80 protein-coding genes and 1 pseudogene are annotated in these 91,565 nt (G+C 68.1%); 41 read left to right on the top strand and 40 right to left on the bottom strand.

The features are described from left to right. From flgA to U5771_RS23040, 3 genes are all read left to right on the top strand, one after another. A partial coding sequence (gene flgA, locus U5771_RS23050; protein ID WP_322026089.1) for a flagellar basal body P-ring formation chaperone FlgA occupies nt 1-1,101 on the top strand: 1,101 nt, incomplete at its 5' end. 118 nt (nt 1,102-1,219) lie between these two features. Continuing rightward, nucleotides 1,220-1,552 (top strand): flagellar biosynthesis anti-sigma factor FlgM, encoded by a 333-nt coding sequence (gene flgM, locus U5771_RS23045; protein ID WP_059448495.1) that lies wholly within the window; start codon nt 1,220-1,222, stop codon nt 1,550-1,552. Nucleotides 1,553-1,637: 85 nt separating this feature from the next. After that, complete coding sequence (locus U5771_RS23040; protein WP_322026088.1) at nt 1,638-2,078, top strand: flagellar protein FlgN; 441 nt, start codon at nt 1,638-1,640, stop codon at nt 2,076-2,078. A gap of 245 nt (nt 2,079-2,323) precedes the next feature. Here the strand turns inward: U5771_RS23040 and U5771_RS23035 are convergent, their stop codons facing one another. Then, nucleotides 2,324-4,174, bottom strand: a complete 1,851-nt coding sequence (locus tag U5771_RS23035) for a M24 family metallopeptidase (RefSeq protein ID WP_322026087.1) — start codon at nt 4,172-4,174, stop codon at nt 2,324-2,326. A 432-nt stretch (nt 4,175-4,606) separates the two neighbouring features. Here U5771_RS23035 and U5771_RS23030 point away from each other — a divergent pair, with 432 nt between their 5' ends. Beyond that, the gene (locus U5771_RS23030) at nt 4,607-5,425 is read left to right on the top strand and encodes an XRE family transcriptional regulator (protein WP_322026086.1); all 819 of its coding nucleotides are present in this window, start codon (nt 4,607-4,609) and stop codon (nt 5,423-5,425) included. Nucleotides 5,426-5,696: 271 nt separating this feature from the next. Here U5771_RS23030 and U5771_RS23025 read toward each other — a convergent pair whose 3' ends face one another. Genes U5771_RS23025 through U5771_RS23010 form a run of 4 tightly spaced genes read right to left on the bottom strand, consistent with a single transcriptional unit; the run spans nt 5,697 to nt 10,610 of the window. Further along, on the bottom strand, nt 5,697-6,938 hold the full coding sequence (locus U5771_RS23025; RefSeq protein WP_322026085.1) for a multifunctional CCA addition/repair protein: 1,242 nt from the start codon (nt 6,936-6,938) through the stop codon (nt 5,697-5,699). Further along, nucleotides 6,935-7,582: a glutathione S-transferase family protein gene (locus U5771_RS23020; RefSeq protein ID WP_322026084.1), complete on the bottom strand. Its 648-nt coding sequence runs from the start codon at nt 7,580-7,582 to the stop codon at nt 6,935-6,937. The genes U5771_RS23025 and U5771_RS23020 overlap by 4 nt, the downstream gene beginning before the upstream one ends. Before the next feature lie 54 nt (nt 7,583-7,636). Beyond that, nucleotides 7,637-8,599, bottom strand: coding sequence for a complex I NDUFA9 subunit family protein (locus U5771_RS23015; RefSeq protein ID WP_322026083.1), 963 nt, complete (start codon nt 8,597-8,599; stop codon nt 7,637-7,639). A 58-nt stretch (nt 8,600-8,657) separates the two neighbouring features. Beyond that, nucleotides 8,658-10,610, bottom strand: a complete 1,953-nt coding sequence (locus U5771_RS23010) for a lytic transglycosylase domain-containing protein (protein ID WP_322026082.1) — start codon at nt 10,608-10,610, stop codon at nt 8,658-8,660. Nucleotides 10,611-10,618: 8 nt separating this feature from the next. Here U5771_RS23010 and U5771_RS23005 point away from each other — a divergent pair, with 8 nt between their 5' ends. Then, nucleotides 10,619-11,227: a 5-formyltetrahydrofolate cyclo-ligase gene (locus U5771_RS23005; RefSeq protein ID WP_322026081.1), complete on the top strand. Its 609-nt coding sequence runs from the start codon at nt 10,619-10,621 to the stop codon at nt 11,225-11,227. 68 nt (nt 11,228-11,295) lie between these two features. On the opposite strand, the gene U5771_RS23000 is transcribed toward U5771_RS23005, so the two are convergent. Beyond that, nucleotides 11,296-11,808, bottom strand: a complete 513-nt coding sequence (locus tag U5771_RS23000; RefSeq protein WP_129513184.1) for a winged helix DNA-binding protein — start codon at nt 11,806-11,808, stop codon at nt 11,296-11,298. 148 nt (nt 11,809-11,956) lie between these two features. Here U5771_RS23000 and pxpB point away from each other — a divergent pair, with 148 nt between their 5' ends. From pxpB to pxpA, 3 genes are read left to right on the top strand one after another with little or no spacing between them, the layout of a single operon-like run. Continuing rightward, a complete protein-coding gene (gene pxpB, locus U5771_RS22995) occupies nt 11,957-12,613 on the top strand; it encodes a 5-oxoprolinase subunit PxpB (protein ID WP_322026080.1) in 657 nt (218 codons plus the stop codon). Further along, a complete protein-coding gene (locus U5771_RS22990) occupies nt 12,610-13,677 on the top strand; it encodes a biotin-dependent carboxyltransferase family protein (protein WP_322026079.1) in 1,068 nt (355 codons plus the stop codon). The genes pxpB and U5771_RS22990 overlap by 4 nt, the downstream gene beginning before the upstream one ends. A 55-nt stretch (nt 13,678-13,732) precedes the next feature. After that, nucleotides 13,733-14,497 (top strand): 5-oxoprolinase subunit PxpA, encoded by a 765-nt coding sequence (gene pxpA / locus U5771_RS22985; protein ID WP_322026078.1) that lies wholly within the window; start codon nt 13,733-13,735, stop codon nt 14,495-14,497. A 567-nt stretch (nt 14,498-15,064) separates the two neighbouring features. On the opposite strand, the gene U5771_RS22980 is transcribed toward pxpA, so the two are convergent. The 10 genes from U5771_RS22980 to U5771_RS22935 form a co-directional block, all read right to left on the bottom strand. Then, on the bottom strand, nt 15,065-16,210 hold the full coding sequence (locus tag U5771_RS22980; RefSeq protein ID WP_322026077.1) for a TraB/GumN family protein: 1,146 nt from the start codon (nt 16,208-16,210) through the stop codon (nt 15,065-15,067). Further along, entirely contained in the window at nt 16,203-17,219 is a 1,017-nt protein-coding gene (locus U5771_RS22975; protein WP_322026076.1) for a peptide ABC transporter ATP-binding protein, read from the bottom strand. Before U5771_RS22975 ends, U5771_RS22980 begins: the two co-directional genes overlap by 8 nt. After that, entirely contained in the window at nt 17,216-18,214 is a 999-nt protein-coding gene (locus tag U5771_RS22970) for an ABC transporter ATP-binding protein (RefSeq protein ID WP_322026075.1), read from the bottom strand. The genes U5771_RS22975 and U5771_RS22970 overlap by 4 nt, the downstream gene beginning before the upstream one ends. Before the next feature lie 84 nt (nt 18,215-18,298). Further along, nucleotides 18,299-19,216 carry an ABC transporter permease subunit gene (locus tag U5771_RS22965; RefSeq protein ID WP_322026074.1) on the bottom strand — a complete coding sequence of 306 codons (918 nt, stop codon included), beginning with the start codon at nt 19,214-19,216 and terminating at the stop codon, nt 18,299-18,301. A 4-nt stretch (nt 19,217-19,220) separates the two neighbouring features. Further along, entirely contained in the window at nt 19,221-20,231 is a 1,011-nt protein-coding gene (locus tag U5771_RS22960; protein WP_063550640.1) for an ABC transporter permease subunit, read from the bottom strand. A 405-nt stretch (nt 20,232-20,636) separates the two neighbouring features. Continuing rightward, on the bottom strand, nt 20,637-22,265 hold the full coding sequence (locus U5771_RS22955; RefSeq protein WP_322026073.1) for an ABC transporter substrate-binding protein: 1,629 nt from the start codon (nt 22,263-22,265) through the stop codon (nt 20,637-20,639). Between the two features lie 311 nt (nt 22,266-22,576). After that, nucleotides 22,577-23,884, bottom strand: a complete 1,308-nt coding sequence (locus U5771_RS22950; protein ID WP_322026072.1) for an MFS transporter — start codon at nt 23,882-23,884, stop codon at nt 22,577-22,579. Between the two features lie 191 nt (nt 23,885-24,075). Further along, nucleotides 24,076-24,387 (bottom strand): high-potential iron-sulfur protein, encoded by a 312-nt coding sequence (locus U5771_RS22945; RefSeq protein WP_021163765.1) that lies wholly within the window; start codon nt 24,385-24,387, stop codon nt 24,076-24,078. A gap of 161 nt (nt 24,388-24,548) precedes the next feature. Then, the gene (locus U5771_RS22940; RefSeq protein ID WP_322026071.1) at nt 24,549-25,658 is read right to left on the bottom strand and encodes an NAD(P)/FAD-dependent oxidoreductase; all 1,110 of its coding nucleotides are present in this window, start codon (nt 25,656-25,658) and stop codon (nt 24,549-24,551) included. 163 nt (nt 25,659-25,821) lie between these two features. Next, entirely contained in the window at nt 25,822-26,802 is a 981-nt protein-coding gene (locus tag U5771_RS22935; protein WP_322026070.1) for an AAA family ATPase, read from the bottom strand. A gap of 228 nt (nt 26,803-27,030) precedes the next feature. Between U5771_RS22935 and U5771_RS22930 the strand changes: the two genes are divergently transcribed. The 9 genes from U5771_RS22930 to U5771_RS22890 all read left to right on the top strand — a co-directional run bounded on the left by U5771_RS22930 (nt 27,031) and on the right by U5771_RS22890 (nt 35,810). Beyond that, nucleotides 27,031-27,759 (top strand): nitroreductase, encoded by a 729-nt coding sequence (locus U5771_RS22930; RefSeq protein ID WP_322026069.1) that lies wholly within the window; start codon nt 27,031-27,033, stop codon nt 27,757-27,759. A gap of 146 nt (nt 27,760-27,905) precedes the next feature. Then, nucleotides 27,906-28,394 carry a hypothetical protein gene (locus U5771_RS22925; RefSeq protein ID WP_322026068.1) on the top strand — a complete coding sequence of 163 codons (489 nt, stop codon included), beginning with the start codon at nt 27,906-27,908 and terminating at the stop codon, nt 28,392-28,394. Nucleotides 28,395-28,399: 5 nt separating this feature from the next. Continuing rightward, nucleotides 28,400-29,215 (top strand): endonuclease/exonuclease/phosphatase family protein, encoded by an 816-nt coding sequence (locus U5771_RS22920; protein ID WP_322026067.1) that lies wholly within the window; start codon nt 28,400-28,402, stop codon nt 29,213-29,215. 96 nt (nt 29,216-29,311) lie between these two features. Next, the gene (locus tag U5771_RS22915) at nt 29,312-29,959 is read left to right on the top strand and encodes a LysE family translocator (RefSeq protein WP_322026066.1); all 648 of its coding nucleotides are present in this window, start codon (nt 29,312-29,314) and stop codon (nt 29,957-29,959) included. 227 nt (nt 29,960-30,186) lie between these two features. After that, nucleotides 30,187-30,957, top strand: coding sequence for a ferredoxin--NADP reductase (locus tag U5771_RS22910; protein ID WP_321819432.1), 771 nt, complete (start codon nt 30,187-30,189; stop codon nt 30,955-30,957). A gap of 415 nt (nt 30,958-31,372) precedes the next feature. After that, nucleotides 31,373-32,182: a quorum system sensor histidine kinase RqpS gene (gene rqpS / locus U5771_RS22905; protein WP_322026065.1), complete on the top strand. Its 810-nt coding sequence runs from the start codon at nt 31,373-31,375 to the stop codon at nt 32,180-32,182. Nucleotides 32,183-32,189: 7 nt separating this feature from the next. Beyond that, on the top strand, nt 32,190-32,846 hold the full coding sequence (gene rqpR / locus U5771_RS22900) for a response regulator transcription factor RqpR (protein ID WP_322026064.1): 657 nt from the start codon (nt 32,190-32,192) through the stop codon (nt 32,844-32,846). Between the two features lie 225 nt (nt 32,847-33,071). Beyond that, nucleotides 33,072-34,478, top strand: coding sequence for an amino acid permease (locus U5771_RS22895; protein ID WP_322026063.1), 1,407 nt, complete (start codon nt 33,072-33,074; stop codon nt 34,476-34,478). A 306-nt stretch (nt 34,479-34,784) separates the two neighbouring features. After that, entirely contained in the window at nt 34,785-35,810 is a 1,026-nt protein-coding gene (locus U5771_RS22890; protein WP_322026062.1) for an XdhC family protein, read from the top strand. A gap of 184 nt (nt 35,811-35,994) precedes the next feature. Here U5771_RS22890 and U5771_RS22885 read toward each other — a convergent pair whose 3' ends face one another. The 6 genes from U5771_RS22885 to fliE all read right to left on the bottom strand — a co-directional run bounded on the left by U5771_RS22885 (nt 35,995) and on the right by fliE (nt 40,174). After that, entirely contained in the window at nt 35,995-36,729 is a 735-nt protein-coding gene (locus U5771_RS22885) for a PepSY-associated TM helix domain-containing protein (protein WP_322026061.1), read from the bottom strand. Between the two features lie 269 nt (nt 36,730-36,998). Continuing rightward, the gene (locus tag U5771_RS22880; RefSeq protein WP_322026060.1) at nt 36,999-37,319 is read right to left on the bottom strand and encodes an EscU/YscU/HrcU family type III secretion system export apparatus switch protein; all 321 of its coding nucleotides are present in this window, start codon (nt 37,317-37,319) and stop codon (nt 36,999-37,001) included. Further along, nucleotides 37,316-38,695: a flagellar hook-length control protein FliK gene (locus U5771_RS22875; protein ID WP_322026059.1), complete on the bottom strand. Its 1,380-nt coding sequence runs from the start codon at nt 38,693-38,695 to the stop codon at nt 37,316-37,318. Before U5771_RS22875 ends, U5771_RS22880 begins: the two co-directional genes overlap by 4 nt. Before the next feature lie 75 nt (nt 38,696-38,770). After that, complete coding sequence (locus U5771_RS22870; RefSeq protein ID WP_322026058.1) at nt 38,771-39,103, bottom strand: flagellar protein FliT; 333 nt, start codon at nt 39,101-39,103, stop codon at nt 38,771-38,773. Continuing rightward, nucleotides 39,100-39,534: a flagellar export chaperone FliS gene (gene fliS / locus U5771_RS22865; RefSeq protein WP_322026057.1), complete on the bottom strand. Its 435-nt coding sequence runs from the start codon at nt 39,532-39,534 to the stop codon at nt 39,100-39,102. The genes U5771_RS22870 and fliS overlap by 4 nt, the downstream gene beginning before the upstream one ends. 295 nt (nt 39,535-39,829) lie before the next feature. After that, nucleotides 39,830-40,174: a flagellar hook-basal body complex protein FliE gene (gene fliE, locus U5771_RS22860; protein WP_040142465.1), complete on the bottom strand. Its 345-nt coding sequence runs from the start codon at nt 40,172-40,174 to the stop codon at nt 39,830-39,832. Between the two features lie 250 nt (nt 40,175-40,424). Between fliE and fliF the strand changes: the two genes are divergently transcribed. Genes fliF through U5771_RS22830 form a run of 6 tightly spaced genes read left to right on the top strand, consistent with a single transcriptional unit; the run spans nt 40,425 to nt 47,271 of the window. Then, the gene (gene fliF, locus U5771_RS22855) at nt 40,425-42,188 is read left to right on the top strand and encodes a flagellar basal-body MS-ring/collar protein FliF (protein ID WP_322026056.1); all 1,764 of its coding nucleotides are present in this window, start codon (nt 40,425-40,427) and stop codon (nt 42,186-42,188) included. Further along, entirely contained in the window at nt 42,178-43,173 is a 996-nt protein-coding gene (gene fliG, locus U5771_RS22850) for a flagellar motor switch protein FliG (RefSeq protein WP_322026055.1), read from the top strand. The genes fliF and fliG overlap by 11 nt, the downstream gene beginning before the upstream one ends. Then, nucleotides 43,166-43,849, top strand: a complete 684-nt coding sequence (fliH, locus tag U5771_RS22845; protein WP_322026054.1) for a flagellar assembly protein FliH — start codon at nt 43,166-43,168, stop codon at nt 43,847-43,849. Before fliG ends, fliH begins: the two co-directional genes overlap by 8 nt. Continuing rightward, complete coding sequence (fliI, locus tag U5771_RS22840) at nt 43,843-45,393, top strand: flagellar protein export ATPase FliI (RefSeq protein ID WP_322026053.1); 1,551 nt, start codon at nt 43,843-43,845, stop codon at nt 45,391-45,393. The genes fliH and fliI overlap by 7 nt, the downstream gene beginning before the upstream one ends. Before the next feature lie 5 nt (nt 45,394-45,398). Beyond that, nucleotides 45,399-45,857: a flagellar export protein FliJ gene (gene fliJ / locus U5771_RS22835; RefSeq protein ID WP_322026052.1), complete on the top strand. Its 459-nt coding sequence runs from the start codon at nt 45,399-45,401 to the stop codon at nt 45,855-45,857. A 31-nt stretch (nt 45,858-45,888) separates the two neighbouring features. Next, complete coding sequence (locus U5771_RS22830) at nt 45,889-47,271, top strand: flagellar hook-length control protein FliK (protein WP_322026051.1); 1,383 nt, start codon at nt 45,889-45,891, stop codon at nt 47,269-47,271. Between the two features lie 33 nt (nt 47,272-47,304). Here the strand turns inward: U5771_RS22830 and U5771_RS22825 are convergent, their stop codons facing one another. After that, nucleotides 47,305-48,945: a GMC family oxidoreductase gene (locus U5771_RS22825; protein ID WP_322026050.1), complete on the bottom strand. Its 1,641-nt coding sequence runs from the start codon at nt 48,943-48,945 to the stop codon at nt 47,305-47,307. A 721-nt stretch (nt 48,946-49,666) separates the two neighbouring features. On the opposite strand from U5771_RS22825, the gene U5771_RS22820 reads away from it, so the two are divergent. Beyond that, the gene (locus U5771_RS22820; RefSeq protein WP_322026049.1) at nt 49,667-51,109 is read left to right on the top strand and encodes a coniferyl aldehyde dehydrogenase; all 1,443 of its coding nucleotides are present in this window, start codon (nt 49,667-49,669) and stop codon (nt 51,107-51,109) included. Between the two features lie 72 nt (nt 51,110-51,181). Here U5771_RS22820 and U5771_RS22815 read toward each other — a convergent pair whose 3' ends face one another. After that, complete coding sequence (locus U5771_RS22815) at nt 51,182-52,213, bottom strand: serine/threonine protein kinase (RefSeq protein WP_322026048.1); 1,032 nt, start codon at nt 52,211-52,213, stop codon at nt 51,182-51,184. Between the two features lie 49 nt (nt 52,214-52,262). Then, nucleotides 52,263-52,475 carry a hypothetical protein gene (locus tag U5771_RS22810; RefSeq protein ID WP_011886311.1) on the bottom strand — a complete coding sequence of 71 codons (213 nt, stop codon included), beginning with the start codon at nt 52,473-52,475 and terminating at the stop codon, nt 52,263-52,265. Nucleotides 52,476-52,805: 330 nt separating this feature from the next. Here U5771_RS22810 and U5771_RS22805 point away from each other — a divergent pair. From U5771_RS22805 to U5771_RS22795, 3 genes and pseudogenes are all read left to right on the top strand, one after another. Continuing rightward, nucleotides 52,806-53,369, top strand: a pseudogene (locus tag U5771_RS22805) (MFS transporter); the annotation flags it as partial. A gap of 317 nt (nt 53,370-53,686) precedes the next feature. Beyond that, nucleotides 53,687-54,568, top strand: coding sequence for a DMT family transporter (locus U5771_RS22800; protein WP_322026047.1), 882 nt, complete (start codon nt 53,687-53,689; stop codon nt 54,566-54,568). Between the two features lie 302 nt (nt 54,569-54,870). After that, nucleotides 54,871-55,056: a hypothetical protein gene (locus U5771_RS22795; RefSeq protein WP_014895742.1), complete on the top strand. Its 186-nt coding sequence runs from the start codon at nt 54,871-54,873 to the stop codon at nt 55,054-55,056. A gap of 127 nt (nt 55,057-55,183) precedes the next feature. On the opposite strand, the gene mgrA is transcribed toward U5771_RS22795, so the two are convergent. Further along, nucleotides 55,184-56,227, bottom strand: a complete 1,044-nt coding sequence (gene mgrA / locus U5771_RS22790) for an L-glyceraldehyde 3-phosphate reductase (protein WP_322026046.1) — start codon at nt 56,225-56,227, stop codon at nt 55,184-55,186. Nucleotides 56,228-56,421: 194 nt separating this feature from the next. Here mgrA and U5771_RS22785 point away from each other — a divergent pair, with 194 nt between their 5' ends. Further along, nucleotides 56,422-56,628, top strand: coding sequence for a DUF3185 family protein (locus U5771_RS22785; protein WP_322026045.1), 207 nt, complete (start codon nt 56,422-56,424; stop codon nt 56,626-56,628). 161 nt (nt 56,629-56,789) lie between these two features. Here the strand turns inward: U5771_RS22785 and U5771_RS22780 are convergent, their stop codons facing one another. Then, nucleotides 56,790-57,563 carry a phytanoyl-CoA dioxygenase family protein gene (locus U5771_RS22780; RefSeq protein ID WP_322026044.1) on the bottom strand — a complete coding sequence of 258 codons (774 nt, stop codon included), beginning with the start codon at nt 57,561-57,563 and terminating at the stop codon, nt 56,790-56,792. A 353-nt stretch (nt 57,564-57,916) separates the two neighbouring features. Between U5771_RS22780 and U5771_RS22775 the strand changes: the two genes are divergently transcribed. Next, nucleotides 57,917-58,258, top strand: coding sequence for a hypothetical protein (locus U5771_RS22775; RefSeq protein ID WP_322026043.1), 342 nt, complete (start codon nt 57,917-57,919; stop codon nt 58,256-58,258). A 117-nt stretch (nt 58,259-58,375) separates the two neighbouring features. On the opposite strand, the gene metK is transcribed toward U5771_RS22775, so the two are convergent. Next, complete coding sequence (metK, locus tag U5771_RS22770) at nt 58,376-59,563, bottom strand: methionine adenosyltransferase (RefSeq protein WP_322026042.1); 1,188 nt, start codon at nt 59,561-59,563, stop codon at nt 58,376-58,378. Nucleotides 59,564-59,828: 265 nt separating this feature from the next. On the opposite strand from metK, the gene U5771_RS22765 reads away from it, so the two are divergent. After that, a complete protein-coding gene (locus tag U5771_RS22765) occupies nt 59,829-60,713 on the top strand; it encodes a lipid A biosynthesis lauroyl acyltransferase (RefSeq protein WP_322026041.1) in 885 nt (294 codons plus the stop codon). A gap of 21 nt (nt 60,714-60,734) precedes the next feature. On the opposite strand, the gene U5771_RS22760 is transcribed toward U5771_RS22765, so the two are convergent. Beyond that, nucleotides 60,735-61,037 (bottom strand): HigA family addiction module antitoxin, encoded by a 303-nt coding sequence (locus U5771_RS22760; protein ID WP_044847849.1) that lies wholly within the window; start codon nt 61,035-61,037, stop codon nt 60,735-60,737. Nucleotides 61,038-61,051: 14 nt separating this feature from the next. Further along, on the bottom strand, nt 61,052-61,330 hold the full coding sequence (locus U5771_RS22755) for a type II toxin-antitoxin system RelE/ParE family toxin (protein ID WP_322026040.1): 279 nt from the start codon (nt 61,328-61,330) through the stop codon (nt 61,052-61,054). 418 nt (nt 61,331-61,748) lie between these two features. Here U5771_RS22755 and dapF point away from each other — a divergent pair, with 418 nt between their 5' ends. The 8 genes from dapF (at nt 61,749) to hslU (ending at nt 69,921) form a co-directional block, all read left to right on the top strand. Further along, the gene (gene dapF / locus U5771_RS22750) at nt 61,749-62,618 is read left to right on the top strand and encodes a diaminopimelate epimerase (RefSeq protein WP_322026039.1); all 870 of its coding nucleotides are present in this window, start codon (nt 61,749-61,751) and stop codon (nt 62,616-62,618) included. Nucleotides 62,619-62,654: 36 nt separating this feature from the next. Next, nucleotides 62,655-63,380, top strand: coding sequence for a DUF484 family protein (locus U5771_RS22745; protein WP_322026038.1), 726 nt, complete (start codon nt 62,655-62,657; stop codon nt 63,378-63,380). 10 nt (nt 63,381-63,390) lie between these two features. Further along, complete coding sequence (gene xerC, locus U5771_RS22740; protein ID WP_322026037.1) at nt 63,391-64,311, top strand: tyrosine recombinase XerC; 921 nt, start codon at nt 63,391-63,393, stop codon at nt 64,309-64,311. Between the two features lie 85 nt (nt 64,312-64,396). Beyond that, nucleotides 64,397-65,611 (top strand): class I SAM-dependent rRNA methyltransferase, encoded by a 1,215-nt coding sequence (locus U5771_RS22735; RefSeq protein WP_322026036.1) that lies wholly within the window; start codon nt 64,397-64,399, stop codon nt 65,609-65,611. A 199-nt stretch (nt 65,612-65,810) separates the two neighbouring features. Beyond that, nucleotides 65,811-66,884: a GTP-binding protein gene (locus U5771_RS22730; RefSeq protein ID WP_322026035.1), complete on the top strand. Its 1,074-nt coding sequence runs from the start codon at nt 65,811-65,813 to the stop codon at nt 66,882-66,884. Between the two features lie 492 nt (nt 66,885-67,376). Then, the gene (gene dksA / locus U5771_RS22725) at nt 67,377-67,793 is read left to right on the top strand and encodes an RNA polymerase-binding protein DksA (protein WP_006477498.1); all 417 of its coding nucleotides are present in this window, start codon (nt 67,377-67,379) and stop codon (nt 67,791-67,793) included. Between the two features lie 237 nt (nt 67,794-68,030). Further along, a complete protein-coding gene (gene hslV, locus U5771_RS22720) occupies nt 68,031-68,567 on the top strand; it encodes an ATP-dependent protease subunit HslV (RefSeq protein ID WP_322026034.1) in 537 nt (178 codons plus the stop codon). Between the two features lie 10 nt (nt 68,568-68,577). Further along, nucleotides 68,578-69,921: an ATP-dependent protease ATPase subunit HslU gene (gene hslU, locus U5771_RS22715; protein WP_322026033.1), complete on the top strand. Its 1,344-nt coding sequence runs from the start codon at nt 68,578-68,580 to the stop codon at nt 69,919-69,921. Between the two features lie 83 nt (nt 69,922-70,004). On the opposite strand, the gene U5771_RS22710 is transcribed toward hslU, so the two are convergent. The 3 genes from U5771_RS22710 to U5771_RS22700 form a co-directional block, all read right to left on the bottom strand. Next, complete coding sequence (locus U5771_RS22710) at nt 70,005-70,547, bottom strand: response regulator transcription factor (protein WP_044847841.1); 543 nt, start codon at nt 70,545-70,547, stop codon at nt 70,005-70,007. 13 nt (nt 70,548-70,560) lie between these two features. Beyond that, a complete protein-coding gene (locus U5771_RS22705) occupies nt 70,561-71,967 on the bottom strand; it encodes an ATP-binding protein (protein ID WP_322026032.1) in 1,407 nt (468 codons plus the stop codon). Nucleotides 71,968-72,080: 113 nt separating this feature from the next. After that, complete coding sequence (locus tag U5771_RS22700) at nt 72,081-72,308, bottom strand: cysteine-rich CWC family protein (RefSeq protein ID WP_322026031.1); 228 nt, start codon at nt 72,306-72,308, stop codon at nt 72,081-72,083. A gap of 330 nt (nt 72,309-72,638) precedes the next feature. On the opposite strand from U5771_RS22700, the gene argB reads away from it, so the two are divergent. From argB to slmA, 3 genes are read left to right on the top strand one after another with little or no spacing between them, the layout of a single operon-like run. After that, nucleotides 72,639-73,538, top strand: coding sequence for an acetylglutamate kinase (gene argB, locus U5771_RS22695; RefSeq protein WP_006754950.1), 900 nt, complete (start codon nt 72,639-72,641; stop codon nt 73,536-73,538). Beyond that, on the top strand, nt 73,535-74,326 hold the full coding sequence (locus U5771_RS22690; RefSeq protein ID WP_322026030.1) for a pyrimidine 5'-nucleotidase: 792 nt from the start codon (nt 73,535-73,537) through the stop codon (nt 74,324-74,326). Before argB ends, U5771_RS22690 begins: the two co-directional genes overlap by 4 nt. Beyond that, the gene (gene slmA, locus U5771_RS22685) at nt 74,293-74,955 is read left to right on the top strand and encodes a nucleoid occlusion factor SlmA (protein WP_322026029.1); all 663 of its coding nucleotides are present in this window, start codon (nt 74,293-74,295) and stop codon (nt 74,953-74,955) included. Before U5771_RS22690 ends, slmA begins: the two co-directional genes overlap by 34 nt. Nucleotides 74,956-75,140: 185 nt before the next feature. Here slmA and U5771_RS22680 read toward each other — a convergent pair whose 3' ends face one another. The 7 genes from U5771_RS22680 to U5771_RS22650 form a co-directional block, all read right to left on the bottom strand. Further along, on the bottom strand, nt 75,141-75,926 hold the full coding sequence (locus U5771_RS22680) for a hypothetical protein (RefSeq protein ID WP_322026028.1): 786 nt from the start codon (nt 75,924-75,926) through the stop codon (nt 75,141-75,143). 256 nt (nt 75,927-76,182) lie between these two features. Next, nucleotides 76,183-77,715 carry a TolC family protein gene (locus tag U5771_RS22675; protein ID WP_322026027.1) on the bottom strand — a complete coding sequence of 511 codons (1,533 nt, stop codon included), beginning with the start codon at nt 77,713-77,715 and terminating at the stop codon, nt 76,183-76,185. 2 nt (nt 77,716-77,717) lie between these two features. Then, nucleotides 77,718-78,968 carry an HlyD family type I secretion periplasmic adaptor subunit gene (locus U5771_RS22670; RefSeq protein WP_322026026.1) on the bottom strand — a complete coding sequence of 417 codons (1,251 nt, stop codon included), beginning with the start codon at nt 78,966-78,968 and terminating at the stop codon, nt 77,718-77,720. Further along, nucleotides 78,965-81,277 carry a type I secretion system permease/ATPase gene (locus tag U5771_RS22665; protein WP_322026025.1) on the bottom strand — a complete coding sequence of 771 codons (2,313 nt, stop codon included), beginning with the start codon at nt 81,275-81,277 and terminating at the stop codon, nt 78,965-78,967. Before U5771_RS22665 ends, U5771_RS22670 begins: the two co-directional genes overlap by 4 nt. A gap of 414 nt (nt 81,278-81,691) precedes the next feature. Beyond that, nucleotides 81,692-84,565 carry an Ig-like domain-containing protein gene (locus U5771_RS22660; protein ID WP_322026024.1) on the bottom strand — a complete coding sequence of 958 codons (2,874 nt, stop codon included), beginning with the start codon at nt 84,563-84,565 and terminating at the stop codon, nt 81,692-81,694. Nucleotides 84,566-84,672: 107 nt separating this feature from the next. Beyond that, nucleotides 84,673-85,404: an OmpA family protein gene (locus U5771_RS22655; RefSeq protein ID WP_322026090.1), complete on the bottom strand. Its 732-nt coding sequence runs from the start codon at nt 85,402-85,404 to the stop codon at nt 84,673-84,675. Nucleotides 85,405-85,552: 148 nt separating this feature from the next. After that, nucleotides 85,553-91,537, bottom strand: coding sequence for a YadA-like family protein (locus U5771_RS22650; protein WP_322026023.1), 5,985 nt, complete (start codon nt 91,535-91,537; stop codon nt 85,553-85,555). Nucleotides 91,538-91,565: the final 28 nt, after the last annotated feature.

Genomic DNA, 91,565 nt, shown 5'->3' with positions numbered 1-91,565 from the left:
GCACTCCGTTTCGTGTCTGGCGTGTCTGGCGTGTCTGGCGTGGCTGGCGTGTCTGGCGTGTCTGGCGTGTCTGGCGTGTCTGGCGTGGCTGGCGTGGCTGGCGTGGCTGGCGTGGCTGGCGTGGCTGGCGCGACCGGCTACGCTGCGCAGCCGGCCGGCTCGATGGTCGTGACGAGCGTCCCGCCGCCGACTGCCGTGCCAGCGCCGGCGGCTGCGCCCGCGCCGCGCCCCGTCTACGCCGCCGCGCGCGCGAACGCCGCGAACATCGGTTATGGCGCCCAGCGCGCCGCCGACCCGGGTGCCGTCGCGACCGTCGTCGCCGGTACGACCGCCCCCGCATCGAATCCCGCGCGCACGGCAGCGGCTCGCTTCCCTGCGGGCGCGCCGGCCCCGCGCGCGCCGGCGGCTTCCGCCAACCCTGCCCAGCCAGCCAACCCGCCCCAGGCGGCCACCGCCCCCCAACCGGCGACGCCGCCCGGCCAGCAGGACCCCGACACGATCCGGCGCACGGCCCTCGCGTTCCTGCAGCAGCAGGTCGCGGGCCTGCCGGGCAAGACCACCGCGACCGTCGCGGCCGCGTTTCCGCGCGGGCTCGCCGCGTGCACGACGCTCGAGCCGTTCCTGCCGACCGGCGCGCGCCTGTGGGGCCGCACGACGGTCGGCGTGCGCTGCGCCGGCGAGCGGCCGTGGACCGTCTATCTGCAGGCGAAAGTCGCCGTGCAGGCCACCTATTACGTCGCCGCGCGGCAGATCGCGCCTGGCGAGCCGCTCACCGCGGCCGACCTCGTCGCGCGCGACGGCGACCTGACGGTGCTGCCGCTCGCGGTGATCACCGATCCCGCGCAGGCGGTCGGCGCGACCGCGCTGGCCCGGATCTCGGCCGGGCTGCCGCTGCGCCAGGACATGCTGAAGAGCGCCGCGTCGGTGTCGGCCGGGCAGACGGTGCGGGTCGTCGCGGCCGGGCCCGGCTTCACGATCTCGGCCGAGGGCAGCGCGCTCGCGAATGCGGCGCCGGGCCAGTCGGTGCGGGTCAGGATGGCGGCAGGCCAGATCGTCACGGCGATCGTCAAGGACGCCGGGACCGTGGAAATTCCGCTGTAGGGACGGATCCCGCCGCAAGATTGCAAAGAACTGTTTATTCGGAGAATTTCGGGCTCACGATGCTAAAGTTCGGGCCGACCCGGCCGTTATCTGGGTCATACCGTCCAGGAAACCCATCGTGAAGATCGATTCCACTCCGAACCCGAGCCCACTCGCGTCGACCGGCAACGGCGCGACCCGCGCGCAATCCGGCGCGGCATCGTCGTCGTCCGCGCAGGCGGCCGACGCAGGATCGACCGGCGGCGACACGACCGTGAACCTGTCGGGTCTGTCCGGCCAGCTGCGTTCGCTGTCGGCTTCCGGCAGCGCCGACATCGACACGGCCCTCGTCCAGTCGATCAAGGACGCGCTGAACAACGGCACGTTGACGATCGATGTGAACAAGATCGCCGACGGCGTATTGAATACCGCCCGCGACCTGCTGCAACAGCAGCGCTCGCAAGGCAACTGAGCCGGCCCGGGGCCCGTCACGCCCTGACCGGTCCCCTGGTTTGCCGGCATGCGGACACGCGTGCCGGCGCGACGAGCATGACGCGATGAGAGAAGAGCTGCTGGCCACGGTCAACGACGAACACGCGACGGTCGAAGCGTTCGCGTCCCTGCTCGCTTACGAGGAAAAGGCGCTGACGACGCCGGAGCCGCTTGAAATGCTGCCCGGCATCGTCGAGAAGAAAAGCGCGCTGATCGACCGGCTCGCGCAGCTCGAGCGCACGCGCGACACGCAGTTGTCCGCGCTCGGCTTTCCGGCCGGCAAGAAAGGGATGGACCAGGCCGCCGAGCGCGATGCACGCCTCGCCGGCCGCTGGCAGTTGCTGCTGCAGGCCGCCGAACGCGCGCGCCAGGCCAATGCGACCAACGGGATGCTGATCCGGATCCGGATGGACTACAACGAGCGCGCGCTCGCGGTGCTGCGCTCGGCGCCCGCGCCGGCCGGCGTCTACGGGCCCGACGGGCGCGTGTCGGCGTTGATTCGCTGATTCGCTGATTCGCTGATCGCTGATCGCTGATCGCTGATCGCTGATCGCTGATCGCTGATCGCTGATCGCTGATCGCTGATCGCTGATTCGCTGATCGCTGATACGCCGATACGCCGATACGCCGATACGCCGATACGCCGATACGCCGATACGCCGCTTGCACCGATGATCCGATCACGCCGGCGCACCGACGCGCCGGCTGCGCACCGCGCGGCCCTGCCGCGGCCGCGCGCCCCTTTCCCGTCTTACAGCAGCGGACACGCGGTGACCTGCGTGCCGCGTTCCACGCAAAGCCGTTCGTAGTCGCGCAGGTACGTACGCTCGTCGTCGTCCAGCAGTTCGACATCGATCAGGTCCCAGTCGTAGCCGACCGTCACGATGTTCTCGAACGCCACGGTGTCCGACGCTTCGTCGTCCGCGCGCACGATCACGATGTTCTCGATCCGCACGCCGCCCTTGCCCGGCACGTAGATGCCCGGCTCGACCGAAATCACCGCGTTCGGCACCAGCCCGTACTTCGCGCCCGGCGCGAACCGCACGCCGCCCTCGTGCACGTGGATCCCGACGCCGTGCCCGGTGCCGTGGCCGAAATCGTAGCCGTGGTCGCGGCACACCTGGCGCACCGTCGCATCGACGTCGCCGCCGGTCGCCGTCTTCGGGAAGCGCGTGACGAGCCCCTTGATGCAGGCCTTCAGCGCGACCGTGTAGATCTCGCGCTGCCACGGCTGCGCGACCGTCTCCGGCCGCGTGCGGCGCAGCACGACGCGCGTGCAGTCCGTCGCGAAGCCGGCGTCGTAATACGCGCCGCTGTCGAGCAGCACGAGTTCGCCTTCCGTCAGCTCGACGTCGGCGCTCGCCGTCGTGTAGTGCGCGAACGCGCTGTTCGCGCCGTTCGCCGCGATCGACGGGAACGTCAGCGCGACCGCCGAGCGGGCGCCGTACGCGTCGTTGATCGTGCGGGCCAGGTCGTATTCGGTATGGCGCTGCCCCGCCTCGCCGGCCTTCGCCCAGCGCATCGTCTCGGCGATCGCCGCCGAGCTGCGCGCGAACGCGTCGCGGAAGCGGTCGAGCACCGCCGGCGTCTTGCCGGCCCGCAGCGCTTCGACCGGGTTGAAATCGGCGTGCCGCGCGTGCGGCCACACGCGGCGCACCGACTCGACGAGCGCGCAGTTGACCGATTCGAAGCCGTAGCACACGTGGTCGACCGCGAACTGCGCGAGGAAACGCTCGAGTTCGGCGAAGTCGCGCCGGATCACGTGCAGCGCCGGATACGACGCCAGCTCGACCGGACACCGGTCGCAGCCTTCCGGCAGGAACAGCGCGACCTGCTCGCCGACCGCGAACAGGAAGCCCAGGTGCGACGACGCATTCGGGATGTGATAGCCGCGGCTGTTCAGCAGGTACGCGAGGTCGTCCGACGCGCACGTGAAGAATGCGGTCTTGCCGGGGGTCGCGCCGGTGTGCGCGGCGAGCCGCCGGTTCAGTGCGTCGAGGTTCTGCGCGACGCTCGCGCCGGTGATCGCGTCCGGCAGTTCGAAGATCGGACGCTCGACCACCCAGCCCGGCAGCGCGATCGCGCGGTCGATTTCGCGCTCGACGAGGCTCGTCCAGTCGAGCGACGCCGCCTGCGTCTGCTCGACCAGCCGGTCGCGCTGCGCGACGCTGATCCGCAGCGCGTCGTAGCCGACCCGCGCGAGCCGGCTCGCGTGCGCGACCAGCCAGTCGGCCAGCGCCTGCCAGATCGTCACGTTCATCCCGAGCTTCTCGACGCGCACGCGGGCCGGATCGCACTGCTGTTCGGCCTGCAGGTGATAGCGGCCGTCGACGAACAGCACGAACGGCGGCACGCCGAGCGCCTGCGCGGTCGCCGCGCTCAGGAAGATCCCGCAGCCGGCCGAGCCGTCGAAGCCCGACAGCGCGTAGCGCGGGTTGTTGCGGCGCGGCAGGTATTCGGTGATGTACTCGTCCTGCGACGTGACCACGACCGCGTCGAGCCGGGCGGCGTCGAGCAGGCGCGACAGGCCGGCCTGCGTGTCGGCGACGGACGCGTCATACGCGGGAAGGCCGGAGAAGCTGTATTTCAGTCGATCGATCATCGGATACCCGTTATTGATTGTTGTCGGCGGCCGGCAGCGTCACGCGGCATGGCGCATGCCGGGCGCGACATACCACCCGTGAGCGGACGACGCGCGGCCCGGCGGGCGGCCGGGCCGTGGCGCCGTTCCAGCGGCAGGCACTCGGGGAAATTTTCGTCTCACTTAACTTTGTTTGATGCGTGCGACAGAATCTAGAGCACGCTGAAATTGAGGTCAAGCTAAAATTTTCGTAGGGCTAAAATTCCCGGCAAGGCGCGCGACGGCGGCCCGCCCCTGCCCTGCGCGGCGCCGTCCGGGCGCCACCGCGCGCGGTACAATGCGCCGGCATCGTCGTCCCGACGGCCGGGCTTCGTGCGATTCGCGGAAAACGACATCCCGGCGACAGCACCGCCCCTCCGCTCGCCTTCCGACTCGTTGCCACGAAAGAGATTCATGGATTCAGACATCATGCGTATCGGCCAGCGCATTCGCCGCCTGCGCCGGGAAGCGAAGAAGACGCTGCTGGAAGTCGCGACCGAAGCGAACCTGTCGGTCGGGTTCCTGTCGCAGGTCGAGCGCCATCTCACCGGCATCTCGCTCTCTTCGCTCGTCAACGTCGCGAAGGCGCTGAACGTGCCGCTCGGCACGCTGATCGACCAGCCGCGCCAGGCGCGGCCCGACTCGCGCGCGGGCCGCCGCGAACCGTACGCGGTCGACGCCGCGTCGCAGTGGTACGAGCGGCTGTCCACCACCTTCGACGGCAGCCAGATCAATGCGCTCAAGGTCCGGATGATGGAGGGCTACCGTTCGGAATGGGTCGCGCACGGCGGCGACGAGTTCGTGTACGTGCTGGCCGGCCGGCTCTGCTACACGATCGGCAAGAAGGATTACCCGCTGTCGCCCGGCGATTCGCTGCACTTCGATGCGCGGAAGCGCCATCGCGTCGCGAACGTCGGCGACGGGCCCGCCGAACTGATCGCGGTCGGCACGCTGCCGCTCTTCGACGACGACCGCGCCGAGTTGGGATCCGCGGCGATGAAAATCAGGCTGCTCGCGCGCGATGCCGGCGCGACGCCGGGCGAGCCGCGCGTGAGCCGCCGCGAACCGGCACCGACACGCGAGCGAGCGGACGACGCGGACGCCGCGCAGCCCGCCGACAAGCCAGCCCGCACCGCGGCCAAGACGGCTGCCGGGAAGTCCCGCGCGGCCACCGGCAACCGTCCGGCTGCCGCCACGCCGGCCCGCCGCACCGCCGCCCGCACGAAAAAATAACGGTTGGCGGCCCGGCGGCGCATCGCTCGGCACGGTCCGCACGATTCGCGGGATCGATTCGCGGCCCGGTTGGCGGCCCGGCTCCCGGCCCAGTTCCTAGCCCAGTTCCCAACCCGGTTCCCAGCCCGGTTCGCAACCCAGTTCCCAACCCAGTTCCCAACCCGGTTCCCAACCCGGTTCCCAACCCGGTTCCCAGCCCGGTTCGCAGCCCGGTTCGCAACCCAGTTCCCAACCCGGTTCGCAGCCCGATTCCCAACCCCGACTCCCCCGACTATTCCGCGATCGCCAGCGCCTGCTTCACGGCCTCGACCCGCGCGCGATGCACGGCGTCCTTGATCTGCATCGCATCGTTGCCGACCCCGCGCGCGATCGCGCCCGCGTCGACGCTGCGCGCCGCCACCAGCGCCACGCGCAGCCGCTCGGCCTGCGGATACGGCTGCGTGTCGAGCCCGAGCCGGCCGCGGGCGTCCGATTCGCACGCCTGCAGCATCTCGGCGAAGCGCGCCGGCTTGCGCAGCGCGTCGCTGCGCTCGAAGAACCGCACCAGCGCGGCCGCCCCCATCTCCATCACGCGATGCAGGTTGCCATGCTCGCGCGCGACCACCAGCGCGAGATCGCGGCAATCGTTCGGCACGCGCAGCCGCTCGCACAACGGCTTGATGAGGTCGACGCTGCGGCCTTCGTGGCCGACATGGCGCGGCAGCACGTCGGCGGGCGTCGTCGCCTTGCCCAGGTCGTGCGTGAGCGCCGCGAAGCGCACCGGCAGCGAATAGCCCTGCTTCGCCGCATAGTCGACGACCATCATCACGTGCACGCCCGTGTCGACTTCCGGGTGGTAGTCCGCGCGCTGCGGCACACCCCACAGCGCGTCGACCTCGGGCAGGATGCGCGCGAGCGCGCCGCAATCGCGCAGCACCGCGAACATCCGCGACGGCTTCGCCTCCATCAGCCCGCGCGCGATCTCCTGCCACACGCGCTCGGGCACCAGCGCGTCCGCCTCGCCCGCGTCGACCATGCGCCGCATCAGCGCGAGCGTGTCGTCCGCGACCGTGAAATCCGCGAAGCGCGCGGCAAAGCGCGCGATCCGCAGGATCCGCACCGGATCCTCGACGAACGCGTCGCCCACATGCCGGAACACACGTGCCCGCAGGTCGGCCTGCCCGTCGAACGGATCGATCACCGGGCCGACCAGCGCGCCCTCCGGGCTCACTTCACGCGCCATCGCGTTGATCGTCAGGTCGCGCCGCGCGAGGTCCTCGTCGAGCGTCACGTCCGGCGCGTAGTAGAACTGGAAGCCGTGATAGCCGGCCGCCGTCTTGCGCTCGGTGCGCGCGAGCGCGTATTCCTCCTGCGTGTCCGGATGCAGGAACACGGGGAAATCCTTGCCGACCGGCCGGAAGCCCTGCGCGGCCATCTGCTCGGGCGTCGCGCCCACCACCACGTAGTCGCGGTCCTGCACCGGCACGCCGAGCAATGCGTCGCGAATCGCTCCGCCTACTGCGTAGATGTTCATGGATTCGGTTCGTATTCGGCAATCACGTTGGTTTCGCGGCGCGCGGCATCGATCCAGCGCTGCACCGCCGGCAGCGCCGTCACGCGCGCGGCATACCCGGCCGCTTCCGGCGACAGCGCCGGCGCATACGTGTTGAAGCGCATGACGACGGGCGCATACATCGCATCGGCGATCCCGAATTCGCCGAACAGGAACGGACCGCCCGAGGCCTCGATGCACGCGCTCCACAGCGCGTCGATGCGCGCGACGTCGGCGAGCACATCGGGCGTCGCGCCGCGCCCCGGCATCGATGCGCACACGTTCATCCCCATCTGCGTGCGCAGCGCGGCAAATCCCGAGTGCATCTCCGCCGAGATGCAGCGCGCATGCGCACGATCGAGCGGATCGGCCGGCCACATCGGGAACTGCGGATAACGCTCGGCGAGCGTCTCGGCGATCGCGAGCGAATCCCAGATCGCGACGCCGTGGTCGTCGATCAGGCACGGCACCTTGCCGTTCGGCGAATATTCGCGGATGCGCGCGGCCGTGTCGTCGCGGCGCAGCTCGATCGCGATCTCGTCGAACGGGATCCCGAAATGCGCGAGCAGCAGCCACGGCCGCATCGACCACGACGAGTAATTCTTGTCTCCAATGACGAGTTTCATGGCGGTGTTCCGAAAAGCGAGAAAGTGAATGACGGAAGCGGCGGCCCGCGACGCCTAGCGGCGGCGCGAGCGGAACCAGTCGAAGCGGGAGCGCCGCGCGGCGTGGCCGAGATACGCGGGCGCGATGCTCTCGAGACTCGCGGGCGAGATCCCGAGTTCCGGCGCGAGCGGCCCGGACAGCACGTTCGGCACCGACATCGACGCGAGATTGTCGCGCGTGATCACCGGCTCGCCGGGCAGGCATTCGAACACGCCCGCCTGCAGCCGCGCGAGCGCGTCGGGCAGGCGCACGATGCGTGCCTGCCGGCCGACCAGCGTGCCGCAATAGCGCACCAGCTGCTCGAGCGTGTAGACGGTCGGGCCGCCCAGCTCGTAGGTCTTGCCGTGCGCGGCCGCGAGATCGAGCGTGTTGACGAACGCGCGCACCACGTCGCCGACGAACACCGGCTGGAAGCGCGCGTCCGGCATCGCGAGCGGCAGCACGGGCAGCGTGCGCTGCAGGTTCGCGAACGTGTTCAGGAACGCATCGCCCGGGCCGAACACGACCGACGGGCGGAAGATCGTCAGCGCGAGCGAATCGGTCGCCGCGACCACGTGCAGCGCGGCCTCGCCGTCGCCCTTCGAGCGCTGGTACATGCTCGGGCCGTGCGAATCGGCGCCGAGCGCGCTCATGTGCAGCACGCGCCGCACGCCGACCTCCACGCACGCGGCGGCCAGCGCGGCCGGCAGCGCGACGTGCGCGCGCTCGAACCCGGGCCCGTACGGCGTGCCGCGGCCGCCGTGCAGCACGCCGACGAGATTGACGGCCGCATGCGCGCCGGCGACGAACCGGGCCAGCGTGCGCGTATCGAGCGCGTCGAGCTCGACGATTTCGACCGGCAGCATCTGCAGGTGGCGCGCATGCTCGCGCCGCCGCGTGCCGATCCGCACCTGCTTGCCGGCGTCGATCAGCGCATTGACGAGCCGGCTGCCGATAAAGCCGGTGCCGCCCAATAGCGCGACGGTCTGGCGATCCATGGTTCGGGTCCTCAAAAGAACACTGCCGCGTCTCGCGCGGCAGTGTGAAGATTGCGGATCAGGGCGAGATCATGCCTAGACGTTTCTTCAACGACTGCGGTTTGCCCTCGAAGAGCGCCGCGTAGTAGACGGTATTCGACAGCACGTTCTTCACGTACTCGCGCGTCTCGTTGAACGGAATCGTCTCTGCGAAGATCGCGCCTTCGACCGGCTGCGTCAACACCTGGCGCCACTGGCGCGGCCGGCCCGGGCCCGCGTTGTAACCGGCGGTCGCCAGCACCGGCGAGCTGTCGAAGTTGTTGTAGATGTCCGCCAGGTACCAGGTGCCGAGCTGGATGTTGGTATTGATGTCGTGCATCTGCGCACGCGTGATCGTGCCCATCCCGAGCTTCTTCGCGACGAGCTGCGCGGTGGCCGGCATCAGCTGCATCAGGCCGCCCGCGCCGACCGACGAACGCGCGTTCGTGATGAAGCGCGACTCCTGGCGGATCAGCCCGTACGCCCATTCGATGTCGAGGCCCGACGACTGCGCGTAGCGCTCGACGATGTCGCGGTACGGCGACGGGTAGCGCAGCGTGAAGTCGTGCTCGGCCTTCGTGCGGTCGGCCGTGTTGACCGCGCGGTCGAGCAGGTCGATGCGCTTGCCGTATTCGGCGGCCGCGAGCAGCTGGCGATCGGTCATCCCGCGCAGCGGCCAGTTCCATTCGCGGTTGCCTTCGAGACGCAGGTTCAGCCCGTAGAAGCGCTGCGCGAGCGCGAAGCCCGGGATCTTGCTCATCGCGTCGATGTCCGCGTCGCTCACCTTGGTGCGCGGCGGGATCGACGTGCGCTGGCCGAGCTCTTCGCCGGCGAGCTGCCCGTAGAAGTTGAACTGGCCCGCGACCTGCTCGAATTCCTGGTTCGCCTGCAGCGTGTCGCCGCTCTGCTTGAGCGCGCGCGCATGCCAGTAGATCCATGCCGGATCGTCGCGCAGCGACGGCGGCATCTGCTCGATCGACCAGCGCACCATCGGCCAGTTGCCGGCGAGCAGCGCGGCGCGCGTGCGCCATTCGTAGCCCGAATTCGACAGCGGCGCGTTCGCGGATTTCGCATACCAGACCGACGCGAGCGGCGAACGCTTGATCGCACCCTGGTAGCCGATCGCGCCCCACGCGATCGCCTGTTCCTGCTTCGTCAGCGAGCCGGCGACCGACGTCAGCATCCCCGCCGCCGCGTCCGGATCGTTGCGCGCCATGCGGCCGAGCGCGATCAGCGCGAGCTGGTGCGATGCCGCGTCGGCGCCGACGCCGCGCGCGAGGTACAGCGGCGGCGCGCTGGTCGCCTGGTCGAAGCCGACCGGGCGCGGGCCGAGCGCGTCGACGATCTTGCCGCCGAGCGTCGTGTAGTTCTGCTCGTACGCGAGACGCGCCTGCTGCCACACGTCGTCGCTCGTCAACTGCTGGTTGACCGTCAGCGCCGTAATCAGGTCGACACAGGCGTCGCCGTAGTATTTCGGCTCGACGAGCAGCGCGCGCGCCGCATCGGCGACGTTCTCGCCGCGTGCCGCGCGCGATTCGAGCGCGTAGCACTTGACCTGCGTGTCGTCGTCGAGCACGAAGCGCTTGTACTGGTCGTCGAAGGTGCGCCAGTCGTGGCGCGCGCCGAGCACGAGCAGGTAGTCGTTGCGCATGCGGTCGGCGATCGCCTGGCCATCGTAGCGCTGCAGGAACGACTGCACGGGTGCGTCGGGTGCATCGACACGCGCGCGGCCGGTCGAATCGAACAGCTGCGGCTTGATCTGGAAATACTCGACGTAGGACGGGACCGGATAGTTCGGGATCATCGACGCGAGCTGCGCGGCCTTCGCGGCGTCGTTGCGGCGCGCGGCTTCGCGCAGCTGCACGAAGATCTGGTCGTCCCCGGCGAGCGTGTCGTCGTTCGGGGCGGCGCACGCGGCGGTGCCCGCGACGAGCGCGACGGCCGAAAGCGTGAGCGCGACCGCGCGATATACTCGGAAAAGGCTGTTCGACATCGTTTTGAATGGAGCACGAAGTGAGCGAAAGCATAGCATGCAACCCTGTGCCGAACCCGAAGGTTGCACTGCGCAAAACGCTGTCCGGCGCGCGTCGCGACGCCGCGTCGCAGCCCGCCGCGAACGCCGCGCTCGACGCGCGGCTGCGCCTGTTGCTCGAACGGCTCGCACCGCGCACGGTCGGCTTCTACTGGCCGCTGCCGGGCGAATTCGACGCACGCGACGCGGTGCTCGCGTGGTCCGCGGCCGGCCCGGGCCGCTGCGCCGCGCTGCCGGTGATCGGCAAGCGCCACACGCCGCTCGCGTTCCATGCGTGGGATGCGCACACGCCGATGCGCGACGGGCATCACCGGATTCCGGAACCGGCGTCGGGGGTCGTGGTCGTGCCCGACCTGTTGCTGATTCCGTGCGTGGGATTCGATCTGCAGCGCTACCGGCTCGGCTATGGCGGCGGCTATTACGACCGCACGCTCGCGGTGTGGCCGGGCGACACGCTGCCGGTGACGGTCGGCATCGCGTATGAAGCGTGCCGCGTGGAGGCCCTGCCGGCCGAAGCGCACGATCTCGCGATGCGCTGGGTCGTGACCGACGGCGCGCTTTACCCGGCCGCCGGATGACGGGGCGCGCGACGCAGCGCCGGCGGCATGCCGCGCGTCACCGCGTCGATCGTCCCGTTCGCAATCGTTTACAGCGACGCCGCCGCGCGGGCGGCCGTGTCGTAGAGGCCCGATGCGTGGCGCAACAGCTGCGCCGCGTCGCCGATCTGCGCGTTGGTGAGGCCGCTGTCCTTCAGCGTCTCGATCAGGCAATGCTCGCGCACCTCCCGATACTTCAGGCACAGCTCGCGGCCCGCGTCGGTCGCGAAGAAAAACACCTCCTTGCCGCTCTTCTCGCTCTTCACATAGCCGCGCGCGATCAGTTTTTTCAGCGCATAGGTCGCGACGTGCGTATCCTCGATATTGAGCACGAAGCAGATGTCGGCGAGCTTCTTCTTGCGTTCGCGATGGCTGACGTGATGCAGCAGCGACACCTCGACCGCCGTCATGTCCTTCGCGCCCGCGGCCGACATGCAGCGCACCATCCAGCGGTTGAACGCGTTGCCGGCCATGATGAGCCCGTATTCGAGTTCCGACAGCTCCGCGCTCGAATCGGAAACGAGGTGTTCGGATGACACGATCTTGGTCGGAGGACGCTTCATGGAAAGGCGGCGCAAGCAGGATGTCAGGGTGTGCCGAGTGTACGACAGAAGCCCCGGCACGCGAGCTAGGCAAAAACGCTTATTGGTAAGTTATCGATATCTTATTGACAATGTGCGCTAACATTGCCGTCCGAACCGTGCCAGTCCGATGACGCAACCCCGCATTTATCCGCTCGGCGATGCCGCCCTCGTCTGCGAGGTGCCGCCGCCCGCCACGCTCGATTGCCAGCGCCGCGTCTGGGCCGTCGCCGAGGTCGCGCGCGCGTGGCCCGACGTGATCGACGTCGTGCCGGGCATGAACAACCTGACGATCGTGTTCGACGCGCTCGCCGCGACCGCCGAGTCGCTCACGCCGGCGCTGCGCGACGCGTGGGAAACCGCCGACGTCGAGCACGCGGACGGTCGGGAAATCGACATCCCGGTCGAATACGGCGGTGCCGCCGGCCCCGACCTGGCCACCGTCGCCGCGCACACCGGGCTGTCGGCCGACGAGGTCGTCGCGCGCCACGCGGCCGGCGCCTACGTCGTGTTCTTCGTCGGCTTCCAGCCGGGCTTCGCGTATCTCGGCGGCCTCGATGCGTCGCTGCACACGCCGCGCCGCGCGGCGCCGCGACTGGAAGTGCCGGCCGGCTCGGTCGGCATCGGCGGTGCGCAGACGGGCATCTATCCGGCCACGTCGCCCGGCGGCTGGCAACTGATCGGCCGCACGTCGCACGTGCTGTTCGACCCGGCGCGGCCACAGCCCACGCTGCTGCTGCCCGGCGACCGCGTGCGCTTCACCATTGCCGGAGTCGACGCGACATGAGCCAGAACACCGCACCGGGCACGATCGAGGTCGTCCGCGCCGGCCCGCTGTCGACCGTGCAGGATCTCGGCCGCCGCGGCACGCGCCATCTCGGCGTCGCGCAGGGCGGCGCGCTCGACGGTCTCGCGCTCGAAGTCGGCAACCGGCTGGTCGGCAATCGCCCCGACGCGGCGGCCGTCGAAATCACGATCGGCCCGGCCGCGTTCCGCTTCACGCGTGCGACGCGCATCGCGATCACCGGCACCGAATTCGGCGCGACGCTCGACGGCAGGCCCGTATATTCATGGTGGAGCCTGCCGGTCGAGGCCGGGCAGACCCTCGTGCTGCCGGCCGCGAAACGCGGCATGCGCGGCTACCTGTGCATCGCGGGCGGCATCGACGTGCTGCCGATGCTCGGCTCGCGCAGCACCGATCTCGCGTCGCGCTTCGGCGGCCTCGGCGGCCGCGCGCTGCGCGACGGCGATCGGCTCCCGGTCGGCGTGCCGCCGGCCGGCGCCGGCTGCCTCGCGGCCGATGCGCCCGAATTCGGCGTGAAGGCGCCCGCGTGGTGCGCGTTCGTGCGCGTCGACGAACCGCCGCGCCGCCACCGGCCCGCGCATGCGCCGTGGGCGATGCCCGTGCGGGTCCTGCCGGGCCCCGACTACGCGTCGTTCGCGGCCGATTCGCAGCAGGCGTTCTGGGACGAGGAATGGCTCGTCACCGCGAACAGCAACCGGATGGGCTATCGTCTCGCCGGCGCCGAACTGATGCGCGAGCGGCCGGCCGAGCTGCTGTCGCACGCGGTGCTGCCGGGCACGATCCAGGTGCCGCCGAACGGCCAGCCGATCGTGCTGATGCACGACGCGCAGACCACCGGCGGCTATCCTAAGATCGGCACGGTGATCCGCGCGGATCTCTGGAAACTCGCACAGGCGCGGCTCAACCTGCCGATCCGCTTCGTGCGCACGACACCCGACGCCGCGCGCGCCGCCCTGACCGCGGAACGTGCCTATCTGCGTCAGATCGACGTCGCGATCGAGATGCGCGAGGAAACGCGCCGCCGCGCGCAATCGCGCGCGGCGTGACAATGGCGGAAGCAGGACGAAGGACGCGCCACGTCATCAGTGGACGAGGAACATCATGGAAATCGATCTGAATGCCGATCTCGGCGAAGGATGCGGATCGGACGAGGCGCTGCTCGACCTCGTCACGTCGGCGAACATCGCGTGCGGCTGGCATGCAGGCGGCGCCAACGCGATGCGCGACTGCGTGCGCTGGGCCGTGCAGAAAGGCGTGTCGATCGGCGCGCACCCGAGCTTTCACGATCCGGAGAATTTCGGCCGCAAGGAAATGCAGCTGCCGGCCGGCGACATCTACGCGGGCGTGCTGTACCAGCTCGGCGCGCTGTCGGCGATCGCGCAGGCCGAAGGCGGCCGCATCGCGCACGTGAAGCCGCACGGCGCGCTGTACAACCAGGCCGCGCGCGACCCGCTGATCGCCGACGCGGTGGTGTCCGCGATCCACGACTTCGATCCGTCGCTGGCGGTGTTCGGGCTCGCGAACAGCGTGTTCGTCGCGGCCGCGCGCCACGCGGGGCTCGCCGCGGTGGAGGAAGTGTTCGCCGATCGCGGCTACCGCGCCGACGGCTCGCTCGTGCCGCGCAGCCAGCCCGGCGCGTTGATCGACGATGAGGATGCGGTGCTCGCGCGCACGCTCGACATGGTGCGCGAGCGGCAGGTGCAGGCGGTGAGCGGAGAGTGGGTGCCGCTCAACGCGCAGACCGTCTGCCTGCACGGCGACGGCCCGCACGCGCTCGCGTTCGCGAAGCGGATCCGCGCGGCGCTCGAAGCGGCAGGTGTCGACGTCGTCGCCCCCGGCGCGCTGCAGGCCGACGAAGGCGCGTAACGACGACGGACGGCGCGCAAGCCCCGCTGCCGCCCGGCGAAACTCGCCGCACCAAAGAAAAAAGCGCCCTCGTGGCGCTTTTCTGTTGGCGCAATCGCCGCGGACTTCGCCGTCTGTCGATTCGCCCCCCGAAACCGTCTGTCGACGGGAACCGGAAACATGCTCCGGATTAAAAAACGTCCGCCGCCGCCCGATGACTGCTTCCCCCGGTCGAACGACGGAACGTCGCTTATGCCGCAAGTCTGCCGCATGCATTTGTTGTGCCGACGATGTTTGGCCCCGCCGTGCATGCAGACACTCCGCGGCCGGCACGACCATCGCGTGCCGGCTGCGCTAACCCCGCGCTTTGTTTTCTGCTACCCCGTAGAACTTTTCTATTCTTTTCATTTTTTAAACTTGTGGGGTGAAGAATAGAGATTGGCAGATCCGGATGTCAATCGTTTTAAACGCTATTTCCTGAGGATTCAAGGGTTTTCCTTATCGAATCGCACGGCCGCGCAGGCGCTTCACACGGCGTGCGGGTCGTCGATCAAACAGGGGAGGATCGGCGCACGGCGCCCGGCGCGATCAGTTCGCGTCGACCTGATACCCTTGCTGGCGCAACAATTCGAGCACGCCGCGCGGGCCGCCCAGATGCAGCGCGCCGATGGCGACGAATACCGGCCGGTTCGGCGCGGCGATTGCCGTCATCCGTGCAACGAAGCGCCGGTTGCGCTCGTACAGGATCTTGTTGTCGATCGATGCCGACAGCGCCTTCGAACGAGCCAGCCGCTCGCTCTTCGCGACCGCCCACGCCGAGATCGCATCGGCGTCGCCAATTCGCCACAGCCGGTGCAGCGCCTTGATGTCGTCGGCGTTTTGCGCCGGGGTCTGCACCATGTCCTGCGCGAGCATCTCGCGCTGCTCCGCGAGCGTCAGCCCGGTGAACGCGCGCATCTGCTCGGCGAGCGTCTCGAGCCCGATCACGCGGCCGCCCTTCTTCTTCAGGAATACGTTCTGCAACTGCGCCTCGGTGCCGAACTCGGTCTGCAGGCCGGCCGACAGCGAGTCGTAGGTCTCGACGACCAGCGCCGCGAGCCACGGCCGCATCCGGCGGATCTCCGCGAGCGCGGCCGGATTGCCGCGCAGGCGCGCCGCGAGGCGTTGCCACAGCGGCTCGGGCAGCAGGCGCTGCAGGCACGGGTAGCGACACACGCCGTACTTCGACACGTCGTCCTGCGATTCGAGCAGATCGTCCGGCGACAGCTCGAGCGCGAGCGTCGGCGACGCGGCGAGCGCCGCGAGGATGCGCGGCCGGAACGGCTGGGCGGGCGGATAGTCGGACGGGTCGCCCGTATGCAGCGTGCCGAGTACGTACAGCGTGACCTTGCCCCGGGTGGCGACATAGAACGGCATGCGCGCGGGCTGCACCCGCACCGTGCCGCGCGCGACCGTGCCGTTCGACACGGACGGCGCGTGGAAGCCCGGCAGGTTCATGCCGGGCGGCGGAACCTGCGACGGATGGATCGGCGAACTCGCCGGCGCACGCCCTTCGGCATGCGCGGCGTCGGCCGGGACCAGCACGCTGGCGGCCACGCACGCGCCGGCCAGCGCCGCGCCCGTGACCGTGCGCACGCTCCAGCGCCGTGCGTTGCGGCACGCGCGCATCACGCGCGCGCTGCCGGCCCCCGAACGGCGCACGCCAGGCGCGCGCGCCGCCAAACCATCAGGCATTCACCTCCCCTACCTCCTCGGCGCGATGGCAGGCCACGCGGCGTCCGTCGACGTCGCGCAGTTGCGGTTCCTCGACGCGGCAGCGCTCGACCGCGTACGGGCAGCGCTGGTGAAACGCGCAGCCCGACGGTGGATTGAGCGGCGACGGCAGCTCGCCCTGCAGCTTGATCTGCACGCGGCGGTCTTCCTCGAAGATCGCCGGCGTCGCCGACATCAGCGCGCGCGTGTACGGATGGCGCGGCCGTGCGTAGATCGTCGCCTTGTCGCCGAGCTCGGCGACGCTGCCGAAGTACATCACCATCACGTCGTCGGCGACGTGCTCGACCACCGACAGGTTGTGCGAGATGAACACGTAGCTCGTCTTGAACTGCTCCTGCAGATCCATGAACAGGTTCAGGATCTGCGCCTGGATCGACACGTCGAGCGCGGACACCGGCTCGTCGGCGACGACGATGCGCGGATCGAGGATCATCGCGCGCGCGATCGCGACCCGCTGGCGCTGGCCGCCCGAGAACATGTGCGGATAACGCTTCGCGTGCTCGGGCCGCAGGCCGACCGTGCGCATGATCTGCGCGATGCGCTGCGCGCGTTCGGCGGCCGTCAGGTTCGCGTTGATCTCGAGCGGCTCGGAGAGCGTCTGCTCGACGGTCTTGCGCGGGTTCAGCGAGGCGAACGGGTTCTGGAACACCATCTGCACGCGGCGGCGCAGGTCGGCGACCGTCTCGCGGCTCGCGCCGGCCACGTCCTTGCCGTCGATCGTCAGGTGGCCCGAGGTGGGCGTCTCGATCATCGTGAGCTGGCGCGCGAGCGTCGATTTCCCGCAGCCCGACTCGCCGACGACGGCGAGCGTCTTGCCGCGCCTGAGCGTGAACGACACGCCGTTCAGCGCCTTCACCGTGCCCTGGCCGAACATCCCGCGCTTGACCGTGTAGTGCTTCGCGAGCTGGTCGGCGACCAGCACCGCGTCCTCGTCGTGCGGCGTGGCACGCGTTTCGTGGACTGCATTCATCGTGCGCCTCCCGTCAGGTCGAGGTTGGAAACATTGAGCGGCTTGATGCAGCGCGCACGCATCGCATCGTTGGCCGGCACCAGCGTATCGAGCGCCGGACGCGCCTTGCGGCAATCGTCGACGACGTACTTGCAGCGCGGCGCGAACAGGCACCCGGACGGGCGATCATCGCGGCCGGGCACCATGCCCGGCAATGCGGCAAGGCGACGCGCCCCCTGATTGTGCTCGGGAATCGCCGCGAGCAGCGCTTCGGTGTACGGATGATGCGGCGCACGGAAGATGTCCGGCACGCGATTGGTCTCGATGACCTCGCCCGCATACATCACCGCGACGCGCTGCGCGACCTCCGACACCACGGCCAGGTCGTGCGAGATCAGCACGAGCGCCATCCCGCGCTCCTTCTGCAGCTTCACGAGCAGATCCATGATCTGCGCCTGGATCGTCACGTCGAGCGCGGTGGTCGGCTCGTCGGCGATCAGCAGCTTCGGGTTGCACGCGACCGCCATCGCGATCATCACGCGCTGGTTCATCCCGCCCGACATCTGGTGCGGGAACGCCGTGATGCGGTTCTTCGCGTCGGGAATCCCGACCTGGTCGAGCAGTTCGAGCGCGCGCCGGTGCAGCGCGTCGCCGCGCAGGCCTTCGTGCAGCTTCAGCACCTCCTTGATCTGGTAGCCGACCGTGTAGCTCGGGTTCAGGCTCGTCAGCGCGTCCTGGAACACCATCGCGATGTCCTTGCCGACGATCTTGCGGCGCGCCTTCGGCGACGCCTTCAGCAGGTCCACGCCGTTGAACGTGACCTCGTCGGCCGTCACCTTGCCGGGCGCGTCGATCAGGCCCATCAGCGCCATCATCGTCACGCTCTTGCCCGAGCCCGATTCGCCGACGACGCCCACCACCTCGCCCGGCGCGATCGACAGGTTGATCCGGTCGACCGCGGGCAGGCCGTTGAAGTTCACCGCGAGATTGCGGATGGTCAGAAGATTTTGGTTCATGTCGTCCTCCGCCGGGCCGCCCCAAGGAGGACGACCGCCCCCTCGGGGGGCAGCGAATAAAATGAGCGTGGGGGTTGTTTCATCTCACGCCATCCGCTTCAGTTTGGGATCGAGCGCGTCGCGCAGCCCGTCGCCGAGCAGGTTGATCGCGAGCACCGAAATCAGGATCGACAGGCCGGGCATCGTCACGATCCACCATGCGTTGTCGATGTAGTCGCGCGCGGAGGCCAGCATCGCGCCCCACTCGGCGGTCGGCGGTTGCACGCCGAGGCCGAGGAAGCCGAGCGCGGCCGCGTCGAGGATGGCCGACGAGAAGCCGAGCGTCGCCTGCACGATCAGCGGCGCCGTGCAGTTCGGCAGCACCTGCGAGAACATCAGGCGCAGCGTGCCGGCACCGGCCACGCGCGACGCCGTCACGTACTCCTTCTGCAGTTCGCCGAGCGCGGATGCGCGCGTGAGACGCACGTAGGCCGGCAGCGCGACGATCGCGATCGCGAACATCGTGTTGGTGAGGCCCGGGCCGATGATCGCGACGACCGCGACCGCGAGCAGCAGCGACGGCAGCGCGAGCAGCACGTCCATGATGCGCATCACGGGCGTGTCGGCCCACTTCTGGAAGAACGCGGCGACCAGCCCGAGCACGATGCCGGGGATCAGCGCGAGCACGACCGACACGAAGCCGATCCAGAACGACATGCGCGCGCCGAACATCAGGCGCGAAAGGATGTCGCGGCCCGCTTCGTCGGTGCCGAGGATGAACTGCCAGTTGCCGCCGGCGAGCCACGCGGGCGGGATCTTCACGTAGTCGCGGTACTGCTCGACCGGGCTGTGCGGCGCGATCAGCGGCGCCAGGAGCGCGACCAGGATCAGCACCAGCACGACGATGCCGGCGCCGACGGCGCCGCGGTTGCGCGAGAAGTTGGCCCAGAACTCGCGCAGCGCGAGCGCGCGGCCGCCGGCCGGCGCGGATTCGGTCGGCAGGGTGTTTTGCAGATTGCTCATGGAATTACCTCGTGTGGCGGATGCGCGGATTCAGCACGCCGTACAGCAGGTCGACGACCAGGTTCACGACGATCACGAGCGTCGCGATCAGCAGGATGCCGCCCTGGACGACCGGATAGTCGCGGCGGCCGATCGCATCGATCAGCCACTTGCCGACTCCGGGCCACGAAAAGAGCGTCTCGGTCAGCACGGCGCCGGCAAGCAGCGTGCCGATCTGCAGGCCGATCACGGTGACGACCGGGATCAGCGCATTGCGCAGTGCATGCACGACGACCACGCGCGCGGGCGACAGCCCCTTGGCACGGGCGGTGCGGATGTAGTCCTCGCGCAGCACTTCGAGCATCGACGAGCGCGTCATCCGCGCGATCACCGCGAGCGGGATCGTGCCGAGCACGATCGCGGGCAGGATCAGGTGGCTGACCGCCGACTTGAACGAGCCTTCGTCCGGCGCGAGCAGCGCGTCGATCAGCATGAAGCCCGTCGGATGCGGGAAGTCGTATTCGACCGCGATGCGCCCCGATACGGGCGTCCAGCCGAGGTACGACGAAAACACCATGATGAGGATCAGCCCCCACCAGAAGATCGGCATCGAGTAGCCGGTGAGCGCGGTGCCCATCACGCCGTGATCGACGACCGAGCCGCGCCGCAGCGCGGCGATCACGCCGGCCGGCAGCCCGACCGCGAGCGCGAACACGAGCGCGCACAGCGACAGTTCGACGGTCGCCGGGAAGCGCGCGAAGAATTCGCCCGCGACGCTGGTGTTGGTGATGATGGACGTGCCGAGGTCGCCATGCAACGCCCGGCCGATGTAGTGGATGTACTGCAGGGGCAGCGGCTGGTCGAGCCCGAGGCGTTTCATTGCCTCCGCATGCATCGCGGGATCGACGCCACGCTCGCCCATCATCACTTCGATGGGGTCGCCCGGTATCAGGTGAATCAGCGCAAACGCCAGGATGGTGATGCCGATGAAGGTCGGGATCACCATGCCCACGCGGCGCAACACGAATGTGAACATGATGCGTCTCGTATTTTCTTGTGGGAAATGTGCGACCGGCGACGGGAAGCTTGTGGCCTCCCGCCGCCGGATGAATAGGGCCTGTTCACGCTAATAACGGGCTTGCGAACGTGTCTTTCCGCTCGCAGTGCAAGGAGCGAGGAGCGCCGTTTGGCCGAGCCAAACAAGCGACGATCGACGCCGCAATGCGGGCGGAAAGACACGTTCCCCCGTTACCAGAAATCATTCATGGGGCTGGTCGCCAGACGGGCCGATCGCGGCGTCATGCTCCTCGCGAATACGTCGAGTATTCGCTTCGTCGCATTCCTTGCGCTCGGCCCGTCTGGCGACCAGCGCAAGCCCGTTATTAGCGTGAACAGGCCCTCAGCCGGTCTCGATCTTCCTAGACAGCTTACACGGGCCGTATTACTTCACGCCGACACCGTCGAAGCGAGCATAGCCGAGCGGCTCGATGCGCATGTCGGACACGTTCTTGCGTACCGGCTGGTAGACCGTCGAGTTCGCGATCGGCGAGAACGGCAGTTGCTGCGCGAAGATCTGCTGGGCCTGCGTGTAGATCTTCGTGCGTGCGTCCTGGCCCGTCGTCGTGCGACCCTTCTGGATCAGCTCGTCGAACGGCTTGTAGCACCAGTGCGAGAAGTTGTTGCCCTTGATCGCTTCGCAGCCGAGCAGCGTGCCGAGCCAGTTGTCGGGGTCGCCGTTGTCGCCCGTCCAGCCGATCAGCATCGTGTCCTGCTCGCCCGTGTGCGCGCGCTTGATGTACTCGCCCCACTCGTACGTGACGATCTTCGCCTTCACGCCGATCTTCGCCCAGTCGGCCTGGATCATCTCGGCCATCAGGCGGGCGTTCGGGTTGTACGCGCGCTGCACCGGCATCGCCCACAGCGTGATGTCGAAACCGTTCGGATAGCCGGCCTTCGCGAGCAGCGCCTTCGCCTTCTCGGTGTCGTTCGGGGCCATCTTCAGGTTCTTGTCGTACGACCATTGGGTCGGCGGCATCGGCGCGCTGGCGGCCTGGCCGGCACCCTGATAGACGGATTCGAGGATCGCCTTCTTGTTGATCGCCATGTCGAGCGCCTGACGCACTTCGAGCTTGTCGACCGGCTTGTGCTCGACGTTGTACGCGAGGTAGCCGAGGTTGAAGCCCGGCTGCGACGGCATGTCGATGCCCGAGTCGGCCTTCAGCGCCGCGATGTCGGCCGGACGCGGATAGCTCATCACCTGGCATTCGTTGCGCTTGATCTTCTGCACGCGCACGCCCGGGTCGGGCGTGATCGAGAAGATCAGCTTCGACAGCTTCACCGCGCCCTTCTTCCAGTAATCAGGATTGCCGTCGAAACGGATCGTCGCGTCCTTCGTGTAGCTGCGGAAGATGAACGGGCCCGTGCCGATCGGCTTCTGGTTGATGTCGGCGGCCTTGCCGGCCTTCATCAGCTGATCGCCGTATTCGGCCGACAGGATCGACGCGAATTCCATCGCCATGTTCTGGATGAACGGCGCGTTCGGCTCGGACAGCGTGAACTTCACTGTGTACGGATCGACCTTCTCGACCTTCGTGATCAGCTTGTCGAGGCCCATGTCGGTGAAGTACGGGAACGACACCGGGTAGGCCTTGCGGAACGGCTGGTTCGGGTCGAGCATGCGCTCGAACGTGAACACGACGTCGTCCGCGTTGAATTCACGCGTCGGCTTGAAGAAGTCGGTCGTGTGGAACTTCACGCCATGGCGCAGGTGGAACGTGTACACCTTGCCGTCGGACGAGACGTCCCACTTCTCGGCGAGGCCCGGCTCGACCTTGGTGCCGCCGCGCTCGAATTCGACGAGGCGGTTGTAGACGGTGAACGTGGCGGCGGTGAAATCGACGCCGGTCGTGAATTGCGCGGAATCAAAACCCGCCGGGCTGCCTTCTGAGCAGTAGACGAGTGTTTTGTTCGGGATCTGTGCGAATGCAGAACCCGCGACGCCGAGCGATGCCGCTGCCACGCCTGCAATGGCGGTAACACGCAGGGTGTGCAACAGACGGTTGTATTCCATGTTTCCTCCAGGTCTCCAGATCGGAACCGGTCCCCCAGGGGCCGGGTACGCGGATATTACTTGAGCTAGCGATCTTGCAACAAGCTGGAGAAAAAACTCTTCCAGACGGTTCGACGCGGGTTTTTGCCGATGTCTCGCGCACGCGAAAAGTGCCTCTGCGCGCGCGAGCGGCCATTTCGTTCATCCCGCGCATGTTTCCTTCGACAACTAAACAATTCGTACGCGTACGCGAACGATTGTCGCGCCGTTTTCGGGGCCAGGCCGCGCATCGTTGCAGCTTTCGAAACGATGCATGCGATGCAATACAAACGTCAGGCCGGCGCGTCGAGGTCCGCGCTGCGCGCGGGCACGAACGCGACCGCGACGATCGACAGCACGAGCCCCGCCATCACGTAATAGGTGGGCGCGAGCGGCGTGCCCGTCACCTTGATCAGCCACGTGACGATGAACTGCCCGAAGCCGCCGAACAGCATCACCGCGACGTTGTACGCGATCGACAGCCCGGTCGAGCGCACGTTGGCCGGGAACAGCTCGGCGATCATCGCGCCGAACGGCCCGTAGTAGCCGGCGAGCGTCACCGACAGCAGGGCCTGCACCGCGATCAGCCGCCCGATGCTCGGCGCCGCGTCGAGCCATGCGAACAGCGGATACATCAGCACGAGCGTCAGCACGAGCGACCACAGCGACAGCCCCTTGCGGCCGATGCGGTCCGACCACGCGCCCGCGACCGGCGACAGCACCATCAGCAGCAGGTTGCCGATGATCACCGCATAGAACGATTGCGCATACGGCAGCTTCAGCTGCTTCACCGCGAAGGTCGGCAGATAGCTGATCAGCACGTAGACCGTCACCGTCAGCGCGATCACCGAGCCGAGCCCGCACAGCACCTCGCGCGGATGGCGCGTGAACACCTCGCCGAGCGTCGCGCGGCGCGCGCTTTGCTGCGCATGCAGGAACGCTTCGGAATCGGCGAGATGACGGCGGATGTAGAAACCGATCGGGCCGATCACGAGCCCGAGGATGAACGGCACGCGCCAGCCCCAGCTGTGCAGCGCGTCGTGCGACAGCCCGCGCGTGACGGCCGCGCCGACGAGCGCGCCGATCAGCAGCGCGGCCGCCTGGCTCGCCATCTGCCAGCTGCCGTAGAAACCGCGTTTCGAGAACGGCGCGGCTTCGATCAGCAGCGCCGTCGCGCTGCCGAATTCGCCGCCCGCGGAGAAGCCCTGCAGCAGCCGGCCGAGCACGATCAGGAGCGGGCCGCCGATGCCGATTGCCGCATAGGGCGGCGCGATCGCAAGCAGGAAGATGCCGGCCGTCATCAGCAGGATCACGAGCGACAGCGCGGCCTTGCGGCCCGCGCGGTCGGCATACAGCCCGAACACGATGCCGCCGATCGGCCGCATGAAGAACGCGACGCCGAACGTCGCGGTGGTCAAGAGCAGCGACGAGTATTCACTGGAAGTCGGGAAGAACAGCTCGGCGATCACGACCGTCATGAAGCCGAACACCGTGAAGTCGTACCACTCGAGCGCGTTGCCGATCACGGCCGCCGCGACCGCCCGCCGGTTCAGCGCACGATCGGGCCGGATCGTTTTCGTTGAATTCGCAATCGTCGCCATGCGAGCCTCGTCCTCGTGAATTCGCCGTATCGGGCGGCGCGGCGCACGGGGGACCCGCGGCGCGCTGGTTTGCAGCGAGTGTAGAAAGCGACGGAACCGTTTTCAAGCATAAAAAACGCCCGCCATCGTCCGATGGCGGGCGTTTTGCGGTTTTCGCCACATTGCGGCATCGCACGATGCCGCCGCGGACGTCAGCCCATCTTCGAGAATGCGCTGCACCAGCCCTTCGCCGACACCTGCTTGCCGGGGAATGCACCGCACGGGCCCGAAGCCGAGCCCTTCTTGCCCTGGTACAGCATGCAGGCCGCGCAATCCTGGCCCGCTGCGTATTTCGGATACTTCGTCTTGTCGACCTTCGTGGCATCGGCCTTGTAGCCGAGCGCCACCGCGGTCGGATCCGTTTCCGACAGCATCGGCGCATCGGCCAGCGCTTCGCGCGAGAGCGCCAGCGCGGACACCGCGCCAATGCTCGTGATCAGGAAACTCCGACGGGATGTTTTCATGGGGGACTCGCTCCAACGTTATCGGTTTGAAAGCCGTTCTGGCGACGGCCGTTCAACAGAATAACGCTCAAGCGTATAAATGTGCGCGCCGAAATGCCGGAGATAAGGGATTTCACACGGGGTGCCGCACGGCCGGCCCGCACGGATGCGGACCGCGTGCGTCACGCATGCGACGTCATGTCGCCGACGCGCTGCGCGAGCGCGAGCGACGCGGTCAGCCCCGGCGACTCGATGCCGAACAGGTTCACGAGCCCGCGCACGCCGTGCTGCGCCACGCCCTGCACGATGAAGTCGGCCGGCGGCTCGCCGGGCCCCGCGAGCTTCGGCCGGATCCCCGCGTAGGCCGGCTGCAGCGCGTCGTCGGGCAGTTCCGGCCAGTACGTGCGGATCGACGCGTAGAACGCCTGCGCGCGCGCCGGATCGACCTCATAGCGCACCGCATCGATCCACTCGACGTCCGGGCCGAAGCGCGCCTGCCCGGCCAGGTCGAGCGTCAGGTGCACGCCGAGCCCCGCCCGGTCGGGCATCGGATAGACGAGGTGCGAGAACGGCGCGCGCCCGGCCAGGCTGAAGTAGTTGCCGCGCGCGAGATAGAGCGGCGGCACCCAGCGCGGATCGAGGCCGCGCGTGCGGCGCGCAAGCGCCTGCGCGCCGAGGCCCGCACTGTTGATCACGCACGCGGCCTCGATTTCGGTCGGTGCGTCGCCGCCGGTGCGCACGACGAAGCGGCCGCCGCGCAGCACGTCGATCGACTCGACCGGGGATTTCAGCGCGCACATCGCGCCGTCGCGCTCGGCGTCGCCGAGCAGCGCGAGCATCAGCTGGTGGCTGTCGACGATGCCGGTGGCCGGCGAGAACAGCGCCTCCACGCAGTCGAGCGCCGGCTCGAGCGTCTGCGCCTCGGTGCGCGTGAGCGGCAGCAGGTCGAACACGCCGTTTTCTACCGCGCGCGCGGCGATCGCCTTCAACTGCTTCACCTGCGCGGCGCTCGTCGCGACGAGCAGCTTGCCCACGCGCCGGTGCGGCACGTGATGCGTGTCGCAGAACTCGTACAACAGGTCGCGCCCGTGCACGCACGACATCGCCTTCAGCGAGCCGCGCGGGTAGTAGAGCCCCGCGTGAATCACCTCGCTGTTGCGCGAACTCGTGCCCGTGCCGATCGCGTCGGCCGCCTCGAGCACGATCGTCTCGCGCCCGCGCGCGGCCAGTTCCCGCGCAATCGCCAGACCGACGACACCTGCGCCGATCACGACACAATCCATCTGCTCCATGGCGTTTCGCGTCACTCACGCGTCGAGGGGAGAGAAGAGAATTGTACGTCCCGGTTCGCCCGCTTGCCGAACACATGTGTAGCGGCCGGCACGCGCGCGCCGCACGGCGCGACGCGACGCGTACCGGCCGCGTACCGGCAGCGGCAAGGCGCGCGCCGCCGGCTCAGAATCCGATCGGCCGGCGCTTCGCCGCGCCCTCGTCGGCGCGAATGTCGGACGGTGCGATCACGTCGCGGCCGTCGAGCCGCGCGGCGCCGAACGCATGCAGCAGCGCACGGCGCATCGTGCGCGGCGGCGTCGCGGCCAGCACGTCGAGCGCGTCGTCGTCGAGCGTGTCGGGGAAGCGCCGCCCCCACGCGTGCGACGTGCGGATCTCGCCGTAGATCGTCTGCGCGATCCGGCGCGCGCCGGCCGCGTCCGGCGGCGCGATCTCGTACACGTTCATCCGGTTCAGCAGCGGCTCCGGAATCGCCTGCGCATCGTTCGCGGTCGCGACCCAGATCACGTTGCCCGCATCGATCGGCACTTCGGCGAATTCGTCGACGAACGCGCGCGCGGTGTCGTGCTCCAGCAACGCGTACAGCGCGCCGAGCGGATCGTATTGCGCGTCGCTGCCCGCCTTGTCGATCTCGTCGACCGCGATCACCGGGTTCGCATAGCTGCCGTTGACGAGCGCCTCGAACACCTTGCCGGGCTTCGCGTTCTTCCATTGCGACGACGCACCCGACAGGATCCAGCCGGCCGTCAGCGAACTCATCGGCACGTAGTGGTACGCGGTGCCGAGCAGCTGCGCGAGCGCCTTCGCGAAATGGGTCTTGCCGATGCCGGGCGGCCCGAGCAGCAGGATCGGCATCAGTTCGAGCCGGTCGTCCGTCTCGAGGCACAGCGCGACCTGCTTGCGCACGTCGCCGAGCGGCTCGGTGAAATTGGGCAGCGCGTCGCCGAGTTCGTCGAACGACGGCATCCGGTTCGGCTTCACGCAAAAGCGCAGATTGCCGGTCTTGAGCATCCGCTCGTAGGTGGCGCGCAGTGCGTCGCTCGCGCTCTCGTTCAGGTCGTTCAACGCGGTCTCGACCTGCTCGAGGTCGTACACCGTGCTGAAGGACGCCACCGCCAGTTCCTGTTTCACCATCGCCGTCGTCATACCAACCTCGCTACCGCTGCCGTCACACGACCATCAGACCCTTACGATTTCAGTGTAGCGATCCCGCATCGGCGTGCAAGCAAGCAGCCGCCCCGGTCTGCTGCTAACACCGTGCGCGCACTGCAGCGTCGCGCCGCGCGGCGTATGATCGTTGGTTCACCGGCCGCCGCGCCGGCCTCGCCGACGGCGCCCGCGCGGCGCCGCGCGCTTCGTTTCGAAGGGTTGCCGATGTCCGTCCCCGCTGCTGCCCCACGCGTCGACACCGATGCGATCCATTCCGTCGACACCGTCGACGCCGCGCTCAAGTCGCGCCGCGCGATTCGCGCATTCCTGCCGACGCCCGTGCCGCGCGACACGCTCGAGGCGATCCTCGAAGCCGCGAGCCGCGCGCCGTCGGGCACCAACATCCAGCCGTGGCGCGTGTACGTCGCGACCGGTGCGACCCGCGACGCGCTCGCCGCGGCCCTCACCGCGGCGTATGACGATCCGGCGCGCGACGAGAAATACGTCGCCGAGTACGACTACTATCCGCGCGAATGGGTGTCGCCGTATATCGACCGGCGCCGCAAGGTCGGCTGGGACCTGTACGGCCTGTTGAACATCGGCCGCGACGAAAAGGCCCGCATGCACGCGCAGCATGCGCGCAACTTCCGCTTCTTCGACGCGCCGGTCGCGCTGTTCTTCACGCTCGACCGCGTGATGACGCGCGGCGCATGGCTCGACTGCGGGATGTTCCTGCAGGGCGTGATGACGGCCGCGCGCGCACGCGGCCTCGACACCTGCCCGCAGGCCGCGTTCGTGCCGTTCCACCGGATCGTCGCCGGGCATCTCGGCATGCCGGCCAACGAGCAGCTCGTCTGCGGGATGTCGCTCGGCCATGCGGACCCGGACGCGATCGAGAACCGCCTCGTCACCGAGCGCGCGAGCGTCGCCGAGTTCGCACGCTTTTTCGCTTGAAAACGCGTGATGCGCACCTACCTTTCGATCAGGACCGGATCGTGCCGCGAACCTGCGGCGACGCGTCCTGTCACACCACCGTCCAAATCGATCGGGCGTAAGATGTGCGTCCGTTCCCCGCTACCCCGCGTTTCCGGAGAAGTTTCATGCTGAAACACGGCCTGGCCGTCCTGCTCGCGAGCGCCGCGCTCGCGGCCCATGCGCAGAGCCCCGCACCGGCAGCCGTCGCATGGGAGATCCAGGTGGTGCGCGACGGTCAGACGATCGACACGTTCCAGCAACGCACCACCGTGGGTCAGACCCGCACCGACACCCATCGCTATCCGTCCGCCGTGCCCGTCGGCTGCGGCAATGCCGCGCGCGTCGTGCCGACCGAGCGCTCGCGCTCGGTGACGGTCGCGCCGCTCACCGTCGACGATGCCGCGCACACGGTGTCGCTCGCGCTCGACGTGCAGGAAACCCTCGACGACGAACCCGCGACGCGCAGCGATCCGTGCCTGCCCACGTCGCCGCGACAGATCGTCGCGAGCCATCCGGGGCTGTCGGTCGGCGGCGACGCATGGACCGACTGGACGATCGTCGAGCAGCATCCGCATCTCGTCTATCGCGTGCGTGCGCACGTCGCAAAGGACTGAGCGCCATGTCCGCCGACGCCCTGTCCTTGCCGTTCGCCGAACCGCACGCCGCACCCGACGAAATCACCGCGGTCAGCTGGAACCTGCACAAGGGCCGCTCGCCGCTCGGCTTCACCGCATGGAATGCGATGCGCAACTGGATGCAGTCGACGCACGCCGACGTGTATTTCCTGCAGGAAGCGATGGCGCGCCGCATGCCGCGCCCGCTGCTCGCACCCGGCTTCGGCGCGCCGATGGACGACGCGGTCGACGACGTGTGGCACTGCCAGGCCACCGAGATCGCGCAGGCGCTCGACTGGCAGATCGCGCTCGGACCGAACGTGTTCAAGCCGTCGTGGCGGCACGGCAACGCGATCCTGTCGCCGCATCCGCTCGACCTCGGCGGCCGTTGGGACATCTCCGCGCACCGCTTCGAGCGGCGCGGGCTGTTGGTCGCGCGCGCGACGCTCGCCGGCGCGCGGCCCGTCACGCTGCTGTGCGCGCACCTCGCGCTCACGCGCGCGGCGCGGCTGCGCCAGATGCACTGGATCGCGCACTGGATCGTGCGCAACGCGGGCGACGACCCGCTCGTGCTCGCCGGCGACTTCAACGACTGGCGCAACGATTCGGTCGCGCTGTTCGGCGAGATCGGCATGTCCGAGGTCGCGACGCTGCTCGGCCAGTCGGGCCGCACGTTCCCCGCGTTCTCCCCGGCGCTCGCGCTCGACAAGATGTTCGTGCGCGGGCTGACGCCGCTCGAATGGCAGGCGCCGTCCGGCGAAACCGCATGGCTGTCGGACCACCTGCCGTATCTCGCGCGGCTGCGCCTCGATCCGCAGTGACGCAGGCGCAGTAACCCGGCGACGCGGCAGCCCGGCAAGCGCGGCCGGGCGGCGCGCGCTACAGTAGCGCTTTGCCCGCCCCGCCGCCGCGCCGCCATGAGCTACTTGCCGATCCTGCTGCAAATCGCCGTCGTCTACCTCGTCGCGGCGATCACGCCCGGCCCGAACTTCTTCATGATTTCGCAGCTGTCGCTCGCGGGGCGGCGCAGCCTCGGCGCCGCGTCGGCGCTCGGCGTGGGCACCGCATCGGTCGCCTGGGCGACGCTCGCGATGCTCGGCCTCGCGGCCGTGCTGCATCAGGTCGAATGGCTGTACGAGACGATCCGGATCGGCGGCGCCGTCTATCTCGTCTATTTCGGCATCAAGCTGCTGCGCTCCGGCGTGCGCCGCGACCCGGCGCCGGCCGACGCGCCGGATGCGCACACGCCGCTGGCCGCGCCGCATGCGCGCGACTACCTGCGCGCGTATCGCAGCGGCCTCATCACCTGCCTGACCAACCCGAAATCGTGTGCGTTCTGGACCAGCGTGTTCGCGGCGATGCTGCCCGCGCACGTGCCGCTGTGGTTCAACGGCGCGGTGCTGGTGACGATCGGCGTGCTGTCGGCCGGCTGGTACTCGTGCGTCGCGTTCCTGTTCGCGAGCCCGCGCGCGCAGCGCGGCTACCGCCGCGTGCGGCGCCCGCTCGACGCGCTGTGCGGCGCCGCGCTCGTCGGCCTCGGCGCGAAGCTCGCGGCCGATCGCTGAAAGCCGGTTGCAAGATTTCGTTGCGCCAAATCCGCGCGGCCGCGCGGGTCAAGCCCGCATCTGCCCCAAGCAGGGTAAAATAAAGAGTTCCTCAAACGTCTGTCATCGAGAAGGCGCGTGTCCGACGCGCCGGCCGGCCGATCCGCGATCGGGCCGACGCACTCGGTTTTTTTGCCCGTTTTTGGGCCCGTTACACGCGTCCGCTACGCGCGTCCGTTTTCAAAGCCATGAGCAAATACGACACCGCCACCGTCCAATCCGTCCATCACTGGACCGACACGCTTTTCAGCTTCACCTGCACCCGTGAGCCGAGCCTGCGCTTCAACAACGGCGAATTCACGATGGTCGGCCTCGAGGTCGACGGCAAGCCGCTCGCGCGTGCCTACTCGATCGTCAGCCCGAACTACGAAGAGCACCTCGAATTCTTCAGCATCAAGGTCCAGAACGGCCCGCTGACGTCGCGCCTGCAGCACCTGAAGGTGGGCGACCCGGTGCTGATCGGCAAGAAGCCGACCGGCACGCTCGTCGCCGACAACCTGCTGCCCGGCAAGACGCTGTGGATGCTGTCGACCGGCACGGGCCTCGCGCCGTTCATGTCGATCATCCGCGACCCGGACATCTACGAACGCTTCGACAAGGTCATCCTGACGCACACCTGCCGCCTGAAGGGCGAGCTGGCGTACATGGACTACATCAAGCACGACCTGCCGGGCCACGAGTACCTCGGCGACATCATCAAGGAAAAGCTCGTCTACTACCCGACCGTCACGCGCGAAGCGTTCGACAACGAGGGCCGGATCACCGACCTGATCGCGACGGGCAAGCTGTTCACGGACCTCGGCGTGCCGGCGTTCTCGCCGGAAAACGACCGCGTGATGCTGTGCGGCAGCACCGCGATGCTGAAGGACACGACCGACCTGCTGAAGCAGGCCGGCCTGGTCGAAGGCAAGAACAGCGCGCCGGGTCACTACGTGATCGAGCGCGCATTCGTGGACTGATCGATCCCCGAATTTGTGCCGCATCAAGAACCGGAGCAAAAGCTCCGGTTTTTTTTCGTCCCTACTTGGCGAACTCGTAACAAACTGGGACCATTCCATGTCAAATCGTTACATTTGGATACGTGCTGTCCAAGTGCTTTCGTGTCGGTCTTTTTCCTACAACAGCTTCATTCCGATTATTCACATTTACCCTTAAATGTCCGCCTGACATGACCTTTTCAGAAATTTTGAGATATTATTCGGCCCGCGTGGTGGTCGTTGGGACGGTCATTGAAGGGTCGGATTCAAACGTTACAAAATGTAACTTTTGTTACCTCGGCGAGGGGCGATTCTCTGGCGGCGACCGTCATCGAAACGGCAGCCGATCCACGCAGCCAGCCGGTGCCTGAACCGCTTTCTGACAGCAGGGAGAGTCATGGATACGTCGCTCAACGCGCCCCCGGGCGCCCACGCCCCGTTCCCGTCGCAGCCGCTCGTGCATGGCTGCGCCGCCCCCGTGGCCGAAGCCCTGCCCAACCGCGACACGTCCGCCGCCCGGATCGCGGCGCTGTCCCTCCAGTTGATGACCGCCGACGAAGCGGCCCGCCGCCATCTGGCCGGCGAACTGCATGACGGACTCGGCGCCGAACTCACCGCTGCGCGCTTCGCGCTCGCAAACGTTCAAACGTGGCTCCCGGCCGATGCGGCGGACGGCTGCCTGCGCGCGCTCGAGCTGGCGCAGCGGTCGCTCGACGCCGCGACCGACGCCAACCGCCGGCTGATCGACGAGCGCGACACGCCGGCACTCGACGGTGGCGTCGTCGGCGCGCTGTCGGCCTGGGTCGACAGCCACGCGGCCCGCACCGGCCTGCGCACGAGCTTCGTCTGCGCGGCCGACGCACGGCTCACGCAACTCGGCGGCGCCGGCGCGCTCGCGATCTTCCGCGTCGCGCAGGAAGCGCTGTCGAACGTCGCGAAGCATGCGCGCGCGGCGTCCGTCGACGTGCAGATCGCCACGGACGGCTCGCATCTGTCCCTGATCGTCACCGACGATGGGACCGGTTTCGCCCGTAGCCGCCATGCCGGCTACGGTCTCGCCGGGATGCGCGCACGCTGCGAGGCATTCGGCGGCAGCTTCGACGCGAGCGCGCCGGAAGCGGGCCGCGGCACGCGCGTCACCGCGCGCTTCGCGTGGGACTCGCTGTTCGCGGTGCCGGCCGCCGCGCGCCGCGCGTCGCTTTCGTGAGGTCGCCATGAGCCTGAACATCCTGCTCGTGGACGATCATGCGATCGTGCGGCAAGGAATCCGCCACCTGCTGATCGACCGCGGCGTCGCGCGCGACGTGACCGAAGCCGAGACCGGCAGCGATGCGGTGGCCGCCGTCGACCGCCAGACCTTCGACGTGATCCTGCTCGACATCTCGCTGCCGGACACGAACGGCATCGAGGTGCTCAAGCGCATCAAGCGCAAGCTGCCGGGCGCGCCGGTGCTGATGTTCTCGATGTACCGCGAGGACCAGTACGCGGTGCGCGCGCTGAAGGCCGGCGCGGCCGGCTACCTGTCGAAGACGGTGAATGCCGCGCAGATGATCGGCGCGATCCAGCAGGTCGCGGCCGGCCGCAAGTACGTGAGCCCGGCGATGGCCGAGGCGCTCGCCGAATACGTATCGTTCGAGAACGAACCGCTGCCGCACGAGAAGCTGTCCGACCGCGAATACCAGACGCTCTGCATGCTCGCGTCGGGCAAGCGCCTCACCGATATCGCGAACACGCTGTCGCTGTCGGTGAAGACCGTCAGCGTGTACCGGTCGCGGCTGCTCGAGAAGATGCGGCTGTCGAACAACGCGGAACTGACGTTCTACGTGATGAGCAACCGGCTCGTCGAGATGGCGCCCGCGTCGGGCGCCTGATCCATCGGATTCACCGGCACCGCTCGATTCGCCGCGCCGGGCTGCTCCGTGCCGGGTTCGTGCCTGCTCCGGCCGCCGAACGGTGCCCGCAAGCGCTTGTTTTATCGGACGATTCCGCAGCGCGCCGCTGCGCCGCAGCGGGTCTTCCACGCCAAATCGGCTAAAATTACGGGTTTTCACTCACTCGGCGCCGCCGCGTTCGCGCGCGCCGGAGACTCATCAGCAATGTCCCTCTTCCGCAAGAAAAACGTCGATCGCATGATCGCCGGCGCGCACGGCGCCGGGCTCAAGAAAGCGCTCGGCGCAATCGACCTCACCTTCCTCGGCATCGGCGCGATCATCGGCACCGGCATCTTCGTGCTGACCGGCACCGGCGCCGTGCAGGCCGGCCCCGCGCTGATGCTGTCGTTCGTGATCGCCGCGATCGCATGCGGCCTCGCGGCGCTGTCGTACGCCGAATTCGCATCGACGATTCCGGTCGCGGGCTCGATCTACACGTACTCCTACGCGACGCTCGGCGAGCTCGTCGCCTGGATCATCGGCTGGGACCTGATGCTCGAATACGGCCTCGCGGCTTCGGCCGTGTCGGTCGGCTGGTCGGGCTACCTGCAGTCGCTGCTGCAGGGCTTCGGGCTCTCGCTGCCGACCGCGCTGACGGCCGCGCCCGGCGCGATCCCGGGCGTCGTCACGTGGTTCAACCTGCCCGCGTTCCTCGTGATGGTGGTGATCACGACGCTGCTGTCGATCGGCATCCGCGAGTCGACCCGCATCAACAACATCATGGTGTTCATCAAGGTGTCGGTGGTGCTGCTCGTGATCGCGGTCGGCGTGTTCCATGTGACGCCCGCGAACTGGAAGCCGTTCATGCCGCACGGCTGGAACGGCGTGTTCGGCGCGGCGGCCGTGATGTTCTTCGCGTTCATCGGCTTCGACGCGGTGTCGTCGGCGGCCGAGGAAGTGAAGAATCCGAAGCGCGATTTGCCGATCGGCATCATCGCGTCGCTCGCGGTGTGCGCGGTGCTGTACGTGACGGTCGCGGCGGTCGCGACCGGCATCGTGCCGGCGGCGCAGTACGCGAACGTGTCGCACCCGATCTCGTATGCGCTGCAGATCGCCGGCGAGAAGTGGGTCGCGGGCTTCATCGACCTCGGCGCGGTGCTCGGCATGCTGACCGTGATCCTCGTGATGAGCTACGGCCAGACGCGGATCATCTTCGCGATGTCGCGCGACGGGCTGCTGCCGGCGACGCTGTCGCGCGTGCATCCGCGCTACGCGACGCCGTTCCTGACGACCTGGCTCGTCGGCCTGTTCTTCGGGCTGATCGCCGCGCTCGTGCCGCTCAACGTGCTCGCCGAGCTGATCAACATCGGCACGCTCGCCGCGTTCTCGATGGTGTCGATCGCGGTGCTGGTGCTGCGCCGCACGCACCCGGAGCTGCCGCGCGCGTTCCGCTGCCCCGGCGTGCCGGTGGTGCCGATCCTCGCGGTCGGCGCGTGCCTGTTCCTGATGCTGAACCTGCAGCCCGTCACGTGGGCCGCATTCGGCATCTGGCTCGTGATCGGCCTCGTGATCTACTTCCTGTATTCGCGGCGCCACTCGAAGCTCGCCCACGGTCACCCAGACGCGCACTGACCCGCGCCGCCGCGTGCGCATGCCGCGCACAGCGGCACGACGCACGCCGGGCCGTCACCGGCCCCGTGCGCCCCTCCCTTCCCGCCCGAACTGGCCCGGCCGTCGGCGCACCCGCGCGGCGGCGCGACATGCGCCGCTTCGCCCGCCCGCCCGCGGCCACTACCCGATCGTCGCGATTTCTTGCCCGATCGTCCGGATTTGCCCGCACGATCTGCACGCTGCCGGCACGCGCGCGCCGGGCGGTTCATAATCCCGCCATCGAACGACGGTCCAGCCCGACGGGCCGTCCGGCAACAGGAAAGGATGATGGAAAGCGTCGATCTCGATGTACTGAAATCCAGCGCGCGCTGGCTCGACGAAGGGCGTCGCGCGCTGCTCGTGACGGTCGTGAAGACGTGGGGCTCGTCGCCCCGCCCCGAGGGCGCGATGCTCGCGGTGCGCGAGGACGGGCTCGTGGTCGGCTCCGTGTCCGGCGGCTGCATCGAGGACGACCTGATCGCCCGCGTGCATGCGAGCGGGATCGCGGCCGACGCCCGCCCGGAAGCCGTCAAGTACGGCGTGACGGCCGAGGAAGCGCACCGCTTCGGGCTGCCCTGCGGCGGCACGATCCAGCTCGTGCTGGAGCCGCTCACGCGCGACAGCGGGATCGCCGCGTTGTGCGCGGAAGTCGAAGCCGGCCGCCTCGTCACGCGCACGATGACGCTCGCGACCGGCCGCGCGTCGCTGTCGCCCGCGCAGGCGACCGACGGGCTCGCGTTCGACGGCGAACGGCTCGTGACGATCCACGGGCCGCGCTACCGGATGCTCGTGATCGGCGCCGGGCAATTGTCGCGCTATCTGTGCCAGATCGCGGTCGGGCTCGACTACCAGGTGACGGTCTGCGATCCGCGCGAGGAATACACGGATGCGTGGGACGTGCCGGGCACGCGCGTCGTGCACACCATGCCCGACGACACGGTGCTCGACATGAAGCTCGACGCGCGTTCGGCCGTGATCGCGCTCACGCACGACCCGAAGCTCGACGATCTCGCGCTGATGGAGGCGTTGAAGACGCCCGCGTTCTACGTGGGCGCGCTCGGCTCGCGGCGCAACAACGCGGCGCGGCGCGAGCGGCTGCTCGAATTCGACCTGAGCGACGCGGAACTGGCGCGGCTGCACGGGCCGGCCGGCATCTACATCGGCAGCCGCACGCCGCCGGAAATCGCGATCTCGATCCTCGCCGAGGTGACGGCCGCGAAGAACAACGTGTCGCTGCCGACGATCCTGCAGGTCGAGGGCGCGAAGGCCGCCCGCGAGATCGCGGCAAACAGCGGCGCGACCTGCGGCCTCTGAACGCCCCCAGACCTGTCGCTACGCGCCAGCCCCCCCCGTGTCGGTCATCCTCCAGGGGGACTTCCTTCGGGGCTGAAAACTCGGGGCGGCCCGGCGTTCTCTTGAAACCGGTCGCCCTCGGCGCACGGCCGCGCCGGATGGCCGTCACGGGCCGGCGGCAGGCCGGCGCGCGTCGATGGCGACGTCAGGCGAGGCCCGCGGCGAGCGCCGCGGCGACCGAGCCGGCCACCAGCACGACGCCGACCGTGCGGCGCTTGTTCAGCTCCGTCCACAGCAGCACGCCCGTCAGCGACAACAGGATCAGCGAACCCGCGATCGTGTCCATCAGCAGTACCCAGCCGAGACTCATGCCGACGCCGCGATGCAGGTTGTTCAGCGTCGTCAGGAACGTGTTGCCGGTGCGCTTCACCGATACGTAGCCGTTGCCGACCCAGTATTCGGCCTGCAGGTTCTGGTGCGGACCGAACAGGCCCATCTGCCAGTGCTCGGGCTGCATCACGCGCTTGTCGCCCCAGGCGACCGGCTGCGCAGGCTCCTTGCGCACGCGGCCCGGCCGGCCGTCGAAGTGCAGTTCGTGCTGCAGCCACGTCGTCATCGCGGCCGGCGACTTCGGCACCGGGTCCGGCAGCGCGATCTGCATCTGCTCGACCTGCGGTTCGCCGGTCGGGATCTTCAGCGGCGGCGCACGGTGGTTGAGCAGCACGCCCGTCACGCCGAACAGCAGCCCGAGCACCGCGCCCCACAGCCCGACCCAGCCGTGCACCTTGCGCAGCCATTTGATGAAGGTCGCACGGCGCGAGCGCTGGCGCCGCGCCGCCAGTTCGGCGTCGCTCAGGGGCCGTGCGGCCGGATGCAGCACGGTGATGCCCGCGGGGGGCCTGCCCGCCTGCGGCGGGGCGATCGTTTCGGGCGCGTTCACGCGAGAGTATCCATTCGTTCAAAGCAACGGGCGGCGCACGGAAAAACGTGCGCCGCCCGGGCAGCATGAAAATGAGAATGGATATCATTACATAAATGACGCGGCCGCTCAATCCGCCGGCTGATGGCACGGCGAGCGCGAAAGCCCGGCGATAACCGACAAAGCACGCGGATTACACGCCGATCCCGGCCAATAAAAGAAAAATGCCGGCGAAATGATCGCGAAAGACCCGGACAGCATTTCGCAAGAAAACCGGCGCCCGCGAGCGCTCAGCGTCGCAGCGGCGGCAGCGGAAAGCGCGGCGCGGCGTCGCCCGGCTCGGGCTCGATGCGATCGAGCGCATACAGCCACGCAAGGAGATCCGCGACGGCCTGGTAAAGCTGCGGCGGAATCCGGTCGTCGAGGTCGACCTGCATCAGCAGCGACACCATCTCAGGCGCGGTATGCACGTACAGCCCCGCGTCCCGGGCGCGCGCGACGATCATGTCGGCGAGCAGGCCATACCCCTTCGCGACCACGCGCGGCGCGGTATCGCCGCCTTTCGGATCGTAGACGAGCGCGGCCGCGCGCTTGCGGGACGTCATGCTCATCGCGGCACCTCGTCGTCGCCGCCCGGCGTGCCGCCAGCCGCACTGCGCGCATACGCGGCGGCCGCCGCTTGCGCGACGAGCGGATCGAAGCTGTCCGGTTCGTCGCCGACCGCGCGGATCGACAGTCCGCCGAGCTGCAGGCCCGATCCCTCGAACCGCTGCCGCAGCGCGGCCTCGTTCCGCGTGAGCCGGTCGGCGCCGGCCGAGTTCGCACGCAGGCGCGCGACGAGCTGCGTGCCGTTCAACACCAGCTCCGCGTCGACCGTGCCGAGCGACGGCAGCGTGAGCGTCAGCCGCGTGCGCCAGGCGATCCCGTCGCCGGCGTCGTCGCCGCCGCGCGACGCGTGACCGCCCGGCTCGTCGGGCTCGATCGTCCAGTCGAGCCGTGCGCCGGGCCATGCCTCGCCCGTCCAGCGGAACTGGTCGGTCGCGAGTGCATCGAGCTGCTGCCGGACGATCGGCACGGCGGCCGGATGCACGGGAGCCGCTGCCTGCGCCTGCGGATCGGCCGACGCAGCGGCCAGTTCGGCGCGCGCCGGCGTCCAGCGCGTGCCGGGGTGGTCGCCGAGCGGGTCGGTCAGCGCGGCAGTGCCCGACGCAGTACCTGGCCGGGCGGCCAGCTGCGCGTTCTGCGCAAGCTCGTGCGGGACGGCACCGCCCGGCGCGGGCACACCCGGCTGCGTGACGGATCGCGGCGCCGCCGTCGGCAACGGCAGACGCTGCGCGAGCAGTTCGTCGAGCACGTCGGGCGCATCTTGCTGCGCGGCATCCGGGGCGGGTTGCACCGGCGCGGTCGTAAGGCGCGCCTGCGGTTCGCGCATCAGCGCGGCGAGCGGACGCTGGCCGGCCAGCCACTGCGCGAGATGGGATTCGTAGAAGAGGCCGCTTTCGCTCACGGCCTGCGCGAGCGCCGCGCGCAGCGCCGCGACGGGCGGCGCGGTCGCCGCAGCGCGCGCGGCCGCGACGTCCGACGCGGATGAGGCAGCGGACGAGGCAGCGGAAGAAGCGGCAGTGGAAGCGGCGGTGGACGCAGCCGGACCGGCGGCCGGCGGCCCGTCCGGCGACACGGCCGCCGCGGCGTTCAGCAGCACGGAAGGATCGGCCAGCAGCGGCGTGCGCCCGGCGATCACGGGCGTCGCGATGCCGCCCGAGCGCGAGATCGCGTCGAGCACGAGCGCGACATCGGACAGCGCGGTCTGCGCGGACGCCGGCGGCGCGGCCGGCGTGGCCCCTGTCGAAGACGGCGACGACGCGCCGGCGCCCGGCGTGCCGACCTGCGCCGCCGCGCCGCCGGCGGGCGCCGTCACGGTGCCGGTCAGCAGGCTGTCGAGGCGGCTCGCCAGCAGGGCGGCCGCAACGGAGTCGATACCGGTCATGATCGGAGCCTGATCACCTCAGCCACATCGTTGCGAAGCCGGGCACGCGGCAACCGCCGCCCCGGCAAACGGGCACTACCCGCGAGCGCGGTAGAGATCGGTCAATACCTTGGTCGAGCGCCGCGCCTCGAACAGCGCGGACAGCCGCGCGACTTCCGGGCTCGCGAGATCGCGGATCGCGGCGTCGTCGGCGAGGATGCGGCGGATCAGCGCGAGCTTGCGGCCGAGGTCCGCTTCGTCGAGCGCGACGCCCGGATCGGCCTCCTTCAACCCGTCGACGAGCCGCAGGAATTCGGCCTGCAACGCCGGCAGCGCGTTCCAGTCCGCGCCGCGCGCCGCGCACAGCATGCGGCCCGACACGGCCGCGAGCGCCTCGTAGCAGGCGAAGTATTCGGCCTTGAGTTTCATCGCGCCGCGCCCGCCGCCTGTTGCGCGGCCATGCGAGCGACTTCCGGGGCGATGCCCGTCCACGCTTCCTCGAGCGTCGCGAGCAGCCCGTCGACCTCGACCAGCATCGCGTCGCTCGCCTGCAGGTTGGCTTCCAGCAGGCGCCGGCCGATATACGCGTACAGCGCGTCGAGGCGCCCGGCGATCTGGCCGCCCGCGTCGCGGTTCAGCGACGCCTGCAGGCCGCTCTCGACGATCCCGATCGCCTTGCCGATCGCATCGCCGCGTGCGGGCACGTTGCCCTGCTGCAAATGCATGCGCGCGAGCGCAATGGCCTGTCGCGCGCCCTGGTACAGCATCGCGATCAGCCGGTGCGGGGAGGCGCCCATCACCCCCGTCTCGACGCCGACACGCGCGTACGCACTGGCTCCAGCGTGTCCTGGGGAAAACATGCGCTTCTCCTTGTGATGCGTTGGCTATGCGGTGGCCGCCGCCCTGCGGTGCACGACGCGGCCTTGTTCCAGAGTTATCGGAAGGGAATTGAAAAGCTTTAGGTGCACGGCCCGCCGGGCCGGCCGGCAAACCGCTCCCGGGGGTGGCCGCTCCGGGGTGGCCGTCGCCGGATGGCCGCTCCCGGATGCCCGCCCCCGGTTGGCCGTCCCCGGTTGGCCGCCCCCGGTTGGCCGTCCCCGGATGGCCGCCCCCGGATGGCCGCCCCCGGTTGCCCGTCCCCGGATGCCCGTCGCGTCACACCGACATCTGCATGATGTCGTTGTACGCGCTCACGAGCTTGTTGCGGACCTGGAGCCCGAACTGGAAACCGATGTTGGCCTTCTGCATGTCGACCATCACGTCGTTCAGCGACACGTTCGCCGCGCCGACCTCGAACGCCTGCGCCTCGCCGAGCGCGTGCTGCTGGTCGCCGCTGATCTTGTCGAGCGACGCCTTCATCGCGCTCGCGAACGTGCCGGCGGTCGCGGCGCCCGAGCCGGCGAGCGCCGCCGTCGGGCTCGCCACGCCGCCGCTCGCTTGCGCGGCCATCGCCTGCATCTGTTGCAACACCGAACCGATTCCGCTGACGTTGGCAGCCATGCTGTCCCCAGACCTATAAGAGATGAGACCCGGACGCACCGGGCGATCCAACGGCGCCGCACGACGCGCACCATGCCGGATCGCGAAAAAGGATAGCAGCGCGGCGCGCGCCAAAGCCGTGAAAGTACGGGGGAAACTCCGCTCTTTTCGGTCGATCGGAGTCGCGCCCGGGTCCCGATAATCGCATCGTGTCATTGTCCGTCCGCTCGTCCGAGCGGCTCAGTCGTCCCGCTCCGGAGAAACTCCACGCATGGATTCGCAGGCCAACTCGCTGATCAACCCCGACGCCCGCACGGGCCTCGCCAGCCCGGTGCCAGGCGCCACCGCGGCCGCCGCGTTGCCGGGAGCAGGCGGCGCCGGCGCGGACTTCGGGTTCGGCGGTTTCGCGGAACGCCTCCCCGGCATCTCGCGGATGAAGGGCAACCCGAAGCTGCCGTTCGTGATCGCCGTCGCGCTCGCCATCGCCGCGATCACCGCGCTCGTGCTGTGGAGCCGCGCGCCCGACTATCGCGTGCTGTACAGCAACCTGTCGGACCGCGACGGCGGCGCGATCATCACCGCGCTCCAGCAGGCAAACGTTCCCTACAAGTTCGCCGACGCCGGCGGCGCGATCCTCGTGCCGTCGAACCAGGTGCACGAAACGCGCCTGAAGCTCGCCGCGATGGGCCTGCCCAAGGGCGGCTCGGTCGGCTTCGAGCTGATGGACAACCAGAAATTCGGCATCAGCCAGTTCGCCGAGCAGGTGAACTACCAGCGCGCGCTCGAAGGCGAGCTGCAGCGCACGATCGAATCGATCAACGCGGTGCGCGGCGCGCGCGTGCATCTCGCGATCCCGAAGCCGTCGGTGTTCGTGCGCGACAAGGAAGCGCCGAGCGCATCGGTGTTCGTCGACCTCTACCCGGGCCGCGTGCTCGACGAGGGCCAGGTCCAGGCGATCACGCGGATGGTGTCGTCCGGCGTGCCCGACATGCCGGCGAAGAACGTGACGATCGTCGACCAGGACGGCAACCTGCTGACGCAGTCCGCGTCGGCGTCCGGCCTCGACGCGAGCCAGCTCAAGTACGTGCAGCAGGTCGAGCACAACACGCAGAAGCGCATCGACGCGATCCTCGCGCCGATCTTCGGCACCGGCAACGCGCGCTCGCAGGTCAGCGCGGACATCGATTTCTCGAAGCTCGAGCAGACCTCGGAAAGCTACGCCCCGAACGGCACGCCGCAGCAGACCGCGATCCGCAGCCAGCAGACCAGCAGCGCGACCGAGCTCGCGCAGGGCGGCGCCTCGGGCGTGCCGGGCGCGCTGTCGAACACGCCGCCGCAGCCGGCCTCCGCGCCGATCGTCGCCGGCAACGGCCAGAACGGGCCGCAGTCGACGCCCGTCAGCGACCGCAAGGACCAGACCACCAACTACGAGCTCGACAAGACGATCCGCCACGTCGAGCAGCCGATGGGCAACGTGAAGCGGCTGTCGGTCGCCGTCGTCGTCAACTACCAGCCGGTCGCCGACGCGAAGGGCCACGTGACGATGCAGCCGCTGCCGCCCGCGAAGCTCGCGCAGATCGAGCAGCTCGTGAAGGACGCGATGGGCTACGACGAGAAGCGCGGCGACTCGGTGAACGTCGTGAACAGCGCGTTCTCGACCGTCAGCGATCCGTACGCCGACCTGCCGTGGTGGCGCCAGCCGGACATGATCGCGATGGCGAAGGAAGCCGCGAAGTGGCTCGGCATCGCGGCGGCCGCGGCGGCGCTCTATTTCATGTTCGTGCGCCCGGCGATGCGCCGCGCGTTCCCGCCGCCCGAGCCGGTCGCGCCGGCGCTCGCGGCGCCGGAGGATGCGGTCGTGCTCGACGGCCTGCCCGCCCCGGACAAGACCGACGAGCCCGATGCGCTGCTGCTCGGCTTCGAGAACGAAAAGAACCGCTACGAACGCAACCTCGACTACGCGCGCACGATCGCCCGCCAGGATCCGAAGATCGTCGCCACCGTCGTGAAGAACTGGGTGTCCGATGAACGCTGAAGGCCTGACCAAGAGCGCGCTGCTGCTGATGTCGATCGGCGAGGAAGAGGCCGCTGAAGTATTCAAGTTCCTCGCGCCGCGCGAGGTGCAGAAGATCGGCGCCGCGATGGCCGCGCTGAAGAACGTCACGCGCGAGCAGGTCGAGGACGTGCTGCAGGAGTTCGCGAAGGAAGCCGAGCAGCACACCGCGCTGTCGCTCGATTCGAGCGAGTACATCCGCTCGGTGCTGACCAAGGCGCTCGGCGAGGACAAGGCCGGCGTGCTGATCGACCGGATCCTGCAGGGCAGCGACACGAGCGGCATCGAAGGCCTGAAGTGGATGGACTCGGGCGCGGTGGCCGAACTGATCAAGAACGAGCATCCGCAGATCATCGCGACGATCCTCGTGCACCTCGACCGCGACCAGGCGTCCGAGATCGCGTCGTGCTTCACCGAGCGGCTGCGCAACGACGTGATGCTGCGGATCGCGACGCTCGACGGCATCCAGCCGGCCGCGCTGCGCGAGCTCGACGACGTGCTGACCGGCCTGCTGTCCGGCAGCGACAACCTGAAGCGCAGCCCGATGGGCGGCATCCGCACCGCGGCCGAGATCCTCAACTTCATGACGAGCAATCATGAAGAAGGCGTGCTCGAAAGCGTGCGCCAGTACGACGCCGACCTCGCGCAGAAGATCGTCGACCAGATGTTCGTGTTCGAGAACCTGCTCGACCTCGAGGATCGCGCGATCCAGATGGTGCTGAAGGAAGTCGAGTCGGAAACGCTGATCATCGCGCTGAAGGGCGCGCCGCCCGCGCTGCGCCAGAAGTTCCTCGCGAACATGTCGCAGCGCGCGGCCGAACTGCTCGCCGAGGATCTCGACGCGCGCGGCCCGGTGCGCGTGTCCGAAGTCGAGACGCAGCAGCGCCGCATCCTGCAGATCGTGCGCAACCTCGCCGAAAGCGGTCAGATCGTGATCGGCGGCAAGGCGGAAGACGCGTATGTCTGATTCCGCGCGCGACCGCGCCGGCACCCTCACCGCGTACCAGCGGTGGGAGATGGCGTCGTTCGATCCGCCGCCGCCCCCGCCGCCGCCCGACGACGCGGCAGCGGCCGCCGCCGCGCTCGCCGAGGAACTGCAGCGCGTGCGCGACGCCGCGCATGCCGAAGGCCATGCGGCCGGTCACGTCGAAGGCCAGGCACTCGGTTACCAGGCCGGTTTCGAGCAAGGCCGCGAGCACGGTTTCGAAGCCGGCCAGGCCGACGCCCGCGAGCAGGCCGCGCAGCTCGCGGCGCTCGCCGCGTCGTTCCGCGAAGCCGTGTCGAGCGTCGAGCACGATCTCGCGTCCGAGCTCGCGCAGCTCGCGCTCGACATCGCGCAGCAGGTCGTGCGCCAGCACGTGAAGCACGATCCCGCCGCGCTCGTCGCGGCGGTGCGCGACGTACTCGCCGCCGAGCCGGCGTTGTCCGGCGCGCCGCATCTCGCGGTGAATCCGGCCGACCTGCCCGTCATCGAAGCCTATCTGCAGGACGATCTCGATACGCTCGGCTGGAACGTGCGCGCCGACGCGTCGATCGAGCGCGGCGGCTGCCGCGCGCACGCCGCGACGGGCGAGGTCGACGCGACGCTGCCCACCCGCTGGCAGCGCGTCGCCGCCGCGATCGGCAAGGTGAGCGCATGGTGACGCCCACGCGCGAATCGATCCTGTACGACGGTATGACGCCGCTCGAACGCGAGCTCGCGCTCGCGTCGTTCGGCCCCGACGGCATGCTCGACACCGCGCACGACGCGCACGACGCGCCGGCGCACGCGACGGATGCCGCCGGCGATGCGCCGCGCGCGCCGCACAATCCGCATCTCGCGCACTGGCGCACCCACCTGAACGGGCTCGCGACACGCAGCCACCGCGCGCTGCCGTTGCGGCCGTGCGGGCGCCTCACGCGCGCCGCGGGCCTCGTGCTCGAGGCGATCGGGCTGCGCCTGTCGGTCGGTGCCGAATGCACGATCGAATTGCCGCCCGGCAGCACGCTGCCGCACGCGGAAGCGGAAGTCGTCGGGTTCTCCGGCGATCGCCTGTTCCTGATGCCGACCACCGACGTCGCCGGCGTCTTGCCCGGCGCGCGCGTATGGCCGCTGGAGGCCGCGCCCGTCGCCGATCCGCTCGCGGGCGCCAAGCGGCTGCCGGTCGGCTGGGAGATGCTCGGGCGCGTCGTCGACGCGTCGGGCCGCCCGCTCGACGGCCTGGGCCCGCTTGCGTCGAAGGTCGACGCGCCGCTGTCGGCGCCGTCGATCAACCCGCTCGATCGCGAGCCGATCCACCACGTGCTCGACGTCGGCGTGCGCGCGATCAACGGGCTGCTCACCGTCGGCCGCGGGCAGCGAATGGGCCTGTTCGCGGGCTCCGGCGTCGGCAAATCGGTGCTGCTCGGCACGATGGCGCGCTACACCAGCGCGGAAGTGATCGTGATCGGGCTGATCGGCGAACGTGGCCGCGAAGTGAAGGAATTCATCGAACAGATCCTCGGCGAGGACGGGCTCGCGCGCTCGGTCGTCGTCGCGGCGCCGGCCGACGTGTCGCCGCTGCTGCGGATGCAGGGCGCCGCCTACGCGACCTCGCTCGCCGAATATTTCCGCGACCAGGGCAAGCACGTGCTGCTGCTGATGGATTCGCTGACGCGCTACGCGATGGCGCAGCGCGAGATCGCGCTCGCGATCGGCGAGCCGCCCGCGACCAAGGGCTATCCGCCGTCGGTGTTCGCGAAGCTGCCCGCACTCGTCGAGCGCACCGGCAACGGGCCCGAAGGCGGCGGCTCGATCACCGCGTTCTACACGGTGCTGACCGAAGGCGACGACCAGCAGGACCCGATCGCCGACTCGGCGCGCGCGATCCTCGACGGCCACATCGTGCTGTCGCGCGCGCTCGCCGAAGCCGGCCACTATCCGGCGATCGACATCGAGGCATCGATCAGCCGCGCGATGACCGCGCTGATCGACGAAACGCATCTCGACCGCGTGCGGCAGTTCAAGCAGATGCTGTCGCGCTACCAGCGCAATCGCGACCTGATCGCGGTCGGCGCCTACGCGCCGGGCCGCGACGCGCAGCTCGACCGCGCGATCGCGCTCTACCCGCGCATCGAATCGTTCCTGCAGCAGGGCTTTCGCGAATGCGCACCGTTCGCGTCGAGCCTCGCCGCGCTCGATGCGCTGTTCGACGTACACGGAGGCTGATCCCGATGGCACCCGGTTTTCCCCTTCAACTGCTGCTCGACCGCGCGCAGGAAGACCTCGACACGGCCGCGAAGCAGCTCGGCACCGCGCAGCGCGACCGCACCGCGGCCGCCGAACAGCTCGATGCGCTGCTGCGCTATCGCGACGAATACCACGCGCGCTTCGCACAGTCCGCGCAGCACGGGATGCCGGCCGGCAACTGGCGCAATTTCCAGGCGTTCATCGATACGCTCGACGCGGCGATCGTGCAGCAGCGCAACGTGCTGGCCGCGGCCGAGGTCCGCATCGACGAGGCGCGCCCGAACTGGCAACAGAAGAAGCGCACCGTCGGCTCATACGAAATCCTGCAGGCGCGCGGCGTCGCGCAGGAAGCGCAGCGTACCGCGAAGCGCGAACAGCGCGACGCCGACGAACACGCCGCGAAGATCCTGCGCATGCGGGCCGACGCGGCCCGCTCGGCGTAACCGCTCACCGCTTTCGAACGAGAGAATCGTCATGCCTCCCCTGCCCCTGCTCGGCGCGCTGCTCGACACCGCCGGCACCGCACTCAAGGCCGTCCGCGACGCGGGTTCGTCCGCCGCCGCCAAGTCCACCGGCAACGATGCCGCAACCAGCCCGGCCGCCGTGCCGTTCGCGCAGACGCTGAAGCAAAGCGTCGGCACGCGGCACGACGCGGCGCTCGCCGGCAAGCCGGACGTCTCGACGAAGCAGGCATCGTCGACGCCGGCCGCCGGCACGAAGCTGTCCGACCACGACAGCGACGACGACAAGTCGACCGACGACGCGAACGCGACGCCCAATCCCGACGCCGCCGCGCTCGCCGCGGCCGCCGCCGTGCAGGCACAACTGCAGGTGCGCGCGAACGACACGGCGCCGGCCGATGCCGAAACCGCCGCCGCTTCCGCCACTTCCGCCACCGCCGTGCAAACGACGGCCGTATCCGGCCAGCCCGACGCCACGGCCGCGCTGACGAATCATGCCGGCAAGGATGCGGCCGCCGAGCCGGCTGCCCCGGCGTCGGGTCGCGACGCGCTGCAGGCCGCGCTGGCGAAGTTGACGGGCGGTGCGGGTGCGATCGCGATGCCCGCGACGGGCACGGCGGCGGCAGCAGCGGCGGCACCGGCAGCGACGACGAGCGAATCGGCCGCCGCCGCGCCGCTGACGCCGAAAGTCCCGACCTTCGACCGCACGCTCGCCGACGCGAAAGGCGCGCTCGCGACACAGCAGACGCCCGCGCAAACCACCGCACCGGCGCTGCAGGCCGGCGCCACCGGCCAACCCGCCGCGCACGCATTCGCGGCCGCCGAGGAAACCGCGAGCCCGGCCGCCGACGCAACGGCCGCTGCCGCCGCCACGGCTGCGGCAGCCGCACAGGCGAACCTCCAGGCATCGCCCGCCGCCAGCACGATCGCCGCGGCCAACACGCATGTGCTGGCCCCGCATGTCGGCACCGCCGACTGGACCGACGCGCTGAGCCAGAAGGTCGTGTTCCTGTCGAATGCGCACCAGCAGAGCGCCGAGCTGACGCTGAACCCGCCGGACCTCGGCCCGCTGCAGGTCGTGCTGCGCGTCGCGGACAACCACGCGCATGCGCTGTTCGTGTCGCAGCACGCGCAGGTGCGCGACGCGGTGGAAGCCGCGCTGCCGAAGCTGCGCGAAGCGATGGAAGCCGGCGGTCTCGGCCTGGGCAGCGCGACCGTCAGCGCCGGCGGTTTCGCGTCGCAGCAGCAGAGCCCGCAACAAGGCTTCGCCGGCGGCCAGTCGTCGCCGCGCGCACGCGCCGGATCGTCAGCCGTCGACGCACCGGTCGACGCTGCCCAATCCGCAGCGGCCGGCGCGACCGTGAGCCGCGCGGGCCTCGTCGATACGTTCGCCTGAGCATCGTGCCGGTCGCGGGCCGGTGCGCGCCGCTCAGCGGCCGTGCGCCGCCGCGGCCGCCTCGCCGCGCGGCACGCCGCCGCGGCGCGTCGCGACGATGAAGTCCGCCGCGCGTTCGCCGATCATCACCGACGGCGCATTCGTGTTCCCGCCGATCAGCGTCGGCATCACCGACGCATCCACCACCCGCAGCCCTTCGACGCCCCGCACGCGCAGTTGCGGATCCACGACCGCGCGCGCATCCGAGCCCATCCGGCAGGTGCCGACCGGGTGATAGATCGTGTCCGCATGCGCGACGATCGTCGCGCGCAGCTCGGCTTCGCTCTGGTCCGCCCGCGTGTACAGCTCGCGCCCGCCCTGCGACGCGAGCGGCGCCTGCGACAGGATCCGGCGCATCGCCTGCGCGCCGCGCACGAGCAGGTCGAGATCGCGCGTATCGCTGAAGAAACGCGGATCGATCAGCGGCGCGTCGCGCGCATCGCCGCTCGCGAGCGCGACCGTGCCGCGGCTGAACGGGCGCAGCGCGCACACGTGCAGCGAATAGCCGAAGCCCCAGTGCATCTTGCGGTTGTGATCGTCGACGAGCGCCGTGCAGAAATGCAGTTGCAGGTCCGGACGATCGAGCGACGGGTCGCTCTTGATGAAGCCGCCGGCCTCCGCGACGTTGCTCGTCATCATCCCCGTGCGGCTCGAGAAGTAGCGCGCGAGCGCCGGCGTCATCTTCGCGATCCCGCGCAGGCACACGCCGACCAGCTCCGACGAATTCACGCGCGTGTTGATGATGAAGTCGATATGGTCGATCAGGTTGGTGCCGACGTCCGGCGCGTCCTGCACAACCGCGATCCCGTGCCGGCGCAGCTGTTCCGCCGGCCCGATCCCCGAGCACATCAGCAGTTGCGGCGAATTGAACGCGCCGGCCGACAGGATCACTTCCGCGCGCGCGCCGAGCGTCTCGACGCGTCCATCGCGCGACACCACGACACCGACCGCGCGCTTGCCGTCGAAGCCCACGCGCAGCACCGTCGCATCGGTGATCACCTGCAGGTTCGGCCGGTTGCGGTCGTAGATGTACGCCCGCGCGACGCTGCAGCGCGAGCCGTCGCGATGCGTGACCTGATAGAAGCCGACGCCTTCCTGCGTCGCGCCGTTGAAATCGTCGTTGAGCGGATAACCGGCCGCGTGCGCGGCCTGGATGAATCGTTCGGAGAACGGATTGCGAAAGCGCAGATCGGACACCGTCAACGGGCCGTCCGCGCCATGCCATGCATCGGCGCCGCGTTGGTTGCCTTCCGCGCGGCGGAAATACGGCAGCACGTCGCGCCAGCCCCAGTCCGTCGCGCCGAGTTGCGCCCATTCGTCGTAGTCGCCCGGGTGGCCGCGCGTATAGATCATCGCGTTGATCGCGCTCGAGCCGCCCATTCCGCGACCGCGCGGCTGGTAGCCGCGGCGGCCGCCGAGCCCCGGCTGCGGCACCGTTTCGTAACCGTAGTTCGTACCGAGCTTGAACGGCACGAGCGCCGCGATCCCCACCGGCATGTTGACGAGCAGGTTGCGCTCCGTGTGCGAGCCGGCCTCGATCAGCGCGATGGTCGCGTCCGGGCATGCATCGGCGAGGCGGCTGGCGAGGCTCGACCCGCCCGACCCTCCGCCGACGATGATGTAGTCGTATTGCATGTCACGTCTCCTTCGTGTCATGAACGGCGCCCGGCGCGGCCCGGCTCCCGCTTGTAATGTTCGGGCATTGTAGGAATGGCCGTCGCGCGCGCGGCACGCCGATTCAAGAGCGATTCCTCTAAACGCCCGCGTGAACTAAATTTAAGATGTATCGATTGATGCGACGCGATGCACCGGCCGAAAGAAGCCGCGCCGTCGCGAAACTGGGGAGACGACGATGCAGCGCGACGTTCTGCAGGCCGCGTGCCGACCGGGTTGTCCGGACGCACCGCGCACGGCCTGCATTTCATTTCAAACGGATGCCCGGGCGGTGACGTGCAACACCGTGCGCGCGGCCGGTCGAAATCGAACGACGCCACGTATCGCCGACCGTTTGAACGGCGCGTCGGATGCGCGGCAGGCCCTGCCTGCAAGCGTATCGTCACGCGCATCACGCTGCCCCGGTTCGGCGCGTCGGCAAGCGCCGGCGGCGCGCGATCGCGCACCATTCGGAACTCGCATCGAGCCGTACGCGCATCCCGGGCAACCCCGTTTTGGAACGCGAACACCGTCGCGCGGATGCGACGCTTGCCGCACGCTGCACCCTGTTTTCGCCCGCGCATCGCATCCGGCCCCGCGCCGCGCGACGCGCGCCATCCTGACCCGCCCCGCCACGCTCGCCGAGCGGGTACGTGCGGCCTGACTGCTGGCCGACGTGCCACGCCCAACTGGAGGAGACGACATGAAGAACGACCTGCCCGAACTGGCCCCGCAAGCGCTGCCGTCGGTCGATGCGCTGACGTCGCTGCTGCGCGACCAGCGCGCGGCCTATCTGCGCGCGCCGTATCCGGAGTGGGACACCCGCGCGCAGCACCTGCGCGCGCTGCGCACGATGCTGATCGATCACGCGGATGCGCTCGCCGAGGCGATCAGCGCCGACTTCGGGCATCGCGCGAAACAGGAAGTGCTGCTGTCGGAAATCTGGATGGCGAAGGAAGAGATCGACGACGCGCTCAAGCACGGCAAGCGCTGGATGAAGCCCACCGCCAAGCCGATGAACAAGTGGCTGCGGCCGGCACGCGCGAAGGTGCTGCCGCAGCCGCTCGGCGTGGTCGGCATCGTCGTGCCGTGGAACTATCCGATCCTGCTCGCGGCCGGGCCGCTGATCTGCGCGCTCGCGGCCGGCAACCGCGCGATCGTCAAGATGTCCGAACTGACGCCGCGCACGTCGGCGCTGTTCGAACAGCTGATCGCGAAGACCTTCTCGCGCGACCACGTCGCGGTCGTGAACGGCGATGCGGAGATCGGCGCCGCGTTCAGCGCGCTGCCGTTCGATCACCTGCTGTTCACCGGCTCGACGCAAGTCGGCCGTCACGTGATGCGCGCCGCGGCCGACAATCTCACCCCTGTCACGCTCGAGCTCGGCGGCAAGTCGCCGGCGATCGTCGGCCCGAATGCGCGCTTCGATGCGGCCGTCGACGCGATCATCGGCGGCAAGACGCTGAACGCGGGCCAGACCTGCATCGCACCCGACTACGTGCTGCTGCCGCGCGGGATGGAAGCCGCGTTCATCGAGCGCGCGCGGGCGCGCTTCGCGAAGCTGTATCCGGACCTGTCGACCAACGGCGACTACACGACGATCGTGACGCCGCGCCATTACGCCCGGCTGCAACAGCTCGCGACCGACGCGCAGGCGGCCGGCGCGCAACTGCATCCGCTGTCGGACGCGCAGTCCGATCCCGTGTCGCGCCGCTTCGTGCCGTGCGCGGTCACGCACGTGCCGGTCGCGTCGCAGCTGATGCAGGAGGAAATCTTCGGGCCGCTGCTGCCGCTCGTGCCGTACGAGCGGCTCGACGAGGCGATCGCGTACGTGAACGCGCGGCCGCGGCCGCTCGCGCTGTATCTGTTCGACGAGGATGGCGGCACGGTCGACCGCGTGATGCGCGAAACGATCTCGGGCGGCGTGACGGTGAACGACGCGCTGATGCACATCGCGTGCGGCAGCTTGCCGTTCGGCGGTGTCGGCGCGAGCGGGATGGGCGCGTATCACGGCTACGACGGCTTCGTGACGTTCTCGAAAATGAAGCCCGTGCTCACGCAGGCGCGCCTGAATACCCGCGGGCTGATCGCACCGCCTTACGGCAAGCGCTTCGCGGCGGTAATCAGGATGATGCTGAGGTTCTGAGCGATGCGGGCCGCGCGCCACGCGCGTCGGCCCGCCCGAGCATGCCGCGCGGCGAGGTTGCCGCGCGCGCCGTCACACGGGCCAGAGCGGCCCTTCCTGCATCGCGCCGATCTGCTCGCGCAGCTCGAGCACGCGTGCTTCCCAGTAGCGATGCGTGTTGAACCACGGGAACGCGGCCGGAAACGCCGGATCGTCCCAGCGGCGCGCCAGCCAGGCCGCGTAGTGGATCAGGCGCAGCGTGCGCAGCGCTTCGACCAGATGCAGCTCGCGCGGCTCGAATTCGCAGAAGTCCTCATAACCGGCGAGCAGGTCCGCGAGCGCGCGCGACGCGCCTTCGCGATCGCCGGGCAGCAGCAGCCACAGATCCTGGACCGCGGGCGCCATCCGGCTGTCGTCGAAGTCGACGAAATGCGGGCCCGCGTCGGTCCACAGCACGTTGCTCGGATGGCAGTCGCCGTGCGTGCGCAGCAGGCGGATCTCGCCCGCCCGCTCGAACGCGGCCTCGACGCCTTCGAGCGCGAGCGCCACCGCTGTCGCGTAGGCGGGCCGTACATCGTCGGGGATGAAATCGTGCGCGAGCAGGTAGTCGCGCGGCTCGTAGCCGAACGTGCGGATGTCGAGCACGGGACGCGCGACATACGGCTGCGTCGCGCCGACCGCGTGAATGCGGCCGATGAAGCGGCCGAGCCATTCGAGCGTGTCGCTGCGGTCGAGATCGGGCGCGCGGCCGCCGCGCCGCTCGAAGATCGAGAAGCGAAAGCCGTCGAACGCGTGCAGCGTGCGGCCGTCGACGACGCGCGCGGGCACCGCCGGAATCTCGCGCGCGGCGAGTTCGGCGACGAACGCGTGTTCTTCCAGGATCGCGTCGTCCGACCAGCGCGCGGGCCGGTAGAACTTCGCGACGACGGGCGGGCCGTCTTCGATGCCGACCTGGTAGACGCGGTTCTCGTAGCTGTTGAGGGCGAGCAGGCGCCCGTCGGTGCGCAGCCCGGACGGCATCAGCACGCTGTCGAGCGCGTCGAGCACGCACTCGGGCGTGAGGCCGGCGAACGGCGGGCCGGCGGGCGTTGCGGGAGCGGAAGTGTCGTCTTTCATGCCCCGCATTGTGCCGTCAGCCGCGCCGAAACACGAGCGCCCGGTGCGGCACGCACGCTCAGTGGATCGCGGCGCCGGCCGGCAGCACGGATTCGCCGGTGTCGATCAGGTCCTCGAGAAAGAACGGTTCGGTGTTGAGTTCCTTCGACTCGCCCGGCACGCCCGCGTACCAGGTCACCATGGCCATGTCGCCCAGAACGCGCTGAACGATGCCGCGCGCGCCCTTCGGCACCGCGATATGGGTAGTGCAGACAATCGACCCGACATGCATGATGGTTCCCCACTCTTGAAACTTGAAACCCGGCTCGCTGGCGAGCCGGCAAATGCACGATCCGCGCCGCCCTCATCGGGGTGTTGCGCGTGATCCCATTGTTCACGGTTTATCGAAGCGCGAAAAGAAGAAGAAGCAGGCGAAGTGCCGCGAATTCGTCGAATGTCTCCAATCAACCACTGCGCCGCGCATGCGCTTGCACGGGCGGACACCCCCATCATACCCTGTCGAATGTGACTGCCCGCCGAATCCGCCCACACGCGCGGCGCGCACGCGAATCGCACGACGGGCGTATCGTCTGCCCTTTGCCCGGTCGTCACGAAACTTCGCGTGACCGCACCGAACGGAACCACGCCCGCGGCCTCGCGCCGCGACACCTCGCCTCCCTACCTCGAACGCGGCTCGCGCGGCTACTGGCGGCGCGCGAGCGTCGCGCTGCTGTTCGCCGGGTACGCGACCTTCTCGCGGCGCTACTACGTGCAGCCGCTGCTGCCGGAATTCTCGCGCACGTTCGGCGTCAGCCCCGTGCAGAGCAGTCTCACGCTGCCGTTCTCGACCGCCGCGGTCGCCGTCGCCGTGTTCGTCGCGGGCTTCGTCTCCAAAGGCGTGAGCCGCCACCGGCCGATGACGGCGTCGCTGCTGCTGTCGTCGCTGCTCACGCGCGTCGCCGCGTTCGCGCCGCACCGGCACCAGAGGCTCGTGCCGCGCGCGCTGACCGGGCTCGCGCTCGGCGGCGTGCCCGCGATCGGCATGGTGCATCTCGCCGAGGCAGTACGCCCGGACGGGCTCGGGCTCGCGATGGGGCGCTACGTCGGCGGCAACGCGATCGGCGGGATGGCCGGACGCGCGGCGCCGGCCTGCCGCCGACAGCTGTTGCGCTGGATCACCGCCTTGCGTTACCTTTGACGTTCATTCGCGTTCAAGCGCATTTCGACACGATGCATCCGCTCACGTCCGCCCTCGCAAAATCCCGGCCGCAGTTCGACTCGCGGCCGCAGGCGTGCGCGCATCCGTCGGTCCTCCCGCCTCCTGTCGCACCGCCGCTCGTCGGCGCCGCGCCGCCCCCGCCGGCGGCACGCGTCGGCTGACCGGCCGGCTTTCGTTCTCCGTTTTCCATTCGCCCGCTTGCGGCCGTTCGTGCGCGATCACGCACGGCGCGTTGCTACGCGCGCGACATGGAACGTTTCGATCCGTTCGACAGGTGGATTCACATGGTTTCGTTCAAACGCGCGCTCGCCGCGCATGGCGTGACGTCGCTCTTCGTCTTGCTGTGGAGCAGCGGCGCGATCTTCGCTGAACTCGGTCTGCGTCACGCATCCGCGTTCGTCTTTCTCACCGCACGATTCGCGCTCGCGTCACTCGTGCTGCTCGTGCTCGCCGTCATGCGCGGACGCTGGCTGCCGCCGCGCGGCGAGCGGCGCATGGCCGCGCTGACCGGTCTGCTGATGATGGGCGGCTATTCGATCTTCTACCTGCTCGCGCTCGACCGCGGGATCGCGCCGGGCGTGCTCGCGACGATCCTCGGCGTGCAGCCGATCCTCACGCTCGCGATCGTCGAGCGGCGCTGGCAGCCGATGCGCATCGCCGGGCTCGGGCTGTCGCTGGCCGGCCTCGCCCTCGTCGTGTGCCGCGGCGTGGGCGGTGCCGGCCTGCCGCTCATGGGCGTCGCCTGCGCGCTCACGGCGCTCGTCGCGCTGACCGCCGGCTCGCTGCTGCAAAAGCGCGTGCGCGCGGCGCCTGCCGACGTGCTGCCGCTGCAGAACGCGATCGGCCTCGCGCTGTGCGTGGCGATCCTGCCGTTCCGGCCGATCTCGCTCGAGGTCGGCTGGGCATTCGTCGTGCCGCTGCTGTGTCTCGGCATCGTGATCTCGGTGATCGCGCAATTGCTGTTCTACCGGTTGATGCAGCGCGGCGATCTCGTCAACGTGACGAGCCTGTTCTATCTCGTACCCGTCGTCACCACGTTGATGGACGCGGCCTGGCTCGGCAACCGGCCCGAGCCGCTCGCGCTCGCCGGCATGGGGGCGATCGTCGCGGGGCTCGCGCTCGTCTTCCGCACGCCGGCCGTTCGCGCGCAACCCGATCGCGCGTAAGCGGACGGGCCGCCGCACCCGCGGGTACGGCGGCCCGTATCGAACACGTACGACGTTTCCGCGCAAATCGAAAGGAACGGGAAAGACTTGCGCAAGGCATTCGTCCGATTCGCGGAAAAAATGCGGAATCCCCGGGGTTTTCCGCATACTTTTAATGGTTCGGATAGCGAAAAACGCGGCGAGGTTGCCTATACTCGAACTGTCCGACCCGCTCTCGATCGGGTCGGTCCAACTATCAGAAATGCCCGGCATGGGGCTGGAAGACGCGCGTGCGCCCGTTCCGGCCGACTATGGAGACACGCATGACGACCTATTTCACGATCGGCGACTTCATCCTGTTGATTCCGATGGCGCTGGCCGGAGCGCTATTTCTCGGCGCGGTGCCGTGTGCAACCGAATTCCGCCACAACCTGCTGCGCGTGCTCGGCGTCATCCTCGGCGTCGGCGTGGCGGTATTGCTCGTCGAAGGCCTGCCTGCGCTGCTCTAGCGACGCGCGTTGCGCGCGCCGGTCACCTCGCTGCATCGCAGCGACGTGACGGCTCGTGTGTGCGCTGCGATAGCCGCGACACGGCATGCGATCGTTCGCATCCCGTATCGACTGTCCCTGCTGCCGATCAGATCGCCTGATCGGTGGACGGCTTTTCCCACAGATTGATGCCGCCTTCGGTCGCGTAGCGATCGATCTCCGCGAGTTCGTCGGCCGAGAACGCGAGGTTCTTCAGCGCGCCGACGTTTTCACGCACCTGTTCCGCACGGCTCGCGCCGATCAGTGCGGACGTCACGCGGCCATTGCGCAACACCCACGCGAGCGCCATCTGCGCGAGGCTTTGCCCGCGCCGCTCCGCGATGCCGTTGAGCTTGCGCACCTGCTCGAGGTTGTCGGCGTTCAGGTGATCCTGCTTCAGCGAGCCGCCGCCCGGCTTGTTCACGCGCGCATCGGCCGGCACGCCGTTCAGGTATTTCGACGTCAGCAGTCCCTGCGCAAGCGGCGTGAATGCGATGCTGCCCGTGCCGATGTCGTCGAGCGTGCCGAGCAGGTCCGGCTCGACCCAGCGGTTCAGCATGTTGTACGACGGCTGATGGATCAGCAGCGGCACCTTGTATTGCGCGAGCAGTTCGGCCATCTCGCGCGTCTTCGCGGCCGAGTACGACGAGATGCCGATGTACAGCGCCTTGCCCTGCTGCACGGCCGATGCGAGCGCGCCGGCGGTTTCCTCGAGCGGCGTGTGCGCGTCGAAGCGGTGCGAATAGAAGATGTCGACGTAGTCGAGCCCCATCCGCTGCAGGCTCTGGTCGAGGCTCGCGAGCACGTACTTGCGCGACCCGCCGCCGCTGCCGTACGGCCCCGGCCACATGTCCCAGCCGGCCTTCGTCGAGATCAGCAGTTCGTCGCGATACGGCCGGAAATCTTCCTTCAGCAGCCGGCCGAAGTTGGTTTCGGCGCTGCCGTACGGCGGCCCGTAGTTGTTCGCGAGGTCGAAGTGATTGATGCCGAGGTCGAACGCGGTGCGCAGGATGTCGCGCTGCGTCGCGATCGGCGTCGAGTCGCCGAAGTTGTGCCACAGGCCAAGCGACAGCGCGGGCAGTTTGAGCCCGGATTTGCCGCAGGTGCGGTATTGCATGTCGGCATAACGTTCGGAAGCTGCTTCGTAGGCCATGAGTCGGTTCCGTCAGGACGTCGGGGAAGGGCCGCGCGCCGCGCGCGAACATCGCGCGCCGGCGGCGAAGGAAACATACGACGGTTATGGTAGCGAACGTGGCCGATGCGCGCACGGCAACGCACGACAATGGACGCGACCGCGCGCGTCGCCTACACTGCGGCGTCTCGAATCACCGTTACAGCGAGGTTGGTATGTCCCGGGTCATCTCGGTAGCGCTGCTCGTCGGCGGCATCGTGCTGCTGTATTTCGGCGGCCAGTCGTTCCATTCGATCAACGACAACGTGTCGCGCTTCTTCACCGGCTCGCCCGCCACGAAGACGATCCTGCTGATCGCCGGCGGCGCCGTCGCAATGCTGATCGGCCTGATCGGCCTCGCGATGCCGGCCAACAGGCGCTGATCGCGTAACCGCGCGACGCACGACGCACGACGGCCCGCATTGCGCGCGCGGGCCGTGCAAAACGCAACGGGCGGCCCAGGCCGCCCGTTTGTTCATCCGCCCGCGCGGCGGCAACGCCGCATCGGACCGCCGACGCGGCTGCATCGCCGCCCGAACCGCTGCTAGAACTGCACTTCCGGCTTCGCCGCCGAACGCGTGCCCGGCATGGGCCGGTTGCTCACGCCGTGATACGTGTAGACAAGCGAGAACTTCACCTGGTCGGAGCGATTCTGCCCCGCCGAATGCAGCGTGTTGCAGTGGAAGAACACGACGTCGCCCGTCTGGAGCGACGGGCAGGTTGCCGCGTCGATCATCCTGCGGTTTTCCGGCAGGTCGCCGCGGAAGAACTTCGCGTCGTCGAACGCTTCCGGCCCGAATTCGGCCGTGTGCGAGCCCGGCACCAGCCAGAGCGCCCCGTTTTCATTCGTTTCCGGCCCGAGCGCGAGCCACACCGACACCATGTCCGCGCGTTCGAACGACCAGTAGCGGAAGTCGCGATGCCAGCCCGTCAGGCTGCCGTACGCCGGGTGCTTCGTCATCATGCAGTTGTGATGCGCGCGCGACAGCACCGGCTGCTCGCCGAAGTACTCGCGCATCCACGCGCCGATTTCGGGTGCGATCGCGCGCTCGGCGAACGCCGGATCGCGCGTGTAGGCGTCCAGCAGCCGCCGCACCGTGTGCCCGCCCGGCGCATGCTTCGACTCGGGCGCACCCGGGTAGCGCAAATCCGCTTCGAACTCGATCGGCTCCGCCGCTTCCTGCAACTGGCGCTCCGCGATCTGCTTGAGCGCCGCGCACTGCGCTTCGCCGACGAGGCCGCGCGCGACGACGAAGCCGCGTTCGCGCAATTCCGCGACTTGCGCGCGGATCGATTCCGACTGCAATGGAGACGACATGGGATGCCAGATGTTTATTGTGTGAATGTGACGATTGTAAATCGGCGCCGGATGCCGCGAACAGCGCCATTGTCGTGCGCAGGGGCATGCCAATCGCCGATTTGATCTGGCGCAAGGGAACTGTGCGGCGCGGCGCGAGCCTCAGCGACAGGCGGTATGCGGCGACACGCTTGCGGCACAAGGGTTTATCGCGACTTTTGCACGTCATGAAACCCCTGTAGCCTGTCGCGGCCTGTCAATTCTGGCGGGCGCGGCGCGCAACGACTTTCGGTAAGATCCGTTGCGCCATCCGAGGCCGTTCATACCAGTGCGCTCTTCAAGGGCGCCATCCATACAAGCGAAGCATCGTTCACATGCCATTCCGTCTGACTTCCCGTCTCAGCCGCGCTGCAAAGCGCGTCGTGCCGCCTGCTCCCGCCCGCCCGCTGCGCCATCACCGCGCCCGCACGCAGGCGCTCGCCGAGCACACGCAAGCGCACAGCCGGCTGGACGGCATCCGCGCGTGGTTCCACGCGTTCTTCTCGATGATGAGCGCGCAGGCGTTCGCACGCCGCGCCGGCCTGCGAACGCTGCTGCAGAAGCCGTCGTCGCTGCGCGCGCTCGCGCTGCGCCGCACGCTGGGCCCGCAGCGCCGCATCAACCGCCCGCGCCGCCTCGCGGCCAGCAACGGCTGGTTCGGGTTCAGCGCACGCTGAAGCCGCGCCGGCGGGCAGTGCCCGCCACGATCGTCGCGACGCCGTCATCTCGCCGGCGCGCGACACGCATAAAAAAACCCCGGCATGCCGGGGTTTTTCGTTTCAGGCGGACGACGCTTACGCGACGCGTGCCGTCGGCTCCACGCCAGCCGCTTCGGCCAGCGCGAGTGCCTTGTCGGTTGCTTCCCACGAGAATTCCGGCTCTTCGCGGCCGAAGTGACCGTAAGCGGCCGTCTTCTCGTAGATCGGGCGCAGCAGGTCGAGCATCTTGATGATGCCCTTCGGACGCAGGTCGAAATGCTCGCGCACGAGCTGCGTGATCACCGCATCCGACACGCGGCCCGTGCCGAACGTGTTGACCATCACCGAGGTCGGCTCGGCGACGCCGATCGCGTACGACACCTGGATCAGCGCGCGCGATGCGAGGCCTGCCGCGACGATGTTCTTCGCGACGTAACGGCCGGCATACGCCGCCGAACGGTCGACCTTCGACGGATCCTTGCCCGAGAACGCGCCGCCGCCGTGCGGTGCGGCACCGCCGTAGGTATCGACGATGATCTTGCGGCCGGTCAGGCCGCAGTCGCCCTGCGGGCCGCCGATCACGAACCGGCCGGTCGGGTTCACCAGGAACTTGATGTCGCCCTTGATCAGGTCGGCCGGCAGCGTCGGCTTGATGATTTCCTCGATCACGGCTTCGCGCAGCGCCGGCAGCTCGATGTCCGGTGCGTGCTGCGTCGACAGCACGACGGTGTCGATCGAATCCGGGCGGCCATCGACGTAGCGGACCGTGACCTGCGACTTCGCGTCCGGACGCAGCCACTGCAGGCGGCCGTCGCGGCGCAGGCTGGCCTGGCGCTCGACGAGACGGTGCGACAGGTAGATCGGCAGCGGCATCAGTTCCGGCGTTTCGTCGCATGCGTAACCGAACATCAGGCCCTGGTCGCCCGCGCCTTGATCGAGGTTGTCGTCATGCGCGCGATCGACGCCTTGCGCGATGTCCGGCGACTGCTTGTCGTACGCGACGAGCACCGCGCAACCCTTGTAGTCGATGCCGTATTCGGTGTTGTCGTAGCCGATGCGCTTGATGGTGTCGCGCGCGATCTGGATGTAATCGATGTTGGCCGTCGTGGTGATTTCACCGGCCAGAACGACGAGACCCGTGTTGCACAGCGTTTCGGCCGCAACGCGGGAATATTTGTCCTGCTCGAGGATGGCGTCGAGAATCGCGTCCGAGATTTGGTCCGCGACCTTGTCCGGATGGCCTTCGGAGACGGATTCGGACGTGAAGAGATAATCGTTTGCCACTTTTTCAGGCTCCTGTGTGGTTACGGTTGGTTTCACGTAGCCAGCTTCGTTGGGCCTGAAGCGGCGACGCTTTAGCGGATTACCAGAACCGGGCAGCGCGCTTCGCGCCAGCCGGCTTCGCCCCGCAAGTTGTCAGTTAACTCGGCGAAGCCCGTATTATAACGGCTTTCTTGAATTGTCACAGAGCGCCGCCCGTGCTGCATCGTCCGCTGTCCTACCCCCCTGTTCGCAACGTGCCGGCCAGCCGGCCCCACGGAGATTCCGCATGCTAGGCCGCCTCGGCACGCACCTCGCCATCGGCTTGCTGAAGCTGCTCGCCCTGCTGCCCTACGGTCTGACCGCACGGTTCGGCGATGGCCTCGGCTGGCTGCTGTATCAGATTCCCAGCCGGCGCAAGCGCATCGTACATATCAATCTGAAACTCTGCTTCCCCGACTGGAGCGACGAACGGCGCGAGGAAGTGGCGGGCCTGCATTTCCGCCACGCGATCCGCAGCTACGTCGAGCGCAGCTACCAGTGGTTCGCGTCGGAAGCGGCCTATCGCAAGCTGTTTACGGTCGAGAGCGAGGTCGACCTCACCGATCCGGACATGCCGCCGACGCTGCTGCTCGGTTTCCATTTCGTCGGCATCGAGGCCGGCTCGATGGCGCTCAATCTTGCACTCGCCCGGACGTGCGGCTCGCTCTACACGCCGATGAAGAGCCCGGAAATCGAAGCCGCGGCCAAAGCCGGCCGCAGCCGCTTCGGCGCGGAACTCGCGAGCCGGGCCGACAACGCGCGTACCGTGCTGCGCTGGCTGCGCGACCGCAAGCCGGTGATGCTCGGCGCCGACATGGACTACGGGCTGCGCAACTCGACGTTCGTGCCCTTCTTCGGCGTTCCGGCCTGCACGCTGACGGCCGTCGGCCGGTTCGCAAAGACCGGCCACGCGCAGGTCCTGCCGTTCATCGGCGAGGTGCTGCCGAACTACAAGGGGTACCGGCTGAAGGTGTTCAAGCCGTGGGATCACTATCCGACCGGCGACGACGATCTCGACGCGCGGCGGATGAACGAATTCCTAGAGGAACAGATTCCGCTGATGCCCGAGCAGTATTACTGGGTGCACAAGCGCTTCAAGACGCGCCCGCCCGGCGAGCCGAGCGTCTACTGAGTCGAACCCGCGGGCGCGCCGTCAGATGCGCGCCTGCACCCTCGCCACCTTCGGCGCGCCTTTCGCGCGCGCCTGCCAGAGATCGTAGGCCGACTGCTGCGCCAGCCACAGATCCGCCTTCCCGCCGTTTTCCTCGCCCAGCCACGCTTCGAGACGCAGCGCCATTTCAGGCGAGATGCCGGCATGGCCGTGCAGGATGCGCGACAGCGCCGCGCGCGTGACGCCGAGCTGCGCAGCGGCTTCGGTGACGGTCAGGCCGAGCGCCGGCAAGACGTCGTCGCGCAGCGCCTCGCCCGGATGGGGCGGATTGAAGATGCGAGTCATGGCGTTGAATGACCTCAGTGATAGTCTTGATAGTTGACCAGGACGACATCAGGGCCCTCGAACCTGAACGTCAGGCGCCAGTTGACGCTCACGCTCACCGAGTAGTAACCCTCCAGCCCGCCGGCGAGGCCATGCAGGCGCCAGCCTGGTACGTTCATGTCGAACGGCTGGCTCGCCATGTCGAGACGGGCAAGCTGGCGCCGCAACCTCGGGGCATGATCCGGCCGGATGCCAGCCTTGCTCCCGTTCGTGAAAAACGCTTCCAGCCCGTTGTGCTGCCATGACTTGATCATGGGCCTCCCACACTCGAGTGCGATTCGATGGCATGGCCCACATGGCGTATAGCCAGACTATACGAATCGCCTGATTGATTTGTCAATTTGACCGGTACGAAAACACGCACGCGGGGAATCCCGTGCGCTGGCAACGGCGGGACGCGTGCCGCCGGATTCACCGGTCCCGACAACGCTCGCCCCATCGCACCACCTCAATCTGCCGACTCACCGCCCACGCGACCAGTCAGCCGATCGGCCGGCAGCGCCGCGCTCCGCCGCCCGAACGACGCCCGACGCCCCGCCCGCGCGGGACGCCCCTGTCGGCTGCATGTATCATTTGCGGTTGAGATCAGCACGACGAACGACGCCGCCCGGCAGGGCGGCACGCCGCGTCCGTCGTGCCGGCCGCCCTGTTCGCCATGGAATTCCGGACCCAGTGAAACTCTCGTTCACCAAGATGCACGGCGCGGGCAACGACTTCGTCGTGCTCGACAGCTATTCGCGCGCGTTGCCGCCGCTCACCGAGGCGCAGGTGCGCGCGCTCGCCAACCGACACTTCGGCATCGGCGCCGACCAGTTGCTGCTCGTCGAGAAACCGACCGTCGACGGCGCGGATTTCAAGTACCGGATCTTCAATTGCGACGGCGGCGAAGTCGAACACTGCGGCAACGGCGCGCGCTGCTTCGTGAAGTTCGTCAGCGACCGCGGCCTGACCGACAAGCGCAGCGTGCGCGTGCAGGTGATGAAGGGCCTGATCACGCTGACGATGCAGGACAACGGCGAAGTCGTCGTCGACATGGGCGCGCCCGTGTTCGCGCCGGCGGAGGTACCGTTCGACGCCGCGGGGCTCGACGGCCGGACGGAAGGCAACGACACGCTGTGGCCACTCGACGTCGGCGGCCACACGCGCTGGATCTCGACGGTGTCGATGGGCAACCCGCACGCGGTGCAGGTCGTCGACGATGCCGAAGCGTATCCGGTGCTCGACGAAGGCCCGCTGATCGAGCGCCACGCCCGCTTCCCGCAGCGCGTGAATGCCGGCTTCATGCAGATCGTGTCGCGCACCGAGGTGAAGCTGCGCGTATACGAACGCGGCGCGGGCGAGACGCTCGCGTGCGGCACCGGCGCATGCGCGGCGGTGGCGGCCGGCATCCGGCGCGGCCTGCTCGATTCGCCGGTGACCGTGCACACCCACGGCGGCACGCTGACGATCGGCTGGGACGGCGCGCGCGACGAAGCCGCCGCGCTGATGATGTCCGGGCCCGCCGCGACCGTGTTCGAAGGCGAGATCGACCTGAACGTCTGACCCTTCAACGTCCTGATAACTGAACGCTCCAGCCACATGAACGATCGCGAAGTCGCCGACTACCTGCTCGCCAATCCCGAATTCTTCGCGCAACACGCGGAACTGCTCGCGACGATCCGTCTCGCGAACCCGCACGGCAAGGCCGCGATCTCGCTGCAGGAGCGGCAGATGGAGATGCTGCGCGACAAGAACAAGCATCTCGAGCGCCGGCTCGCCGAGCTCGTGCGCTACGGCCACGAGAACGACAGCCTGTCCGCGAAGTTCAGCCGCTGGACCGCGCGCGTGATCGCGGAACGCGATCCGTACGCGCTGCCGCGCACGATCGCCGAGGGCATCGCGGACGTGTTCGACGTGCCGCAAACCGCGCTGCGCGTGTGGGACGTCGCCGACACCTACGCGCAGGCCGATTTCGCCCGCCAGGTCGGCGAGGAAGTGCGCCTGTTCACGAACGGGCTGTCGACGCCGTACTGCGGCGCGAACACCGGTTTCGAAGCGGCCCAGTGGCTCGCGCCCGCGCTTGCGGCACCGGCCGTGAATGCGGCGGAAGGCACCGAAGCCGCACCGGCCGGCGACGGCGCGGCCACGTCGGTCGCGCTGCTCGCGCTGCGCGCGCCGCTCGCCGGCACCGATGCGCCCGCGTTCGGCCTGCTCGTGCTCGGCTCGCCCGATCCGCGCCGCTTCCACGACGGGATGGCGACCGACTTCCTCGCGCAGATCGCGACGCTCGCGAGCGCCGCGCTCACGCGCCTGCTGCCGCATTGAGATCGCCCTCATGACCGACGATCCGATCGCCGCCTACCTGTCGAACCTGAAGCACGTCAGGCAGCTGTCGGAACACACGCTGCGTGCATATACGCACGAACTCGACGAGTTGAAGAAGCTCGCCGCCGGCCGCCCGCTTGATTCGCTCACCGCCGCCGACATGCGCGGCGCGGTCGTGCGCGCACATGCCGGCGGCTTGTCCGCTCGCTCGATCTCGCACCGGCTTTCCGCATGGCGTGCGTTCTATCGCTGGCTCGCTCAGCGCATCGAGATGCCCGCGAATCCCGTTGCCGGGGTGCGTGCGCCCAAACGCGAGAAATCGCTGCCCAAAGCGCTGTCGGTCGACGATGCGGTCGCACTCATGGACGCGCCGCTCGCCGGCACGACCGAAGGCATCCGCGATCACGCGATCCTCGAGCTGTTCTATTCGTCCGGGCTGCGCCTTGCCGAACTGGTCGGGCTCGACGTCATGTACACGCAGGCCGACGGCTACCGCTCGGCCGGCTGGCTCGACCTCGCCGAAGCCGAAGTCACCGTGCGCGGCAAGGGCAACAAGGAACGCAAGGTGCCGGTCGGCCGCAAGGCGATCGAGGCGCTGAACGCGTGGCTCGCGGTGCGCGGCGAATTCGTGAAGCACGATCCGCATCCGCTGTTCGTGTCCGTGCGCGGCAACCGGATGGCGCCGGGCGTCGTGCGCGACCGCGTGAAGCGCGCGGCGCTGACCGCCGGCATCCCCGCCAACGTCCACCCGCACGTGCTGCGCCACTCGTTCGCGACGCACGTGCTGCAGTCGAGCGGCGACCTGCGCGCGGTGCAGGAGCTGCTGGGCCACGCGAGCGTCGCCGCGACGCAGGTCTACACGTCGCTCGACTTCCAGCATCTCGCGAAAATTTACGACAGCGCGCACCCGCGCGCGAAGAAGCGCGACTGACGCGAATCCCGCCCTACCCGCCCTACCCGCCGCGCGCGGCGGCCGGCAACGACCGGCGCCGTCCGCGGCCCCTTTCGATCCGATCATGCAAACCGTCACACTCAAACCGTCCAAGGAAAAATCGCTGCTGCGCCGGCATCCGTGGATCTACGCCAATGCGATCGACCGCGTCGACGGCACGCCCGCGCCCGGCGCGACCGTGGTCGTGCGCGCGCACGACGGCCGCTTCCTCGCGCGCGGCGCCTACAGCCCGCAGTCGCAGATCCGCGTGCGCGTGTGGAGCTTCGACGAGAACGAGCCGATCGATCACGCTTTCTTCAAACGCCGCGTGCAGCGCGCGGTCGGGCACCGCACGACGATGGTGTCCGGCACGGGCGCGGTGCGGCTCGTGTTCGGCGAAGCCGACGGGCTGCCGGGGCTGATCGTCGACTACTACATCGCGGACACGGCCGAACCGGGGGCCGCGCCGCGCGGCCAGCTCGTGTGCCAGTTCATGGCCGCGGGCGTCGACGCGTGGAAGGACGCGATCGTCGCGGCGCTCAGCGGCGCGACCGGCTGCCCGAACGTGTACGAACGCTCGGACGTGTCGATCCGCGACAAGGAAGGGCTCGCGCAGACGACCGGCGTGCTCGCGGGCGACGCGCCGCCCGCGACGCTGATCGCGAACGAAAACGGCGTGCGTTATCACGTCGACGTGCCGAACGGCCACAAGACGGGCTTCTACGTCGACCAGCGCGACAACCGCGCGCTGGTCGCGCAATACGCGGCCGGCCGCGACGTGCTCAACTGCTTCTGCTACACGGGCGGCTTCTCGCTCGCGGCGCTCAAGGGCGGCGCGCAACGCGTCGTGTCGATCGACTCGTCGGGCGACGCGCTCGCGCTCGCGCGGCAGAACGTCGTCGCGAACGGCTTCGACGCCGCGCGCGCGACCTGGCTCGACGCGGACGCGTTCAAGACGCTGCGCCGCCTCGTCGACGAAGGCGAGCGTTTCGACCTGATCGTGCTCGATCCGCCGAAGTTCGCGCCGACCCGCGACAGCGTCGACCGCGCGTCGCGCGCGTACAAGGACATCAACCTGAGCGGCTTCAAGCTGCTGCGTCCGGGCGGCCTGCTGTTCACGTACTCGTGCTCGGGCGCGATCGACATGGATCTGTTCCAGAAGATCGTCGCGGGCGCGGCCGCCGACGCGAAGGTCGACGCGCGGATCCTGAAGCGGCTCGGCGCGGGCGTCGATCACCCGCTGCTCGCCGCGTTCCCGGAAGGCGAATATCTGAAGGGCCTGCTGTTGCAAATCGTCTGATCGCCCCGATCTACCCGCACACCCGCGTCCGCCGGCCCTTCCGCGCTGGCGGCCCCGCGCTCGAGCCTGTCGTCCGGACGACGGGCGAGGGCTTGACAGGTATGTTTCAATGGATGGTTGTGCGCCCCGGCTCGCGAGTCGACGGCGCGACGCACACATCCTGGTTTTGACCCCGATTCACGAACCACAGGCGACCGACATGGCCACTCCCGTCACCATCCTTACCGGCTTCCTCGGCAGCGGCAAGACGACGCTGCTCAAGCGCATCCTGAACGAACAGCACGGCATGAAGATCGCCGTGATCGAGAACGAGTTCGGCGAAGAGAACATCGACAACGAGATCCTCGTTCAGGACACGAACGAGCAGATCATCCAGATGAGCAACGGCTGCATCTGCTGCACGATCCGCGGCGACCTCGCACGCGCGCTCGGCGATCTGGCCGCGAAGAAGCGCGAAGGCAAGCTCGACTTCGACCGCATCGTGATCGAAACGACCGGCCTCGCGAACCCGGGCCCCGTCGCGCAGACCTTCTTCATCGACAGCGAGATCGCCGACGACTTCCTGCTCGACGCGGTCATCACGCTGGTCGACGCGAAGCACGCGAACGCGCAGCTCGACGAACACGAAGTGGTGCAGCGCCAGGTCGGCTTCGCCGATCGCCTGTTCATCACGAAGTCGGACCTGGTCGACGACCAGGCCGTCGCGGCGCTCAAGCACCGCCTGATGCACATGAACCCGAAGGCGACGATCAAGGTCGTCAACTTCGGCGAAGCCGACATCAAGGAAATCTTCGACCTGCGCGGCTTCAACCTGAACGCGAAGCTCGAGATCGACCCGGACTTCCTCGCCGAGGACGACCACGCGCACCATCACCACGATCACGACCATGATCACGCGCATTGCGACCACGATCACGGTCAATGCGCGCATGATCACGACCACGGCCACGGCCATCACCACCACGCGCACCACGACGACAAGATCAAGTCGTTCGTGTACCGCAACGACCGCCCGTTCGACCCGAACAAGCTGGAAGACTTCCTCGGCGGCATCCTGCAGATCTATGGCGAACGGATGCTGCGCTACAAGGGCGTGCTGTACATGAAGGGCGTCGACCGCAAGGTCGTGTTCCAGGGCGTGCACCAGATGATGGGCAGCGACCTCGCCTCGAAGTGGCTGCCGGTCGAGAAGAAGACCAACAAGATGGTGTTCATCGGCGTCGACCTGCCGCAGGACCTGATCACCGACGGCCTCGACGCCTGCCTCGCCTGAGCATTCGGGCCGGCGTCGCGCGCCTTCCGTGCGGCCGCCTTCGCGGGCGGCCGCGGCGTTTGCGCGGTGCCTTTTCCGGGAAGGGTTTCGCCGTCATCGCTTTTTCGCGATTTGCGCGTTATATTTTCTAGATATTGGCGCAGCCGACGGGGATCGACCCGATACGGCGCCCGCTTGCGATTCAGTTACAATACGTGCCCGCTGGAGTACGGCAATAACAGGCCCGGTTCTTGCTGAACCATTACCCGGGCATCGCAACCGCGCCGGATCGCCCATCCGCCACCCGGCCGCGGCCGATGCGATCTGCCGCGCAGCACCCGGTTCGCCGCGCGCGCAAATCCGCGCCAGGCCTATCCTGGTATTTGAGAACCGGTTTTCCAGAGGCTTTCGGCCCCGCGGCGGCAAATCGCAAATGATTGCAAGCGCAGTTGCGGGTAATCCCAAAGTGCAGGCACTATCTCCTGATTTGCCGCACATTGAAGAAGCAAGCAGATGACGAAGAAACTCTTGACCGAAGCCGAAATCCTGAAGATGAGCGACAAGGATTACATGAATGAGGATCAGCTCGCCTTCTTCAAAAATCGGCTCGAACAGTTGCAGGCGGACATCCTCAAGAACGCAGGCCAGACGACCGAGAACCTGCGCGAGACGGTGATCGTGCCCGATCCCGCCGATCGCGCGACGATCGAGGAAGAGCACGCGCTCGAGTTGCGCACGCGCGATCGCGAACGCAAGCTCCTCAAGAAGGTTCAGCAGTCGCTCGCCCGCATCGATTCCGGCGACTACGGCTGGTGCGAGGAAACCGGCGAACCGATCGGCATCCCGCGCCTGCTCGCGCGCCCGACGGCCACGCTGTCGCTCGAGGCGCAAGAGCGCCGCGAGCTGCGCCAGAAGCTGTTCGGCGACTGATCGAGCGGCGTTCCGCTCCGACACGCTGCTTCCCGAAAGCGCGCGGCCTGCCGCGCGCTTTTTGTTTTTCCGGCACCGGTTCCCGGCCCGCCGGCCGATTTGCCTCCCCCTCTTGATATCCCGGCGCCCGCCCTAAAATGAAACGGACGCGCGCCGGGCCGCTCCCCGGCGCACTGCGATTCATGCGGCGGCGCCCGGCGCCGCCCGACTCTTCCCCGTTTTTCTCAAGGAACGCAGATGGAGCAATTTCACGGCACGACCATCGTTTCGGTCCGGCGCGACGACAAGGTCGCGCTCGGCGGCGACGGCCAGGTAACCCTCGGCAACATCGTCATGAAGGGTGGCGCGCGGAAAGTGCGGCGGATCTACAACAACCAGGTGCTGGTCGGATTCGCGGGCGGCACCGCCGATGCGTTCTCGCTGCTCGATCGCTTCGAGGCGAAGCTCGAGAAGCACCAGGGCAACCTGACCCGTGCGGCCGTCGAGCTCGCGAAGGACTGGCGCACCGACCGGATGCTGCGCCGCCTCGAGGCGATGCTGATCACAGCCGATGCGACCACCACGCTCGTGATCACCGGCAACGGCGACGTGCTCGACCCGGAAGGCGGCATCTGCGCGATCGGTTCGGGCGGCGCCTATGCGCAGGCCGCGGCCCGCGCGCTCGCGGAGAACACCGCGCTGTCCCCGCGCGAGATCGTCGAGAAGTCGCTCGAGATCGCCGGCGACATGTGCATCTACACGAACCACAACCGCATCATCGAAACGATCGAGTAAGGACCGCACCATGAGCACCATGACCCCTGCCGAGATCGTCTCGGAACTCGACAAGCACATCATCGGCCAGGACAAGGCGAAGAAGGCCGTCGCGGTCGCGCTGCGCAACCGCTGGCGCCGCCAGCAGGTCGCCGACCCGCTGCGCCAGGAAATCACGCCGAAGAACATCCTGATGATCGGGCCGACGGGTGTCGGCAAGACCGAAATCGCGCGCCGCCTCGCGAAGCTCGCCGACGCGCCGTTCATCAAGATCGAAGCGACCAAGTTCACCGAAGTCGGCTACGTCGGCCGCGACGTCGACAGCATCGTGCGCGACCTGATCGAGACCTCGGTCAAGCAGACGCGCGAATCCGAGATGCGCAAGGTGCGCAGCAAGGCGACCGACCAGGCGGAAGACCGGATCCTCGACATCCTGCTGCCGCAACCGCGCGCGGTGGGCTTCGGCGGCAATGCCGAACACGCGAACGACGACAACAACGCGACGCGCCAGACCTTCCGCAAGCGCCTGCGCGAAGGCCAGCTGGACGACAAGGAAGTCGAGCTTGACATCGAGCAGCCGTCGGCCGGCATGGACATCATGGCGCCGCCGGGGATGGAAGAGATGACCGAGCAGATCCGCTCGATGTTCTCGAACCTCGGCAGCGGCAAGAAGCAGCGCCGCAAGGTGAAGATCAAGGAAGCGCTGAAGCTGCTGACCGACGAGGAAGCGGCCAAGATGCTCAACGACGAGGAAGTGAAGACGAAGGCCGTGCAGAACGTCGAGCAGAACGGCATCGTGTTCCTCGACGAGATCGACAAGATCACGTCGCGCAACAACGAAGGCAGCGGCGGCGAAGTGTCGCGCCAGGGCGTGCAGCGCGACCTGCTGCCGCTCGTCGAGGGCACGACGGTCAACACGAAGTACGGGATGGTGAAGACCGATCACATCCTGTTCATCGCGAGCGGCGCGTTCCACCTCGCGAAGCCGAGCGACCTGATTCCCGAACTGCAGGGCCGCTTCCCGATCCGCGTCGAGCTCGACTCGCTGTCGGTGAAGGATTTCGAGGCGATCCTCGTCGCGACCGACGCGAGCCTCGTCAAGCAGTACCAGGCGCTGCTCGCCACGGAAGACGTGCAGCTCGAGTTCGCCGAAGACGGCATCCGCCGCCTCGCCGAGATCGCGTACGCGGTCAACGAGAAGACCGAGAACATCGGCGCGCGCCGGCTGTACACGGTGATCGAGAAGCTGCTCGAGGAAGTGTCGTTCTCGGCCGGCAACCATGCCGGCGAGCGCGTCACGATCGACGCGAAGTATGTCGACCGTGCGCTCGGCGAAGTGTCGCAGGACGAAGACCTGTCGCGCTACGTGCTGTAACGCGCGCGGCGTCGGATGAAAAACGGGCGGCCCGGCGGGCCGCCCGTTTTCGCTGGTGCGGCCGGCCGCTGCCGCCGCGCCGCTTACTGGCGCACCGGCTTCTTCGCGAGCTTGCGCTGCAGCGTGCGGCGGTGCATGTTCAGCGCGCGCGCCGTCGCCGAAATATTGTTGTTGTTCTCCGCGAGCACGCGCTGGATGTGCTCCCATTCGAGCCGGTCGACCGACAGCACGACCGGATTCTCGAGCGCCTCGTCGGCCTGCACCTCGCTCGCGTTGGTCTGCAGCGCGGCCAGGATCGACTCGATGTTCGCAGGCTTCGCGAGATAGTTGTCGGCGCCTTCCTTCACGGCCTGCACGGCGGTCGCGATGCTCGCGTAGCCGGTCAGCACGAGAATCCGCGCGTCGGGCTGCAGGTCGCACAACGGCGCGATCAGGCTCAGGCCCGAATCGTCGCCGAGATGCAGGTCGACGGTGATGAACTGGAACTTGCCACCGGCCGCGAGCCGCAGTGCCGCCTCCTTGTCGTGCGCCTGCTGGACCGCGTAGCCGCGGCGCTCGAGGCCGCGCGCGAGCGTGCCCGCGAACACCTCGTTGTCGTCGATCACCAGAAAATTGTTCTCGCTCATGTGGTTTCTCCGTCTACGTGTTGGTTGAGGCGGCCGGCGCCGCGACGCGCGCCACCGGCAGGCGCAGCACCGCGCGGGTGCCGCGACCGTGAACGCCGGCCGGGCGGCCGTCCGGCGCGGCTGCCGCTCGTTCGCTCGCGCGCTGGCCCGACGTGGCGGCGGGGTGACCGTTCGCGCCGCCACCCGCGCGCCCGTTGCCACCGGCCGCGCGCGGCGTCACATCGGACAGCTCGATCTCGCCGCCGAGGCGCACGGCCGCGCTGAACGCAAGGTACAGGCCGACCCCGTGCCCGCCCTGCGTGCTGTCGACCGGCATCGCGCCGAGCGATTCACGCAACGCGGCCGGAATGCCGGGGCCGTCGTCACATACTTCGAATTCGATCCGGTCGGCCGCCCGCTCGTTGTGCGCGAGCTTCGCGGCCAGTGTCACGCGGTGCGGGCTCGCCCGCGCGGCGTTGTCGAGCAGGATCGTCAGGATCTGGCCGGCTGCGACCGTGTCGTCGAGCGCGACGCCCGACGGGCGCGCGCCGAGCAATTCGAACTGCACGTGCGGATGCCGCAGGCGCCAGTGCTCGACGAACGTGTCGAGCCAGTCGTCCACCGGCTGGCGGCTCGCCGGCGCGCTGGCGCGGCTGCGCAGGCGCGCCAGCGCCGACGTGCAGAGCGTCATCTGTTCTTCCAGCACCTTCAGGTCGGCCTCGTAGCGCGCGAGCCCCGGGTCGGCGCGTGCCGCGTCGCGCAGCTCTTCCGCGAGCATCGCGATCGTCGACAGCGGCGTGCCCATCTCGTGCGCGACCGTGGCGGCCTGCACGCCGAGCGCGACCGCCCGCTCGTCGCGCAGCAGGTGCGCCTGCGCTTCGCCGAGCGCCGCATCGCGCTGGCGCAGCGCGTTCGACATGCGTGCGACGAACCAGGCGATCAGCCCGACGCTGACCATGAAGTTCGCCCACATCCCGGTGCGGTAGTAGTCGAACAGGTTCGCCGGGTTATCCATGTTGAGCGGCACCGAATCGAAGCCGAGCGCCGCATAGCACGCGACCGCGAACGCCGCGAGCCAGATCATCAGGTGCCACGGCAGCACGGCCGCCGCGATCGCGAGCGACGGCAGGTACAACGACACGAACGGGTTGGTCGTGCCGCCCGACAGGAACAGCAGCGCCGACAATGCGCCGAGGTCGACCCACAGCTGGCCGAGCAGTTCGAAATTGGTCTCGGGCCGCGCGCGCAGCACGCGCACCCAGGTCAGCGCGTTGAAAACGATTTCGAGCGCGATGACCATCAGCATCGCCGGCAACGGCAGATGCACGCCGAAATAGGTCTGCACGACGCCGATCGTCACGAGCTGGCCGATGATCGCGAGATTGCGCAGCCAGAACAGGTGACTGAGGTTGACGCGCCCGGTGGTGGTGATTCGTTGCATCCGAGCAGTTTACCCGTTTAGCACCCCGCGCCTCTACCGGGGGCCGGATCGGGGAGGACGAACGAAGCGCCGGACGAGCCGGCGTCGCGGCGGGTTGCACGGGCCGGCTGCCGTCAGCCGGCCGCTCCGGCCATGCGCTGGGCGATCTCGTCGGCGAGGCACTCCGGGCAGAGGCAGCGCGTACCGGCCACCGGCGGCACGCCGCCGCCGGGCACGGCCGGCATCGACGCGCACCAGCACTCGAACGGCTGCGTGCGGGCGCCGCAGTCGAAGCCGCGGCCGCAGTGCGGGCAGCGCGCGCGGCGCGGGGTCGAACGGGCGTCGGCGGCGGAATCGGTCATGGCGGAAGCGCGAAAGCGGGCATGAACGTCACCCTACGCGACAAGCATAGCGCGGCGGACGGATTTTGCACGTCTGCCGTCCGGCCGATGCATGCCGCCGACATCGCCGCGCACGCCCGGCGTCGCCCTGCTCGCGCCGCCGCCGCGGGGCCAGCCACGGGGCCCGGTGCAGGGTCCGCCGCGAGGCCCCGTGCCATGGCCGGCGGGCCGCCGCGCGTGGCGCAGGGCCCGCGCGATCCGCCGTCCGGCCAGCCCAAAAACCCGATGCTGCGCTGCGCCACTCCTGTACAATTCGCCCTGTTTCAACCGTTCCCAGCCAGAGCCGCCGCCATGTCCGAGCCCATCGACCTCTCGCAGATCGCCCCCACGCTGAAAGCAGAAATCCTCGCCGAAGCGTTGCCGTACATCCGCCGCTACCACGGCAAGACCGTGGTGATCAAATACGGCGGCAACGCGATGACGGAAGAGCGGCTCAAGCAGGGCTTCGCGCGCGACGTGATCCTGCTGAAACTGGTCGGCATCAATCCGGTGATCGTCCACGGCGGCGGCCCGCAGATCGACCAGGCGCTGAAGAAGATCGGCAAGGCCGGCACCTTCATCCAGGGCATGCGCGTCACCGACGAAGAGACGATGGAAGTCGTCGAATGGGTGCTGGGCGGCGAAGTCCAGCAGGACATCGTGACGCTGATCAACCACTTCGGCGGCCATGCGGTGGGCCTGACGGGCAAGGACGGCGGCCTGATCCACGCGCGCAAGCTGCTGATGCCGGACCGCGACAACCCGGGCCAGTACATCGACATCGGCCAGGTCGGCGAAGTCGAGGCGATCAACCCGGCGGTCGTGAAGGCGCTGCAGGACGACGCGTTCATCCCGGTGATCTCGCCGATCGGCTTCGGCGAAGACGGCCTCTCGTACAACATCAACGCTGACCTCGTCGCCGGCAAGCTCGCCACGGTGCTGAACGCCGAGAAGCTGCTGATGATGACCAACATCCCCGGCGTGATGGACAAGGACGGCAACCTGCTGACCGACCTGTCCGCACGCGAGATCGATGCGCTGTTCGAGGACGGCACGATCTCGGGCGGCATGCTGCCGAAGATCTCGTCGGCGCTCGACGCGGCGAAGAGCGGCGTGAAGTCGGTGCACATCGTCGACGGCCGCATCGAGCACTCGGTGCTGCTGGAAATCCTGACCGAGCAGCCGTTCGGCACGATGATCCGCTCGCATTGAGCGCGCGCCGCAAAACCACCGGCCCCGACCTGCCGGCGTCGCTGCGACGCCGGCGCATCTCCCGCACCCGGCCGCGCGCCGGCGCGCCCGTCTGGCTGTTCGATTTGGACAACACGCTTCACCACGCATCGCACGCGATCTTTCCGGAGATCAACCGCGCGATGACGCAGTACATCATCGACACGCTCCACGTCGGGCGCGCCGAAGCCGACCGGCTGCGCACCGGCTACACGCAGCGCTACGGCGCCGCGCTCCTCGGTCTCACGCGCCATCACCCGATCGATCCGAACGACTTCCTGCGGGTCGTCCACACGTTTTCCGACCTGCCCGCGATGCTGCGCGCCGAGCGCGGTCTCGCACGCATCATCGCCGCGCTGCCGGGCCGCAAGTTCGTGCTGACCAACGCGCCCGAGAACTATGCGCGCGCGGTGCTGCGCGAGCTGCGCATCGAGCGGCTGTTCGAGCGCGTGATCGCGATCGAGCACATGCGCGACCGCCGCACGTGGCGTGCGAAGCCCGATCACACGATGCTGCGCCGGACGCTGCGCGCCGCGCACGCGCGGCTGGAGGACGCGATCCTCGTCGAGGATACCCGCAGCCACCTGAAGCGCTACAAGCGCCTCGGCATCGGCACGGTATGGATCACCGGGCACCTGCCGGGCCATCTTCCGAACATCGGCCGCCCGCATTATGTCGACCAGCGCATTCGTTCGTTAAAATCGCTGCGACTGGGCACACGATCGGGGCGACAGAAATGCAGCCGACTTACCCGCAGGACCAAGCCGTAACGGAAGACCGGGCCATACCGTCCCGCCCGCGCCCGAAGCCGGGCGAGCGGCGCGTGATGATCCTGCAGACGCTCGCCGCGATGCTCGAGGCGCCGAAGCCTGAAAAAATCACGACGGCCGCGCTCGCGGCCCGGCTCGACGTGTCGGAAGCCGCGCTGTACCGGCACTTCGCCAGCAAGGCGAAGATGTACGAAGGGCTGATCGAGTTCATCGAGCAGGCACTGTTCGGGCTCGTCAACCAGATCGTCGCGAAAGAGCCGAACGGCGTGCTGCAGGCGCGCACGATCGCACTGACGATGCTCAATTTCGCAGCCAAGAACCCCGGGATGACCCGCGTGCTGACCGGCGAAGCGCTGGTCGGCGAGGACGAGCGGCTCACCGAACGCGTGAACCAGTTGCTCGACCGGATCGAGGCGACCGTCAAGCAATGCCTGCGAGTCGCGCGTACCGAGGCGCAGGCGCCCGACGGCGCGGCCCCGTTCGTGCTTCCGGCCGATTACGATCCCGCCGCGCGGGCAAGCCTGCTCGTCAGCTATGTGATCGGCAGGTGGCACCGGTTCGCGAAAGGCGGGTTCCAGAAGCCGCCCGGCGAACAGGCCGATGCGCATTTGCGACTGATCCTGCAGTGAACGCATGACACGGCGCACGGCACAAACGGCCGTGCCCCGCGTGACTCCGCCTGAATCACCACTCCGTCACACGCGGATGGCCGGTCAGATGAACCGGCGTCTCCGCCGCTCGGCTATCCGAGGGTGCCGGCAACTGCCCGGGTGCTTCCCAACGCTTCAACTCGGCCTGCAACAATCGCAATGCGTCACCGCAGGGCCAGTCGGCGCCGCATGAGTCGGGCACGCCCGTTACGGTCGTCTCGGGCGGCACTGCCGGTCGAAGCTTCGCCGGCACGCGAGGCAACGCGGTCCGCACGGGTAGCGTGCGCGCGGCCTCCCGTTCGCGGACAGGCGTGCCTGCCATGCCGGACGACCGGGCCGGCGTCGGCCGCGACGCCGGCACTGCGCGTGCATCCGTCCGGTGCGTCGGATCGAGCGACACGCCGGATGGGTTGGCGGCCGGTGCAGCGGGTGGCGTAGAAATCAACGCTGGTGCCGGGGCCGGGGCCGGGGCCGGGGCCGGGGCCGGGGCTGGGGCTGGGGCTGGGGCTGGGGCTGGGGCTGGGGCTGGGGCCGGGGCTGGGGCTGGGGCTGGAGCTGGGGCCGCTGCCGGTGCCGGTGCCGGTGCCGGTGCCGGTGCCGATGCCGGTGCCGGTGCCGATGCCGGTGCCGGTGCCGGTGCCGGTGCCGATGCCGGTGCCGGTGCCGGTGCCGATGCCGGTGCCGATGCCGGTGCCGGTGCCGATGCCGATGCCGATGCCGGTACCAATGCCGAGATCGATGCCGAAGCCGCCTCGGCGGCCGCCGCAACGATCGATCCGGATGCCGCGTTCGCTACGGGCAAGGTTCCTCGCGCCACGTAGCCGAATCCCGCCGAGCGGTCCGCCAGCATCCCGCCGAGCAGCGCCGTCAACGCCGCGCCGAGCAAGGCGCCGCCAATCGCAGCCGACATGACGCGGCCACGGCCGCGCGGCGACGGTGGGCGACTCCACGCAAGATTGTCATGCCCGAAATCGGCAGCGCCTGTGGCTGCGGCAACAGCCACACCGCGGCGCGACCGTGTCGCCGGCAGATAGACGCCCCCCGGCGACAGATGCGCAAAGCGATCCGTGACGCCGCGCCGGACGCCATAAGGCGCGGGCAGATAGGAAGCCGCCCTCGGCGGCGGCAATGCAAACCAGTTCTCGATCGATCCACGATTCATGATGTTCCTCATCGCCCGGCGGCGGCCGGACGCGGCGCAATGCGTCATCCTTCACGCAGCCATTGCACGAGCATGCCGGCCGATGCGTAACCGCGCAGCGTCGCGGCATAGCCGTCGAATCGGTACGCCACCTCGTTGACGCGGTTGTTGTAGTCGTCGCTTTCGGCGATCAGCACGTCCAACAGCGAGCGGCGCCCGAGGTGGTACCACTGATCGAAAAATGCGCTGCGCACGCGCGCCGACTCCACCGACAGGTCGCGATACTGCTCCGCGCGCTCACCGAATGCATGCGCATCTTCCTCGGCGCTGCGCACCTGGTACTCCAGATCCAGGCGCATCTGCTCGACCTGGCGCCAGCTTGCCGACGCGCGATACGTCGCCGCGTCCGTCGCCGCGGTTGCGGCGCCGCCCGTGAACGCGTTCCACGTCAGCGTGAGCATCGTCTGCCAGGGCATCCGGCGCCCGATCGAGTCGCGTCCGGTATTCGTGCTGACGACCCAGTTCAGTTGCGGCTTCGACGCCGCCCGCACCGCATCGCGGTTCAGTTCGGCCGCGCTGGCTTCGGCCCGTGCCTGCCGCAGTCGCGGATTCTCGTCGAGCGCGGACATCAGACGGTCGAGATTGCCCGGATGCAGCGGCCAGCTCGACTCCGCCGGAATCGGCACCGGCCGCTCCCCCACCAGCTTGCGAAGATTCAGTTCGACCGTTCGGCATTTCGCCAATGCCGCGTCGCGACTCGCTTCGGCCTGCAGCAAGCGGGCCTTCGCCTGCGTCAGCTCGCTGCCGCGGCCGCGGTCGACGGCGACGATTTCGTCGAGCATCCGCACGAGGCGCGCCATCCGGTCGACGAAGCGCTGACTCAGCGCGGCGATGTTGCGCTGTTTCGCGAGCTCGACGAGCGTAGCCGCGACCTGGTAGGCTGAATCCTCCATCTGCGCGACATAGCGTTCCTGACCGGCACTCGCCAGATCCTGCCGGCTGCCGATCGTTTTCTCGGTGCGTCCCCAGTCGAACAGCGTCGTCGTCAGATTGACGCTCAGCGCGTTGCCGGGATCGTATGCGCTGCCCGCATTCGAACCGAACTGCGCGCTACGCGTCTGGCCGTTCAACTGCAATTGCGGCCAGCGCGCACCCTTCGCCTGATCGACGTCCGACTGCGCGGCCTGGTACTCCGCGTACAAGCGCCGCACCTGCGGACTGACGTCGACCGCCGCTTCAGCCGCGGCATACAGCATTTGCCGCAACTCGCGCTCCGTCATCGCGGTTCCGGGCACCGTGCCCGCGGCGACAACGTCCTGCATCGGGACGGATGCGTCGACGCGCTCGTCAACCTTGTCCGCACCGGACGCACCGGACGCACCTAGTGCCTCGGACGCCCCCGAGGCGTGACGTGCATCGCTCGTCAACGACAACGGCGCCGCCGCCGCGATGGACGGCGACACGAAGTCGGCGGCACGCGCAGCTCCGGCCGGCGGCCACATCGACAATGCAAGCAGCACCGCCGCCATGGATCCCCGGAGCAGCGCGCCACGTTCGCGCACGCCGACGCGTGCACGGGCAACTCGAAATCCGCTCATGATCACCGCTCCCTGAAGGCCTCGCGGGCCTTGAAGATCGGCTTGAGCAGGTAATCGAGCACCGTCTTCTCGCCGGTGCGGATATCGACCGTCGCCTGCATGCCCGGCAAGACGGGCAGACGCTTGCCGGCCGCGACCAGCGCGTCCGCATCCGTCTCGACCATGAGCCGGTAGTAGTTCGCGTCGGGACGCCCCATCGCCGCCTTCTGATCGTCCTTCAACGTGTCCGGACCGAGGCTGACGACACGCCCGGGCAGCCCGCCGTAGATCGCGAAGTCGTACGCGCTCAGTTTCACGAGCACCGGCAATCCCGGCCGCAGGAACGCGACGTCGGACGGCTTGACCCGCGCTTCGACCAGCACGTGGCCGTCGAGCGGCGCGATCTCCATGATGTGTTCGCCCGACTGCACGACGCCGCCCGCCGTGCGGATGCGAATGTTCTTCACCACACCGCGCATCGGCGCAACGACGTCGGTGCGCGCCAGCACATCCGCACGGCCGGCCAGCACCTCGCTGGTTTGCGCGAGCTCCTGCTCGAGCCGCGACAACTCGGTGCTGGCATCCGCGGTGAACCGGCTCCGCCGTTCCGCAATCTGTGCCTCGATGTCCGTCGCCTGACGCCGCATGCGCAGAATCTCGACCTCGGAGACCAGCCCCTTCGATGCGAGCGGCTCCGCCATCGCGATCTCGCGGCGGACCAGCGCCTGACTCTGCCTCAACGCCGCCACCTGACCGTCGAGCGCCTGGCGGCGCGCCCGGTAAGTCGCGGTTGCCTGCGCGACCAGGCCGGGTTCGCGCTTCACGTCCTCAGTAAAGGCCAGCGGCGCCCCGTAGGCCTCGGCGCGCGCACGCGCCACGTTCGCTTTCAGCTCCAGCGCCTTGGTCGACACTTCGCGATAGCTTGCCTGCGCACGCGCCGGATCGATCTTCGCGAGCAATTGCCCCTTCTCGACCACCTCGCCTTCCTGCACCGCGACGCTCTGGACGATGCCGCCCTCGAGGCTCTGGATCCATTGCTCGCGACTCGGCGACACCACCGTCGCGTCGCTGCGCGTGACCTCCTCGACGCGCGCGAAGTGCGCCCATACGAGCCCCGCGACCAGCACGACGGCAACCACGTAGAGCGTCGACTGCGCGCCGGCAGACGAGCGCACCAGCAGCGCCTCGCGGATGTCGCTCATGTACGCGACGTCGCCCGCCCGCAGGCGCGGCATCGGCTTGCGGCCGAGTATCGATCGAATGCACCGCATCATGATGCCTCCTCTGCCACGGCCGCCGACGTCGGGGCCGCGGCTTGATCCGCGGCCGCCACCCCCGCGCTCCGCTCGACCACGCGGACTTTAGACACCCCGCCGCGCTGCGGCTCGGGCTGCTCGGGCTGCCCCGACAGCGCCGCCAGCACGCGCGCCTTCTCTCCGTCCATCACGACCTTGCCCTGATCGACGATCACGATCCGGTCGACCAGCGTCAACAGCGACGTGCGGTGCGTCACCACGACCAGCGTCTGGCCCGCACTCGCCTGCTTCAGATCCTCGATGAAAAGCGATTCCGTCTGCGTGTCCATCGCGCTCGTCGGCTCGTCGAGCAGCAGCGTGCTCGGACGCGCGATCAGGCTGCGCGCCAGCGCGACGAGTTGGCGCTGGCCGCCCGACAGATCGCGGCCGTTCTCGCCGACCTGCAGGTTCACGCCCATCGGATGCCGGGCGACCAGCGCATCGAGCCCCGTCAGCTTCAGCACGCGCAGCAGCTCGGCGGCCGGCACGTCAGGACGACCGATCGTGATGTTCTCGCGCAGCGAACCGTAAAACAGCCGGCTGTCCTGGCCGACATAGCCGAACGCACGGCGCCAGTCGGCCGGCGCGATCTGCGCGGCATCGAGCCCGTCGGCAAGCAGCTTGCCCTCGGTCGGTTGATAAAGCCGCGCAATCAAGCGCAGCAGCGTCGATTTCCCGCTGCCGACCCGCCCGAGGATCGCGACGCGCTCGCCCGGCCGAATCTCCACCGACACCTTGTCGAGCGCGGGCGCGTTTTCCTGCTGCCCGGCCGACGGATACACGAACGACACGCCGTCGAGCTTCACATGGCCGCTGAGCGGCGGCTGCGCCAGATAATCCTGACCCGGTTCATGCTCGACCGGCATCGCCATCAGTTCGTTAAGCGAATGCATGGCCGTCTTCGCTTGCTGAAAGCGCAGCGCGAGCCCCATCACCTGGCTGAGCGGCGCCGTCACGCGGCCGGCCAGCATCACCGAGCCGATCAGCGCGCCCTGGGTCAGCTTGCCTTCGCCGATCAGGTACACGCCGGCTATCACGATCACCACGGTCTGCATCTGCTGCAGGAACGACACGCAACTGGTTGCCATGCTGGACAGCTGGCGCGACTGCATCGACGAGGCCGCCGTCTTCGCGCTGAACGCGTCCCAGCGGTGGCGCATCGCGCCTTCGCCGCCGACCGCCTTCAGCGTCTCGAGCCCGTCGATCGACTCGATCAGCACGCCTTGCTTGAGCGACGCCTCGCGCAGGTTTTCGCGCATTGCGCGGGCGAGCGGCCACTGCACGATCGCGCCGAGGCCGACGATCAGCGGAATCATCAACAGCGGAATCCAGCCGAGCGGGCCGCCGACCGCAAACACCACGGCGACGAACAGGAACACGAACGGCAGATCGGAGATCGCCGACAGCGTCGCCGACGTCGCGAAGTCCCGCACCGACTCGAACTCGCGCAGCCGGTGCGCGAACGAGCCCGCCGACGCCGGCCGGCGCTCCATCCGGATCGCCAGCGCCTGCCGGAACAGCAGGCTGCCGAGCACCAGATCGGCCTTCTTGCCGGCGGTGTCGAGCACGTGGGCGCGCACGTGCCGCGACACCGCCTCCATCAGCATCGCAAGCGCCACCCCGATCGCGAGCGACCAGAGCGTCACGTACGCCTGGTTCGGGACGACGCGATCGTAGACGTTCATCGTGAAGAACACGCTGGCGAGGCCCAGCACGTTGATGAGGAAAGCGCCCAGCGCCGCGCTCGCGTAGTAGCTGCGATAGCGCCACAGCGTGCGCAGCAGCCAGTGGCCGGCCGGTTCGGTCGGCAGGTCGTCCGGCCGCGCGTCGACCTTCGCCGCGGGCTTCACGAGCAGCGCGTGACCGGAGTAGGTCTCGCTCAGCTCCGCTTCCGTGCATTCGACCGGCGCTTCGCCGAACTCGGGCAACACGACGCGAAAAAGGATCTGCGGTTCGCGCTCAGGCGCCTCGTCGATACGCCAGCCGAGCAGCACGCATGCGCTGCCGTTGCCGCGCAACAGCACGACCGGAAGCACATGCTCGGGCAACTGCGCGAGCGGACGCGCTACCAGCTTCGCCGCGAAGCCGGCATGCGTCAGCGCCTCGATCGCGAGCGACGGCGTCAGCGCGCCGTACTTGGCGAGACCGGCAGTGAGGACTGCATGACTTCTACCGAAGCCGTAGTGCGTGCAAAGCCATGCGACTGAATCGAGCAGGCTGTCGTGTGTAAGTGTGTCCGGCAGATTCGGCGCGTTACCGCCACCGGTATCGGGGGGTTGGGTATTCATATCGAAATCGTCATCTGGCCACTGGAATTCACGGAACCCTGGCGCGCACCAAGAGGCGGCTGTTTCGTGTGAGCGACAAAGGTGGGCGCATACATCGATGCGGCGGAGTCTCCCGTCGCGTGATCGGACGGGACGGCTATCGCAGGGCGCCAATGGAGCCGCGACAGGAACGCAACAACTTTACGAAATGTGCCTGTGCGCCAAAATGGGACGAGTACCAAAAGGAATCCCGAACCATTGGGACAATTTCGAATGAGGGGTTTTTAAACACGCAGAAATGCGTAGCCCGCAACGCGTTGCGGGCTACGCATGAAGAAACAACGGAAAAAACTGACCGCTGGCGTCCGCGCAGCGGGAACGACGCGAGCCGGAACCGCGTCGTGACCTGACGCGATTTCGGCCCGCGCCTGCGGGTCAGAGCAGTTGGGTCGACACGGACGATTGCACGAGCAGTTCGACGTGCAGCGCCGCGTTCTCGTACACGCGGTAATTCTGGCCGTCGACGTTGATCAGGCCCTGATCCGTCCATTGACCGCGTCCGAGGTTAAGCCCGCTCATGCCCGACAACTCGACCCGATCGCCGGCGTTGCCGTTCACCATCAATTGCGTGTGGCCATCGTTTCGGAACACGTTCTCATGGCCGAGTTCCAGCACGTCATGCATCGACAGCTTCAGCGTGTTGTTACCCGTACCGGTGATGTCGATGACCTCGATCGACGAGATCTTGTCATGGCCACCGACGTTCAGCAGTTTCGAGATATCGAGCGTTTGACCGACACCCGTGAGTTTCAGCGTATCGATGCCCGCGCCACCATGCAGACCGGCATGCTGGTTCATGAAGTACGACACATTGTCGAGCTGGAATTCCGTACCGTGAGCCGAACCGAAATACTCGCCATCCACGTTCGCCAGCACGTGCTGCACGTCGGCCGGCGGGACGAGTTCCGTGATCGTTTCCCAGGTCGATGTGGCGAAGCTTCCACCCGAAAAACCGATATTATCGATCCAGATCGCGTTCCAGCCACTCAATGAGCCATTGCCCGAAAAATATCCGATGCCGAAAGACGAGAACTGCAAGTCGTCCGGCAGGATGGCGTGATACGTATGAATCTCGCCGTTCGGCGTCACCCCGTTGATCGTCAGCTCCTGTCGATGAATCAGTTTTCCGGCGTCGTCATAGAAGTACGCCGTCATTTGCTCGCGGCTTGGTAGGACGCTGATGCCGAGATCAATCGTCAACGCATGCGCATGCGCCCCATTGTTGAGGAAAAACTTCGGCATCGTGGAAAGATTGACCAGCAACCCCGTGTCCCCGATTTCCGGCACGATCTGCTTGACGCCCAGACCGAAACCGCCGCCGCCGCCAGTACGAATACCCTGCTCGACACCCTGACCGTTGACCAACACGGGCTTGCCGAGCACTGCCGTAAACAAGCCGAAGTCGATCGGCATGCTGCCGTTCAAGTCCTGCGGCTTTTGATCGTTGAAGTCGACATTCACCGTGTGCGACAACGTCGAAAAATCCCCCCCCGACAAACCGACATTGTCGATCCAGAGCGCGTTCACGCCATTCAATGCGCCGCTGCCCGAAAAATATCCGATGCCGAAAGACGAGAACTGCAAGTTGTCCGGCAGGACGACCTGATACGTATGAATCTCGCCGGCCGGCGTCACCGAGTTGATCGTCAGATCCTCTCGATAAATCAGCTTTCCGGCGTCGTCATAGAAATACGCCGTCATATGCTCGTAGCTCTGTGTGACGCTGATGCCGAGATCAATCGTCAATGCACGCGCGTGCGCCCCGTTTTTGAGGTAAAACTTCGGCATCGCGGTGAGATTGACCAGCAACCCCGTCTCCCCGCTTTCCGGCACGACCTGCTTGCTCCCCAAACCGAAACCGCCGCCGCCGCCAACGCGAATACCTTGCTCGACACCACGACCGTTGACCAACACGGGTTTGCCGAGCACCGCCGTAAACAAGCCGAAGTCGATCGGCATGCTGCCATTGATGTCCTGCGGTTTGTGATCGTTGAAATCCACAATACGATATTCGATGCCCGCATCGCTACCCGTTCCCGGGTTCGCTTTCTCGACAAATCGTGTCGTCAGATAATCCGAGATGTTCCCACTGCGATCGACCAACGCGACACCGTAGCTCGTGTGTTCGTCCATCGTCGCCGCGATGCTCGCCGGAATCGTCACCTTGGCGCGCCCCGCCGCGACATCCGCCGCGGTCAGGTTGTACGAGATTCGCTGATCGCCGATCATCACGTTGATCGCGTCCCCGACCACCATGCCCTTGCCTGCGAACGAGACGTCGATCACGTTGCCGGCGCGAACCGCCGTCAACACCGGATCCGGTGACGTAGTGTCCAGTTCGACGTCGTACGCCATCATCTCGCCCGAGACACCATCGCGATTGACCACGCGCGTCTGGATCGTCCAGTTGTCCCCGTGCTCGTTCAGGTCGGTCATCATCCACGTGCCGTCCGAGTTCATCAGCGCGTCCAGCCACGTCCGCCCGCCATCCGTCGACACCTGCACTTTCTCGCCCGCCGCCAGCGCCCCCACCAGGTGGCCTGTCAGCAAGCGGCCGCCCTTGCCGTCGTTCGTCAGACGGTCGTCATTGAAATTCCCGCTGTCGTGCCCCATCTCGTCGAGCACGGCCTTCGCCACCGGCACCTGCGGCGCCACCGGCCCCACCGTCACGTCGAAGCCGTCCGAGCGCGCGCTCGTATTGCCCGCCGGGTCCGTCGCCGTCACCGTCAGTGCATGCGTACCGTTCGACAGAGGCGACGTCAGCGGGAAGGACCACGTTCCGTCGATATTCGTCTTCGTCGTCCCCAGCAGCGTCGTGCCGTCGTAGACCGCGACCGTCGAATACGCTTCCGCCTGCCCCGACAACGTCGGCTGCGCACCCTCCGTCGCCGCTTCGATCTTCGGCTGCGACGGCGGCGTCACGTCCACCTGAATGCCGTAGGACGTCGACGGAATGCTCATGCCGACTTCATTGCTCGCCCGCGCCGTCAGCCGATACTCGCCGTCGTGCAGCGGTTGCGTGAGCGCGAAGCTCCATGTCCCGTTTGCGCCGACCACCACGGTTCCGACCTCGATGCCGTCCACCAGCAGGCGGATCGTCGCGCCAGGGTCGCCACGACCGCTCACCGTCGGCCGCGGGTCGTTGGTCAGTCCGCCGTTTTCGATCACGCCGGTGTGCGGCGGTACGTTGTCGGTCACGGTGTCGATCGTCGGACGCGACGGTCGCGTCGTTGCTTTCTGCTCTGCCATTTTTACTTTCCCATTTCAGTCCAAGATGTCCCGGAGCCATCCGGACAATTCAATCTTCGCTCCGCGGCAACCGTCACCGGTGACCGCGGAGCCGTCAATCACGTTCGTTATGCCGTCTCGAGTTCGATTTCGACTCGCCGGTTCTGTGCGCGCCCTTCCGCCGTCGCATTGCTGGCGACGGGCTCAGTCGCGCCCTTGCCGACGACCGTGAAGTGTTCCGCCCGCAGTCCGCCCGTGCGCAGATACGTGGCCACCGCACGCGCGCGCGCTTCGGACAGCCGAACGTTATGGGCGTGCGCCCCCTGCGAATCGGTGTAGCCCGTGACCGTCACACGGCGAAAGCGGGCATCGCGATTCACGTCCAGAAAGCGATTGAGCTCCTGGCGGGCGCTCGGTGTCAGCGCCGCGCTGTCGAACGCGAAGTTCGCGCTGCCTTGCAGCAGCACCTGACGCTGCGCGATGGGCTCGACAACCGGCTGCGGCTGGACGACCGGTTGCGGTTGCACGGCGGCAGGGGGCGCGACGCTCGCCTGGGGCGGCACGCCGCACATGAACGTCAATTCGCGCGGATCGCCCATCGCGGCGCCGCGACGAACACGATCGACGGCCTGCAGCGGCGTAACCGGCTTGCCGGCACAGACCTTCTGCGCAGCCGCTTCACACGAGCGCGTGCTGGATACCAGCCCCTCGCAGGTCACGCGAAAGACCGGACCCGGCTGGTCGGTCGCCTTGATCGCCCGAACGGTATACGTCGGACCGGATTGCGTCGTGCATGCGCTCAGCAGGACGACGAATGCGCCGAGCAGGCCCCGACGGACAAAGTGTTGTGATTTCATCATGATGGTTCGGTCCGCTCGAGGCGGACACCTGGAAATTGATCGGTGGAAATGAAGTCGTGCGCGCGTGGCGCGATGCGGGGCGGGCGGCAAGTGCCCGCCCCGCATCGCATCGGGTGATGACGCGGGCCGAACGGCCCGCGTTACCGCCTTACCACTGATACGACGCGCCTACGCCGAAGGTATTGCCACCGCTGCTGAGACCGACGCCGGCACGCATCTTCAGGTTTTCCGTGATGCGCGCTTCACCGCCCATCGCGACCGCCTGATAGCCCTTGTACGATCCACCGCCGATACCGAACGACAAGGTCTTGCCCGGATCGACACCCGGAATCATCGTCAACGCCGTGGCCGCTGCGATACCCGAATAGGCATTGCGCGACATGTCGTTGATCTGACCTTGCATCCCGCCGAGCGCGCGATCGAGCTGCCCCTTGTTGACGGCATCCGTCTTGTTGATGCCGTCCGCGACGTTGACGAGCCGGCGCTCCTGGCCGTCCGAGCCGAACGACACGGTGTTGGCTTCGGTCGCCTTCGAACCGTTACCCAGTGCAACCGAGTTGGTTGCGCCGGACGACACGGTCGCACCGTGACCCAACGCCGTACCATCGTCGGCCGACACCTTCGAACCGGCACCGATTGCCGTGCCGTTGTTCTTGGCATCGGCGATCTGCGAGCCGGAGCCGACAGCGATGTTGCCGTTGCCGGTGCCCGGTTTCGCGACGACGACTTCGGCGCTGTTCGAGCCGCTGCCGCCCGTGCCGCTGATCAGGTCGTTGCCGTTCGGCCCCGGATTGCCGCCGCCAGGCGGGGGGGTTACCAGGTTCACCCGATCGTCGAGGTCGTTGACGCGCCCTTCCAGCTTTGAGTACTGGCCGTAGTTCACGGCGTCGAACTCGCTCTTGCCTTCCGCGACGTTCGTCAGCACCACCGGATTCTTCGACAAGCCGTTGCCAAGCGTCACCTGGCCCCAATTCACGGTGCCGTCGCCGTTCTTGTCGTACGAGACCGCGCCGGCCAATCTCGGAATGTCACCGAGATTGTTCTGGATCTGCGTGACCCGGTTGTCGATGTTGGCCAATGCGTCGCCTGCATTGTGGAAGCTGTCGCCACCCACTTTGTAGGTCGGTGCAACGACCTTGCCGCTTTCCTCGTCGACCTTCGCACCACCGCCCAACGCGTCGGTCACGCCACTCAACTGGCTGACGTTCACCGCATCCGTCGCAGCCTTACCGGCCGCCACGTTGTGAAGGGCGACCGGAGCCACCGAGCCGGCGCCGCCGAGCGTCACCGAACCGTAGTTCGGCGTGCCGTCCGTGTTCTTGTCGTACACGACCGCCGATTGCAGCTTGCCGTCTTCACCAACCAGGCCGGCCGAGCGCAGTTGCCGCACGTTGACCGCATCGGTCTCGTCGACACCGTCCGCGACGTTCTTCAGCATGACGGGCGCCACACCTGCGCCGCCGAGCGTCACGGAGGCATGCGTTGCGTCGTCGTACTGAACCGCATTCGCGACACCCTTCTGCAGCGTCTCGATCTGCGTCGTGTGCGTCGACACACGCTCGTCGATGTGGTTGAACGCGTCGCCGACATTGTCGTACGTGTCCTTCACGCCATCCGCCGCAGTCAGTTCATACGTCGGCGCCGAGATATCGCCGGTCGTCGGGTCGAACTTGGCACCGCCGCCGAGGCTGTCCGCGATGCTGGACAAGGCGAAATTCAGCTGGCCGCCGTTGACTGCCTCGGCGCTGCCGAGCTCAAGCGAGCCGTCCGCGACGTTACGAATCACCGTGCCCTTCGCACCCGCCAACGTCACCGCTGCCTTGGTTGCGTCGTCATAGACGACCGCGTTCGGGTTCGTACCGTTGCCGGTGCCGCCCTCACGCTGCTCCAGCGCCGTGATGGCGTCGCCGACCGACGCGTAATCCTTGCCGTCGATCTTATAGACCGGCGCGGTAACCTTGCCGTCCGCGTCGATGCCCGAACCACCGCCGATGATCTCGGTCACGCCCTTCAGCTGCGACACGTTGACTGCGTCCGTCGATACCTTGCCGGCAGCGACGTTATGCAGTGCGACCGGAACATTGGCGTTCACGCCACCGAACGTCACCGAAGCGAAGTTCGTGGTGCCGTCGGCACGCGTGTCGTAGGTCACGGCCGCAAGCGCCTTGCCGTCCTTGTCGATCAAGCCCGACGACTTCAGCTGCGATACGTTCACCGCGTCCATGTCGGCCTTGCCGGCCGCCACGTTCGACAGAATCGTGCCGCCCTGGCCGGCCAGCGTCGCCTTGTCCTTGCTCACGCTGTCGTAAGCCAACGCCAGCGGGTTCATGCCGCCTTCGACGTCGCGGATTGCGTCCGTCAGTTGATCGACGTTCACCGCGTCCGTGCCGGCCTTGCCCTTCGCCACGTTCGACAGCGTCACCGGATCCACCGACTTCCCGCCGCCCAGCGACACCGAGCCGTAGTTCGTCGTGCCGTCCAGGTTGCGGTCGTACGTCACCGCGGCAATCGACTTTCCGTCGTCACCGATCAAGCCCGACGACTTCAGCTGCGACACGTTCACCGCGTCCGTGTCGGCGTTGCCCGCCGCCACGTTCGACAGAATCGTGCCGCCATCGCCTGCCAGCGTTGCCGACTTGAAGTTCGGCGTGCCGTCCGGGTTCTTGTCGTAGGTCATCGCCGCCACCGCGTTGCCGTCCTTGTCGATCAGGCCCGACGACTTCAGCTGCGATACGTTCACCGCGTCCTTGTCAGCCTTGCCATCCGCCACGTTCGACAGCGTCGTACCATTCTGGCCGGCCAGCGTCACCGAGTCCTTCTGCGCGCCGTCATAGGCCACCGCATTCGGATCTGTGCCGTTGCTGCCATCACCGCCGCTCTTCGCCGCAGCCTGCAGCGCGTCGTTGACGTTGTGGTACTCCTTGCCGTCGATCGTGTACGTCGGCGCGGTCACGTCACCGTTCGCGTCGAAGCCCGTACCGCCGCCGACCACGTCCGCGAGACCCTTGAGCTGCGCGAGGTTCACCGCGTCGGTGTTCTGCGTGCCCTTCGCGACGTGGATGATCTGCCGCTCGGCGCCTGCCGAGCCGATCGACAGCGCATTCGCACGCTCCGCGAGCGAGCCGGCGCCCAGCGCGATGCTGTTCGACTGAAGGGCCTGCGCGTTCGCCCCGAGGGCGATGGCGTCGGCGACGTTCTGTTGCACGTTCGCGTTCGTACCGATGGCGATGCTGTTTACGGTGCCTGACTTCGTCATCGCCTTGTCGCCGATCGCGATCGAGCTCTGGCCCACGGCTGTCACGCCGTTGTTGCCGACCGCCACCGCGTTTTCGGCGTTGGCCTTCGCTCGAGAGCCGATTGCCAACGCGCCTGCACCATTCGTCGTGACCATGCTACCCATCGCCACCGAATACGGATGCTCGACGCCGGTCTGGGCAATACTGCCGATCGCCACCGAGTGGTCCGAGTTGGCGACCGCCTGCAGACCAACCGAAATCGCATTGATCCCGCTGGCGCCACTCCCTACGCCGATGGCGGCAGCCGTGCCCATCTTCGGATCGCGGCCATTCATCGAGGCAATGTTCGACATGCTGCCGTCCGCACCCAACCCTTCGATCGCGACAAAGCTGCCCGGCTTCGATTCGACGTCACGCACCATCCGCGTCATCTTCGCGTCGAGCTTCGAATTGGCGGAGTGCATCGCATCAGCCAACTGCTTCATGTTGACAGCATCCGTGTCGTCGACACCACCGGCGACGTGAACGATACGACGCTCTTCACCGGCGTTACCCACCGCAACGGTGTTGTCGTCGTCGGCGACCGAATTGAAGCCGATCGCCACCGAGTTGACGCCGTTCGCGCGCGAGCCCGACCCCAATGCCATCGCTTGCGGCCTAGTTGCCCAAGCGTTCGCACCGATCGCGACACTTTCTGGACCTCTCGCAATTGCCTCGCGACCGTCCGAGTTGACCTTGATGTACTTGAGCTTGATTGCGCCGTTGACGAGCGAGTCTTCCAGATCGTTCAACTGGTCGACGTTCACTGCGTCCGTTCCAGCCATACCCTTCGCTACGTTCGACAGCGTCACCGGACCCACCGACTTTCCGCCGCCCAGCGTCACCGAGCCATAGTTCGGCGTGCCGTCCAGATTCTTGTCGTACGTCACCGCGGCAATCGACTTACCGTCCCCGTCAATCAGGCCCGACGACTTCAGTTGCGATACGTTCACCGCATCCAGGTCGGCCTTGCCTGCCGCAACGTTCGACAGGATCGTGCCCGTCGTGCCGGCCAGCGTCACCTTGTCCTTCGACTTGCTGTCGTACACCACCGCCAGCGATTCGCCCGTCGTCTTGTCGATGACGCCGCCATCCGTCAGCGCGTCCTTCAGGCCGCCCAGACTCTCGTTCGTCGCGAACAGCTGCGAGCCGTTCACCGCGTCCGTGCTCGTCGCCGACAGTGCGCCGGCCTTCACGTTCGTCAGCGTCGTGCCGCCTTCGCCCGCCAGCTTCACCGACTTGTAGTTCGTCGTGCCGTCCGGGTTCTTCTCGTACGTCACCGCGGCGACCGACTTGCCGTCTTCGCCGATCAGGCCTGAAGACTTCAGTTGCGATACGTTCACCGCGTCCTTGTCATCCTTGCCATCCGCCACGTTCGACAGAATCGTGCCACCTGCGCCTGCCAGCTTCACCGACTTGTAGTTCGGCGTGCCGTCCGGGTTCTTCTCGTACGTCACCGCGGCAATCGACTTGCCGTCTTCGCCGATCAGGCCCGACGACTTCAGTTGCGACACGTTCACCGCGTCCGTGTCGACCGTACCGGCCTTCACGTTCGACAGTTTCGTGCCACCTTCGCCTGCCAGCGTCGCCGACTTGTAGTTCGCCGTGCCGTCCGGGTTCTTGTCGTAAGTGATTGCTGCGAGCGACTTGCCGTCCTCGCCGATCAGGCCCGACGACTTCAGCTGCGATACGTTCACCGCGTCCTTGTCGGCCTTGCCTGCCGCCACATTCGACAGCGTCGTGCCACCTTCGCCCGCCAGCGTCGCCGACTTGTAGTTCGGCGTGCCGTCCGCCTTCTTGTCGTACGTCACCGCGGCGACCGACTTGCCGTCGTCGCCGATCAGACCCGACGACTTCAGTTGCGACACGTTCACTGCGTCCTCATCGGCCTTGCCCGCCTTCACGTTCGACAGCGTCGTACCGCCTTCGCCCGCCAGCTTCACCGACTTGTAGTTCGGCGTACCGTCCGCGTTCTTCTCGTACGTCACCGCGGCCAGCGCCTTGCCGTCGTCACCGATCAGGCCCGTCGACTTCAACTGCGACACATTCACCGCGTCCTTGTCGGCCTTGCCATCCGCCACGTTCGACAGAATCGTGCCGCCTTCACCCGCCAGCGTTGCCGACTTGTAGTTCGGCGTGCCGTCTGCCTTCTTGTCGTACGTCACTGCGGCGACCGACTTGCCGTCGTCGCCAATCAGGCCCGACGACTTCAGTTGCGACACGTTCACCGCGTCGGCATCGGCCGTACCGGCCTTCACGTTCGACAGCTTCGTGCCGCCTTCGCCCGCCAGCGTCGCCGACTTGTAGTTCGGCGTACCGTCCGCGTTCTTGTCGTACGTCACCGCGGCCAGCGTCTTGCCGTCTTCGCCGATCAGACCCGACGACTTCAACTGCGACACGTTCACTGCGTCCATGTCGGCCGTACCGGCCTTCACGTTCGACAGCTTCGTGCCACCTTCGCCCGCCAGCGTCGCCGACTTGTAGTTCGGCGTGCCGTCCGGGTTCTTGTCGTACGTCACCGCGGCCAGCGTCTTGCCGTCTTCGCCGATCAGACCCGACGACTTCAGCTGCGACACGTTCACCGCGTCGGCATCGGCCGTACCGGCCTTCACGTTCGACAGCTTCGTGCCACCTTCGCCCGCCAGCGTCGCCGACTTGTAGTTCGGCGTGCCGTCTGCGTTCTTGTCGTAAGTGATTGCAGCGAGCGTCTTGCCGTCCTCGCCGATCAGGCCCGACGACTTCAGTTGCGACACGTTCACTGCGTCCATGTCGGCCGTACCGGCCTTCACGTTCGACAGCGTCGTACCGCCGGTGCCGGCCAGCGTCACCTTGTCCTTCGATGCGCTGTCGTAGGCCACCGACAACGGATTCAGACCGCCTTCCACA

It is taken from the genome of Burkholderia sp. BCC1977 (genome assembly GCF_905339595.1).
Classification (GTDB): domain Bacteria; phylum Pseudomonadota; class Gammaproteobacteria; order Burkholderiales; family Burkholderiaceae; genus Burkholderia.
Note: the sequence above shows the minus strand (reverse complement) of the source record. Positions and strands in the feature narration are given on the sequence as shown.

Coding starts and splice junctions, on each gene's coding strand:
- U5771_RS22930 (WP_322026069.1), top strand. CDS start 27,031: ATGTCCGTCCCCGCTGCTGCCCCACGCGTCGACACCGATGCGATCCAT.
- U5771_RS22665 (WP_322026025.1), bottom strand. CDS start 81,277: ATGAATACCCAACCCCCCGATACCGGTGGCGGTAACGCGCCGAATCTG.
- rqpS (WP_322026065.1), top strand. CDS start 31,373: ATGGATACGTCGCTCAACGCGCCCCCGGGCGCCCACGCCCCGTTCCCG.
- U5771_RS23035 (WP_322026087.1), bottom strand. CDS start 4,174: ATGATCGATCGACTGAAATACAGCTTCTCCGGCCTTCCCGCGTATGAC.
- U5771_RS22710 (WP_044847841.1), bottom strand. CDS start 70,547: ATGAGCGAGAACAATTTTCTGGTGATCGACGACAACGAGGTGTTCGCG.
- U5771_RS22965 (WP_322026074.1), bottom strand. CDS start 19,216: ATGAGCAATCTGCAAAACACCCTGCCGACCGAATCCGCGCCGGCCGGC.
- U5771_RS22810 (WP_011886311.1), bottom strand. CDS start 52,475: ATGCATGTCGGGTCGATTGTCTGCACTACCCATATCGCGGTGCCGAAG.
- U5771_RS22830 (WP_322026051.1), top strand. CDS start 45,889: ATGCCTCCCCTGCCCCTGCTCGGCGCGCTGCTCGACACCGCCGGCACC.
- U5771_RS23040 (WP_322026088.1), top strand. CDS start 1,638: ATGAGAGAAGAGCTGCTGGCCACGGTCAACGACGAACACGCGACGGTC.
- U5771_RS22760 (WP_044847849.1), bottom strand. CDS start 61,037: ATGACTCGCATCTTCAATCCGCCCCATCCGGGCGAGGCGCTGCGCGAC.
- U5771_RS22970 (WP_322026075.1), bottom strand. CDS start 18,214: ATGAACCAAAATCTTCTGACCATCCGCAATCTCGCGGTGAACTTCAAC.
- fliH (WP_322026054.1), top strand. CDS start 43,166: ATGTCTGATTCCGCGCGCGACCGCGCCGGCACCCTCACCGCGTACCAG.
- U5771_RS22735 (WP_322026036.1), top strand. CDS start 64,397: ATGCAAACCGTCACACTCAAACCGTCCAAGGAAAAATCGCTGCTGCGC.
- slmA (WP_322026029.1), top strand. CDS start 74,293: ATGCAGCCGACTTACCCGCAGGACCAAGCCGTAACGGAAGACCGGGCC.
- U5771_RS22980 (WP_322026077.1), bottom strand. CDS start 16,210: ATGCCTGATGGTTTGGCGGCGCGCGCGCCTGGCGTGCGCCGTTCGGGG.
- U5771_RS22940 (WP_322026071.1), bottom strand. CDS start 25,658: ATGGAGCAGATGGATTGTGTCGTGATCGGCGCAGGTGTCGTCGGTCTG.
- pxpB (WP_322026080.1), top strand. CDS start 11,957: ATGACGCAACCCCGCATTTATCCGCTCGGCGATGCCGCCCTCGTCTGC.
- U5771_RS22800 (WP_322026047.1), top strand. CDS start 53,687: ATGGTTTCGTTCAAACGCGCGCTCGCCGCGCATGGCGTGACGTCGCTC.
- U5771_RS22670 (WP_322026026.1), bottom strand. CDS start 78,968: ATGATGCGGTGCATTCGATCGATACTCGGCCGCAAGCCGATGCCGCGC.
- argB (WP_006754950.1), top strand. CDS start 72,639: ATGTCCGAGCCCATCGACCTCTCGCAGATCGCCCCCACGCTGAAAGCA.
- U5771_RS22755 (WP_322026040.1), bottom strand. CDS start 61,330: ATGATCAAGTCATGGCAGCACAACGGGCTGGAAGCGTTTTTCACGAAC.
- hslU (WP_322026033.1), top strand. CDS start 68,578: ATGAGCACCATGACCCCTGCCGAGATCGTCTCGGAACTCGACAAGCAC.
- U5771_RS23020 (WP_322026084.1), bottom strand. CDS start 7,582: ATGAAACTCGTCATTGGAGACAAGAATTACTCGTCGTGGTCGATGCGG.
- rqpR (WP_322026064.1), top strand. CDS start 32,190: ATGAGCCTGAACATCCTGCTCGTGGACGATCATGCGATCGTGCGGCAA.
- U5771_RS22820 (WP_322026049.1), top strand. CDS start 49,667: ATGAAGAACGACCTGCCCGAACTGGCCCCGCAAGCGCTGCCGTCGGTC.
- U5771_RS23010 (WP_322026082.1), bottom strand. CDS start 10,610: ATGTCGAACAGCCTTTTCCGAGTATATCGCGCGGTCGCGCTCACGCTT.
- U5771_RS23015 (WP_322026083.1), bottom strand. CDS start 8,599: ATGGATCGCCAGACCGTCGCGCTATTGGGCGGCACCGGCTTTATCGGC.
- U5771_RS23030 (WP_322026086.1), top strand. CDS start 4,607: ATGGATTCAGACATCATGCGTATCGGCCAGCGCATTCGCCGCCTGCGC.
- hslV (WP_322026034.1), top strand. CDS start 68,031: ATGGAGCAATTTCACGGCACGACCATCGTTTCGGTCCGGCGCGACGAC.
- U5771_RS22780 (WP_322026044.1), bottom strand. CDS start 57,563: ATGTCGTCTCCATTGCAGTCGGAATCGATCCGCGCGCAAGTCGCGGAA.
- U5771_RS23000 (WP_129513184.1), bottom strand. CDS start 11,808: ATGAAGCGTCCTCCGACCAAGATCGTGTCATCCGAACACCTCGTTTCC.
- U5771_RS23005 (WP_322026081.1), top strand. CDS start 10,619: ATGGAGCACGAAGTGAGCGAAAGCATAGCATGCAACCCTGTGCCGAAC.
- U5771_RS22890 (WP_322026062.1), top strand. CDS start 34,785: ATGGAAAGCGTCGATCTCGATGTACTGAAATCCAGCGCGCGCTGGCTC.
- fliF (WP_322026056.1), top strand. CDS start 40,425: ATGGATTCGCAGGCCAACTCGCTGATCAACCCCGACGCCCGCACGGGC.
- U5771_RS22875 (WP_322026059.1), bottom strand. CDS start 38,695: ATGACCGGTATCGACTCCGTTGCGGCCGCCCTGCTGGCGAGCCGCCTC.
- U5771_RS22655 (WP_322026090.1), bottom strand. CDS start 85,404: ATGATGAAATCACAACACTTTGTCCGTCGGGGCCTGCTCGGCGCATTC.
- U5771_RS22880 (WP_322026060.1), bottom strand. CDS start 37,319: ATGAGCATGACGTCCCGCAAGCGCGCGGCCGCGCTCGTCTACGATCCG.
- U5771_RS22990 (WP_322026079.1), top strand. CDS start 12,610: ATGAGCCAGAACACCGCACCGGGCACGATCGAGGTCGTCCGCGCCGGC.
- U5771_RS22660 (WP_322026024.1), bottom strand. CDS start 84,565: ATGGCAGAGCAGAAAGCAACGACGCGACCGTCGCGTCCGACGATCGAC.
- U5771_RS22960 (WP_063550640.1), bottom strand. CDS start 20,231: ATGTTCACATTCGTGTTGCGCCGCGTGGGCATGGTGATCCCGACCTTC.
- fliG (WP_322026055.1), top strand. CDS start 42,178: ATGAACGCTGAAGGCCTGACCAAGAGCGCGCTGCTGCTGATGTCGATC.
- U5771_RS22815 (WP_322026048.1), bottom strand. CDS start 52,213: ATGCGGGGCATGAAAGACGACACTTCCGCTCCCGCAACGCCCGCCGGC.
- U5771_RS22775 (WP_322026043.1), top strand. CDS start 57,917: ATGCCATTCCGTCTGACTTCCCGTCTCAGCCGCGCTGCAAAGCGCGTC.
- U5771_RS22920 (WP_322026067.1), top strand. CDS start 28,400: ATGTCCGCCGACGCCCTGTCCTTGCCGTTCGCCGAACCGCACGCCGCA.
- fliJ (WP_322026052.1), top strand. CDS start 45,399: ATGGCACCCGGTTTTCCCCTTCAACTGCTGCTCGACCGCGCGCAGGAA.
- U5771_RS22705 (WP_322026032.1), bottom strand. CDS start 71,967: ATGCAACGAATCACCACCACCGGGCGCGTCAACCTCAGTCACCTGTTC.
- U5771_RS22915 (WP_322026066.1), top strand. CDS start 29,312: ATGAGCTACTTGCCGATCCTGCTGCAAATCGCCGTCGTCTACCTCGTC.
- dksA (WP_006477498.1), top strand. CDS start 67,377: ATGACGAAGAAACTCTTGACCGAAGCCGAAATCCTGAAGATGAGCGAC.
- xerC (WP_322026037.1), top strand. CDS start 63,391: ATGACCGACGATCCGATCGCCGCCTACCTGTCGAACCTGAAGCACGTC.
- U5771_RS22745 (WP_322026038.1), top strand. CDS start 62,655: ATGAACGATCGCGAAGTCGCCGACTACCTGCTCGCCAATCCCGAATTC.
- fliI (WP_322026053.1), top strand. CDS start 43,843: ATGGTGACGCCCACGCGCGAATCGATCCTGTACGACGGTATGACGCCG.
- U5771_RS22950 (WP_322026072.1), bottom strand. CDS start 23,884: ATGGCGACGATTGCGAATTCAACGAAAACGATCCGGCCCGATCGTGCG.
- U5771_RS22975 (WP_322026076.1), bottom strand. CDS start 17,219: ATGAATGCAGTCCACGAAACGCGTGCCACGCCGCACGACGAGGACGCG.
- U5771_RS22935 (WP_322026070.1), bottom strand. CDS start 26,802: ATGACGACGGCGATGGTGAAACAGGAACTGGCGGTGGCGTCCTTCAGC.
- U5771_RS22795 (WP_014895742.1), top strand. CDS start 54,871: ATGACGACCTATTTCACGATCGGCGACTTCATCCTGTTGATTCCGATG.
- mgrA (WP_322026046.1), bottom strand. CDS start 56,227: ATGGCCTACGAAGCAGCTTCCGAACGTTATGCCGACATGCAATACCGC.
- U5771_RS22955 (WP_322026073.1), bottom strand. CDS start 22,265: ATGGAATACAACCGTCTGTTGCACACCCTGCGTGTTACCGCCATTGCA.
- U5771_RS22895 (WP_322026063.1), top strand. CDS start 33,072: ATGTCCCTCTTCCGCAAGAAAAACGTCGATCGCATGATCGCCGGCGCG.
- pxpA (WP_322026078.1), top strand. CDS start 13,733: ATGGAAATCGATCTGAATGCCGATCTCGGCGAAGGATGCGGATCGGAC.
- U5771_RS23025 (WP_322026085.1), bottom strand. CDS start 6,938: ATGAACATCTACGCAGTAGGCGGAGCGATTCGCGACGCATTGCTCGGC.
- U5771_RS22910 (WP_321819432.1), top strand. CDS start 30,187: ATGAGCAAATACGACACCGCCACCGTCCAATCCGTCCATCACTGGACC.
- U5771_RS22730 (WP_322026035.1), top strand. CDS start 65,811: ATGGCCACTCCCGTCACCATCCTTACCGGCTTCCTCGGCAGCGGCAAG.
- U5771_RS22700 (WP_322026031.1), bottom strand. CDS start 72,308: ATGACCGATTCCGCCGCCGACGCCCGTTCGACCCCGCGCCGCGCGCGC.
- fliE (WP_040142465.1), bottom strand. CDS start 40,174: ATGGCTGCCAACGTCAGCGGAATCGGTTCGGTGTTGCAACAGATGCAG.
- U5771_RS22765 (WP_322026041.1), top strand. CDS start 59,829: ATGCTAGGCCGCCTCGGCACGCACCTCGCCATCGGCTTGCTGAAGCTG.
- U5771_RS22825 (WP_322026050.1), bottom strand. CDS start 48,945: ATGCAATACGACTACATCATCGTCGGCGGAGGGTCGGGCGGGTCGAGC.
- U5771_RS22785 (WP_322026045.1), top strand. CDS start 56,422: ATGTCCCGGGTCATCTCGGTAGCGCTGCTCGTCGGCGGCATCGTGCTG.
- U5771_RS22870 (WP_322026058.1), bottom strand. CDS start 39,103: ATGAAACTCAAGGCCGAATACTTCGCCTGCTACGAGGCGCTCGCGGCC.
- U5771_RS22925 (WP_322026068.1), top strand. CDS start 27,906: ATGCTGAAACACGGCCTGGCCGTCCTGCTCGCGAGCGCCGCGCTCGCG.
- U5771_RS22945 (WP_021163765.1), bottom strand. CDS start 24,387: ATGAAAACATCCCGTCGGAGTTTCCTGATCACGAGCATTGGCGCGGTG.
- fliS (WP_322026057.1), bottom strand. CDS start 39,534: ATGTTTTCCCCAGGACACGCTGGAGCCAGTGCGTACGCGCGTGTCGGC.
- U5771_RS22675 (WP_322026027.1), bottom strand. CDS start 77,715: ATGAGCGGATTTCGAGTTGCCCGTGCACGCGTCGGCGTGCGCGAACGT.